This is a genomic window from Pseudoalteromonas sp. 120-MNA-CIBAN-0494, assembly GCF_040308885.1.
Classification (GTDB): domain Bacteria; phylum Pseudomonadota; class Gammaproteobacteria; order Enterobacterales; family Alteromonadaceae; genus Pseudoalteromonas; species Pseudoalteromonas nigrifaciens.
Genome location: NZ_JBEOOE010000004.1, coordinates 1 through 115,343 on the forward strand (window position 1 = coordinate 1; position 115,343 = coordinate 115,343).

Here is a 115,343-nt window from a genome sequence, read left to right on the forward strand (position 1 = left end):
CATGTTCATCGCCTAATCCTTAAACTCTTTTTAGAGTAAATAATGATAGGCAGTTACACAAAATTAGTTACATCCTCCTCGCGCGCTAACTTTTGTGCGGAGATGGTACTGTACTGCAGCTCATCTGCTGCAGAGTTATCTGCAATCCATAACAATACATTACCTATTTCATCCGGTTCGGCTACAGCCTGCTGCAAGCCTTTAATACCCTGATCGCCAATAGTCGCTCTTAGCGTTTCAGTGTTAACAACTCCCGGGTTTACTGTAAAAGCGCGAATACCTTGATGACCATGTTCACGGCAAATAATACCCGACAGTCGCGACACTGCAGCCTTACCTGCACCGTATGCATAACCCCAGCCCCCTTTAGATGCAGGAATAGGCGGATCTTTTTCACCCGCTCCCGAGGTTATATTTATTATACAACCGCTTTGTTGCGCTAACATACTTGGTAAAACAGCTTGTGCTATTTGCACTGGCGCGCCTATGTAACCTCTAGCAACTTTTTCAAGCGTTTGCTGCGTTATATCTAGTAAAGAAGCATTAAGGCCAGCCCCCTGATAAATAGCATTATTGACAACCACGTCAATTTTACCAAAGTGTTCAAACACCTGCTTTAGAGCATTAGCAACGGAGTTAAAATCAAGTAAATCCATTTTTAGCGCAATGACCTCACAACCTAATTGCTCCATCATTTGGGCTGTTTGTTTTAAACTCCCTTGCGTACTTTGCTGTGCTACCTCGCTATCTAATTCACGAGCTGTTATTGCTACTCGATAGCCTGCTTTTGCAAATGCGATGGCTGTTGCACGACCAATACCTCGACTTGCACCTGAAATAAACGCTACTTTTGACACAAATTATCTCCTATTTTTTATTTAACTTAGCATCAATTTAGCATTGCGGCATAGTTTAAATGGACCAAGGATTTTATTGTTATATGAAAATGCTACATAACTGATTACACAAGTAATAATGTGTGTTCTAAAAGCATCTGTTGTTAGATTAAATAAGTGATTTTGTGAGGAGATTTTGTGGTAATAAAGGTTAACGTTAGCTAAAAGCAAAAAACCCAGCAACGTTAGTTACTGGGTTTTAAATTTGGTGCGGATGGGGGGACTTGAACCCCCATGCCCTAAAGCACCACCCCCTCAAGGTGGCGTGTCTACCAATTCCACCACATCCGCATTTTTTAAGCTTGCGCTTAGGTGTTAAACTTTATGATTTATTTGAGGAGTATAAATCGTTTAACGTTTTAGCTTTTACGCTAAATTAATTTGGTACGTCAGAGCGTTGCTCTTTCGAAGATGTAACTGGCACATCTTCTTCAACAGGAATAACTGTTTCTAAAGCTGGTGCTGCTTCAAGGTTTTCCCATTCATCAGTCTTTTTAATATGACTTGCAGTAAGGTTGCCCAGTACTATGCTTAATATAAAAAACACAGAAGCTAAAACTGTCGTTGTTTTAGTCATAAAGTTACCTGCACCTGATGATCCGAAAACAGTTGACGAAGCACCCGCGCCAAATGAAGAACCCATATCGGCACCTTTACCTTGCTGGATTAAAACCATTCCAACAAGCGCTAAAGCTACAACTAAATAAACTACTAGTAAAATTTCGTACATTTATACGGTCCCTTTTGCACTGTTGCAGATAGCAGTAAATGAATCTGCTTTTAAACTTGCGCCACCGATTAGGCCGCCGTCTATATCTGTTTGTGCAAATAATAATTCGCTATTTTTTTCGTTAACGCTACCACCATATAAGATGGTTAGCCCTTGTGCTAAATCGCTGCTTAATGAAGCGATTTTGTCACGGATAAATTTATGAACGCTTTGTGCCTGTTCTGGCGATGCAGTCTTACCTGTGCCTATGGCCCAAACGGGTTCATATGCTATCACAGAATCTTTGAGTGCTGCTACACCTAATTTTTCAATTACTGCATCAATTTGTGCAGCAACTATTTGTTCTGTTTTACCGTTTTCTTGCTCACTTTCGCTCTCTCCAACACATAAAATTGGCGTTAAACCAACTTGTTGTGCGCGAGCAAATTTTGCAGCTACGACATCATTGCTTTCTTTGTATATATTACGACGCTCTGAGTGACCTACTAATACATATTGGGCGCCCAACTCTTTAATAAGTTGTGCATCAACTTCACCGGTAAATGCACCGGGGGTATTTTCTGACACAGTTTGAGTTCCCGTTGAAACACCGCTGGCTATCATTGCTGACACTAACGGAAACGGAGGAAATAAAACAATGTCTATCTCGTTTGATTTAACATTGTTAATAGCATCAGACATTTGTTTAACCAGCTCTAAAGAGCCATTCATTTTCCAATTGCCTGCGACCATCGCCTTGCGTGCTGCCATTTTTCCACTCCACATGAGAAAGCGGTCGAGATATTAACTCGACTCGCCCAAAGTTACAAGAGGTTATTGTTATCAATCAGTTTGTTTGCTCATAGATTCAACAACCGCGGCTATTTTTTCTGCGCTGTCGATTACTAACTTCTCTTGTTCGGCCTCAACCATAACACGTACAACAGGTTCAGTGCCTGATTTACGTAGTAACACACGCCCCTTTTCACCTAAAGTTTGCTCAACCTCTGCTACTGCAGCTAATACTGCAGGCGCTTTTGTCGGATCTGTACCTGGGGTGTAACGTACGTTAATCATTTTCATTGGGTACTTAGTAAAACCAGTACCTAAGTCTTGTAATGTTTTATTTTGCGCAACCATAGCAGCTAGTACTTGCAAGCTTGAAATAATGCCATCGCCGGTGCTAATTAAATCAAGGTTTAATACATGGCCCGAACTTTCGCCGCCAATAGTCCAGCCTTTTTGTTGTAGCAATTCCATTACATAACGGTCGCCTACTTTACTGCGTGCAAATTCAATACCTTTGGCTTTCAATGCATTCTCAAGGCCCATGTTTGACATAACAGTGCCAACAACACCACCACCTAAATTATCATCTTGCGCTGCTTGGCAGGCAATAATATACACTAAGTCATCACCATCAAACACACGACCATTATGATCAACCATCATTACACGGTCGCCATCGCCATCATAGGCAATGCCCACGTCTGCATTATGTTCAAGCACTTTACGTTTTAGGGTATCTACGTGAGTAGCGCCGCATTCATGGTTAATATTTACACCATTAGGCTCACACGCATGCGTGATTATATTTGCACCTAGTTCGCGCATTACTGATGGGGCAATATGGTAAGTTGCGCCATTGGCACAATCGAGTACAATTTTTAATCCTTCAAGCGACAAGCTTTGTGGAAATTGGCTTTTACAAAATTCGATATAACGACCATCAGCGCTAGTTAAGCGACTCGCTTTACCTAGTTTATCTGACTCAACACAAGTCATTGGTTCATCAAGCATGGCTTCAATTTCAAGCTCTACTTTGTCATCAAGCTTTAAACCGCGACAGTTAAAAAACTTTATGCCGTTATCGTAATACGGGTTGTGCGATGCACTAATTACTATGCCGGCTTCGGCTCTAAATGTTTGTGCTAAATAAGCAATCGCAGGGGTTGGCATAGGGCCCAGTAATACAACATCGATTCCTGCTGCAATTAACCCTGCTTGTAATGCGGTTTCTAACATATAGCCTGAAATGCGGGTATCTTTACCTATCATCACTTTTTTAGTGCCGTTTTCTGATAGGACACGGCCCGCAGCCCAACCTAGTTTCATTGCAAACTCAGGATTTATAGGATGCTCACCCACGAGCCCGCGTACACCATCGGTGCCAAAATATTTTCTTTCTTTCATTTAAAGTACTCCTTGTTTGCAGGCTTGTAGTACGTTAAGTACATCTGCGGTTTCTTTTACGTCGTGTACACGAATAATATGCGCACCATTTTGTGCTGCGATTAATGCGCCCGCTAAACTGCCGGCCAATCGCTCATTTGTATTTCTATTTAATAAGTTGCCAATCATCGACTTACGCGATAATCCCGCTAATAACGGTAAACCAAACTGATTAAAGTCATTAAACTGCGCCAGTAGTTGGTAATTGTGGTTGAGTGTTTTACCAAAACCAAAGCCAGGATCAAGAATAAGTTGTGTTTGCTTAATCCCCGCTGTTTTACACGCAGCAATACGCTGACTAAAAAACTGTTTTATATCTGTAAATAAATCATCATAGTGCGGCGCTGCCTGCATGCTGCGAGGTTGGCCTTGCATATGCATTAAACACACCGCAACATCAGGAAACTGCGCCGCTACGTTCAGTGCGTCGCTTTCTTGTAATGCACGTACGTCATTAACAATATCGGCCCCAGCTAAAATAGCTTGGTGCATTACTTGTGCTTTACTGGTATCAATAGATATAACGCAATCACTGTTTTCACGAATTGCTTTAATCGCTGGTATTACACGTGCTAATTCATCCTCAAGGCTCACATCAGGAGCACCTGGGCGAGTCGACTCTCCGCCAATATCTATAATTTGCGCGCCGTCGTCTAACAATTGCAGCGCACGCTGCAGCGCAATATCAGGGTCTATAAACTTCCCGCCATCTGAAAAAGAATCGGGAGTAACATTAAGTATTCCCATAATTACTGGATTTGCCAAACTTAGTGTACGTTTGCGAGGTAAGTTTAGTAAATTATTCATGATGACCTTTTTTGTTTGAATTAGCTGAAGTTTATTTTATACGTTTGATACAAAAAAGCCCCGAGGTTCGGGGCTTTTAGTTTAGCTATTTTAACGATTATTCAGCTTTGTCATCAAGGTTTGTTTCATCTTTTTTAGCTTCATCAGTTGGTTTTTGATCTTCATCAACTAATTTTTCTGCTGAAACATCTTCTTTAACTGGCTTTTTTTCATGGCGGTCATGGGCATCGCGTGGTTCGCGAACTTCTTGGCGCGCCATTAAATCATCAATTTGCTTAGCATCAATCGTTTCGTACTTCATCAGCGCATCTTTCATTGCGTGTAGAATATCGATATTTTCTTTTAATATCGCTTCTGCTCGTTGATAGTTACGATCTGATAATAAACGTACTTCGCTATCGATAATTTTAGCTGTTTCGTCCGATATACTCATAGAGCGGCCACCGCCCATGTACATATCGTTTTGATCTTCTGCGTAAAGTAGTGGTCCAAGTTTTTCACTTAAACCCCAGTGCGTTACCATTTTACGGGCAATATCACTCGCACGTTCAATATCGTTACTAGCACCTGTGGTTACTTTATCTGCACCATAAATAAGTGCTTCTGCGATACGTCCGCCATACAGGCTTGAGATCATCGACTCTAGCAATTCTTTAGAATGGCTTACACGGTCTTGTTCAGGCAAGTACATAGTTACACCTAGCGCACGGCCACGTGGAATTATAGATACTTTATAAACAGGATCATGCTCTGGCACCATACGACCAACAATAGCATGGCCAGCTTCGTGGTACGCTGTCATGGCTTTTTCTTGCTCGCTCATCACCATGGTTTTGCGCTCAGCGCCCATCATGATTTTATCTTTAGCAGCGTCAAACTCAGCCATACTTACAACACGTTTATTACCGCGTGCAGCATACAGTGCAGCTTCGTTTACTAGGTTTGCTAAATCAGCACCTGAAAAACCCGGTGTACCACGTGCAATTACAGCCGCTTCAACGTTGTCGCCTAATGGCACTTTACGCATGTGTACTTTAAGAATTTGTTCACGGCCACGAATATCAGGTAATCCAACTTCAACTTGACGGTCAAAACGACCAGGACGAAGTAAGGCTGGATCTAATACGTCTGGGCGGTTAGTCGCAGCAATAACGATAATACCTTCGTTACCACCAAAACCATCCATTTCTACTAGCATTTGGTTTAGCGTTTGCTCACGTTCGTCGTTACCGCCGCCCATACCAGCGCCACGTTTACGACCTACAGCATCTATTTCATCAATAAAGATAATACAGGGTGATGCTTTTTTAGCTTGCTCGAACATATCTCGTACGCGAGATGCGCCCACACCAACAAACATTTCAACAAAGTCCGAACCAGAAATAGTAAAGAACGGCACTTTTGCTTCACCAGCAACGGCTTTAGCAAGTAACGTTTTACCTGTACCAGGAGGACCAACCATCAACACGCCTTTAGGAATGCTGCCACCTAATTTTTGAAATTTTGATGGGTCGCGTAAAAAATCTACCAATTCTGATACATCTTCTTTAGCTTCATCACAACCAGCAACATCGGCAAAAGTGGTTTTTATTTGATCTTCGCTCATTAAGCGCGCTTTACTCTTACCAAACGACATTGCCCCTTTACCGCCACCGCCTTGCATTTGACGCATGAAAAATATCCACACACCAATAAGCAGTATCATTGGGAACCAAGAAATAAATATACTTGCTAAAAATGACTGCTCTTCAGGTTTAACCCCTTTCACATTGACGTTACTTTTTAACAAATCATTTAAAATGTCTTTGTCGTAAATAGGCATAATCGTTTGAAAACGTTCGCCACTGGTTTTAGTACCTGTAATTGTGCCACTGGTACTTTCAATTGCCACTTCTTGTATAGAGCCACTGCGGGCATCTTTAACAAATTGACTATAACTTGTTTGACGATCTACTTGATCGCCGCCATTAAAGCTCTGAAATACTGACATCAGCACAACTGCAATAACCAGCCAGAGTATTAGATTTTTTGCCATATCGCTCAAGGGGTTAACCTCTTGTATCCAATTAATTTAAATTCAACTAAACGCCCAACAACTGTACTACAGTTTATATCCAGTCGCTACTATATATACTTCCCGTGAACGGGCGCGCGAGGCATCTGGTTTACGTATCTTCACTGTTTTAAAACTATTACGTACATCTTGCAAGAACTGATCAAAGCCTTCACCTTGGAATACTTTAACAATAAATGCACCATTTTTCTTTAATACTTGATTACACATATCCAGTGCAAGCTCGACCAAATACATGCTACCAGCTTGATCAACTGAATTGTTACCACTCATATTTGGTGCCATGTCAGAGAGTACCACATCAACATTTTTGCCATCAATACGTTTTAACAATGCACTTAACACTGCTTCTTCACGAAAGTCGCCTTGTAAAAAGTCAACACCCGCTAATGAATCCATAGGAAGGATATCGCACGCTATAACTTGTCCTTTATCTCCTACTTTTTCTGCCAAGTATTGTGACCAACTACCCGGTGCAGCCCCCAAATCAACAACAGTCATTGCTGGGCGGAGTAACTTGTCTCTACTTTGGACCTCATCTAATTTAAAAACAGCTCGAGAACGCCAACCTTTTTTTTGCGCCTCTTGAACATATTTATCATCAAAATGTTCTTTCAGCCATCGCTGTGAACTGGCTGACTGTTTTTTATTTGTCATAAATTAACACGCAACTAATTAGTAATATTCTTTAGATGGCGGTAGAATACCCTTAATTCAAGCCATATTCAGCAAAATTTGTATAAACATGACATTATCAAACAAACAAAAGCAGTTTTTAAAAGGTCAGGCACATAGCCTTAAGCCTGTAGTTTTACTAGGTTCTAACGGTTTAACCGAAGGCGTAGTAGTAGAAATTCAAAGCGCATTAGAAATTCACGAATTAATTAAAGTGAAGGTTCCAACTGATGATCGCGAAACTAAAGCGCTCATTTTTGAAGCAATTGTGCGTGAAACTGGTGCAACTAAATTACAATCAATTGGTCACACTATTGTGCTTTACCGCCAAAGTGAAGAGAAAAAAATTAAATTACCGCGTGGCTAAACACTACTTGTAGGATTTACCCGGTAATATAAAAAAACCAGCATATGCTGGTTTTTTATTATCTGTCACTTTTAAATTAATTATTAAAATCCATAGTGAGTTCACTGACCCTATATTGTGGTGCATCTTTTGGGGTTTTATCGCGTATTTTGTCTAGTATGTAATAGCGCGAAAACTCATCTTCAGACATAGCATTAATCCCACCATTTGAAAGCAATGCCGTAAGCTCAGGTGTGGTATTACTGTGCCCTACAACAATTACAACACCCTGTAATTTTAGTAAGTTACTTTTAAATGAAGCTAAATCACCTGCATCATACATTTTTACTGCAGTGTTAAAGTAAGTAGCCATTGGCGCTGCTGTTTGTAATGTACGCTTATAATTGCTGCTAAATAGCTGCACGTTTTTATGTTGTTTTATTAACTGTACCAAATACTGTGCACGTTGTGCGCCAAGCACTGTAAGCGACGGGTTTTTACCGGCTTGTTTTTCACTGTGGCGAAATAAATAAATCTTATCTGGGGCGGCAAATACAAATTGGCTATTAAACACCATAACCAGTAGCGCCAAGATTAAAAGCCTTTTATCTTTAATCATGATTTTTAGCCTCGCTTATATTTAAGCACTCTATTTATAAACTCTGTTGTAAGTTCATTTATCACCCCAGTTTCGGCATTTATTATTAAGCTAAAACCCACATTTAAATGAGGAAAAACCACTAAATCGGTGCGATAGCCTTGCACCCAACCACTATGGTAATAAAGGGTTTCATCATCGTAGTTATATACTCGCCAACCTAGCCCATAAAAAGCCTCACTAAGATGACCTTTCCATACTCGTCGGTATTGCTCTTTTTTGGTATGCGTATAGGGACGTGTTTGTACCGCTAATGCATCGAGCGATAATACATTTGGGTACTGACCTAATTGCGCCTTTAACCATATTGCCATATCGGCGGCACTGGCATTTATGCCTGCAGCGGGGGCTACTTTATAATAATTTTTTTTCAGCTTAGCGCTATACCAACGTTTTTTCCCTCTTACATGTGGAAATGCGTAGTTTTTATCTTGCACCATAGCGTCGTAGCCTAAACTAGTGTCATGCATTTTTAAGGGCGTAAAAATAGCGTCATTTAGCCACTGAGAGTAACTTTTATGAGTACTCCTTAAAATTACATCGTCAATTAAACTAAACATCACATTTTGATAGCCATAACACTGCCCAGGATCGCATATGGGCGCTACCGTAAGTAGCTTTTCAATAATATCTGGATAACTCATTCGTGATTCAATTAGGTTATCGTAGGCGTTGGGAACTAGGCCACTAGAGTGACTTAAAATATGATAAACCTTTAAATTATCTTTGTAGTCGGTGTTAGCAAATTCAGGAATATAGTCGCTAATAGGCTGGTATAAATCTATTTCCCCTTCACTTGCAAGCTTAGCAGCTAACGATCCTGCAAAGGTTTTAGACACCGATGCTAATCTAAAACGTGTATGTTGATTAACCCTTTGAGAGCTACCCACTTTGGTAAAGCCCATGGTATGGATATAATCACTCGACTGCATATTAACAATCGATAAAGCCGCGCCAGGTATACCTTTTCGTTTAAGCTTTTTTTGTGCGTAACGCCCATATTTTTTTACAAATGCAGGCCAATCTGGATCTACATTTGCAGCAACCTCTGAGTGGGTTATTAAAATACAAAAGGCGAGCAGGTAATAAATCGAGTAATTAAGGTACTTCATCGGTGGCTGTTTTTTCTTTTTTTAATTGCTTCTATGCATATAATATCATGAACTTTTGTCAAGACTAACGTACAATATGTTGATTATTGGCCTTTTACTGAGTGTGAAGTATTTATGCGTTTTTTAGTTGTACCACTTTTTATATTATTTTCATCGGGTTGCGCTATAACCACAACAACAAATCAGCCTGCTGAGCCATTGGCAATGCCCTTAAAGCCAATGTTAAAAAGTCAGACATACCAACTGGAGTATGAGGCACAACACACCTCGCCTAAAGTAAAGTCAGTGCAATTACCAGCTCATAAAGTAATGAAAAACCAAACGGTTAAAATTGTTACCGACAGAGTAAGTGTAACCGACACTTTACTGGCGCAAATAAGCCAAGCGCTCAATGACAAACAACTAAAAGTAACTACTAAAAACGATAGTGATTACACACTTGCTATTCATCAAGTTGATCTGTCGTTTACCGATGATAGTAAATACACGTTAAATCAGCCCAAACAACCTTATGCTCTATACTCTAAAGTTGCACAGCAATTTCCAACCCAGCAGTGTGCAACTATTTTAGCGCAAGTTAGCATGCGCTTAACGCATAAAGCCTCTGGTGATGTTGTTTGGTTTGCAAAATCATCTTTAGATAGCACTAGCTTTCATCGTGAATCACTGATCTATAGCTTTACCGAAGAGCAAAAAATCACTAATGAACTTGAAGTAGTCGCCTTTGTCCACCAGCAAAATACCGAACAAGCACGTTTAGCACGCGCCGAAGCAAATACAAAGGTAACTATTCCTAAATATAATACAATGAGCAAGCTTAGCACACTGACTAAAGTGCAAGGCCCGTGTACTCGCACAGAAATAAGTGCTTTAGCACCAATGATGCAGTTTTATTTAAGCAGTATATTAATCGACAAAATTAAAGTGATATAAGCGTAAGTTAAACACTACATTTTTTACAGGTTTAAAGGAACGTTTAACAATATACTACGCTTTATAACCATTACTTATTTAGGTTCCAAGGATGAAGCACTCAATACTTAGCTATTTTTTATGTTACACCTGCTTATTATTTGCCTGTGTATTTAGTGCCCATAGTACTGCCAGTAACCGCTATTATGCTGATAACACCTTAGAGCCTATTCAAGGCTTTGCATGGGACTGGAGCGCCGGTACTGGTTATTATATTGAAGACTCTTACCTTATCGGCATGGACTCTTATGACGATGGTATTGAATTAGATCTCAGCCTTGCGGTTTCTTTTGATAACTTTTATCTCGATTATGACCATAACCAACTCAGCGGCGGCCTTGTTATAGGCTACAGTCTAATTAACAAATATAATTGGGAGCTCGATATAATCGGTGCTAACGCCCAAGCTGGGTTTGGTCAAAAAGGCTTGGGGTTTTATAACAATGGTGTGGTTGAGGAATTACGCGGCATTAAAAAGCGTAAGTATGACTTTAATACAGGCCTTAGATTTACCCACAGATTTGATGGCTCACAGGTTTCTATTGAATTTTTGCATGACATTTCTAACGCCCACAATGGCTGGGTATTTAATTCTTTTTTTAGCAAAATACAACCTTGGCGTAACTGGGAGTTTCGCTCAGGCATAGGCTTTAGTGCCTACTCTGCTGACTTTACTAACTATTATTTTGGTATTGAGCAAAGTGAAGTTACCTTGCTGCGTCCTGCCTATAAAACCAATGCCAGCAGCAGCATTATGCTTGAGTTTCATGCTGAGTACCCGCTTAACCAAGACTGGGTGTTTTTAGCCGGCTGGTTAACGACTTTATTTTCTAAAGAAATTGACGACAGCCCTATTATTTCTCAAGGGTACCAACACAAAGCCAAGCTAGGCGTGCGTTATGTATTTTAGACGCTGGTGTTATTTACTATTAGCTTACCCTGGCAGTTTACTCGCCGAGGTGCCCCAAGAGGTAACCGCACTTAGTGCAATACCTAATACCTGCGTGGCACTACGTGAAGGCCGCCACTGTTATACTGAAGTGGTTTTATCATGGCAGCAGCCCACAATAGGTAACTACTGCTTACGAGACGCTACCTCAAAATATATTATGCAATGTTGGCTTAAGCAGCAACACGGCGTTTTTAATTATGCATTTGACTCTGAGCAGAGCTTATCATTTGAATTATTTGATAGTAATACTGCAAAAGTCATAGCCACCACTGAAGTAAAGTTACAGTGGGTTTATCAAAACAGGCAGAAAAAACGCCGTTGGCGATTGTTTTAATAAGGAAGTCTTATGGATAATTACGGTACTATTTTACTCGTTGAAGATGATATTTCTTTGGCACAATGGGTGGCTGAATATTTAACAGAACAAGGCTATTGTGTACATGTTTGTCATCGCGGTGATGAAGTTGTTGGCCAAGTTAAAACCTTGAAACCGCAGTTAATACTACTTGATATTATGCTTCCTGGGTTAGACGGCATAAGCGTTTGTCGCGAGCTACGTAGCTTTTATCAAGCTCCTATTATTATGCTAACAGCTCGTGATGACGAAATGGATGAAGTGATTGGCTTAGAGGTAGGTGCCAGTGACTACATAATGAAACCGGTACGCCCTCGTGCATTACTAGCAAGAATAAAGTCAGCCCTTAGGCTCACCACCCAAAGCAGCCAATCTCATAAACAGCATAGTATTATTAATGTAGGGGCTTTGAGCATTAATAGTGAGTCGCGAAGCGTTAAGCTTAACGATATCGATATAAATATATCTAGCGCTGAGTATTTATTGCTGCATTACTTAGCCAGTAACGCAGGGCAAGTTGTATCACGCGATGCGGTGTTTAAAGCAACCAAAGGACGCGAGTACGACGGCCTTGATAGAAGTGTTGATGTGCTAATTTCTGCGCTACGTAAAAAGTTTAATGACGATCCGCAAAACCCTGAAAAAATTAAAACAATTTGGGGACGAGGTTATTTACTCGTTGCCACTGCTTGGTAGCTACAAATGAAAAAGTTTTATATTGCACTGCTTAGCAGCGCACTGCTTTCGATTATTGTTTTAGGCTGGCTTATTGACGCTTTTAGTCAAAATACACACGCCCCTTTAGACGAATTTAGCATGCAAAGTAAAATGATTGCAGGGTTTAGCAAACAGCTTGCTACTCTCCCCCCTGCACAGCGCAGTAATTATGTTACAAAGTTAGCCAACGACTTTAGCCTGCCGCTTACCTATAAGCTAAACGACACTTTAGCGCTTAGCCCTGCCTTACTTATGCAAATGCAAACCCATGGTGGGTTAATTTTAGAGGGCGAACAGGGTTTTCATATGCTTTATAGCAACCAAGCATTAAGCCCTTATCATTTATCTATGCGCCTCGATAACTCATTTGAAGCAGAGCAACGCGACGATATTATTCTAACCTTATTATTTTACGCTGGGCTGTGTGTATTTATGGGTTTTATTATTTATCCCTTAGCCAAACGCTTGAGCGTGTTAAATGAAGCAGCTAAAAAATTTGCATCGGGTGATGTTAAAGCTCGTATCAAAGTCTCTCATTTCACGTATATAAAAGATGTAGAGCTCACCTTTAACCGTATGGCGAGTCAAATAGAAAAGCTGGTTGCTGAAAATAAGCTAATGGCTTCGAGTTTATCCCATGACATTCGCACCCCCATAGCTTGCCTGCGATTTGGTTTAGATGCTGCAATAGATAGCAATGACATGCCAAAAGTGAAGCAATATTTAACCCGCATGGAAAATGACTTAGACCATATGGAGTCTATGCTAAAAAGCTACCTAGCCTTTGCCACGCTAGAACAAAATGCCAACCGCTTAACCTACTCTGCAACCCATATGCGCAGCTACTTTGAAGATATTTTAGCGCAGCTATCGCCTAAATTAGACTCCCACAAACTCAGTGTGCAACTTAATAGTAGTAACGATGTTATTTATGCCGACTTACATTGGCTTGCCAGAGCCGTTACTAATTTAATTAATAATGCCTGCGACTTTGCCCTGCAACATATTTATGTAAGTGCTACTGTCAATGAGCAACATATTATTATTACCGTAGAGGACGATGGCCCAGGCATAGCAGCTGAAAACTTTAGCAAAGTATTTAGCCCTTTTTTTCGCGAAAACAATCACCGCAATCGAGCTGATAAAAGTTATGGCCTCGGATTAGCAATTGTTGAAAAAGTAGCTGACTGGCATCACGGCCGTGTTTATGCAGGCAAAAGTAAGCAGTTAGGTGGAGCTTGTTTTACCCTGAAAATAGCTCAACAACACCCTAGTGTAAAGTAAAGGCTACACACTGTAAATTAACAATTATTAAACAATATCAAGCTGTTAATTTTTAGTTTTAAGTTACTTTATTAAAATCTATGTTCATAACACAGAGTTTAATAAAGTAATTGTGCTAGATCAGCAAATTAGCACTTTTTATTTTTTTACATTTCCAGTAGATTGTCTGCGCCGTCACAAAATAGAGAAGTACAATAATATGAGTGCAGTAAGAGGCGAGTTTAGCTCTCGCTTTGGTTTTATAATGGCCGCCGCAGGATCTGCTGTAGGTTTAGGTAACATTTGGGGTTTCCCTACACAAACCGCAAGTAATGGTGGTGCCGCATTTTTAATTGCGTATTTAGTACTGGCATTCTTTTTGGCTTATCCTGCTTTAATGGCGGAGCTAATGATTGGTCGTCATGGCCAAGCAAATGCGGTTTCTTCACTTAGAAAAATATCTAATAAACCTTGGCAAAAACATTTTTCTTTTGCGGTTGGTTTTGGCGGTATTTTATGTGCTGGCTTTATTTTAAGCTTTTATGCCATTGTTGCTGGTTGGATGCTAAGTGCAACAGTAGAACCTATTACAACGTTAGTGGGCGCAAACTCTGCATCTGCTTGGCTAGGTGAACAGTCACTTAGCAGAAACATCATTTTCACTATGATCTTTATTGTACTAACCGTTGCTATTATTAGTCGTGGCGTTGAAAACGGAATCGAAAAATGGTCAAAACGTTTAATGCCTGCTTTGCTCAGCATTTTATTTGCGTTAATTATTTATGTAATGACCCAAGATGGCGCTATTGAAGGCTTAAAGGCGTATTTAGTACCTGATTTTTCATCTATTTTTGATGCTAACTTGTTAGTTAGTGCACTAGGGCAAGCATTCTTTTCATTATCACTAGGTACCAGTGTGATGATTATTTATGGCTCGTACATTAGTAAAAAAGAGAACTTAGTTTCGTTAGGTGCTTATGTCACGCTTATTGATGTATTTATTGCTTTTGTCGCAGGGTTATTAATCATTCCTGCTATGTATGTAGCACAAGCACAAGGGATTGAGATTTTCTCACCGACTACCGGAAAGCTCCTCTCTGAAGACACATTAGTATTTCAAGTATTACCTGCACTTTTTGATGGTATGGGTGGTATGGGGTTATTTGTTGGCTTTGCGTTTTTTGCGCTAATGAGCATTGCAGCACTCACCTCCTCTATTTCAATGCTCGAAGCGCCGGTATCTTATACGGTAGAACGCTTTGCAATGTCTCGCTTACAGGCCACTTGGGTAATTGGTGCATTAATCACTCTAGTGAGCATCACGATAGTGTGTAACTTAGAGTTACTGTTTGGCTTAGTGATCACCTTAACCACTAAAGTGGCACAGCCATTATTAGGTCTTATGTGTTGTATATACGTAGGCTGGATTTGGTCAAGAGGCTCATTACTAAAGGCCATTCAAGAAGGTAACCCTGAAGTACACAATACCTTATTTTGGAAAGTATGGCCTTGGTACACTAAGTTTGTATGCCCACTGGCGATAGGCCTGGTATTTTTACATTCATTATTAAGCTAAAGTTAGTTTCTGCTCTTAACAACAAAAAAGCCCACATTGTGGGCTTTTTTAATCAAGGTACTAGTTGTAAAACCATATCTTGATGAGCAATGCCATCTTCTAAATATTCAGCATTAATACTTTCAAATCCGAATGAGCGATAAAACTCCAGTAAGTACGTTTGTGCACCAATATAAATATCACGTTCTGGCCATTGGCTTTTACAGCAATTAATGGCCTCTGTAACCAATTGCTGAGCCAATCCTCTGCCTCGCTCCTCTTTAGTGACTAACACGCGACCGATCGCACTGTATTTTGCGTTTTTTTCGTAGCATCGAGCATAAGCTTGTAGCGTATTATTTTTCACAGTGTAAATATGCAAGGTACTTGGTGCTATATCATTATCGTCAAGCTCTGGATAAGGGCACATTTGCTCAACTACAAATACCTCTACGCGCCCACGCATTATGGAGAATAAGGTTTGCGTATTGAGCGCAGTAAAAGTTTCACATTTAAACGCCATTGTAACTCCTGTCGTTGGCTCTAATAGACATAAAAGCCTATACGTTATTAGGGCTAGGCATAATAGCAGTAATGCAGCTAGGGGCTTAATTAACCGCTATGCTATATAATAAAATGGCTTAAAACAAAAACCCAGCATAAGCTGGGTTTGTTTTAAGTAATTATCTACCTTAGGTAAATAGTCGCTCTAACTGATCGCATAATTGCGAGAGATTTACATGGTCGTGCTCTATGGTTAAATCTACATAACCATCGCCTTTAAATGCTCTATCTAACTCAATTAACACATGGGTTTTATGTGCTTCTGGAATGAATGATAATTCAATTTCTTTCACTCCAAATAAACTGCGGCTGTTAGGCTTGTATTCTAGCTCTTGATAACAACCAGACACTGATTGAAACGTTGATGCGCGCAAATGGCCTTTTTCAACATCAGCTTTAGTTAGGCTAAAACCTAGCTTTTCCATGGCCTGCATACACGTTTTAACAGCTTCATTGGGGTACACATGTAAATGGTCTTTATCACTTGGATCAAGCGCTAAATCAATGTCCAGCCCAGTTTCAAGCCAAACATAAGATTGGTTATACCCTGCATTAATTTCAGTAATAGGTGTTTCTGAATGCAACCGTGCTTGAAAAGGAATCGTTTTAACTTCCCCTGGCTCTACCGTGCCTATATCTGTAATGCGCCACTGCTCTATAACGTGGTTGGTAAAATAGTCACCATCTTCATTTGATGCTTTAACTCGCGTCATTAATAGTAAATCTAACCCTGCAATTTCTTGGCTTACATCACCAGCTGTAATAACGATTTGCGCATTAAATAATTGCCCAGGCTGAAGGTGCTCTGTTTCTAAAATAGTGTCTACTTTGGCGGCACCAATACCAACCGATGCTAAAATCTTTTTAAACATATTTTTCTCCTTAAGCTGAGCGGCTCTATAATGTGCTCTAACTTAAACTTCGTCGTTAGCGCATCTTAACCACATTTAAATGCTCTTGTCAGTGAAAAACTACTATTTACATGCTGTTTACGATTAAATAAGTGTTAAATGTCCATTTTTCATACGCAACAGAGCAAGTATTTGATTAAACGGCGCTTAAGCCTAATCTTTTATGAAGGACTTATTGTATGAATAAAATGGTGAGTATTTGTATATTTATTTTCAATGGTATTGATTTTTCGTTACACTAAACCTCCCAATGAAGTGATATTTATAATTATGGAACTAATTTACTTTGCCGCCGCGTTTGTGTTTGGCTTTGCTGTTTATCAGCTAAAGCTCCCTCCTCTTATCGGTTTTTTACTTGCGGGATTCGCGCTTAATTTAGCGGGCTATAAAAGCACCGAATTACTCAACACCATTGCTACCTTAGGCGTTACGCTTTTATTATTTAGTATTGGTTTAAAGCTAAAAGTAAATAGCTTAATGAAACCACAAGTGTGGGCTTCTGCTACTTTACATATTATTTTGAGTAGTGCGTTATTTAGTGGCTTTATGCTATTACTTAGCCTATTTGCACTGCCATTATTTGTTGATTTGAGCTGGCAAAGCGCTTTATTAGTTGGCTTTGCATTGAGTTTTTCTAGTACCGTTTTTGCTGTTAAAGTGTTAGAAGAACGCGGTGAAATGGGCAGCTTACACGGAAAAGTAGCCATTGGTATTTTAGTTATGCAAGATATTTTTGCCGTGGTATTTTTAGCTATTAGCACAGGTAAAATCCCTAATATTTGGGCTTTGGTACTTATTATTTCACTGCCGCTAGTACGCCCAGTTATGGGGTGGATACTAAACCGCTCTAAACACGGCGAACTCCTGCCATTATTTGGGTTTTTCTTTGCACTTGTGGCTGGTTATCATGCATTTGAGCTAGTTGGTTTAAAAGGTGATTTAGGGGCATTAATAATAGGTATGATGATTGCGCCTCATAAAAAGGCCAGTGAACTTTCTAAGTCATTACTTAATTTAAAAGATATTTTATTGGTTGGCTTTTTCTTAACAATAGGTTTAAACGCAGAGCTTACCACCAGCTCATTACTTGCCGCATTATTATTGGTGTTAGTATTACCAATCAAAACGTTTTTATATTATGTGCTAACAAACATGTTTAACTTACGTGCTCGCACCTCATTGCTAACCACTTTTAGTTTAGCTAATTATAGCGAGTTTGGTTTAATAGTTTGCGCTGTAGCCGCCTCTACAGGCATGATCACCTCTGAGTGGTTAGCCGTTATTGCAATTGCCGTATCAATTACCTTTATTATTGCATCCCCTTTAAATAAGCGCTCTAACGAAATTTACGCAAAAATAGAGCCTTGGCTACTAAAGTTTGAAAGTAAAACTCGTTTATCCGAAGAACTGCCTGTTAACCTTAACGACACTAAAATTGTTATATTTGGCATGGGCAGAATTGGCACAGGTGCTTATGAAACAATAAATGCTACGCACCCACAGCTAGTTGCAGGTATAGACATAAAGCCTGAAGTAGTTGATAAGCACATAAAACGCGGAAGAAATGTATTAATAGCAGATGCGACCGACCCTGACTTTTGGCAGCGCGTAAATCACTCTCGTGTTGAAATGGTCATGCTAACAATGCCACAGCATATGCAAAATATTTTTGCGTTAGAGCAATTAAAAGCATCGGGTTATAAAGGGCAAGTTACCGCTATTGCTAACTACCCTGATCAGCAAAAAGAGTTAGAAGAAATGGGTGTAAATTCTACCTATAACTTTTACTTAGAAGCCGGTAGTGGTTTTGCTGAGCACGTTAAACAAAAATTATTTTCGTAAAGCAGCACTAATTTGAATTTACATTCTTTTACAAGCTAATTCTCTAACATAGAAAAAAGCAGGTAAACTAAAGACTATTGGTAAATATTAGCGCAAGCACCTGCCCCTAGTTAGACTCCAGCTAACGAAGGGCTTACTAATAAAATATATTAATCCAGAGGGCCTGCTCCCTCGTTAAATAGGCTGTTACTTGCCCGTCACAGCCTATTTTATCTCTTTAATATACCTTACACTTAGCTATGTTTTATAAAACCTTTAAAGCCAATGGATCCTACACAGCTAAAAATTGCCGTTAATACTATTATGCCCTTTGGAAAGTACGCAGGCCGCCCTTTACTGCTTTTACCCGAGCCCTATTTAGTATGGTTTAAACAACAAGGGTTTCCCGACTCAAAGCTAGGCAGCCAACTAGCCATGATGTATGAGGTAAAGCTCAATGGGCTAGAGCAAATGTTAATGCCATTACTAGAAAAGAAAAATAATTAAATTAAGAACTTTTTTATAAAGGGGCTGTCTATTACTTTGCTACTTGTTGATTTTGATTAAAACCCAAAAAAGCGCCCTTGTTAACAAGGGCGCTTTTTTATTGAGTGTTTTTTATCTGTGTACTTTTTATTTATGTACTTTTTATTTATGTATTAAAAGCTGCTATTTATTAATCGGTAAGCTGACAATAAATTTAGCTCCGCCTAAGCTTGAATCTTCAATTGTACACTGACCTTGATGCCAAGAAATAATTTTACTGACAATAGCCAACCCTAAGCCAAACCCACCGGTTTTTTTATCTCTACTTTTATCCAATCGAGTAAATGGCTTAAATACGTTTTCACGCTCAACTTCAGCAATACCATTGCCATCATCTTCAACAATAAAAACTATATTATTAGCTTGCGCTAATAAGGTTATTTGCACACTATTATTGGCATGCTTTAAAGCATTACCTACCAAGTTTTGCATTATTCTCGCCATAAAGTGACTGTCGCAGCGGTAAATCAGTTCACTGGGTAATGTAGTGCTTAACTTTATTCGCGTATCAAAACTGAGTTTTTCAACCACCGTTTTAACCACTGCCACTAAATTACAATTGATCAGCTGTAAACTCGGTTGCTGTGAATCTAAACGTGCATACTCAAGCATTTCAGAAACCAGTGCCTCAAGTTCATTTATATCGACTTGCATATTAGCTAAGTATTTTTCGGCTTTATCATCGAGCATTCGGTCTTGAAGCATTGCAATGGCAAATTTTAACCGCGCCAGTGGCGTTCTAAATTCATGCGATACCGATGAGGTAAGCTCTTGCTGCGCGGTTAATAAAAACTCAATTCGCTGCTGCATCACTTGCAAGGTGCCCGTTATAGGTAAAAAAAATGATTTAGAGCTATCTGTTAATTGAAAGTCCTGTGAGCCACCTACGGCCTCGCATGCATTACGCAGCTTAGCAAAGTCTCGCCACAGTAAAAAACTCCACAAACCAACAGGAATGCCTACAATTAATAACAGCAATAAGTAGGGTAAAACAGAGGCAACGGGCTTGGCTGCCCCCCCTATAGGGCCAACCTGTAATAGTTGTGTGGCGTTAAGTTGAACATACCAAACTATGCGCTGTTGTTTATCATATAAATAAAGGTAGTGATTTTTTAATAGCTGAGCTTGTTGCTCGGCGGGTAATATTAAATCGCGCTGAGCAATTACTTGACTAGAAAAATGGTTTTTTAGCTTTGTAAGCCCATTAGGGGTTTGTGATAATAGCCACAAAGACTGGCCAAACTCATCGTCGAGTAGCACCTGCTGCTGCGATTCTTCATATGGCCAAAGCTGTTCAATTACCCCGCTGACAATAAATAACGAGACAATAATATACACATACAGGCTTATAAACAGCTTGCCCATTAACGCAGCTTAACACTAAGCATTAATTACATATCCCACGCGTCAGAAACAAATAAATAGCCTTGCCCCCAAACAGTTTTAATCCGATAAGGTTTGTCGCTGTTATCGCCCAGTTTTTTGCGAATTCTTGAAACGCGTACATCTACGGTGCGATCTAGGCCATCGTATTGTCGCCCTATCATATGTTGGTGCACATGTTCGCGGCTCAATACTTCTCCGGCATTTGATGCTAGTAGCCAAAGTAATTCAAATTCATGTGAGGTTAGGACTATTTCTGCACCCGATAACTTAACAATACGGCTGGTTTTATCAATAAATAAGTCGCCAAACTGCAGCTCTTCGGTGGCTTTTAAGTTAGGTTGCCCACGGCGTAATAATGCGCTAATTCTTGCTAATAATACACGTGGCTCAGCCGGTTTAATAACATAGTCATCAGCGCCAAGCTCTAGCCCTATTACCTGATCAAAGTCTTCACCTTTGGCCGTTAACATTAAAATAGGAGTGGTGTATTTATCACGTACTTGTCTGCAAACACTAAAGCCATCTTTACCTGGCAGCATTACATCTAAAATAATCAGGTCGACGGGATTACTTTCAAGGTAAGTAAACACTTCATCACCACGATCTAGTACGTCGACTTCTAAGCCATTATGTTCGAGGTAATCTTTGGTTAATTGCTGTAAACCAAGATCATCTTCAACAAGTAATATTTTTGGCATTTACTACTCCTAAATTAAAAAAAGCTCCACGGTGAACGCAGCCGATACTGTTTTTTAGTATGGGCACTTTGTACTTCAACGAGTACGCTCGCAAGTGAGTCACCGGTGTGAGGATTGATCAGGGAGTATATGGTCTCCACCTGAACACGCGCTTTATAGCTAAACTGACCAGAACCTTGCTGTTGCCAGCATCGTATTTGCGTATTTTGTTGATACAAACACACATCTTTAACCGCTAACTGCTGCCATTTAAACTGCAAATTGAGATCGCAAAAATCATGCTGTTCAGAGACAACACAAACTTTGGGAGATACATCAAGAATTGTTTGCGCCACGCTAACGCCACTAAGTAGTGAAGAAATAAACACAAAAAAGATTAAATACTTCATATTAAAAAGTATGTTCAAATCCTATAAAGGCAGTCGTTGAATAATGACGTTCAAACAGCGGGCTACTATCCATAGCCGAATAGTCATAATATGCTAAATGAAAACGAAGAGCGTTGGCCTTGCTAAGGGGCCAGCGGGCATCGATTTTAGCATAAGGTTGCCAACTACTACCAACTACTATTTTACCTAACAGTGTTTCATCACTGTTTAAACCGTAATAATAGTCGTTTAATTGCGCAGACTTATAATTAACTCCCACAGTGGGCTTTAATTGCAAATTACCTACTTGCCCATGATACTGCCATTGTATTGCAGCTCGCCAACCATTATAAGCTGAGTTTACATCGTGCAATGCTTGCACGGATAACATCTGCTGTTCAGCTACAAAGGAGTAACTAATACCTGCATCTAAAACGAGCTTGCGCTTACTAATATTATTAATATTTATTTGTTGAGGCGAGGTATCTGTTTCTAACTGGGTAAATTGATTATTTGAACTAGCACTTTTTAGCGCAAATATATTTTGCGGGTGCCAATCAATAAAAAAACGCGACTCAGGGTTTAATTCTGTTACTAGGCTTAAGTTATGCTGTTGCGTTTGTTTAATCGAGTAGCCAACTCGGCCATTATCAAAAAACCACTGTTGCCCATAAAAGGCTATTTGAGGAATGATCACCAACGGAATATTATCTGCACCATATAATGGATTAGTTATTACTCCCGCCCCTATACTCATACTTAAATGCAGTTGCTCTGTAGATATATGTGCATCTACAGGCTCGTCACTTTGCGCTAATACCTGAGCATTAAACGAAAGAGAGATTAATAATATTATTATAAAATAAAACCGCATTGTGTTCATCGTACATATATAAAAAGGCCATTTATCCATAGTAGCAAGGTCATTGAGAACAAGCTCTAGGCAGTTACAATCATTAACAACTTTTATACAATTATGATTACTTTGCGGCTTATATGCTTAGCCTAACAGCTCTATTGATAGGCAATAGAGGAGCGGTAGATTAAAGGCTTACGCTATCTGGGCTTTTATACTAAGAGCAACCTTAGTAAGTGTATTGCATTAAATTATTTTTTCACCCATATTTTGCGCTATATTCCACAAGGCACTTATAGCCGGGTCGTTTAATTCCTTATGTAATACTGCCAAGCCAATATCAATACCTTTAGGTGCATGTGTATTTGTTTGTAAAACGTGTACTTTGTCTTGTAGTGGACTGTTATCTAAAACTATTTTAGGGATCATTGCTATACCAAAGCCAAGGCTCACCATAGATACCATCGCTTCGTGCCCTGCTACTTGTGCATAAATTTTTCCCTGAATATTATTTTTTCGCCACCACTGCTCCAAGCGTTGCCTAGCAAACCCTTGCTCTGGCACAATAAACTCAAGCTCTGACCAATCTATACTAGGTGTATTACTAGCAAGCTTTTGCGTAATTGAGCACGCAATTTTAGGCGCAATAAATACCAGCGGTGAATAGCCAATATCAACAAAGGCAATTTGTGCAGGTAACTTATTTGGCTTAGCAGCAATAGCCATAGATTCGTGGCCATCTAAAACACGGTTTATTGCCAGCGCAGGATCGCCGGTATTTAGGGTGATTTCTATATGCTGATGTTGAGCGCGTAACTGCTCTAAAATATGATGTAAAAAACTGTACGACGCGGTTACTGAACAATAAATACTCACGTTGCCATAAATATACTGCTGTGGCTCTTTTAGGTTCGCTTTAAAGCGCTGCCAATTAGCCAATGTGGATGTGGCGTAGTCAATAAATGCCAGCCCTTCGCGGGTTAATTTTACACTGCGGTTATCACGTAAAAATAGCATTACCCCCACTTCGCTTTCAAGCTGCTTAATATTACGGCTCAATGTCGGCGCACTTATATGACAAAGTTCACTGGCACGCGAAAAGTGCAATGTTTTTGCCAACGCTAAAAAGTAATTTAAATGCTTGTGATCCATAACCAACTCAGTATTTCATATTATGAAACACTCTAATGCAAATATATCAGTTTACGCAAGAAAAGATTTTTCATATGGTTGAGTTAAGCAAAGCAACAGCAATGCATCTAACAAACTGAATCAATAGGACACTAACATGGCGAATTATTTTAATACCTTACCCTTACGCGAACAATTGGCGCAATTAGCCCAATGTGAATTTATGAACGCAGACGAGTTTACTGACGGCGTTGATGCTCTTAAAGGTAAAAAACTGGTTATTGTAGGCTGTGGCGCACAAGGCTTAAACCAAGGCTTAAACTTACGTGATTCTGGTTTAGATGTGTCGTATACGCTGCGTGACTCGGCCATTAGTGAACGTCGTCAATCATTTTTAAACGCGTCTGAAAATGGCTTTACTGTAGGCACTTACCAAGAACTAATTCCAACTGCCGACGTAGTATTAAATTTAACGCCTGATAAACAACATACTTCAGTGGTAAACGCAATTATGCCACTAATGAAACAAGGCTCAACCCTTGCCTACTCTCATGGCTTTAATATTGTTGAAGAAGGTATGCAAGTACGCGACGACATTACCGTTATTATGGTAGCACCTAAATGCCCAGGCTCTGAAGTGCGTGAAGAATACAAGCGTGGTTTTGGCGTACCAACTCTAATTGCTGTACACCCAGAAAACGACCCACAAGGCCATGGTTTAGCTCAAGCTAAAGCCTATGCTGCAGGTACTGGCGGCCACAGAGCCGGCGTACTTAAGTCGTCATTTATTGCTGAAGTAAAATCAGATTTAATGGGCGAGCAAACCATTTTATGTGGCATGTTACAAACCGGTTCTATTTTATGTTTTGATAAAATGATTGAAAAAGGCATTGATGCAGGTTACGCCTCAAAACTAATTCAATACGGCTGGGAAGTAATTACTGAAGCCCTTAAATACGGTGGCGTAACCAATATGCTTGACCGTCTTTCAAACCCAGCTAAAGTAAAAGCGTTTGAATTAAGCGAAGAACTAAAACAAATTATGCGCCCACTATATAACAAACATCAAGATGACATCATCGATGGTACTTTTTCACGTACCATGATGGAAGACTGGAATAATGATGATGCAAACTTACTTAAATGGCGCGCAGAAACAGCCGAAACTCACTTTGAAAAAACCCCAGCGGGCAATGTTGAAATTGCTGAGCAAGAATTTTTTGATAACGGTATTTTAATGGTCGCTATGGTTAAAGCAGGCGTAGAGCTTGCATTTGAAACCATGACTGCCGCAGGCATTATTGCAGAGTCGGCTTATTATGAGTCATTACATGAAACGCCACTGATTGCTAATACCATTGCGCGTAAAAAGTTATTTGAAATGAACCGTACAATTTCGGACACGGCTGAATATGGTTGTTATTTATATAACCACGCATGTTTACCTTTACTACAAGACTTTATGCAAAAAATTGACACCGACGTAATTGGTAAAGGCTTAGGTGAGCATAGTAATCAAGTAGACAACCAAACGCTAATTCAAATTAATACAGCATTACGTGAACACCCTGTTGAAAAAGTAGGCGCTACATTACGCGGTTACATGTCAGCAATGAAAAAAATAGTTTAATCCCAAGTTAATCTAAGTTTCACTTGTTAGAAACCAAGCCCACCTGCTTTTGCGGTGGGCTTTTTCGTACCTGTATGGCGCGCTATTCATCACTCGCTCAAAATATATAATGTGTTAAAATAATCACCTACTTGGTTCAGTTGTAAACAAAATTACCCTTATGATGATACAAAACCTTTCTATTACTCAAAAAATCACCGCTTTAGGCAGTGTTATAGCAATCTGTGTTGCCGCGCTCATAGGCTTAACATCGTTACATAACGCAGAGGATATCATCGAAAAGCGCATGATAGAGTCTGAACTTCCAAGCAAGTTACAAACTATTAGTAACCATATTGGTGGCGAAATAAACGAGCTTTTAGGCGCCGCAGAACAACTTTCTTCAAATGTATTTCTGATTGATTGGGCAAATTCAGCCACCGAGGACGACTCTCAAATTCTTAATGAGTTAAATAGATTAGTACAGCAGTACGATCTTGCTACTGCATCATGGGCAAATAGAGACACCGCACAATACTGGAACCAAAATGGCTTTTTACGCGTATTAAAAAACGATGCCGCAGATGGCTGGTTTTTCGCATTTAAACAGTCAAAGCGCCCTTATGACATCAGTATTTATCAAGAATCTGCTAACGATGTAAAAATGTTTATTAACCATCAGCAACCCAATGGTTTAGGTTTGGCAGGGCTTGCTAAAAGCATTACCGATATGCAAAAGCTACTGCAGCAATTTAAGATTGAGCAATCTGGATTTGTTTTTCTTGCCAATAAAAATGGCTTGATCCAGTTACACAAAGACGCCAATAAAGTGGCTAAAGTAAATATAGATGCCCTGTACGGCGAAAATATACATAATAAATTATTAAATAGTAATGGCTTTTCATTGGCAGAAATTAACTTAGCCGGTGAAGACACCCTGGTTGCTGCAACACCAATAAAAAATACTGACCTTTTTGTTGTAGCCCAAGTACCTAAAAGCGAAGTGTTTTCGAGTGTGAGTAAATTAGAATGGCAAATTTTAACCTTCACTATAATTATCGCCCTTATAGCGAGCTGTATCAGTTATTTGCTTGCTCGCTCATTGTCGTCGCCACTGTCGAAAATAGCCGAGCTATTCTCTCGTTTAGGCACAGGCGATGCTAATTTAGCATATAGACTGCCTTACTCTGCGCAACCTGAGCTAAATAATTTAACCGATGGTTTTAATCAATTCATCGAAAAAATAGACACAGCAATTAAACAAGTTGCCCATGAAAGCCATGGGATCCGCCAAAGCTCTGACCACGTGTTTGCGCAAGCAAAACATAACTCACAAGCAATTGATCAGCAAAAAGAGCAAACAATATCGGTTGCTGCCGCCATTAACGAAATGGGCGCAACAGTACAAGAAATAGCACAAAGTGCCGCCAACACGGCGAAGTTAACCAATAGTAGCCGTGAAAACACCAGTAAAAGCCATCAACAGGTACTGCAAAGCCAAACGACTATTGCAGCTCTTGCTAGCGACATAGATGGCATTACAGAGCAAGTAACCTTACTTTCTAAAAAAACGCTTGATATTGCTAGTATTGTTGACTCAATTAGAGGTATTTCTGAGCAAACAAACTTACTTGCGCTTAATGCTGCTATTGAATCTGCGCGTGCGGGTGAGCACGGTCGCGGTTTTGCTGTTGTTGCCGATGAAGTGCGAGCGCTGGCTAATCGTACCTCACAATCAACCACTGAAATTCAGTCGATGATTGAAGAATTAACCCAAATATCGAATGATGTTGTTACCGATATTAGTCAGTCCAAAAGTAAAGCTCAGCAAAGTGTAGGGGCAATGCAAAACTCAGTTGAGCTGCTTGATACAATTACTGAAACAGCAAATCAAATTAATGATATGGCAACCTTAATCGCAACAGCAACAGAGCAGCAAAGTAATGTAGTAGCCGATGTAGGACGTAATATTGAGCAAATTAGTGAAATTAGCGACAAGTCGATGAATGAGCAATTAAATACTGAGCAGGCTATTCGCGATTTAGCAAATAGCGCACAAACGCTTGCGTCACTTGTTGCCACTTTTGAGGCAAATCGCTAACTCATTTTTTGTAACATTTAAATTATACCTCTGAGTAAAATTACAACTACACTTAACTGGTAAGTAGTTTTGCTTAGAGGTGTTATATGAAAGCCACTCAACTTAAATATTATTTATCATTTAGCTTTATACTTTTTTTGTGTGCGTGTAGCTCACCGCCAAAGTTAGCGCTGCCGCAACTCATTGAGCCAGCAAACTTTAAGCTACAACAGATCGAAACTCCAGCAGAAATATTTAAATTAGATACCAGCTTAACGCGGCAATTAGATTCTCATTTAAACAGTCAAAATTCAGCCCAACATATTGCACAAGGCATATTTAGCTTTTTATTAAAAAATGGTGATGACTCACTTGCCTATCGCTCATCTGCCACTTTAACCGCTGCACAAAGCTATCAAAATCTAAACGCTAACTGTTTGTCATTATCTATATTAGCGTATAGCTTAGCGGAGCACTTAGGCTTAAAAGCGCAATTTCAAAAAGTACATATCCCTGAATATTGGGCACTTGATCAAGGCGTTAATTTATTAACCGGACACATAAATTTAAGCCTTAATAGCCAACCTCTAATAAAAGATGCTGGCACTTTATTTTACCAACGAGATCAGCGCTTAATTATCGACTTTGACTCTAACAGCCGACAAGCACGCTTTAAAACAACACGATTATCAAAAAATACTGTTACCGCTATGTTTTATAATAATAAAGGTGCTACTGCGCTAATAAATAAACAATATGAATTAGCCTATAGCTACTTTAATGCAGCAACCAAGGTAGCACCTAATTTTAGCGTTGCATGGGGGAACTTAGGTGTTTTATTTAGGCAATTTAACTATTTAAATGAAGCCGAGCAAGCTTATAATTATGCCCTTCATCTTGATAAAAACAACAACACAGCACAAGGTAATCTTGCTATGTTGTACTTACTTACAGAGCGAGAGATGCAAGGAACTCAAATACTTAATCAGCTTGATAAACAGCGCCAAAGTAATCCTTATTACCATATATCACTTGGTAATACCGAGTACGTACATAAATATTACGCTAAAGCACTCAAACACTTTAAAAAGGCCTATACATTATCCCCCACACTTCACGAAAGTCATTTTGGCTTGGCGCGAGTTTACTTTCAGTGGGGCGATACAAAGCAAGCAAAGTACCATTTGCGTAAAGCCGGAAAAAATGCTGATTTTTTACATGACAAAAAACGTTATGGCGCAAAGTTAAAAGCGCTGCAATCATTAACCGCAAAGGTAGGTGCCCATTAAACAATTAACTGTCGTTATTATTTTTCTGCTTTTAAGCCCTTTTGTTAATAGTAAAACGGCGCAGCAGCTACTTATTGATGATTTATATTACTTAGCAGACCAGCAACTTGCAGGTAGAAAAACAGGTTCTCAAAGCGCAGAGCTTACAAGAAGCTATATAAAACACAGATTAAGCCAAGTTAATAATAACGTGGTCGAGCAGCCATTTTGCTATAAATCGGGCCTATTTAGCCAAGCGTGTGGTATTAATATTATTAGTTCCAACATAGGGGCTCTAGAGGCAGTAACAAAGGCAAGCGACCCATTACAAAAAGCCACTCGTATTATTATTACCGCACACTATGACCATTTAGGTAAACGTGGCGGAAAACTGCATCCTGGAGCAAATGATAATGCCACCGGTATTGCTGCTTTAATTTATTTAGCAAGCGTATTTAATGATAAGCCACTGCCTTTTTCTCTTACCTTTGTAGCCACAGATGCAGAGGAAAACGGCTTACATGGCAGTAAATATTTTGCCAAAACACTGCTACCAAATAGCGTTATTATGAACATAAATTTAGACATGCTAGGGGTTAAAAAACGTCGTAGCAACTTATATGTATTAACCTCTAGATCGTTAAAAAACACCTTAAATAGTGTGTTTTTAGCCGTTAAAAATAATAATGTAAATTTAAAACCGGTTTACTCCGCAGCGCAAATGAGCAGATATATAAAATCTAAAAATATAAACTGGCATAAAGCGAGCGATCACTATTCGTTTGCAAGACAAAAAATCCCTTATGTTTACTTTGGCATGGGCTACGACAGTGCCCATCATACAAGTAATGACACCGCTGAGAATATTAACAGCAAACTTTTTACTGATGCAGTGCTATTAATAGAAGCCTTTATTAACCAGCTTGCTAAAACACCACTCCCACTTAGCCCGTCTTAAATGATGCTACATAGGCTTCTTTTTTAGCCCTAGATAATTTTTTCACTTGGTATTCTAATTTACTTGCTGCACTTTTATTGCCAACACTGTGCTGATGAATAAGTAAAAGTGGGCCTTTACCTTTAAGGTTTTTTGCACCATTACCCGCTTGGTGCGTAGCAAGACGTTGCTCAACATTGGTCGTTATACCCGTATACCAATGGCCGTAGCGGGTTTGTACTATATACAAATACCAGATAGATGGCTTTTTTAAGCAGCTCTGATCACTGCATTTTAAACTTTTTTGATTATCAGTGGTCAAATCGCTACCTTAACTTAATGCCCTTAACAAAAAACAATTGCTTAAAAGGGTTTTACCTTCAGTGACTAATCGGTATCATGCAGATTATAAAAAATAAGGATCACAACTAACAATGCAGTCGTTAAAAACTTTTTCTCTTTGGCTTATCGTTGCTTTAACGCTTAGTTCAGCAGCTGGGTGTTCTAGCTGGGTATACAGAATCAACATCCCTCAAGGTAACTTTTTAGAACAATCTGATGTTGATAAACTGCGTGTAAACATGACTCGTGAGCAAGTTGTTTATGTATTAGGCAAGCCTATCGCCGAAAATGCATTTGATAATAACACTTGGCGTTATGTATATAGCTTTAATAAAGGCCGTAGTAACGAGCAGTACAAATCACTGGTTATTAACTTTGAAAATGAAAAGCTTGCTTCTATTTCAGGTGATTACGAACAGCCAGAAAACTTTACTACTCCACTCGAACAATAAGCACCCTCGCTTATAAAATTATAAAGGTGAGTTAAGCTCACCTTTATAATAGCTAAAACCTTATGCTATCGCTCTATAGGACGGCCACCGGTTACTTTATTTGCTCGCCCTTCTTCTTTCGCTTTTTCAGCTCGTTTTCTACGCACATCTTTAGGATCGGCAATTAAAGGACGATAAATTTCAACTCTATCCCCCTCTTTTAGCTCTTGATTAGGCTTTACAGTTCTATTCCAAACACCGAGTGTTAGTGCTGTAGCATCTATTTCTGGGTGTTTTTCGATAATTCCTGATTGAATAACAGCTTGTTCTACCGTTGTTCCCTTAACAACTTCTATTGTTAAGCTTGTTGCTGTTTCGGGTAGTGCAAATACAACTTCAACATCAATCATACTCTCGCTCCATAAACCTGTTTCGCGCGCTGAGTAAACGCACTCACCATATTTTTTGCAACATCATTAAATATTTTACCAAACGCTAACTCAATCAACTTACTCGAAAACTCAAAGTCTAATTGTAACTCTACTTTGCAAGCATTTGCGTCAAGTTGTTGAAAGTGCCAACGCCCCTGCAACATTTTAAACGGACCATCTACAAGATTTAATACCACGGTTTGCTCATCAACAAAGGTATTTTCTGTGGTAAACCACTTTTTTATACCTGCTTTTGATATTTCTAAACTCGCGGTCATGCTATTATTGTGTTGCTTAATAATTTTTGAGTCTGAGCAATTAGGTAAAAACTGAGGATAGGCTTCTACATCATTAATAAGGTCAAACATCTCTTTAGTGCTGTACATAACCAGCGCACTTTTTTTTATTTGTGGCATACTCACTCCCAACTGTGTGGTGGAATTTTAGCAAGCTTTACGCGTTTCCCCAAACTTTCACGCTGCTTAAATTAATTACTAAGCTTTTAAATGCATTATTAAAAAATCGATGTAAAACATCTCGTATTACGTATAATATAGGGCACTATGGCTAAGAATAAATCATCAAAATCGACAAGCAATACCATCGCGCTTAACAAAAAAGCGCGACATGAGTATTTTTTACACGATAAGTTTGAAGCGGGTGTAGAGCTCCAAGGCTGGGAAGTAAAAAGCATCCGAGCTGGCAAAGTTAACATCACTGAAACTTATATCCATCTTAAAAACGGTGAAGCATTTTTATTAGGCGCCCAAATCCAGCCTCTTAACAGTGCATCTACCCATGTAATTTGTGATCCTTTACGTTATCGTAAGTTACTATTAAGCAGACGCGAGCTAGATCGCTTAGTAGGCGCAACTGAACGCGATGGCTATTCATTAATTGCTACTGCTATGTATTGGAAGAATTGCTGGGTGAAACTTGAGTTTCATTTAGCAAAAGGTAAAAAATTACACGACAAACGCGAAGACGGTAAAGATAAAGACTGGTCGCGTGAAAAAGAACGCTTAATGAAGCATAAAGCATAAATAAAAACGCCTAATTTATTAGGCGTTTTTTTATTTATTTTAAAATAATTTAACGCACAATTTTAAACCAAACTGCATAAATATACTGCAACTTAGTGGCTGTTAATAAAAGAATAAATTATTACAAAATAAGTGCTCACTAAACTATTTAATTCTTACCACTAATTGCAACGCAAGATTTATATTAAAACCCCGCTTTACGTCGAACTTCTATCTCCAAGTAAATAAAACACACTGACTATTTTACCAGCAACACCCAGACTAAAGTCACACCACACCGCAATTGCTAACACCTTTGTTACATGGTATTAATATGGAGGCTTTTTTAGCTACCAAATTCAACAAAACTAACAAGGACTTAAGGATGAAGCAATTTGCATTTACCCCTAGCTTAATTGCAGGGGCTACTTTGGCATTAACAGCTGGCTTTACAACAACAACATACGCCGCTGATGAAGTGAAAAAAGTAGAACGCATTGAAGTAACGGGCTCTCGTATTAAACGTTCTGATATGGAAGGCCCTTCTCCGGTTCAATCTATCAGTAGAGCCGATATTGATAACATGGGTTATGACAACCTACAGCAGTTGCTTGAAAGAATGCCTGTTGCAGGTAGCGGTACTTTCTCTACCCGTGGTAATAACCAAGACTCTACTGCAAATGGTTCTGCAGCGGTAAGTTTACGTGGCCTAGGTGCTGACGCAACTTTAGTACTTATTAATGGCCGCCGTGTTGCTATTAGTGCATTCGCTGAAGGTATTACTAACTCATTTGTTGATATTAACAGTATTCCTGTTTCAGCGATTGAACGTATCGACATTTTAAAAGATGGTGCATCGGCTATTTATGGCTCTGATGCTGTTGCGGGTGTAGTTAACGTTATCTTGAAAAAAGATATTGATGGTATTGAAGTAAACTTAGGCTACGGTGGCACTGACGGTCCTAATTACGAAGAAACATCAGCCAGCATCGTTTGGGGTACAAGTAACGAAAAAAGCAGTGCTTCCGTTATTATTGACTACTTTAAAAACACCTCTTTATCGTCAAGTGAAATGGGCAGTTTAGGCACTGCAGATCAAAGAGCTTTAGGTGGTGAGGACTTTCGTTCATCACGTGGCTTCCCTGGTTACTTTTACGTTGATGGTGTAAAAACCATTGACCCTGCTTGTCCAGCCGATAGCGCAACTGCCAGTGGCAGCTGTTTGTTCGATTACGGCCCATACGGCTATATTGCACCAGCATCTGAACGTATTGGGGCTATTTCGCAGTTTGAATATAATTTTGATAATGGTATTACCGCATTTTTAGAAATGGCAGTACAACACAATAGCTCTGTGGCTATGGGTGCGCCAACCCCGCTAGATGAAGATGCAGGGCTTACTGTGCCAGCAAATCATCCTAATAACCCATTTGGTAAAGATATAGATATTGGCCGTTACAGAACGGTTGATGCCGGTGCTCGCCAATGGGATATTGAATCAGATACGATGCGTTTTGTAGCGGGTTTACGGGGCGAGTTTAACGACTGGAGCTGGGAGACAGCGGTACAAAAAGGTCGTAGTAAATCAATGCAAACTGGCGATCGCTCACAAGGCTGGGTGCGTACCGACTTTTTACAACAAGAAATAGATGCCGGTAATTACAACCCATTTGGCGGCACTTATAACGATCCTGCAGTAATCGACAGAATCACTACTAGCTTAGTACGTCAAGGTGAGTCACATATGACCTCATTTGACGCAAACATTAGCGGTGAAGCATTTAGCTTTGGCGACGATGTGGTGATGATGGCAGCCGGTATTGAGTACCGCGAAGAAGACGTTACAGATATCCCTGATGATCAGTTCCGTCGCGGTTTAATTTTTGGTACTGAAGCTGTATCAGCCGCAGCATCGCGCGATCAATATGCTGCTTATGTTGAATTTTCAATTCCACTAGCTGATACATTAGAATTGCAACTTGCTGGACGTCACGATGACTATAGCGATTTTGGCACAACTACCAATCCAAAAGTTGCACTTCGCTGGGCACCTAGTGATGAAATCACGGTTCGTGGCTCATGGGCACAAGGCTTTAGAGCCCCCTCTTTAGCACAAGTTGGCCTAGGTCCATCAGAAAAAAGTCAGTTCTTTATTGATACTCAACGCTGTCAACAAACGGGCTTAGACTGTCAGGCACTTGATTACAACATTCAATTCTCTGGTAATGCAGACTTACAACCTGAAGAGTCTGAATCTTGGAACGTCGGCTTCATTTGGGCCCCTAGCGCAGAGTTTGGTTTAAGTGTTGATGTGTGGAGCATCACCCAAGACAATAAAATTGACCAAGAAGAGTTTGGTCCAATTTATGCTGCCGAGTGTGGTAACCAAAACAGTACTGTATGTGTTCGCTTACCGCCTACTAATGGTGAAAGCTTAGGTTCAATTCAAAAAATCTATAGCACATTTGAAAACGTCTCTTCACAAGAAGTATCTGGCATCGACTTTTCAGCAAATTACAATCATTCATTGGATGATTTAGGTTTATTGAAATTCAATTTAGAGTGGGCTTACCAAAACAAATTTGAAAAAGATGGCCGTGATTACTCTGGTGAGTATGGTTACCCTGAGCATCGTTGGATTTTCTCAACTAACTGGGAAGTGGGCGACTTTAATACTAATGTTAACTTAAGTTATGTTGGTGAGTTTGAAGACACACCTGATATCGACTTTGACGGTAACTTAGATTTTGATAGCAATACATCACGTATGATTGATTCACAAGTGTTGGTTGACTTACAAACGTCGTACCGTATCACTGAGTCAGCTAAATTATCACTAGGTATTAATAACTTGTTTGACGAAGAGCCTCCTTTTGCAATTGGTGATGGCGATTCTGACCTTTACGGTTATGCGTCTGGGGTTCATAACCCACGCGGTCGTTATATTTATACTAAAGTAAGCTTCTCGTTCTAAATTAGAAGCAACAAAAAAACCGCCAATTGGCGGTTTTTTTATTTAAAACGAGAGCTAAATTATAGATCGCCTTCGTTTTCAGATAGGAACTTAGCAACGCCTTCAGGGCTTGCATCCATACCTTTTTTACCTTCAGTCCAACCAGCAGGACATACTTCACCGTGCTCAGTGTGGAACGCTAGCGCGTCAACCATACGTAGCATTTCATCAATGTTACGACCTAGTGGTAAGTCGTTCACTACTTGGTGACGTACATTGCCTTCTTCATCAATTAGGAAAGAACCACGAAACGCAACACCCGCTTCAGGATGCTCAACGTCGTATGCTTTACAAATTTCATGTTTAATATCTGCAACTAGTGCATATTTAACTTTACCGATACCGCCATCTGCAACAGCAGTGTTACGCCATGCGTTGTGTGAGAATTGTGAATCGATAGAAACACCAATTACTTCAACGCCACGTTTTTGGAATTCTTCATAACGCTTATCAAATGCAATAAGTTCAGAAGGACATACAAACGTGAAATCTAGTGGGTAAAAGAAAATAACTGCTTTTTTACCTTTAATTTTTTCATGAAGGTTATAGCTATCTACAATTTCACCGTTACCAAGAACTGCTGCAGCGGTAAAGTCTGGTGCCTGGCGGCCTACTAATACACCCATTTTATTCTCCAAATATTTTGAGTTTGTTGTCAATTGCTTATGCAATGCTGATAGTTATATGGGCTCTAAAACTTAAAAACCAATAGCGCACATATAATTATTATTATTCTAGAGAGAACTGGTGCGAAATGACAATCGTATTTAACGATTCCTCCCATCGATAATACTGAACACTAAAAAGTGGTGGGGTTTATTTTATTAGCTCAGTTTCTTGGTTATAAAGTATTAATAAAATGAAGACACAAAAAAACCTGCAAATGCAGGCTTTTAAAATAGGTTTAATCCATTATGTCGCTGGGCATATCGCCACGAATTTGTTGCCAAATTTCACCGGTTTGATGACCATATTTACGCATCATCATGATCGCACCGTCGTGTTCTCTGTTTTCAGCCAATTTAGTTAAGTCTTTATAAAACTGGCGAGCCAACTCACGCGTCCCCGGATCTGAAAAATAATGACAACCTATTTTTGAATAAAATCCTTTAAAGCCATTGAGTATAAGCACGTAAATACGATTATTACCTGCAACAGCTAACTCGTGATGCACTTTATAATCGTAATCAGCAAATGCTTGCGCACTGTCTTCTAACTCATCGCTTTGTGAGAGAATTTCAATCACACGTTCTGGATTTAACTTTATAGCTGCACGCGTATAAATTGCGCTTATATTAGTGCGTGCAGAGAGTAACTGGTCGGTTAACTCTGGCATTTTATCTTCATCAAGACGTGCTAACGTTTCAAGAATATTTAGTCCTGACGTTTCCCAAAAGTTATTCACTTTTGTTGGCTTACCATGTTTAATAGTTAACCAGCCATCTCGAGCCAATCGCTGTAATACTTCACGTAACGTCGTTCGGGTAACACCTATTAACTCTGAGAGTTCACGCTCAGCAGGTAGAATAGATCCAGGAGGAAAATCGCCATTCCAGATAGACTCTACTATGTATTCTTCAGCAAATCCTGCTGGGCTTTTCGCTTTAAAAATTCTCATCCAATTCCCACTCGAATTAATTCACACTACTACATACGATTAACCGACTGATTGTACCAGACGACGCTCAAGTAACAAGTAAAGTACGCCATATTACTGCCAGTATGCGATTAAAATATTTGTGTCTATAAAATGCTTTATATTTTTTACTAACACTTGTCGCAAGCACTTATATATTCACCCTAGATACATTTTAAGTAGTTATTTACTTTAAGTTCGCGCCTTGCCTTATTAACTTATTACGTAAAGTCACCTCACACACATACTTTACTCGTTTAAAGGGCTACCTCTTTATTCACATTATTGGATTTTTATTGGCTTTTAGAATTATAACCTTAACTTTAATCATCATAAATGCATGTGGGTAGGCTTTAAGTCGTTTTGCTTGCCCCTAACTTTATCCTACGTCATAATCTAGCGTCTTATTTAAATACGGATTTATTATGAACTGGCTTGCACAATTACCCACCCAACGTACTCCTTGGCTTTTGTTTAGTGGTATTGTTTTTCTGCTTGAAATAACGGCACTGTTTTTTCAATATAAAATGGGATTGGCGCCATGTATCATGTGCATATATCAGCGTACTGCGGTATTAGGTTTACTTATTGCAGGTATCATTGGTACAAGTAATCCAGAGCATAGAGGGGTTCGCTTGCTCGCCTATAGTGTATGGGCTGTTTCTAGTGTTTGGGGATTTATAATTGCCCGCGAGCATATCGAAATGCAAACAACCACTGATCCTTTTGCATTTAGCTGTGAGTTTGAACCTAACTTTCCTGCCTTTATGCCATTACATGAGTGGATCCCAAGCTTTTTTGCAGCCACTGGTGATTGCGGAAACATTGACTGGCAATTTGCGGGGCTAAGTATGCCGGCATGGATGGAAGTAATATTTGCGCTGTTTGCAGCCACTTTATTTTTACTGGTAACGAGTCGCTTAATGACTAAAAGGTCGCTGTAATGCTTGTGTTTTTTTCAAGCCAAATTAATGCTCTAAAACATTTAAAAATACGTGACAGACAAGCTGTTATAGCGATTTCTTTAAGTATGCTTTCACCTGTTAATAAAGTACTACTTCGTATTATAAAATTATTATTACTCAGTCCGCTGTTTTTAATATTTGCCGTATTTGAAGGCTGGTTACTCATCCCTTTTTTACTACTCGGTGGGTTGTGTTACCCACTACTAACGACTCCAATTGAGATTAACTTTGCTAAAAAGCATTTATGTGAAGCATTAACCCAATATACTAAGGGCGCTTAACGCGCCCTTTTTAACTTAAAACGAAATCTTACCTTCAAGCTTTGCAGCTAATTTTTTACCTATACCTTTTACCATTTTCAAATCCTCTAACGATGTAAAGTTACCCTTTGCTTCGCGATAATCTATAATAGCTTGTGCTTTTTTCTTACCAATACCAGGGAGCTTAGATAGCTGGCTAACATCAGCAGTATTAATATTTAAAGCCGCCTGTTTTACTTGCTGAGTTATTGCTGAGGTATCAACATTTGCGTAGGTAAGAGTTACTGGCAACATACAAAAAGCTGCAGCTAAAATACTATATTTTAGTTTTTTCATCTTTCTTCCTTTTTTGTTCATACATGAACATTTACTTTGTTGTTTATATGTTTAAGTCATAACGCAAAAGGCTTTTTACACCTGCACTTTATTAAATACTTAAACCTAACATTCACTCCCTGTGAGATCCTTAACTGCAACGGTACACAAAAGTGATTAAGTTAAATAAAGTAAAGTTAATCTTTGTTGTCAACTATTATCACTTAATATTAATTAGGGGACTTGCAAATTTAGGCACAAACTTGTACTGTACATAAAAACAGTAATCTAATGGTTTATATACTATATGCCACGCAAGTAAGCAGGAGAAATCATGGCTGTTGTTGTTAAATATGTTGTAGAACGAAACGGAGTCGAGCGCATGACGTTTACTACCAAAAAAGAAGCTGATGCCTATGATAAAATGCTCGATATTGCAGAGTCGCTTGAAATTTTGCTAGAAAAAGTTGATGTACCATTAAGTGAGCAACAAGTAGAGTCACTCGCTTTAGAAATGGCAAAAAGTAAAGATGACTTCATGACAATATTAAAAGGTGGTAAAGAGCCTATAGCCCCTAAAGCTGCTGTAAAAGGCAAAAAAGCAGATAATGTTGCACCCATAGAAGAAAGTAGCGACAAAAAAGCGAGTTAATAAATTTTGCATAAAAAAAGGGAGTAACCTAAGTTACTCCCTTTTTTTGTTTATAACTTTTTATAGTTCTTGTTCTACTTCATCAAATAAGGTTGTAATTTCTTTAGCTGGCTCATTGGTCATTAAGCTAACTAATACAATCGCAATACTTGATAAAATAAAGCCTGGGACTATTTCATAAATAACGCTACTTAAACTCGCACCATTAATGGTAATTGGTGCGTATATCCATATAAGTACTGTTGAAGCCCCCACTAACATGCCTGCTAAGGCGCCAGCAAAGTTCATTCTTCTCCAGTAAAGGCTAAACAATACGAGTGGTCCAAATGCAGCGCCAAAGCCTGCCCACGCATTACTCACTAAGTCTAAAATAGAACTATCTCTATCGTAAGCTAAGTAAATAGCAAACATAGCAACTAATGCCACACTAATACGCCCAACAAAAACCAGCTCTTTTTGAGAGGCTTCGCGATGCAGGTATATTTTATAAAAGTCTTCAGTTAACGAGCTTGAACACACTAGCAATTGTGAAGAGATAGTACTCATTACAGCCGCTAAAATAGCTGCTAATAAAAAGCCAGCAATCAATGGATGAAAAACCAATTCAGATAGCACTAAAAATATTGTTTCTTTATCATTTATCGGCATTTCATTTTCTAGTATGAAGGCTGCCCCAAATAAACCAGTTAGTACTGCGCCTATTGCAGATAATGTCATCCAAGACATACCAATGCGTCGCATTGCTGGAATATCTTTAACTGAACGTACCGACATAAAGCGTACTATAATATGAGGCTGACCAAAGTAACCAAAGCCCCAAGCTAACGCAGAAATAATTGCGATGGTAGAGCCACCAGCAAACCAATCTAGCATATTTAGAGAGTGAACTTCACTGGCCTTTGGCGAGATAAGTAACAGGTCATAGCTTGCATTAGCGAGCGTTTCCATTACTGGGTGATCAAGCATAGTAAACGTTACTATTGGTACTACTAATAGCGCAATAAGCATAATGCAACCTTGTACAAAGTCGGTCAAACTTACCGCTAAAAAACCACCAAAAAGCGTATAAAGTACTACAACGCCAGTAGTAACATAAAGGCCAACTTCATAGCTCATTCCAAATGAATTTTCAAATAACTTACCACCAGCAACCACGCCAGATGAGGTATAAAGTGTGAAGAAAACAATAATAACAATAATAACAATAGCTGAAATAACACGTAATATATTCTTATTGTCCGCAAAGCGATTTGCAAAATAATCCGGGATCGTAATTGAATCATTCGCTTTTTCAGTGTAAACACGAAGCCTAGGTGCAACTAAGAAGTAATTTGCCCAAGCACCAAGTACTAAACCAATCGCAATCCAAACCTTACTCAAACCAAAAAGATACATAGCGCCGGGAAGGCCCATAAGTAACCAACCGCTCATATCAGATGCACCTGCAGATAGCGCAGCAACACTTGGTGATAAATTACGGCCCCCTAACATGTAACCTGAAACATCGCTGGTTGATTGCTTAAATGCATACAATCCTATACCTAGCATTACAACAAAGTATAATGCTAGTGAAATAATCATTCCTGTTTCCAAACTCGCCTCCACTAATAAATTGCAACAGGCTTTTGATCCAAATAATGACTCTTAAAATATTATAGTTAAGACAGTATTGGGATAAAAACCATTCTCTGTCACTATAGCATGGGTAATAGTTAAAATTCCAACATGTCAACTTTAGTGAATTAAAAACAAACAAAGCGTATATATTTAAATCAAAACCTCTGTAACTTATTAAAAGTATGTTATTAATCTAAGATAAGCTTATTTACATCATGCTATTTTTAATGTTTTGCCATATATTGTTACAATCAATAGTTATTTTTTATCTATACGGAATTTTTTATGTACTTTTACGCTGCACGCCAACCGATCTTAGATCGCGATAAAAAGCTTATTGGCTATGAATTACTATTTCGTGATGGTGTAAATAACGTGTTTCCCGATATAGATGGAGATGAGGCAACAACACGCCTAATAGAAGGCAGCCAGTTTAATTTTGGCCTTGAGGATTTAACTGACAATAAACCAGCATATATCAATTTTACTCTAGAAACTTTACTAAAAGGCTACCCTACTTTACTGAGTAAAGACGCTGTGGTGGTAGAGATACTCGAAACGGTGCAACCTGGTAAGCGTTTACTTGCTATTGTTAAAGACTTAAAAGAAAAAGGTTATACATTAGCCTTAGACGACTACATTCATCAACCTGTGTGGCGCCACTTTTATCCATTTATTGATATTATAAAAATTGACTTTTTAACCTGTAATATAGAAACAATTAAAACAATTATTGATGATTTAAAACCTTATCCACATCTAAAATTACTTGCTGAAAAAGTTGAAACCCATGAGGTGTATAACCAAGCATTGGAACTTGGCTTTGATTATTTTCAAGGGTTTTTCTTTTCAAAACCAGAGATGATCCAAAGTAAAGCGCTTCCCCCCTCTGGTATGACATTAGCCGAACTACTTTATGAGACCTCAACGCTTGATATGGATCTAAAAAAGATCACCGATATATTTGAGCGAGATGTAAATCTATCTTATAAGTTACTGCGTTATTCAAACTCTGCAGCATTTGCTAGACGTGCAAAAATAAGCACAATAAAACAAGCGCTTATCACCCTTGGTGCCAATGAAATTAAAAAGCTTTTATCTTTATTATTTGCAGCGCAAGTTTCAACAGATAAGCCTATGGAGCTAATTAGGTTATCGCTCACTCGGGCGCGTTTTAGTGAGTTACTGGCTATTTCGCATGGTAAGTTTAAAGACACAGGAATGGTTTTTTTAACCGGCATGATGTCGCTTATGGATGCTATTTTAGATGAAAGCATGCAAAGTGTGATGCAAAAGCTGCCATTATCTAATGAGATTAAAGCCGCTTTACTTAATGATGAGGGCTTGCTTGCAAGCTACTTAAACTTGGTTAAGTTTTATGAGCAAGGCAACTGGCTGGCAGCTAATCAGATCAGCCAACAACTTGGTTTAAATGATAAAGTACCCGATGCTTACCACGAAGCAATTAGCTGGGTGAACGAGCAAATGCAGTTAATGAGCAATGTTTAATAACAACTTTCTAATCACTAATGAGAAAATAAAACGCCAGCATTGCTGGCGTTTTTAATAGGTTTACAAACTTTCTAAAAAATCTTCATCAAAGTCATCAGGCTCTTCTTTGATTGGCGGGTTACCGTCGTAAAGTTCGTATAATTGGCGTTGAAAATAAATATCTTTAATAAATAAGTAAGGGTCTAGTGAATCGTTCAATAAACCTTCTTGCGCAATTAGTGATGCACGGGCCTCAACAGCTTTTAACGCAAACACTAAAATTGTTTGTGGTGTAGTTAACGCTATTTTAGGTAAAACAAAGTTATCAACTACATCGCCGGTTAAGTTACGCGCTGTAGAAGGCCCCATAGCAGGTAGCATCAAGTAAGCACCATCACCTGCACCCCATACACCTAATGTTTGCCCAAAATCCTCATCTACATGTTCTAGACCTAATGAGCTGGCCACATCAAATAAACCAAAAACACCTACGGTCGAGTTAACTAAAAAACGTGCTAAGCTAACACTGGCATTACCTGGTTTACCCTGTAAACCGGCGTTGATCATATCTACCGGCGCACTAATATTATTGGTAAAATGCACTAAGCTTTGACGCACTGGTACAGGGGTCACCGTGATATACCCTACGGCGGCCGGTCTTAGTATGTATGTGTCTAAAACATCCATATTAAAGTCGTATATTGGGCGGTTAATATTTTGTAGTGGATCGCGCTCGTCCTTTTGGCTATCAGGTACTTGTGCACACCCGGCCAGCACTAACAAAACTATATAAATTAAACCATGTTTTAACATCGCGTATCCTTAAGGTATTAATGTGTCTATTTGCAGTTGCAACTGACGGGTACTTTCACGTTTTAATGCTGCTGAATGCCCTTCTAACTCACCGCTACTTGGCATTACTGAGTCATCATTAGAGATACGTGCAGTAATAACTATATCTTCTGCGCTTGACAAGTTTAATCCTGCAACCATAGAGTTTGCATCACTTAGTTCAACTGTAATAGGAAATTGATACTCGTTAAGCTTAACAACCGCTAGTGGCATTGGAGAGCCATTTAACGCTTTTGCAAAAACAAATAAAATTCCGTTTTCAGGTTGTTTATTTTTAAGCTCTGTACTTACATTTACTGTCACTTTAATTGCTGCACTCTTTGTAACATCAACATTTTGTGCTTGTTGTTGTTCAATCTCACTAATACGCTGCGCAATCATATTATAGCGGGTATCTGCTTTATCCATACTGGCAAGTAATACTTCAAACGCTGCTTTTGCTTGTACCCAATCTTTACGTTCGTAAGCAATGAGTGCTAATAAAGAAATAGCATCTAAATTTTGCGGCTCTTCTTGCAGTACTTTTGAAAGCATACCTGCAGCACGTGTCATGCTTGCCTCACTGCCCTCAAGTAACAGCACTTGGCTGTAACTAATAAGCACCTGCATATTAGCAGGATTCATTTGCAACGCTTTATCAAACGACTGCTGCGCCATATCAAATTCGTTCAATGACATAGCCACACGGCCCAGTAACATCCAGGCAATTTCGTCATCCCCCGTTTGGTTAAGCTTAGTTCGCAGTGCCAATGCAAATGCTTGCAGCTCGTTTTCACTCAGCGGCTCGCCTTTTTGCATAACAGCTCGCTCACCGTACTCTGCCAAGTTATCCATAGCATCGTGCCAAGCCGATATTTGCTGCTGATTACCGGTCATAGAGTAAAAAATACCGGTTAGGGCAATCACAAACGCACCGCCTGTTAAGGCAAAAATACGATTATTACCACGGCTATTAAGTGACTTTTCTGGAGAGAGCTCATTGAGTAAGCGACGTTTGAGCTCGATCACTGACTCACTGTGATTTTGTGCATCAATTCGCTGGTTTTCTAAGTCGTTTTGTAGCTCAACTAAACGCTGTTCATAAATACTAATAAGTTCTGCGTTCGCATTGTGCGTAATGGTTTTAACACGCTCTTTTTTTAAAAAAGGCAACATCACAAACAACAGTGCAATAAGTGTGAGTAAAGCAAAAGACGCCCACATTAAAATCATTTAACTTTGCTCCTGACGTTTATTTTTAGCAATTAATTTAACTAACATTGCTTCGTCGTTGTTGCTCCAGCTTTGTTTTACCGATGCTTTGCGTTGGCGAATAACAATAAAACCAAAACCAAAAATTACAATCAATACCGGTAAAACCCACAGCACTAAAGTTGCAGGGGTTACTGGTGGATCGTAATGTACAAAGTAGCCATAACGATCGATCATATAATCTATTACTTCGTCTTTCGTTTTACCATCTTTTACTAAAGCTAATACTCGCTCGCGTAAATCTTTTGCTACTACCGCATCAGAGTCGGCAATATTTTGATTTTGACACTTAGGGCAACGTAGCTCTTTGGTTAGCTCTTCAAAGCGAACCGCTTGCTCGTTACTGTCAAATTGGTAGCGGTCTTGCTGAGCAAGCGCCCCCATACTGACAAAAAGGCTAAGGGTTAATAACAACCACTTCATTATTTGAGCTCCTGCATAATTGGTGCAAACTTAGCACGCCACACTCGCGGATTTATATCACCGGTATGGTGCAACAAAATGGTGCCGCTTTTATCAACTAAAAAAGTTTCTGGCGCACCCGACACACCTAAATCTAACGACAGTGTGCGATGTAAATCTAAAATATTAAACTGATATGGGTCGCCAGCACGCGTTAGCATATTGGTTACGTCACTACGCAGTGCTTGCATATCAAATGGCCCGTCAAAATCGGCATCGTAACCTTGCACATAGTACAAGCCTATAATTTTAACGCCTTGCTCGCGCAATTTAGTTAAGTAGCCTAGCTCTGCTAAACATGTAGGGCACCAGGTACCCCATACATTTAATAAATAAACCTCACCTTTTAACTGCTCATTGCTCCATTGCTTATTATCTTGCATTAGATCTGGCAGGCTAAATTCTGGCATAGATTGCCCTAATCGCCCTGTTTGTATTTCCCTTGGGTTAGCAAATAACCCTTGGAATAAAAACACACAAATAAAAGCAAAAACCAGTAACGGTGCTATAGCTAAAAGCTTACGATTCATGCTTCGCTCTCCGCTGTTTCTTTTGTTGATTGAGGCGATGAGGTGCGATAGCGTTTATCAAATAAAATTACAAACCCTGCTAACGAAATTAATATACCGCCAATCCACATCCAACGCACAAATGGCTTATGATAAATTCGTAATGACCACGCGCCTTCGCTTAATTGCTCACCTAACGCTAGGTATAAATCGCGTGTGAAGCCTGCATCAATTGCTGCTTCTGTCATAAACTGCATGCCAATATCGTAACGGCGTTTTTCGGCATGTAACTGAGTAACTAGCTTGTCATTTTTTAATACCGATACAACACCCGCATGGCCACTGTAATTAGCTCCGCGAACATTTTTCACTCCTTCAAAGCGGTATTGATACTGATTAAGCTGCACTGTATCACCTGGTTTCATTGATACGTCGCGCTCAACCGAGTATGCCGAAGTAAGGGTTACGCCAGCAATTACAAAGGCAATACCTATATGGCCAAGTACCATAGCCCAATAACCTAAACCTAAGCGCTTAAAGCCTTCTTTAAAGGTGCTATGTACGGTAACTTTACTATACAAATCAATACCTGTTGTAATTACAATCCATACAGCTAACGTGGTTGCTAATAAGGTAAGCGGTGCAATCACATCATAGCTAGAAAATAACCAAGCAAAGGTAATAATAATGCTGACTAATACACCCATTAGTATTTTGTTTTGTAAAAACGCCCATTTATTTTGCTTCCAGCGTAAAAACGGCCCAATACCCATTAAAATAGCAAATGGCACTAACAGTATTGCAAACATTTTATTAAAAAATGGTTCGCCAATTGAAATGCTACCTAAGCCCATTTCTTTGTGTACCATAGGCAATAAAGTACCTAGTAATACAATTAAAGTAGCAACCACTAAGAATATATTATTTAGCCACAGTGCTACTTCGCGCGATACTAACTTGTAACGCCCTTCGCTTCGCACTTGCGATACGCGCATGCCATAAAGTGCTAATGCACCGCCAACAACAATAGCTAAAAAGGCCAGTATAAATAAGCCTCTATCAGGGTCTGTTGCAAAAGCATGCACAGATACAATAATACCTGAGCGCACAATAAAGGTGCCCAGTAAGCTAAGTGAAAATGCTGCAATTGCTAACAGTACTGTCCATGATTTAAATACACCACGTTTTTCTGTCACACTCAATGAATGTAAAAGTGCTGTTGCTACTAACCAAGGCATTAAAGATGCATTTTCTACTGGATCCCAAAACCACCAGCCGCCCCAGCCAAGTTCTGAATACGCCCACCAACTTCCTATGGTAATACCTAAAGTTAAAAAGCCCCACGCGGTCATAGTCCAAGGACGAGACCATTTGGCCCAAGTATTATCTAGCTTGCCAGTTAAAAGTGCCGCAATTGCAAAAGCAAACGCTACAGATAGTCCTACATAACCCATATAAAGTAACGGCGGGTGTATGATCATACCCGGATCTTGTAGCAGCGGATTTAAGTCGCGCCCCTCTACCGGAAAATAAGGTAATAAACGCTCAAATGGGCTTGAAAGCAATAAGGTGTACATCATAAAGCCAACACCTAAAAAGCCAAGCACACCAAGTACACGAGCACGCAATACCCAAGGTAGTGCTTTAGAGCGCAGTGCAACAACAGCTGTCCAACCAGCTTGCATCAATAACCACAATAAAATAGCGCCTTCATGCCCACCCCAGGTCGAGGTTATTTGATAATACCAAGGCAAAGAGCTACTTGAGTTATACGCCACATACGCAACTGTAAAGTCATTTGTAAGGCTGGCATAAATAAGGGCGGCAAACGAAATAAATACAAATACAAATTGCCCTACCGCTAACGAAGGAGCAGCACGCATTAAACGTAAATTACCGGTATGTGCCCCCCACAGCGGAAAAACACATAACAAAACGCTTAGCACCATGGCAAGCGTTAAAGAAAAATAACCAAGTTCTGGGATCATTATTAATTACCACTATCTAGGTTGTATTTAGGTTTCTCGTGTTTAATTCCTTTTAACGCTTCTGCTACTTCAGCAGGCATGTATTCTTCATCATGCTTAGCAAGTACTTCAAATGCTTCTATTACATTGGGCTCTACAAGTACACCTTGTGCAACTATGCCTTGGCCTTCGCGAAATAGGTCAGGCAAAATCCCCTGATAACGCACTACCACGGTTGGGCCTGTATCAACTAAAGTAAAGCTTACTTTTAAACTTTGCTCATTGCGCTCTACCGAACCTGGTACAACCATGCCACCAATGCGTAGCTTTTGGCCTATTTGTGGTTTTTCTTTATTGGCGCCTTTACCGTCAACAAGCTCACTTGGGGTATAAAATAAATTAATGTTTTCTTGTAATGCATACAGTACCAAGCCTATTGAGGCACCAATGCCAAACAGCACTGCAACAATAACTAAAAGGCGTTTTTTACGTCTTGGGTTCATTATATTTGCTCCTGCTTAGCATTTTTAATACGAACTTCTCGCGCTATTTGTTGCTCTATCGATGCCATAATATGTTTAGTCTCTCTGAGTGAACTAAATAAAATACCTAATAAAATAAGTGCGCATGTACCAAAAGAAAGCCACACATAAAATCCATAGCCTCCCATTGCAATAAAATCAGAAAATGAGTCAAACTGCATAACTACCTCTTAGTTAACAACTGGCGCACCCATGGGCGATGCTTTTCACGTTGTAATATTTCATTTTTAAGACGAATTAAAGTAACAGTGCCAACAAAAGCCGCAAACGCCAAAATGTTTACCATTAATGGCCAAAACATACTGGGATCAATTGCTTTGGTATCTAGCTTAGTTATTGACGCTCCTTGGTGTAGGGTGTTCCACCACTCAACAGAGTAATGAATAATAGGTAAATTAATAACCCCTACGATAGCCAAAATAGAAGCGGCACGACCCGCTGCCTTTTTATCTTCAAAGGCATGGTACAAAGACAACACACCCAAATATAAAAATAATAAAATTAGCTCTGAGGTTAAGCGCGCATCCCACACCCACCAAGCGCCCCACATAGGTTTGCCCCATGCTGCACCGGTTATAAGTGCAATCGCAGTAATGCATGCCCCTACAGGCGCAATTGCAATAACTGCAAGTTCAGCGTTTCGTAACTGCCAAACCAGCGCAATAATGGCAGCAATTGCCATTGATGAATAAGCACCCATAGATAAAATAGCCGAAGGCACATGAATAAAAATGATACGGTAGCTGTCTTTTTGTTGGTAATCGGCAGGTGCAAAACCAAGCCCCCATACCCAACCAACTAACATACTAATAACCGTAACTACGGTAAAATAAGGCAATAACGTATTGCATAATTTATATGCACGCTCTGCTTTAGCATAGGGATGTAACCACTTCCACATATTAACTTACACTCACTTTTAATGCTGACGATATGGCGATTGGCGCACTAATAATAGCAATAACTAACATAGCGCCAAGAATGGCAAGCTGCCCACTATAATCCAGCGACATAGTACTGGTATCGATAGCTGACGTTGCAAAAATTAAAACCGGAATATACAAAGGCAACACCAATAAACTCATTAAAATACCGCCTTTTTGTAATCCTACAGTAAGCCCAGCCCCAATTGCGCCAATAAAGCTCAACAAAGGCGTACCTAATAATAGCGTTAGTAACGTAGCCATTAATGCTGTGTTATCTAAATTCAATAGTAGTGCAAACAGTGGGGTCATTAATACTAAAGGAAGCCCAGTGATCACCCAATGCGCGGCTACTTTAGCCAACACAGTTAACGATAACGGATACGACGATGCAATAAGTTGTTCAAGTGAGCCATCGTTATAATCATCTCTAAACAGCTTGTCTAAGCCCAACATAGTAGAGAGTAAAGCAGCCACCCAAATTATACCCGGCGCCATTCTTGCCAGTAGACCGGGCTCTGGCCCAATAGCTAACGGAAATAATGAAATAACAATTAAAAAAAACAAAATAGGATTGATAATTTCAGCGCGCTGACGAAAAGCAAGTTTAACATCTTTACTAAACACGGCTTTAAAAAGTAACCAATAGGAGTGTTGTCGGGTCATTAGTGACGATACTCCAAAGTGAGTGTTTGTAGGTTGCTAAAATGAGCCGTTAAATCTTGATGTGTGGTTAGCAATATAGCTCCGCCATTTTTTAAATGCTCAACAAAACGTTGCTGTAAAAAGGCAACACCACTTTTATCAAGTGCTGTAAATGGCTCATCTAAAATCCATAGCTTAGCTTCACTTAACCATAATCGAGCTAACGCAACACGGCGTTGCTGCCCAGCAGAGAGCGTTCTAACCGGTACATCTTCAAGGCCTACTAAGCCAAGCTTACTTAATAAAGGGTATAAATCACCTTCATTAGTGTAGCCATTAATTGCCAACCAATGTTTAACGTTTTCAAGCGCACTGAGCTGCACATTAACCCCGGTTTTATGGCCTATAAATAATAGATCTCTGGCGTACTCTTCATAGTACTTTTTAATCGACTGATTAAGGTACAAAATATCGCCTTCATCAGGCATAGAAAAGCCCGCTATAATACGTAATAAAGACGTTTTACCAGCACCATTAGCACCTGCTAATTGCATGATTTGGCCGCTATTAAGGCTAAAATTAAGATCCGCAAACAAACAACGTTCTTGCTTGATGCAGGTGACGGACTTAATGTGTAACAAGATGACGATTCTCTCTGCCAAAAATTAGGCGTTAGTCTATCATAATGATAGGGTAATACGAATATTGCTTTAAAATCGATTCACTAAAAATAAAGAAAACTTGATTTAAAATAATGAATACACCTACGCAAATTACATTATCTAATTCATTGGTTAATAACCTAACCTCTAATGCGCCTAAGCATAACTTAACCTCGCTTCCTGGCGAGATGCTTGCGGCAAAAAACATTCAGTTTTCTAAAGAATCGATTACCCTAGATGTATTAATAAATAAGCACTGGCAAACTCTCAGGCTTGGTATTACAACTGCGCCAAAAAACTTAGACAAAATAGCCAGTGCGAGCATACAGCTCAGTAACGAGGGCAAGTCACTTGCAATTACCCCCAACAATACAAGGCTTACACTTAATCAACCGGTGCAATTACAGCAATTTTTAAATTATATAAATACCGGAAGCGAGTTACAAAATAATCCTATGCCGGCGCAGGTCGTATTAACGCCTACACCCAAGCTGGTAATTGAAAAGCTTAATGCCAGCATTGCAATTAATAAAGAGGTAGCGCAACTACTGGCCGCCGAGCAACCATTAAAAATAATAATTAGCACTAATAATAAAGGCGCGCAGCTAGACGTTATCAATCGCTTTGCTGAATCCGTGCATACACACCCCATAACTCAAGCAAAACTAGCAAGTTTACTTGCGCAAAATTTGCCAAATGCACAGCTACAAGCAACCCCTAAATTTGCAACTTTAACGCATGCACAACAAGCAGGTTCATTTAAGCTTAATATAAACAATAATCAACTTAACCAACTTTCGCATACCGTAACAAACGTAAACTTGAGCAGCCAAGCCAACAAACTGTTAATTCAAACTAATATAAACAGTACCACTGTCATACTTAAAAACTCGTTCACAAAACCGTTTAATCAACTAATTTCGGCGCAGCAAAGCAGCGTATCAACAAGCAATTTAAATAACCCTACTAGTCCATTAATAGCGGCTAATAACAGCCCTATTGATTCTTGGTTAAAAAGTGGTTTTGGTGAACTAAAAACGCGTATAAGTGATGCAGTAAAATACTTCGAAAACAAACCTTTTGCCGCTATAAATCAAACGACAACAGGTATTAATAAACTAAATGTCACCGAGCAGTTAAACCAGCAACCTAGCCAGTTGCCACCTTTAGTGCAGTTAACCCAATTAATTAAATCAAGTGTTAGCCTATGGCAGTTGCCAACAAGCATGCTCTTTGCAACAACGAGCAATGGCAAACTAAGTTCGCAAAATCAATTACACCCTTTAGAAGCTAAATTACTCGCTCCACTGCTAAACCAACTCAGTGCAGCTAGCGCAATAAACACACCCAATAACACGCCGCTTTTAAGCAGCAAAATAGCAGATATTGCACAGCAGTTATCGCAGCAACCAGCCGACTTAACGCGCCTCGTAAATCAGGCATTTAATCGGATGGTTTCTAGTAATAATTTACACCCAACAGCTATACAGCGCGAAATTCTTGCCACATTACAACCAACGCAACTGACAAACGACACGTTGCAAAGCAGTTTTAGTAAGGGATTAGAGCAACTTGCAGTAAGCATTTTAGCCGCGCCTATTATTAGCCAAACAACTACACCTATTAGCATTAATAATCAAACCGGCTTAGATGCACTACTGCAGGTGTTATTACCCACATTTAAAACCGGCAACTCTGGTGCTAAATTACTTGAGCAACTGCAACAAAGCCAAGTGCAAGCACTTGCGGGGGAGTTAACACAAGTTAAAAATACCCTTGGCCAAGTAAATGTTACCCCTGCTAATCAGCTAGCCGACTCAAACCCCTTGGTAAACTTTTTATTACCAATGAAATTACCGCCAGAAGCGGCGCAAACAGAAATAACATTAGGCCAATATAAAAAGCCCAGTGGCGATAAGCTAGCAGAAAAAAATGTCTGGTTTGTTAGGTTAAACTTTGATTATGCACAGCTTGGTCAGTTACAAATTACTGCCGAATTAATGGATAAAGCACTTGATTGCCAGTTATTTGCATCAAGCCAAGAAGTGACCGCTATGGCTCATCCGCATCTTGATAATTTAAGATCAAAATTAGCCAAGCATGGTTTGCAAGTAGGTGATCTTACTTTAAAGCAAGGCGATGCAAGCCATCAAGCTTTTTATAAATCGCATGCCATTATTAATATTAAGGTATAAAAATGAGTGACTCAGCCAACAACAAATCTGCGATTGGGCTTTTATATGCAGCCGGAAACTCGCCTATGGTAAGTACCAAGGGCTTTGGCAAATTAGCTGATGAAATAATAGCAGCGGCTGAAAAAAAAGGCATTATGATCCATCAAGATGAAGCATTAGCCAAAACGTTATCACACTTAGAGCTTGGGGAAGAAATACCTAAAGAGTTGTATTATGTAATTGCTGAGCTAATTGCATTTTCGTATGTATTAAGAGGGCAATTTCCGCCAGGCTGGCAAGACTTTCAAGGTAAGTTAAATATTAAGGCGTAGCTTTAACAGCATTAAAAAGCAAAAAAGACGCTAAGCGCCTTTTTGTTTATGCAATGAAAACAGCAGTTCTGCTTCTGCTCTAGGTAATTCGCATTCACGAATTACTTCTTCTAAATCAGCTCCAAGTTCAACCATTTTTACAGCACGAGAATAAATTTTTGCATCTGGATCGTCATACTTTTGCGCTGCTTGTTGTTGAGTTAGCTCTTCATTTTGCTGTTCAACTTCAAGTACTCGCTTACCAATACTTAATAACCCAGTGCGCAACTCTTGTACCTCACTGCGTAAAATATTAATTTGCTCAGCCGAGTCTTTAAATTGCTGCAGCTGAGAGGTAAGCTCACTTGCATAGCTGCTTTTAAATAGAATGATCATCGCCAATGCTATAAGGGCAACAGCTAACGCTATAATTGCTAAACTGAGTAATAACATAATTTTTAGTAGTAAAGCTTATAAATCGCTCAACTCATCCCATTCGTCGTCACTAAGTAGCTTATTTAAATCAACTAAAATAAGTAACTCGTTTTCGCGATTACACACACCCTGAATAAACTTAGCGCTTTCTTCTGTGCCTACATTCGGCGCACTGTCTATTTCTGAGCTTCGCAAATAAACCACTTCAGATACGCTGTCGGCTAAAATACCAATAACTTGCTCTTCAGCTTCAATAATTAAAATTCGCGAATTATCTGTTGCATCCGTACCGGCTAAACCAAAACGGGCACGAGTATCAATAACCGTAACCACATTGCCACGTAAGTTAATAATACCAATCACGTACGAAGGTGCACCAGGTACAGGGGCTATTTCAGTGTAGCGTAATATTTCTTGCACTTGCATTACGTTAACACCGTAAGTTTCGTCTTCTAACTTAAACGTTACCCACTGTAGTATTTCATCATTATTATCTGCATTTTTATTTGCTGACAGTAACTTATCTTGGTTCATGCTGTTTCCCCGTAATGGTCATTACTACTGACGGCTGTCTAGGCCTTTCTCTAATAATGCATTTAAATTATTTACATCTATTAAAGCGCACATTTTTTCTTTAATAACACCGGCAAGCCATGGGCGCTTACTTTGGTTTGTACGCCATTTTACATCTTCTTTACTCAATGTAATGTTATTTATTAGCTTTTCTGCCAATAATCCCCACTGACTGTCGCCTAGTGTAATTAAATACTTATAGTTAAGTGACGCCTCTAACTTTTCGTCATACTTCTCTGGCATAACCCAACGTGCGGTATCAACCACATTAAGTTTTTCATCTCTATTGAGCATAACGCCTTTAAACCACTTTGGTTTACCAAATAAATGATTTACTTCACTTAATTCATGTATACCGCCTAACGCTTTAAGCGGCACAGCTAGCGTTAATCCTGCCACTTCAAAAAATAAGGCTTGAAACTGCCCGTCAAAATAATCAGCTTGGCTTTGTTCGGCTAATATTTGCTCGGCCGACAGTGTTTGCTCAGCAGAGGTAACTAGGGCTTTGACTTCTTGCGCTATCGGCTTTTTAATAATTTCTGGCACAACTTGCTCAAATACTGGCGTACTTTGTGTGCTCTGCGCTTCTAAATCTGGGTGTTCAGTTTTTTTATCCGTTACTTGCTCAAGTAATTTTGCAACGGGTTCAAGATTATCTACAGGCTCGTCTTCGCACAATAACGCGCCTAGATATTGAGTCATTACTTTTTCATTAGCAAATAATTGCTTACTCATTGATTAACCTTGTTCTATTAAATAATCGAGCAATGCCTTGTAGGCATATACCCCGCGAGACCGTGGACAAAATTCACTTGGAACTTGTTGCGCTAAACTGGCGTCTCTAAATTTGGTATCTACCGGAACAACGCCCGGCCACACTTTATCAGTATAAGTATTTTGCAGTGTTTTATATGCCTCTAACGAGGCTTTCGTGCGCTTATCGTACATGGTGGCAATTATAGTATATTCATAGCTTTTAGCTTGAGATGTTTGCATTAACTGCATAGTACGCATCATTCTGTCGAGCCCCTTTAGCGCTAAAAACTCGGTTTGTACCGGCACTAAAATGCGTTCACTCGCAGCTAGCGCATTAACCATTAATACGCCAAGTACTGGGGGGCAATCGAGGATTGCATAGTCGTAATATTCGCTTATTTTTGCAAGCGCTTTTTTTAATATTAATCCCATGCCGGTTTTATTGCCCATACTTCTATCTAGGGTAGCAATAGCCATAGTGGCGGGTAATATATCTAAGTTTTCAATACTAGATGGACATAATGCTTGGAGTATTTCTTCGCTTTGCATGCTAGTTCCGCGTACAAAAATATCGTATACGCTAACCTCTAAATCCTCAGAATCAATGCCAAAGTAATAGGTTAATGAGGCATGAGGATCGGTATCAATCAATAATACGCGCTTACCTTGAGATGCTAAAATACCTGCAAGGCTAACCGCGGTTGTGGTTTTCCCTACTCCACCTTTTTGATTTGCTACAGTCCAAATCTTCACATTGCATCCTAATTACAGTTCATTTCGAGTCGATATACGAATACCGCCATGGGGTAAACGAATTATTTTTATTGTATTATCGTCAGAGGGTAATTCTGCTTCAGGCTCAGGTTTAACGACTACTTGTTGCGGCTCAACGCTTACTACTTCTGCTGTTGGTGGCAACCCATATTTAGATAGGGCAATAACTACTTTGCGATTTTCAGCACGCCCTTGCTTAGTATCGTTAGTGGCAAAAGGAGAATATTGACCATATCCCTCAATCGCCATTCGCGCTGAATTTATACCTAGCCTTTCAAGCTCAACTAAAACGGCTGTTGCACGCGCCACCGACAACTCCCAATTCGAGCGGTACATTTCATTACCTATGGTTTGGTTGTCAGTATAGCCGCGTACTCTAATATAGTTATCTACCGGAGCAATTATATCTTTAATTATTTTAACAACTTGCTTAGCTCGAACTTGCGCTACACTACTGCCACTTGAAAATAGCATGCCAGAACTAAGCTCAATGATCAGCCAATCTTGGCTGAGTTCTAAACTTGCTTCACCATCGCGTATTTCATCTATTAATGACGATTGCAGCTTAGCCAACAAACTATCGAGTGGTTTGCCAAGGTGTTTTTGCTCAATATTACTGGTATCGCTTTGTCCGTCCAGCAGCTTTGGCCCGTGTTCTTCTTTTAAAATACTTTCGCCGTAGAGCACTTCTTGCTCTGGGGTTACTCTGTCTGTCAATATTGCGTCGCCATTTACCCCAGTTCCTTGCTGCGAATGTTGACGGGCTGACTTATCAAATACATAACCAATCGAATCGGACAGCACTTGAAATTTCTCTTCTTTGTTAATTGCTATTGCGTACAAAACCACAAAAAAGGCAAACATAATCGTCATATAATCAGCATAAGACACCAGCCAACGTTCTGTGTGTTGACTTTTAGTAGTGGTGTTGCGCAAGCGACGACGTAACATAATAGCTGCTACTCAACCACGACATTTGGGCGGTCAACCCGATAGGCTTCAAGCTTTAATTCAATGCTTACTGGGCTTTCGCCTTGGCTTATTGCAATTACGCCCTCGGCAAGCATTTCGTGATAAAGCATTTTTTGCTCAACCCGTTGCTTTAACTTATTAGCCATAGGTAAAAATAATAAATTAGCTAAACCCACGCCATAAATAGTTGCTATAAAGGCAGTGGCAACACCGGCTCCAAGCTTTTGCGGATCTGTAATAAACGACATTGCCTGAATAAGACCAAGCACGGCCCCTAAAATACCTATGGTCGGACTATAACCGCCCATAGCTTCATAAACACGACTTGCCTCTAGCAGACGTTCGCGCTCTAACAGTAAATCTATTTCTAACGTATCGCGCAGTTTTTGATCTGAGCAACCATCAACTAATAATCCAAGCCCTTTTGCAGCATAGGCATCTGGGTGGGTAAGCGCTTCGTTTTCAAGGGCTAAATAACCTTCTTGACGTGCTTTATGTGACCATCCTTTTACTTGCTCTATGGCATCTTCAATATTGTATTTAGGCGATACAAAAACCCAGTGCGTAATTTCTAGCATCTTTTTAAAAGTACTGGCTGATGTTTGTAACATTACAGCACCCAATGTGCCGCCCAGTACAATGATCAACGCAGGTCCGTTAAATAATGCCGATACCACACCGCCCTCTAACGAGTAACCTATTGCAATGGCGCCTAAGCCAATAAGTAAACCTAGTACGGAAAGCTTATCCACAGCCCACCTCTGTCTTTAAACGTATTGCTACTTCATCTAATGGCAAACTTTCGCTCGCTAAACCAGCATTAGCAATTGCTTGTGGCATACCATAAACAACACAACTTTTTTCATCTTGTGCCCAAATGGTTGCCCCTGATTGTTTAAGCATACGAGCGCCTTCACGCCCATCTGCGCCCATACCAGTTAATACTATAGCTAATACATCACCTTGATACGCTTTAGCGGCACTGGCGAAGGTTACATCAACGCTTGGTTTGTAACTAATGCGCTCGCTGTTATCTTCAAAAACTCGTAGTGTTCTACTTGCCCCACGACCATCAATCATCATTTGCTGGCCACCCGGTGCTAAGTAAGCCACACCTGCTTGCAGTCGATCTCCTTGCTGCGCTTCTTTTACCTGAATTTTACACAAACTATTTAAGCGTGCCGCAAAAGCCGGAGTAAACGCAGCAGGCATATGCTGAATTAACAATATAGGATGCGGAAAGTTAGCAGGAAGCTGAGTTAATATAGTTTGCAACGCAACAGGTCCACCGGTTGATGTGCCAATTGCAACTAGTTGATAGTGCTTGCCACTCGCGCGCTTTGTTACTATTGCACTGCGACTAGTTACTGGCGAATTATTAAAGCTTCGCTCTGGTTGTGCTACTGTTGTTGCTGTTTTATTTGTTTGTGCAAACCTTGCTGCTAATGCACTTGGCGCTGAAGTAGGTGTAAATAAAGGTTTGTTTATACTAGAGGGTCTAGGGCTAGCAACACGTCTAATACGTTGGCGGCCAATTTCTTTTACTTTGCTTTGCAGCAGCTTAATGGCATCTTCATTATTGCGAGCAATGTCTTCAAATTTTTTCGGTAAAAAATCCATAGCACCAGCATCAAGTGCATCTAAAGTTGCAGTTGCACCGGAGCGAGTTAACGAAGAAAACATTAAAATTGGCGTCGGGTTACTGGCCATAATTTCTTTTACAGCACTTATACCATCTAACACCGGCATTTCTACATCCATAGTGATCATATCAGGACGTAAACTAGCTGCTTTCTCTACAGCATCTCGGCCATTTACGGCAAAGCCAATTACTTCAATCTCGCTATCTAATTCAAGAATCTCACTCACTCGACGGCGAAAAAAGCTCGAATCATCAACAACTAAAACTTTAACGGCCATTTTGCTCTCTTATTTTTATTGTGTAGACGTATAAAGTATACGTCTACTTTATTATTTACCTGCGTAGTGTTTTAACATACTCGGTACATCTAATATAAGTGCAATACCACCATCCGAAGTAATAGTGGCACCTGCCATTCCAGGCGTACCTTGTAATAAAGCGTCTAACGGCTTAATAACCACTTCTTCTTGACCAATTAACGAATCAACCACAAAGCCAACTTGTTGTGTACCTATTTGCACAATAACCACATGCCCTTGCGCTTTACGGCTTGTACGATCGGCACCTTTCACTAGCCAATGCTCTAAATAAAATAAAGGCACTGCTTTTTTACGAACAATAATAGTTAACTGACCATCAACCACATTCGTTTTAGTAAGGTCCAAGTTAAATATTTCACTTACCCCTGCTAATGGTAGTGCAAATGTTTGCTCACTCACTACCACCATTAAGGTAGGTAAAATAGCCAAAGTTAACGGTACTTTAATTTCAAGTATAGTGCCCACACCTAGTTCTGACTCTATGCTAACCGAGCCATTTAACTGGGTGATTTTAGTTTTAACCACATCCATGCCAACACCACGACCAGAAATATCAGATATTGCTTCTTTGGTAGAAAACCCTGGCGCAAATATCAGGTTGTAAGCTTCGGTGTTAGACAAACGGCTTGCTTGCTCTTGATCAAGCACACCTTTTTTAATTGCTATTTGTTTTAGTTTTTCAGCATCCATACCTGCGCCATCATCTTTAATGGTAAGCAAAATATGATCCCCCTGCTGCGAAGCAGAAAGCGTAACGGTACCTGTTCTCGGTTTACCCGCAGCTTCACGATCATCTGGCATTTCTATACCATGATCAACCGAGTTACGTACTAAATGCACTAATGGATCGGCCAGTGCCTCAACTAGGTTTTTATCTAAATCGGTTTCTTCGCCAACCAGCAATAAATTAATATCTTTATTTAAGGTACGTGCTAAGTCGCGAACAACACGCGGAAAACGGCCAAATACTTTTTTGATTGGCTGCATTCGCGTTTTCATTACCGCGCCTTGCAAATCAGCTGTAACAACATCTAAGTTAGATATTGCTTTACTCATAGATTCACTTTCTGAACTGGTGGCTAAACTCACTAAACGATTACGTACTAATACAAGCTCGCCCACCATATTCATAATTTGATCAAGGCGTTTAGTATCAACCCTTACTGTTGTTTCAGCTTGTGCAGGCGGCGCTTTTTTAGCAACTGGCGCAGCGGTATTGGTATTAGCACTTGCTGCTACAACAGCCGCTTGTGGCTGCTTAACTTTATCAACTGCTACTGGTGAGACTTTAACTACAGCTGCTTTAGGAGCCGTAACTTTATTTACAGGTGCAGGTGTTGACGCGCTTTCTTTAGATTTTGGCGCCGCTCCCTTGCCATGCAGCTCATCTAGTAAAGCTTCAAACTCATCGTCACTTATTTCATCATCGTTAGTGCTAGCAGCCGGACTTTGAGCTGCTTGAGGTTTTGGAGTTTTATTTACCGCACCAAAACTTCCTACTCCATGAAGCTCATCTAATAAGCTATCAAATTCATCGTCGGTAATATCGCCACTTAAGTCGCTGCTATTACTTAATGACTCTTTTATTGCAGGGCCTTTACCTTTGCCATGAAGTGCATCAAGTAAGTTTTCGAATTCATCTTCGCTAATTTCATCAATATGCGCATCGTTTGCTGTAGCGTTTGTTGCTGCACTGGGTGCATCAAACAACTCATCAAATGCAAAAGGGTCATCATCTAAATTAGCATCTTGCGTTATTACTGGCGCAATAGTGTCACCACCAAGCTCTTCTTCTGTGGGCGGTAAACCTAATTTATGTAATATTTCGAGTAACTGAGGATCGGCAGGCTCTGGTTGCTCACGATTTTTAATCGTAGCAAACATTTCATTAATAGTATCAAGTGCTTGAAGTATAACATCCATTAGCTCAGAGTTAACCGTTCGCACTTTTTGGCGCAGTAAGTCAAACACGTTTTCTGCGCCATGGCAGGCATCTACCAGCTCTGACATCGCTAAAAAGCCCGCGCCACCTTTAACAGTGTGAAAGCCTCTAAAAATAGCGTTCAATAATTCAGTATCTTCTGGGTTATTTTCCAGTTCAACTAATTGTTCAGATAAAAGCTCAAGGATTTCTCCAGCTTCAACTAAAAAATCTTGTAATATATCTTCATCGACTTCAAAGCTCATGCAGTTACTCTCCTATTAGAAGCCCAAACTTGATAAAAGATCATCAACTTCGTCTTGATCAGATACAACATCATCACGCGATTCTTTATCAATAATAGGGCCTTCTGGGCCTGCTAATGCTTGTGCGGCAATCGAGTTTTCTGTTTTTTGTTGCTCTTGGTTATCGTTTTCATCTTGTGCTGCAAACGCAGTTAACAGATGAATTAAACTTTCTTCAACTTCGCGTACCAGCTCAATAACACGGCGAATTACTTGCCCGGTTAAATCCTGATAATCTTGAGCCATTAACACATTAGTCATTAATACTTGCAACTCATCGGTTTTAAGATGCGAGCTGTTCATAAATTTATCAATGCTATGACACAATGTTTTAAATTCACCAAGTTCAAGATCGCGGCTCATTAACCGATCCCAGGTTGGCTTGATATGCGAAATATCATCAGCTAATTGCTGGGCTAAAGGCAGGCTCGCTTCAACCGCATCCATGGTTTTGTTGGCGGCATTTTCTGTCATTTCTATGACATAGTTAAGTCGCTTTTTAGCATCCGGAATTGCATCAGTGGTTAAATCTGTTATGCGGGTGTCAAGCTCAAAACCCTTTAAAGACTCGTGCAACTGGCGCGTTAATTTACCTACTTCTGCAAACAAATATGATTGTTCTTGAGAAGCAGTTTCTAAAATTAACTGATCAGCTTTATGTTGCTCACCGTTTTCTAAAAAAGTGACCAGCTGACGTGCTTGCTCTAAAGTAATCTGAGGCGCAGCAGGTGCTGACATAAGCCTCTCCCCTTATTAACCTAAGCGTTCGAACACTTTTTCTAATTTAGTTTTTAATGTACCCGCAGTAAATGGCTTAACAATATAACCATTAACACCTGCTTGGGCTGCTGCAATAATTTGCTCTTTTTTAGCTTCTGCAGTAACCATTAAAACCGGAAGATGCTTTAATTTGTCATCTGCGCGTATTGCTCTTAACAAGTCAATACCTTGCATGCCCGGCATATTCCAATCTGTTACTACAAAGTCAAATGATTGATTTTGCAACATAGGTAAAGCAGTTGAGCCATCATCTGCTTCTAAAACATTGGTAAACCCTAAATCACGCAATAGGTTTTTAATAATACGTCTCATCGTTGAAAAGTCATCAACAACAAGAATTTTTATGTTTTTATCCAAAACATCCTCCAGTGAGGCCTAAACCTGTATTTACTTACTTCTAATTTATCCAGTCATTGATTTTTGCTTTTAGCTTAATCATCGCCTGACCATGTATCTGACTTACACGCGACTCACTTACATCGAGTATCTGTCCAATTTCTTTTAAATTCATTTCATCGTTATAGTACAACGAAAGCACCATTGCATCTCGCTCTGGTAGGGATTTAATTGCACTTAATAAAGATTCATTAAACCTTTCATTTTTAACATTATTAAAGGGTTTGTCTAGTGCTAAATCGTGCCCAACAGGTGTTATAACATCCTCATCAATACCTAAATCTTCTATTCCCAAGATTTTACTGGAATTAACATCGGTTAAAATATGATGATATTGCTCTAGTGTAATTTCAAGCTTTTGGGCAACTTCACTGTCTGTAGGTTCACGATTCAGGCTGCTTTCTAATGCTGAAATAGCTTCTATAACCTGGCGGCTTTTACGATGTACTGAGCGAGGAGCCCAGTCTCCACGGCGCATTTCATCAAGCATAGCGCCCCGAATACGAATACCCGCAAAGGTTTCAAAACTAGCGCCTTTAGTGGCATCAAAGTTTTTTGACGCCTCTATTAATCCTATCATTCCTGATTGAATTAAATCATCGAGTTGTACACTAGGGGGTAAACGAGCAATTAAATGACATGCTACTTTTTTTACTAATGAAGCATGCTTTTCAACAATCATATTTAAATTTTGTGTTGATTCATATCCCATAGCTCTATTCACCAATGTAGTCATAGTTAGCCGTTAACGAGTTTCTCAATGAAAAATTCTAAATGACCCGAAGGCTGGTTCGGTATTGGCCACTTTGTTATTCTTGTTGCTAATGTTTTAAAGGCAAGTGCAGCTGGAGAACTAGGAAACAGTTCAACAATTACTTTTTGACGACGTGTTGCTTTGCGCATATTTTCATCATAAGGAACGGTTGCAACCAGCTCCATTGATATATCTAAAAATCGGTCTGTAACCTTTGATAGCTTTGCAAATAACTCTTGCCCTTCGCGTAATGAACGCACCATGTTGGCAACAATTTTAAATTTATACACGCCATGTTCGCGGCTTAATACTTTGATCAGTGCATAGGCATCGGTTATTGAAGTTGGCTCGTCACATACCACAACCAAAACATCTTGTGCAGCGCGAGAAAAACTCAGCACCATATCCGATATACCGGCAGCGGTATCAACAACTAATATATCAAAATCAGTATTGAGTTCGCTAAAAGCACGAATAAGCCCAGCATGTTCTGCAGGCGACAACTCAACCATACTTTGTGAACCCGACGTCGCTGGTACTATTTTGATCCCAGCGGGGCCTTCTACTAGTATTTCATCAAGCTCACATTCGCCAGATAACACATGCGATAAATTACGCTCAACACGTAGTCCAAGCATTACATCACAATTGGCTAAACCCAAATCGGCATCAAGCACTAACACTCTATTGCCTTGCTGGCCTAAAGCGATCGCAGTATTTAACGATACATTTGTTTTTCCAACGCCACCTTTACCGCCAGTGACGGCGATAACCTTAACGCCGTTATTATTATTTTTGCTCATTTTACGCAGGCCGCTTGCTTGATCTAATACTGTGTTAATCATACATCTCTACTGTGCTCGACGCCACTGATTGGTGTCGTGAATGTTGTACTTTTGTTCTCTTTAAATATAATTGCTCAGCTTTTTTCACTAGTTTTTCTGCATTTGCAACTCGAATATCTTCAGGTACTCGTTGACCATTAGTAAGATACCCTATTGGCAGGCGATTTTGAATCGCAATACTAATTATCTCGCCTAAACTTAATGATTCGTCGAGTTTAGTGAAAATACAACCGCTTAACTGTACTTTTTTAAAGTGTCTTACGGTTTCTTGTAACACATTTATTTGCGCAGTGGCACTTAATACTAAGTAATTACGAATATCCACACGCTGATTACGCATTAAGGTATTTAGCTGCTCAGTTAAACGTAAATCACGTTGGCTCATACCTGCGGTATCTATAAGTACTAAGCGCTTGTTACGTAAATGATATAACACTTCAGCCAGTTCGTTCGCATCTTTAACTTGTTTAACCCCACAGCCTATAATACGGCCATATGTTGCAAGCTGCTCGTAAGCACCAATTCTGTAAGTATCGGTAGTAATTAGCGCTACTTTATCAGCACCATATTTTTGTGCACCTAATGCTGCGAGCTTAGCCACTGTAGTGGTTTTACCCACACCGGTTGGGCCAACTAATGCGTAAACACCACCTTGGCGCAAAATTTCGTTATTCGTGGTTTGCATCTGATCTTCAACCATAGTTAACAGCGCTTTCCAGCCCTGCTGACGCGGAACATCTTCAGGTACAAAACAAGCCATTTGCTCAGCAACTTCTTTATCGATTCCCATGCCTACTAAGCGGTCAATCATGCATGCGCGCGTTGGGTCACGGCGCGCCATATCTTGCTGCATTAAACCCGACACTTGGTGCTCTAATAACTGGCGAATTGCGTTCATTTCTTCACGCATTGTGCTCATTGCTTCACTTTCGGTATTTTTAGTCGTGTGTGTCTGCGCAACTGGCGTGTCTAATTCATCAAAATCACGGTCTAGGTCATCAAAACCTAAGCTGTCAGCTTGCGTTTGTGGGCGTGCTTGCGCGGCTTCTTCACGCGCAAACATATTTGTAGGGCGTTGTTTAGCGACCGGCTCTTGATAATGCTCTGAGGTATCTATACCTGATTGCGAAAACATTGAAGCCAATTCTGCTGAACGTGGACGCGGCGACTGGCGCTCTAATAATGCTTGTAAGCTGTCGGCTACTTTTGCTTGTGGCTCAGGTCTAGCACGCTGTGGCTCTGGTTTTACAAAGTTATGCATGCTTTGCGAGTGGGCAGAATGTGCCGTACGCTGCTGCAGCGGCACACTTTGTTGTGGCGCGGCGGCTTTAGGGGCTGCTTTGTCATAATCAACCGCTGCGACAATTTCTACGCCGTTTGCGAGTTTTTTATTAGACATAATAACCGCATCAACACCTAGCTCATCTTTAACTTCTTTAAGTGCTGTGCGCATATCTTTAGCAAAAAAACGTTTAATCTTCATGGTTCAACCCCTTTAAAATCTTATTGTTGGCCTACTGAGCTAACAATCTTGATCTGCCTTTCGTCTGGTATCTCTTGATAAGACATCACTCGCAATCCTGGAATGGTGTACTTAACAAAACGAGATAACACAGTGCGTAACATTCCTGACGTTAACAGTATTGAAGGTTCACCGGCCATTTCTTGATTTTGATGCGCTTCGTTTAATGACACTTGAAGTCGCTCTGCAAGTCCTGGCTCTATTCCGGCACCTTCGTCGCCTGCATTTTGTAATGACTGATGCAACATCTGTTCCAACTCAGGCGCCAAGGTTATGACAGGGATTTCTGAAGACATGCCCACTGCATCTTGAACTATTAATCGACGCAGTGAAATACGTACCGCAGCGGTTAAAACATCTGGATCTTGGCTACGCGGGCCATACTCTACAAGGGTTTGTACTATTGAGCGCATATCGCGAATAGCTACACCTTCGTTTAATAAATTTTGTAAAACTTTAACTATGGTAGTTAATGGCAATACATCAGGCACCAAGCCTTCTACTAACCTTGGGTGACTTTTTGCTAGCATATCTAATAGATTTTGTACTTCTTCGTGGCCTAATAATAACGCCGCATTATTGGTGAGTAATTGGCTAATATGAGTGGCAACCACAGTCGCCGAATCAACCACGGTATAACCAAGCGATTGCGCTTCATCTTTTTGATCTGGCTTGATCCACACCGCATCTAAACCAAAAGCCGGATCTTTAGTTTCAATCCCTTTTATAGGACCAAATACTTGCCCCGGATTAATTGCCAATTCGTCGCCGTGTTTTAGTTCGCCTTCGCCACTTGATACGCCCATTAAGGTAATTCGGTATGCATTTGGGTCTAGTTCTAAGTTATCGCGTATATGTACCGGCGGCACTAAAAAGCCTAATTCTTGAGAGAGCTTTTTACGCACGCCTTTAATGCGGTTTAGCAATTCACCACCTTGGGATTGATCAACCAATGGAATAAGTCGGTAACCTACCTCTAAACCAATTACATCAACTTGCTGCACATCGTCCCAGCCTAACTCTTTTTGCTCTTGCTTATTGGCAATGCCTGTACCTACTGTGCTGCCATTAGCGGTTTCCTCTGCAAGTACTGCTGCCGCTTTTAATTTATTTTGTTGAGTGTAGTAAGCTAAATAACCTAATAGTGCGCCCAAGCTTAAAAACGCTACGTGTGGCATACCAGGTACTAAGCCCATAATGATTAAAATGCCTGAAGCAATAAATAACGACTTTTCGTTACCGAGTTGTTTCTTAAATTGATCGCCCATGTTGTGCGACTCATTTTGACGCGTTACAACAATAGCAGTACCAATAGAGAGTAATAATGAAGGGAGTTGCGCAACTAAGCCATCACCTATGGTAAGCAAGGTATAAATTTCCATGGCATTGCCAAAGCTTAAATCGTGTTGGATCATGCCAACAAATAAGCCACCAACAATATTAATAATTAATATAACAATACCGGCAATAGCATCGCCTTTTACAAATTTACTGGCACCATCCATAGAACCATAAAAGTCGGCTTCGCGGGTTACTTCTTCGCGGCGCTCTCGGGCTTGCTCGGCGCTAATAAAGCCCGCATTCATGTCGGCATCAATTGCCATTTGTTTACCCGGCATAGCGTCTAGGGTAAAACGCGCCGACACTTCAGAAATACGCCCAGCACCTTTAGTAATTACCACAAAGTTTATGATGATCAAGATTAAAAACACCACTAAACCTACTGCATAGTTACCACCAATAACCACAGAGCCAAAGGCTTCAATTACTTTACCGGCAGCATCACCACCATTGTGGCCCTCAAGTAATACTACTCGGGTGCTGGCAACGTTAAGTGCCAAACGCATAATAGTGGCGATTAGTAACACAGCCGGAAACATACCAAACTCAAGTGGTTTCATGGTGTATACAGTTACCAGTAACACCACCAAAGCAAGGGCAATATTAAAAGAAAATAATATATCAAGCAGGAACGGAGGAAGAGGTAAAATGACCATACCCAGCGCAGCAAGTACCATTAATGGTGTACCTACGCCTTTGGCATACTCTTTTTTATCTTTGTTAAATTGTTGTAATACCGCTTTAAATCCCATAACCCTACAATTTCAAAAAATTGACACTACTTTGAAATTGCAATAACTATTCCAAGTTATAGGTTATTTAAATTAATACTGATAATCGTCAGGAATAGGCAGTTTTTTATTAAGTTTGGTGGGGCGTTTTCCGCGCCCTTTATTAAAGCGCTTAAGCTGAAACACATAAGCTAATACTTGCGCAACTGCGGTAAATAACTGATCCGGAATTTGCTCCCCCACTTCTGCAGTATGATAAAGCGCTCGAGTAAGCGATGGCGATTCTAAAATAGGCACTTCATTACCAATCGCTATTTTACGAATTTGCATTGCCATTTCATCAATTCCTTTGGCAACTACTATAGGTGCTCCGGCACGTTCGGTGTCGTACTTTAAAGCCACAGAGTAATGGGTAGGGTTAGTTACAATAACATCGGCATCGGGCACATCTTGCATCATACGTTTTTGCGACATTTGCCGCTGGGTTTGCCTTATTCGCGCTTTTATTTGTGGGTCACCCTCTGAGTTTTTATACTCGTCTTTTACTTCTTGAAGGGTCATTTTAAGTTGTTTATTGTGATTATAACTTTGAAATGGCGCATCAATCGCAGCAATAATAATTAAGGTACAAGACAAGCCTAAAAACATCCAAGCCAATATTTCTAAGGCATGAATAATATTACCTGGGGCGCTTTCTACACTTAAGTGCAGTATTTCATCAAAAAAGGTATTAATTAAAAACACTGCAAAACTGGCAACTAAACCAAATTTTAACAGCGACTTTAACAGCTCCACCCCAGCTTGGGGGCCAAACATACGTTTAAAGCCTTTAGCGGGCGACATTTTACTAGCTTTAGGCGCAGCAGCTTGCCAACTAAAATTAAAGCCACCTAACATGGTGTTACCAATAAAAGCAGCTAATACAATAATAAATACAAACATTGCCATAGGGAACATCAGCGCATCGGCCACTTCGCCCCATACGGCAAACATTTTGGTGGTGTCGTAGGTTTCGTTACGGTTAAGGCTAAGCATTCTACCCATTACGTTATACAAACCTTTACCAATTTCGGGGCCGTACATGAGCAACGAAATAGCCGAAAAGATAAGCACAAACATAGTGCCCAACTCTTTGGATCGCGCTATTTGGCCTTTCTTTTTGGCATCCTCTACTTTTTTGGATGTGGGTTCTTCGGTTTTTTCTTGTCCAGAATCTTCAGACACAATAACCTCCTAAGGCGAGCAGCCCACTAATGAGCACATTAACTCGACCATTTTTAGCCACTGAAACTCAAACTGCGATACAAAGTTACCTAAGGTCGCCCAAATAATGATAAGCCCTGCAACTAAAGTAAACGGAAAACCAATAGAGAAAATATTAAGCTGCGGCGCGGCGCGGGTCATAATGCCAAACGACATATTAATTACCAGCATAGCGGTAAGCGGTGCAAGTGAGAGCACAAGCGCCGTGGTAAACATCCAGCCACCCCAGGTTACTATGTCCCAGTAATGATCCACCGACCACCAATTACCATCAATTGGCAGCACTTCAAAGCTATGTATCACCATTTGAATCATCATTAGGTGACCATTAAATACAAAAAATAATAAGGTCGCTAAAATAAGATAAAACTGCCCTACTGCAGGCACACTTAAACCATTAGAGGGGTCAACCACAGAGGCAAAACCAAGACCCGTTTGCATAGCCAATATTTGCCCAGCTAACACAAAGGTATTTAACAATAAGGTAGATGCAAAGCCAATCGCAATGCCTATTAGCATTTGCTGAATAACCACTAAAATCATTTCAAACGAAAACAAATTAGTAAAAGTAGCAGGCGGCAGCATAGGCACAGCAACAAAGGTAACAACAATTGCTAAGCCCATTTTTATACGAGTAGGTACGTTTTTAGCGCCAAGGCCAGCCATTACCATAATCATTGAGCTAATGCGCACTAACGGCAGTAAAAAGTCACTCAACCATTGAATAACGACAGCAAACGGTAATTCCATACCTAGCCTGCAATTTCAGGAATAAGTAATACTAGGCGGGTAAAAAAGTCCATTAACTCTTGGGTAAACCAGTGGCCGCCAACAATAAGCGCACTTATAGTAATAAGTAAGCGTGGTAAAAAACTCAACGTTTGCTCGTTAATTGAAGTTGCAGCCTGAAACACGGCAACCACTAAGCCCACAATTAAGCCCGGCACTACAATAGCAGAAACCAATTTAATTACTAAAAACAGCGCGCTACTTAAAATATCAACAAATACTTCTGGTTCCACGGCGTACTCCTAGTGCGTAATTCGCTTAGTGTTAAGTAAGGTCATGTGCCTAAACCAAAGCTTTTTGCCAAGGTTCCCATCACTAAGCTCCAGCCATCAACCAACACAAACAGCATTATTTTAAACGGCAAAGACACTATCATTGGCGATAACATCATCATACCCATGGCCATTAATACCGACGCCACCACTAAATCCACGATTAAAAAAGGAATAAAAAACATAAAACCAATAATAAAGGCCGTTTGCAGCTCACTGGTTACAAACGCCGGAATAAGTACAATTAACGGCGTGGCCTCTGGCGAGTCTAACTGATCGTATCCTGCTATTTTGGCAAAGGTTTCTAAATCTTTAATACGCACCTGCGACAGCATAAAGGCTTTCATTGGCTCTTTTGCTAGCTCCAATGCTTCCATTGAAGTGACTTGCTCGCTTAGGTAGGGCTCTATAGCGCGCTCGTTCACTTGCTGATAAATAGGCGCCATAATAAAAATACTTAAAAATAAAGACATGCCTAGCAATACTTGATTTGAAGGGGTTTGTTGTAAACCTATGGCTTGGCGTAAAATAGCCAGCACTACAATAATACGGGTAAACGAGGTCATCATGATTATAGCCGCCGGAATAAAGCTCAGCGCGGTCATAATAGCCAATACTTGCAGCGTTACCGAGTAATCTTGGGTGCCATCTGCATTTGTGGTAATGGTTAGTGCGTCTATTCCTTCTGCACTTACATTTGGTACAAACAGCATGACAAAAATAAGAAGCAGGCATTTAGTCATAATTTTAATTCTTTTTATTTTGATTTGCTTGTGGATTTAAAAGCTTACTAAAGCGTTTTGCTAATTCTGGTAGCTCTTTTTCACTCAAAGGTGTATCTAATTTATGTAAATAGTTAATGCTGTGCGGGGTAACCCCTAACAAATGTTGTGTGTTGTCTATTTCTACCACCATTAAACGCTCACGCGAGCCCAGCGGTAAACTACGCACTACTTTAAATTCATCACTATTTGCTAAATTTGGATTAAACTTTTTCACAAAAAATGCCAGTACTATAATTAGCACCAGCACCATAACAAGCGATAACACCATAGAGAGAATATCGCCTGTGGGTGTTACCTGCTCTGCTTTTGTAAATACCGAGCTGGTTAAAGCAACAACCATACTCATCGTAATTTTTTGATCCGTTCTACTTGGCTAATTACGTCGGTTAAACGAATACCAAACTTATCGTTTACTACCACCACTTCGCCATGGGCAATTAAAGTACCATTAACCAGTACATCTAACGGCTCACCTGCAACACGGTCAAGCTCTACCACCGAGCCTTGGTTTAATTGTAATAAGTTACGAATATTAATTTTAGAGCGCCCTACTTCCATAGAAATAGTCACAGGTATATCTAAAATTGTATCGAGCTTGCGTTTTTCATCGCCACTGATCTCGTGTTTTGCATCACTTAATTCATCGAGTTCAGTTACTTTTGCTTGGCCACTGTCATCAGTACCCTCAGCTTCGGCTAAAGCTGCTGCCCATTCATCCATAGTGTCTTGATCATCGCTCATACGTTTAACCTTTTAATCAATTACCAGTCTAAGTCTACACCGTCAGAGAGGTGTAAATCATCTTCTAGTTCTGCTAATTCTGCATCTGAATCAATTTTCTTGCCGCCTTTGGTAAATACATGCAGCTCAGATTTAACTGAATCAGGTCGTTTAATTTTTTCACTAATTTGCAGCGCAACACTATCGCGTGAGCGGCCCATTTTAGCTCTAAATGTCGGTAACTCTTCAACAAATACAGTTATATGCTCAGGCATTTCTACCGGAATAATATCACCCGCTTTAAGTTCCATTATTTGTTTTAGCGTTAAATCCACTTCCAATAACTGAGTAGATAACTCAACCTCTACGTCCATTATTTCATCGCGTAGTGCCTTACTCCAACGTAAATCGGTGTCTTCGGTATCCGATTGCACACCCGCGTCAAGCAGCTCTCTAATTGGCTCCAGCATAGAATAAGGTAGAGCAATATGAAAGTCCCCTCCGCCGCCATCCAATTCAATATGAAAAGAGCTAATAACCACCACTTCGGTTGGGCTTACAATGTTAGCCATAGCAGGGTTTACTTCAGAATCTAAGTATTCAAACGATACATCCATTACCGGTGCCCATGCTTCTTTATAATCTTCAAAGATTATTTTTAGTAACATTTGCACAATGCGTCGCTCTGTAGGGGTAAATTCACGCCCTTCAATTTTTGCATGGTAGCGGCCATCACCACCAAAAAAGTTATCAACCAAAATAAACACTAAACGTGCTTCCATGGTTATAAGGCCGGTGCCTTTTAAAGGTCTAAAACGCACCATATTTAAACTAGTTGGCACAAACAAAGTATGCACATACTCGCCAAACTTAATCATTTGCACGCCATTTATAGACACCTCAGCGGTGCGGCGCATCATGTTAAATAGGCTAATTCGCATATGACGAGCAAAGCGTTCGTTAACAATTTCCAGTGTCGGCATTCGTCCACGTACGATCCGATCTTGCGAAGAAAAGTCATACTGAAGCGTATTGCCTTCACCGTCTTCACCTTCGGGTATATCTTCCTCGTCAACGTCATCAACACCATGCAATAACGCATCAATTTCGTCTTGGGATAATAAATCGCTCACGCTAGCCCCTTATTGCATCACAAAGCCGGTAAATAATACCCGCTCAATTACTTTACTGCCTTCAACGTCCATTAAGCTAGCTTGTACTTTTTCTAGTGCTGCAAAGCGTAAGTTTTCTTTACCTACACTGGTGCTTAGTTCGTCAGCCGTGGACATAGAAAATATACTTAATAATGTACTTTCTATTAGTGGAATATGCTTTTTAGCGGTTTCTTCGTTTGCTTCGCCGCGCACTAATAATTCCACTTTAATTTGCACAATTCTATCGCGACTAGAGCCCGGTATGTTAAATACAAAAGGTCTTGGCATTGCAACATAAAGTGCGCTGCCTATTTTGGCCGATGAGCCTGTAGAAGAGCTTGTTTGCTGTGCTGTAGCGGCTTCATCATTTAACGTTTCCGCTGGCGTGTCTGAGCCCGAAAGCAAAAAATAACCAACAACAGCTGCAACAATAACAAGCAATACAGCTGCAATAATTACTATGATTTTCTTTTTGCTGTTACCTGTTTCTTCTATTTCTAAATTAGTCTCTTCAGCCATGATATTTCCTTTATTAGCAAAGGTACTTGCTTGTTTTAGCTATTATAATAGCAGTACTTAGGCATAGTAATCTATTGATGATGACGTTTGTTGTCGAGAACTTGGCATTTGTGTATTAATTTGCTCATCGTTTTCATCAGTAGTCAATTCATTATCAGCTAAACGACGACTATCGTTGTCATCATTTTGCTCTGCTCCTTGCCCTCCAGGCTCACCATAAGAAATAGTACTTTCGCCTAAATCTATGCCTTGTTGGGCAAGCATTTCGCGTAAGCGCGGAAGCGATTGTTCAAGCGCTTCTTTAGCTTGCTGGTTTTGTACTACAAAGTTTATTTGTGCTTGCTCTGCATCGCTTCTGATGCGAATTTGCATACTGCCCATTTCTGGTGGGTCGAGACGAATTTCTGCTACTTTATTATTTATGCTAAGCATAGAGCTCACTCGCTCTTGCAACATTTTTGCCGCGTCACTTTTTATAATATTAAGCGCTTGCATAACGCCTGGGTCCAAGCTTGCTTGTTTAACTTGCGCTGTGCTTTGTAATTGCCCAGCCTGCAACGCTTGCATATCAATTATAGTTTGCTCATACCCTACACCATCGTATAGGCCTAAACCATTTACCGTACTGGTAATTTGCGTCAATAATTGTGCTGCTCGGGGTGATAACTGTTCAGTGTTATTTTTTTGCAATGACTCTAACGATTTAGTGAGTTCTTTATCGCTAAGTGCGTTTAATGCTGTTTTATCATCTGCAGTTATTAATGCTTTTTTATCAATCGATGCGCTTAAATCTGCAATTGTTTGCTTAATACTTGCTAGTTGCTCACCTTGGGGCTGCTCATTTTTAATATAGCTATTTAACTGGCTCAGTAGCGCTTGTTTTTCTGGTGTGGTCAAAGCATTTATTTGAGAATTTAAGGCCTGTTTAGCCGTGTCTGCCGCGCTTGCTTTATCACTTTCAACAACATATTGAGTAAGCATTTGCTTTAACGTTGCTAGGTTGTCGTTGCCATTGGGTTTGCTACTTGCCTGCAGCTGCGTAGTTAATTGCTCATGCTGCTCGGGTGTTAGTTTAGCAAGTAACGGATCTGCTTTAATTGCCTCGCTATCTTTGCTTAGCAAGTTCATTACTGCGGCATCTACAGATTGTTTTTGCGCTGTTGCATCGCCTTTATTATTTGCAGTGGCCATACTTTGAGATAAGGGCATTAGCTTTTCGTTTGCCGCCTCAGCGCTTGCTGCAACATCGCTAAGCACACCTTTTTGCGGTGCAATTACAATAGGGGCAAGCTGATCATCAGGCTTCCCTTTTAATTGCTTAGCGTCTTCATCTAAAGCCTCGGCTTTAGCATCAGCGTTCTTTTTAACTGTGGTGTCTATAGTGTGCGCAGCATTTATTTGCGCCAACATACTATCGCCCGAAACAGCATCGTCTTGTGTTTCAGGCTGCTCAGCCTTAGCATTGCTAGCGCCTGCTTTAGCTTTGCTGTTATTATTGTAAGCCGCTTTATTGGCATCTTCTAACTGATTAAAAAAACCAGTATCAGAGTCATCATTACGTCTTGAGTTACTCGTTTGTTTATTAGAGTAAGCGTCTTGCTCAGATACCGCTAACATTGAAATATCATTAATCGTCATAAATCACCTAATATAAAGCGGCAACAAACCACCCAATAATGCCTAAAATTATAGTTCATTTAACAACAAAGCAATTAACGTGCCTTTGTTTATAAGGTACAAGCTTTTGTTAAAGCGGTTAAAGTACTCGCTACTTACTAAAGTCGATTGTTGTGTCGTTGAAAAAATTGATTAGCCGAAAATTCATCCAACATTTTTTGCTCATTTTTAGCCACTAGCACATCGGCCTTTAACTGTTGTTTTTCTATGAGTTTAGCGACTGCTTTAGCCTTAATTTGCTGCTTTAACCACAGGGTTTTACGCTGGCTAACCACTTGTTTTGCAGTGTTAACTGTATTGGCTTGTTGGCGAATTGCTTCTTCTATTTTAGCAATAAATGCATGAAACTGACTAAACCCAGCACTTGATAAGCCCGACTGCCCTTTAATGTGTAATTGCTGGGTGTATTCCAATCTAAAGTTATTTAAACCTTGGAGTTTTTGCTGGTTTGCCTGCAAATTTTGATTCGCCTGCAAATAGCTCATCCGCAGCGTTTCTTCTTTATCGTTTTCAATCTTTAGTAATAAATGCAGTTTGTTTTTAGCCATTATGCTTGCCCTAATAACTGCGCTAGCCCTTGCAGGCCGTCGTCGTAACTAATTACATCACGCATGCCTTGCTGTAAGAAGGCATTTACTCTTGGCATCATATTTATGGCTTGATCAAGCATTTGATCTGTCCCTTTTTGATACGCACCTAAGGTGATCATGTCTTTATTTTGCTGGTACATAGAATATACCTGCTTAAGCACTCGCGCTTGTTGCATATGCGTCTCAGATACCACTTGTGGCATCACTCGCGAAATGGATTTTTCTATATCAATTGCCGGGTAATGACCGCTGTCGGCCAGTTCCCGCGAAAGTACAATATGGCCGTCGAGTATAGCGCGCGCCGCATCGGCAATGGGGTCTTGCATATCATCGCCTTCACTTAGTACGGTAAAAAAGGCAGTAATAGAGCCTTGCCCTTCTCCGCCGTTACCGGCACGTTCCACCAGCGCTGGCAGTTTTGCAAACACCGAAGGCGGGTAGCCTTTAGTCGCCGGTGGCTCGCCTACTGCAAGTGCTATTTCACGCTGCGCCATGGCATAGCGCGTTACCGAATCGAGCAATAACAAAACGTTTAATCCCTGATCGCGAAAGTACTCTGCAATTGTTACCGCACTTTCGCAGCCTTTTAAACGCATTAATGGTGAAGAATCTGCCGGTGCTGCTACAACCACCGAGCGTTTACGCCCCTCAACACCAAGTATTTCTTCAATAAATTCTTTTACTTCGCGGCCACGCTCACCCACCAGTCCCACCACAATAACATCGGCTTCACTACCACGAGTCATCATACCAAGCAGTACCGACTTACCTACACCCGAGCCTGCAAACAAGCCCATTCGCTGGCCTTGTCCTACTGTTATTACTGAATTTATAGCACGCACGCCTACATCCATAGGCTGGCTTATAGGTCGTCTTGAAAGAGGGTTTATCGGTTTTTGGGCAAACTTAAGATAGTGCTCGGCATTAATTTTACCTAAACCATCAAGAGGACGACCTAAGCCATCAACTACGCGGCCCAGCAAACTCATGCCTACAGGTAAACCTGTGTCGTTAAGTTGGGGGATCACCCGAGCACCAGGGAGCACCCCCGATATATGATCGTTTGGCATTAAATATAAGGTTTGGTCGTTAAAACCAACTATTTCGGCATCAACAAAGCCGTTCATAGTTTCTATTTTACATTGGCTACCTACAGGCGCACGTAAGCCTTTAGCCTCAAGGGTAAGGCCAACTACTCGCGTTAAAATACCCGCTACAGCAAGTGTTGGCGGTTTAATATGCTGTTTGTATTGAGATAAGCGTTCGCTTAATGAAACATCTAAAGCAGACATAACAGACCAATAAAATAGTTAGATACTACTGCTATGCAAAAAACTATCCAATGTTTCTTTGACACGCGTTTTAAGTGTCATATCAAGCGATGATTGCGCCGTTTTAACTTCGCAGCCGCCTCGCTCTAACGTTGGCTCTGCAATCAACTGCCAGTTATTATCTGTCACTGTTTGCTCGCCATAACTTTGCTTTATTAGCTCTAAATCTTCGGGGTGTAAATGAATACGTACTTTTTCTTGCTCGGTATTAAGCGCATCAATACTGTGTTTAAGGGTGTGTAAAATAACATCAGGAGAGGTTTTTACTTCTTGATAAATAATAGCTTCTGCAAGCATAACGGCTAATTGCACTAATTGCTTTTCAACTTGCTCATCTACTTTACTTAGCGGCGCGGTTAACCCCTCTAAAATACTACGTAGGCCAGTTAACTGCTCCTCTATTAGTGGTTTTACATCTTCTTGGCCTTGGGTTTTTCCCAGCTCTAGGCCCTCTTTGTAGCCAGCTTCTTTACCTTCGGTAACACCTTTATCAAAACCATCTATGTAACCTTGCTCGTGCCCTTGTTTTACACCTTCTTCAAACGCATCTTGTCTAATGCGCTCAAGTTCGGCCATAGTAAGCGCAGGTAACTCAGGTTCTTGCGGCTCTTCAATTAGCGACTCTTCAGCCATTTCTTTTCGATACAACTCAGCAAGCGGTGTACCAAAGGCAGTAGAGCGATTACCAAAGCTTTTTTCATCGGGTGCTACATCAGGAACATCCCAGTGCTTTAATAGTTCATCGGCTTCATCTGCGTGCAGTGGACGCCCTTTGTGCATTGACGATTTAGTCATGGTTTATAAAAACTCCTCGCCGCCGCCGCTGCCAAGCTGTATTTCGCCCGAGTCAGACAATCGACGCGCCGTAGAGAGTATTTCTTTTTGCGCTGCTTCTACTTCACTAATACGCACTGGTGCCATTGCCTCTAAGTCATCGGCAAGCATTTCGGCAGCACGTTTAGACATATTACCGAGTATTTTTTCTTTAAGCGCATCGTCTGTACCTTTAATAGCTTTCATTAGTACGTCTTGTTGTACTTCGCGTAAAATTGCTTGAATACCACGGTCGTCTACGTCCATTAAGTTTTCAAACACAAACATAAGATCTTGAATTTGTTGCGACATTTCTTCGTCATGCTCACGAATAGAGTCCATTAACTGCCCTTCTACGTTGGTATCTAGGTAGTTCATAATATCGGCAGCCGCTTTTAAGCCGCCCATTTTCGCAGCTTGCGCACCCGCTTGGCCTGCAAACTGTTTTTCCATAATTTCGTTAAGCTCTTGCAAGGCAGCTGGCTGCACTTCTTCAAGGTTAGCAATACGCATGGTTAAATCCAGGCGCACTTTATCAGGAAACTGCGCCAGTATTTCGGCAGATTGCTCAGGCTCTAAATAAGATAATACAATGGTTTGAATTTGCGGATGCTCATTACGAATAATGTTAGCTACTTGTTTCGAGTCCATCCACTTTAACGAATCAAGTCCTTTAGCGCCCGATCCCATTACTATTTGGTCAATTAAGCTAGCGGCTTTATCTTCACCTAATGCAGCAGTAAGCGCTTTTTTAATAAAGTCTTCTGATTGAAAACCAATTGTACTAAAGCTTTGAATTTGTTCTATAAATAAATTATGTACTGCACTTATTTTAGCTTGCGATAAATCCTGTAAACCGGCCATCGCCATACCCACTTTTTGCACCTGTTTGGGCTCTAAATGTTTGAGTATTTGCGCTGCATCCTCTTCAGATAAACTTAATAGCAATATGGCCGCTTTATCTACGCCATCTAGCTTATCAACATCGAAAGCTGCTGGGAGTTGTTTTTGGTTTTGATCAGTCATCTTCGGTTAACCACGCTTTCACTACTTGTGATGATAGTTCTGGTTCGTTAGCTACAAGGGCACGAACGGCTTTAAGTAAGTCTTCGTCACCATGTAAATCGGGTAGCTGCAGTGTACCATCGCTTGAGAAGCCAACTGAAGCAGAATCAAAGTCTTTATTTAGCATATCTAAGCTATTATCGCCAATATCAACCCCTGAGCTAAGTGCATCTTCATCGTACTCATCAAGCGTGCTGTCAGGGTAAATTAAGCGTTTTAGCATAGGTTTAACTACAGCCATAATCAACACAATAATAACCAATGCAGCCAGTACTAAGCGTACTATTTTCATAAACCAGTCTTGTTCCCATAAAGGTACTTCAAAACTCATATCTACGGCTTCTCGTACAAAGGGAACTGTTACTACTTCTAGGGCATCGCCGCGCTGTATATCAAAGCCAACACCACCTTGTAATAAACGTCGAATATTTGACAGTGCCTCAACCGAGCGCGGGGTCATGGTGGTTTCACCGTTTTCGCCCACTGTTGGCAAATAATCAACCGCTACCGATACACTAATTCTGCGAATCGTGCCGCTTTGTTGGCGCTTATGCGAAATAGTAGTATCGAGCTCATAGTTACGCGTGGCTTCTTTATGCGTACGACTCGGTGAAGTAGCACTTCCTGCGCCGCCTTGGCCTGCTACTTCTGGAATATCTGAATTTACCGGAGGCTGATTACTTAACGCGCCAGGAATACCCACAGCTAAGCCGCCTATGTTGTTTTCCTCAAACGTGGTTTCGCTTCTTACCGCTGGTAGGTCTGGGTTATAACGTTTTTGCGTTTCTTCTAATGAGCTAAAGTCCATGCTCAAATCAACTTGCGCAGTGTAATTACTCAAACCAACAATAGGGATTAAAATGCTATCAATTTTTTCTAGGTATTCTTGCTCGCGCTTACGCTCTAGGTCGTACTCTTTACGAGAACGCGCAGAAAGTGAGCTTTGTGAGCCCGAATTTAATAAACGGCCATTTTGATCGGTAACCGTTACACGTGCAGGCTCTAATCCTTGCACTGCTGAGGCTATAATATCCACAACAGAGTCTACTTCTTCGCTGTTAAGCGAGCGTCCGCGTTTAAGCGTAAGTACGACCGTTGCTGATGGTTTTTTCTCTCTGCGGGCAAATACGTTTTCTTTTGGAATAGCTAACAGCACCTTGGCGCGAGTGATGTTATTTAGCTCTTCTATAGTGCGGGCAAGTTGTTGCTCTCGGCCATGCTTTAGGCGCTCGCGCTCTAAGCGCTGGCTTACACCAAAGCCCATGTCTTGCATTATTATGTCTGAACCAGAAGTAGGACCTTGATCCAAGCCTTCGCGAGTCATTAATAATTTTATATTTTGGTATTCGCTTTCATCAACCGACACTACATTGCCATCTAGTTGATAATCTATTTTTTGCGCATCTAAAAAATCAAGCGTTTGAATTAGCTCTTCGGTGGGCATTTTACCTAATGGGCGCATATCTGGCTGACGTGCCCAAATAATCACAAAAATGGCAATTGCCAAACAAATCGCCAGTGCAATAATAAGGGTAACTTGACGCAATACATCAATACCGCTTAACGCACTTAAATAGCCCGACTTTTGTTCTTGTTGATCGTCACTATCGCTTTGCTCAATACCGCCACTAGCAAGTGCAAGATCTGTAGATTGATTAGATTGCGCCACAATTATTCTCCACTACCTGATTAAACAGGCATATTCATGATTTCTTTGTAAGCTTCAACAAGTTTATTACGCACTTGTACGGTCGCTTCAAATGCAACAGAAGACTTTTGCGAAGCAATCATTGCCTCAGCAAGTGATACGCTTCTGTCGCCCATTTCAACCGCTTTTACTTTTTGACCTGTGTCTTGCTGTAACTCATGCACAGTATTGAGCGCATTGCTAAGCATATCGCCAAATTGTGCTGATGACGTAGACTGAACTTGCGTAGGCAATTTATTAATTTGATTATTACGGCCCGCTTCTAAGGCCATTGATTGCATTTCTTGAAATACAGCGCTATTTTGAATTTTCATTATTTGTCTCTAACAATGCAGTTAACTCTTAAGGTTAATAAAGCACAAAACGTGCCACATAAATAAAGCTTTAAATACATGGTGTTACAGTTAGTTTTTACTTAGTCAGAGTTTTGACAGCCCTAAATTCAAGGTATTGAATTTAGGGCTTTTTTGAAGGTTATGCAGGAAGTGAAATACCTAAGTCGCGCATTTGCGCTAGTTTATAACGTAAAGTTCGCGGGCTAATACCCAAAGTTTCGGCTACGTCTTTACGCTTGCCTTGGCAACGCGCAAGTGTTTCTAAAATAATTCGATGCTCTTTATCTTTAAGCTCATCTTTATAACTGCCTGTATCTTGAGCGAGTAAATCTGATTTTTGCTCATTCGGTGTTTGATCATCAAGCTTTTCATCACCCGACTTTTCGTCATTAATAATGGCTGTTGTTTTACTATCGTAATAGGCGCTAGTTAACGCACTTTCACTAATTGCTGGCTCTACTACAAAGTTACTTGGGGCTAAGTTTTCAATAAAAATAGCTTGCTCACTTATGCTGTTGCCACTGCGCAGTATAAGCGCACGCTGAATTACGTTATCAAGCTCACGCACATTACCTGGCCATGTATGGCTAAGCAGCTTTTGCTCAGCTTGCTTATCTAAAATAGCCAGCGGCTGCTTAGCTTTAATTAAATGGCGTTCAATTAAGTGCTTTGCCAACACAATTATATCGCCAGGGCGCTCGCACAATGGCCGCCACATTAGCGGAAAAACGTTAAGGCGATAATATAAATCTTCCCTAAACTGATTATTCGCTACCGCTTGTTTTAAATCGCGGTTACTGGTTGCGAGTATGCGTACATCTAGCGCAATGGTTTTACGACTCCCTAAGCGCTCAACTTCGCGCTCTTGTAATACACGCAGTAGTTTAACTTGTAAGCCCAAATCCATTTCGGTAATTTCATCAAGTAAAATAGTACCGCCCTGTGCTTGCTCAAACTTACCTGGGCATGCCTGAATCGCGCCAGTAAAAGCGCCTTTTTCGTAGCCAAATAATGTTGCTTCTAGCATGTTTTCAGGAATCGCCGCACAGTTAATAGCCACAAAGGGCTTTGCAGCACGCGCTGATTTATCATGAATAAACCGCGCTAATACTTCTTTGCCCGAGCCACTTGGTCCCAGCACCATAACACTGGCGTCTGATTTAGCTACCCTGCTTGCAAGCTCCAGCAATTGAATACTCGTTGGGTCGGCAACAATAGGGCCGTCGGTTTCTTTAGGTTTTTCGGGCAAATAGCGGCTCACCATATTTAATAGCACCTCGGGTGCAAATGGTTTGGCCATATAATCAATCGCGCCTAAGCGCATTGCCTCTACCGCATCGTCAATAGTTGCATAGGCGGTCATCATTAATACCGGTAAATCGGGGTAATTTAATTTAATACTGCGCAGCAAATCTAGGCCGCTCATAGCGCCCATTTGCACATCGCTCACCACTAACGAAAAGGATTCTTTTTTTAGTAGTAACATCGCCTGCTCTGCACTATCGGCAGCAACGCATTCAATACCCGACATTTCTAGGGTATCTATTAATGCTTCGCGAAGCCCTGCGTCGTCCTCTACAACTAAAATAGTATTACTCATAACGATTCCTCTAATTTAGATGCTGCGCTAATTGGCAATAGCAAGTTAAAACAAGCGCCGCCATGTACATTATTAGTCACCTCAATACGCCCTTGGTGCGCATTAGCAACAGAGCTAACAACCGCCAACCCTAAGCCTGTGCCTTGGCTGCTAGTGGTAAAAAATGGTTCAAACAGTTTATCTACCTGCTGTAGGTCAACACCTGGGCCATTATCACTCACGCTAATGCGTACAAAATCTGGGGTTTGCAAATCGCGCATTGCCCTTACTTGCACTTGTGCCCCAGAGCCTATAATTTGAATACTGTTATGAATCAGGTTTTGAATCGCACTGGCAAGCGCGGTTTTATTCCCTAAAATCGCAATGTCGGGTTCAGGTAAGCTTACATCAAGCTCACTGTTATTAAGCGTTACCATGGCATCTGCACCGGTTTTTACTTCGCTTAATAATTGCTGCATAGACACCTGCTCAACCACATGCTGATCGCCACTTTTGGCAAATAGCAGCATGTCGTTTACTTGGTTTTCTAAATCTTTTAAGCGCGACATTAATTTAGTTTGAAAGTTATCGCGCGACGCTTCGGGTAAGCGTTTTGAACCTAAATTAGCAGCATAAAGCATAGCCGCCGACAGCGGCGTACGTACTTGGTGCGCCAAAGATGCCACCATTTTACCCAGCGCACTTAAGCGCTGCATATGCGCAACCCGTTTTTGTAAGCGGCGGGTTTCGCTCAAGTCTGTCATTAAAATAAGTTGCCCAGGCTCTGGGGCAAGTGCAGTAATATCAAGTTTTATTAAGCGCCCGTCTTTTAAAGACACTTCGTGGCCATCATCTTGCTGAGGCCGAAAAGAGCGCTGAATAACACTAAACCACTTTTCGCCTTCTAGCGGCTCGCCAAGCATATCAATCGCAATTTGATTCGCTTTCGCTATCATGCCTTTACCATCAAGCACTATTACTCCTGCGGGCATAGTATCTACTAAATGCGAAAGCCAACTAGCCTGTTTACGCAGATCACTTAACTCCCCTATATACTCCTCTTGAAGTAAACATGGGTTATACTGATTTGCAGAAATAAACTGTGGTTTTAACACACTAGCAAGTGCCATAATCAAATCTCTAATTGATGCAGATACAGGGTTAAATGCACAATTTATACCACCTTTTATTACCATGTATATCATTGAGTTACACAGTAAAAATACGCGACATTAAAATGACGCGCAAATAAAAGCACCGCAACTAAGGAACTATAATGACCAAGCAATCTCGCTGCTCATGGCTCGACACCAGCAAACCCGACTACGTTGCATACCACGATAACGAATGGGGAGTGCCTGTGTATGACGATAAAAAACTGTTTGAATTTTTAACGCTGGAGTCGGCGCAAGCAGGATTGAGTTGGTACACTATTTTAAAAAAGCGTAATGGTTATAAAAATGCTTTTGCCGACTTTGATGTACACAAAGTAGCAGCATTTACCGAGCAAGATATTGAGCGACTAATGCTTGATGCGGGTATTGTGCGTAATCGCTTAAAAATTGCCGCTACTGTAAATAACGCCAAATGCTTTATTAAAATTCAGCAAGAATTTGGTAGCTTTAGTAACTATCAATGGCAGTTTGTTGGCAATAAGCCGCAAGTAAATAATTTAAATTCTGCTGACAACACCCCAGCAATTACCCCTACCTCAAGCGCATTTGCTAAAGATTTAAAAAAGCGTGGTTTTAAGTTTTTAGGGCCAACAACCGTATACGCCCATATGCAAGCCTGCGGTATGGTTAACGATCACAGTAATAACTGTTTTAGAAAAGAAGAAGTTAAAAAGCTAGGGGCTAGGCAAACAGTCTGATTTCAGGCTTTTAATCAAGCCTCTGTAATTAGTGCGCGCGTCAGCAAGCTTAACGCCTACAGCAAAAGCTAAACGCTGTGCTTGGTTATTTTTTACCTAAAGCCTGAACCCTGACACCTAAAACCTGATAGCTGCCCTTAATTTTTAGTCTCTCGACAAGTTATATTTTTTCATTTTTTCGACCAAAGTAGTGCGGCGTACTCCGAGTATTTCGGCGGCGCGGGCAACTACATAATCAAAGCGCTCTAATGCTTGAGTAATTAAGTTAATTTCTAGCTCGGCTAAGTATTCTTTAAGCTCAATCCCTTCGCTGGGTAACAAGCCTGAATCTGCTGCTGTAGAGTGGTCGGTTTCATCGTCATAATCGCTAAAGTCGGTGCTAAATATGTCGTTAAAAGCATCGCGCTCCATTAACTCTTCTGGGTACTGCGGCTCATAGGCTTCAACTTCAATATAACGATACTTAGCCGGTAAATCAGGAACATCGACCACTTTTTCTGGGAACATTATCACCATTCGCTCAACTAAGTTTGCAAGCTCGCGAATATTACCCGGCCAACTATGCTCTTTTAAACTCTCGACCGCGCGCTCAGTAAACTTAGCGGTTGAGCCACTTTGCTCATTAACGCGGCGCATTAACTCTTTTAATAACAGCGGTATGTCATCAGCGCGCTGAGTAAGCGACGGGCTTTCAATAGGGAATACGTTTAATCGGTAGTATAAATCTTCACGAAACGTGCCTTGCTCTATCATGGTTTCGAGGTTGCGATGGGTTGCGGCAATAATACGTACATCAGCCTGAATCGCTTTAGTGCCGCCTACTCGCTCATAACTGCGCTCTTGCAATACGCGCAGCAACTTAACTTGCATTTGCAGCGGCATATCGCCTATTTCATCTAAAAATAGCGTACCGCCTTGCGCCAGTTCAAAACGCCCTTTACGAGCAGAAATTGCCCCTGTAAATGCGCCTTTTTCATGGCCAAACAATTCACTTTCGAGCAACTCCCCCGGAATAGCACCACAGTTAACTGGTACGAAAGGCCCTTTAAGGCGTTTAGACAATAAATGTACGTTACGCGCCACGACCTCTTTACCTGTGCCCGACTCACCTAAAATAAGTACATTAGCATCGGTTTTTGCTACTTGCTCAATTAAAAAGCGCAGGTCTTTAACCGCCGATGTTTCGCCCACTAGGCCATCAAAAGTATTGTGTGGTTTACTGTGTTTGTGCTCAATAGGCAACATGCGCTGATATTGTTGGCAGTCGTGTAATAGTTGCGTGGTTATTTCGTGGCTAAATGGCTCACAAATTAACCCCACTACATTAGCAATACTCAGTAAAGGCTTGAGTGTTTCGCCAATTAGTAAAAAAGGAAACGTAGGGTAGCGTTTAATTAAACTTTCGTGATCAAGCGCCTGCAATGCACCTAAAATTACAATACATTCTTTACTTTGATACTTACTACACGCTTGCTCAAAGTCGGCTTCCGTTTGTAATTGCACCGCTTCACCAATAAAAGTAAGTGAGGCATATAATCCTATCGAGCGATTGTTATTATTATCTAAAATTAAGATCATATTTAGCGGGCCATTCATTTCACTAATTTATTTTGTTAACCAAATTGTAAGCCAGTTGAAATTGTATGCAAGCACTAGTGGCGACTTTTTGACATTAACGCCAAAAAACAGACACTTTAATTAAAGCAACAATACTTAAGGATTAACCATTAAGTATTAAGGTTGTAAATACCCCTACATTCGCATAATAAGTTAATCGCAAAGCTTAATACTTAAATTAGAGATGTAAAGTCACTTTATAATAAAAATATTCACTAATATTTACTTAAGTTGCCGCTTTAAATGCCGATAAGTAAGTATATATAAAATGCTTGGCATTATAATTGCTGGTTATTGTATTAATATTTTTAGTTATCAAAATTTAGGATCTTCTCATGGCACATGCATCAATTAAAAAATACGGTCAAGTTCGTGCAAGCAGCATTAGCGAAATGACACCTTACGAACAAATAAACCTAATTTTTAGTAACATTATTGGGCGCTTAGCTGCAACCAAAGGTTTTATTGAACGCAAAGAAATTGAAAAAAAGGGCGAAAATATCTCAGCCTGCATTTTACTTTTTGGCGCATTGCAAGACACACTTAATTTTGACGTTGAGCAAGGCTCAGGAATTTCAAATAATTTAGCCGCGCTATACGACTATTGCCAACGTACACTAACTAAAGCTAACTTAAATAACGATACAGCAGCAATTATGGAAGTTTCTAGCATAGTGAAAGAAATAAAAGAAGGGTGGGATAATATTCCTGCTAGCGAACGCTCTCCTGCAGTTTAATTTATTATGCCTTTAATTACTGACCAACAGCCAGCAGAGCAAATTAAACAATTGCTCTGCGAGCTTGAAACACTGGTAAATAACAACGATGCTGACGCAGCAGCTTTACAGCTTGAAGCGTTAAATACGTGCTTAAAAAGCTGGTGCGAAAGCGCTGAGCAGCCAAGTAGTGACGAGCTTATAACAACACAAGCGCATATTAATGCTATTTTAACTCAAGCTAACATCCATAAAGACGACTCGTTTAAAGCCTTGTTAAAGCATAAAAAGTCAGACAAAGCGATCAGCGCTTACAAAAGCACTTAAAAAGACAGTTAGCATAATAAGAAGTAAATTAAACCATGGTTTTATACTTTTCTTCTCTAAAGCGCAGCGCCTCTTAATATCTTTTTGTGAATAAATTATTTAAAGATCATTTTGCACAAAGAGAAAACAATGAGAGTAAATGAGAAGTGAGTTAAACAAGTAATTTAGTGCCTTTTCTTCTCTAAAGCACAGCGCCTCTTAACCTCTTTGTGAGTAAATCACTTAAAGCCTTTTTGCACTGTTTTAATCTGTTTAACGCAAAAACTGCGGTATTATTGTTATTAAATAAAACCGCACTTATATAACTAACAACTGCCTTTTCGCAAGCTCAGTATTTGCCTTAGCCTAAAGCCCAGTATATTCCCTAAAACCTAACCCTTAACTACTTAGACTTTCTAACTACACCTGGCATGTTATCTAACTGAGATTGAAGATAACTACTGGTTGAGTTTAAACCTGCCACCAATAAATCCATGCTGTTGTACTGCGCATAAAGGCGCGACTCTAACGACTGCATTTTACGTGCAAACGATACCCGTTCGTCATCAATCCCACGAAGCTGACCTTCTTTACTCTCTATTCTGTTTTGAATTAAACCATCAGACTTATTATAAAAGTTCATTAACTCATCAAACGATTGGGCAAAACCGCCTTCGTCTTTATTTTCGCCAATAAAAAACTGTTGCACTAAATCAACATCATTTTTTACTTGCTCATCTAAGCGCTCGGTATCTAAGCTTAATTTACCATAGCGGTCGGCTTCTACACCTAACTGCGATAGCGATAAAGAGTTACCATCGCCTAAGTCAACACTGTTGGTAATTTCTTGCCTTAACTTTGACATAACACCGCGCAGCAGTGAATCACCCGCCATTACGCCAGCGCCATCTTCGCCAGATTTACCTAAGTTTTTACTTAGTTCTAGCAGCTCGTTATAACTTTCGATAAACCCATTTAAGCCAGCTTTTATATTATTGTTATTTTCTTTAACGGTTAGCTTACTTAGGTCATCGTCTACACCTTGTGCTTTTTTAGCGGTAATAGTCACGCCATCAATCACATTTTTAAATTCGTTAGTGCTACTAGTTACTGTTACTGTGCCGTCAATAGTTATTGACGCGTCAACAGCGGCAACTACTTCGCTCACATTTTTTATTCCTGCGGGTGCAGGGTCAAACGCTAAACGCGAAAGGCCTAAGGTATCGGTGTTATTAGCATCGTCATCGGCCACTGCTATTTTAATTTGGTTTTCTACACCACTAGTTTGAGCCGAAAATACTAAGCGCTGGCCAGTATCATCAGTAATTATGGTGGCGTTAATGCTTTTATTATCTTTACTGTTGTTTATTGCATCGCGCACTTCGCTTAGCGTTGCAGTGTCTGATACTGCAATATCAAAGCTATTATCGCCCGAGCTTAACGTCATAGTTCCAGCACCAACAGGGTTGGTGGCATCAAATGCACTCGACATTATTTTATGCTCAGTGGCTAAATTATTTACTTTTACCGAGTAACCACCTGGTTGGGCGTCTTTATCTGAGCTAAGCGATATAAAATCATCATTACCCGATGTCGTACGTTTTTGATAGTTATCAACGTCGCCTAATGCACTCATCGACTCTTGTACTTTTTCAAGCGCGGCTTTTAATGCACCTACAGCGGAAATATCGGTAGTTAAGTTAGCTTCTTTTCTATTTAAACGTGATTCAAAAGGCGCTTTTTCAGCATTTACTAATGCACCTACAATTTCAGATACTTGTAAGCCTGAACCTAAGCCAGTAAACGAAATAGCCATGTTTATACCCCTTTACACTATTAAATAAAAAACAAAAAACTTAAAAAACTTAAAAAACGCAGCTGCTATTTAGTTATATACCTATATAGCTATACCGTTTGGTCAATTAACAAACCCGCAGTTTCAGACAACTTAGACACTAAACTTAACACTTCTTCCGAAGGGTATTGTTTAATAACATCGCCAGTGCTTTTATCGAGCACTTTAATTACATCGCGACCTGAATCTTCATCAACTTTAAACTGCAAACTACGGTTCATTTCGCCCATAAAATCCTGCAATTGCTGCGCCACTTTTTCCAGCTGTTCACGCTCTAACGGTTGTTGCTGCTGCGTAGCAGTGTCAGCATTACTTTGATATTGCTGTGCTTGTGAAGCACTTTTTTTAACATCGTCAATGGCACTAGCCGTTAGTACCGTAGCTGTTTGCTCTACTTTACTTTCGCTAGTTTGCCCAGCATTACTTGCCGTTACTGAAACTTCTGCGCCTGAGGTAATTGTATTCATAACGCCTCCTAAATAGTTTTAAACATTGTACACTATTTATAAATTAGCTTAATTTAGTAAGTTAAACGACAAAAGGAGATGAACAAAGCCATCTCCTTTTTAAAATTACTAACACTGACTTTTGGTATTAGTTAGCTATTAATAAGCTAATGAACTACTAACCTAATTAACTATTAACCTAGTAAGCTAAGCGCTGCTTGTGGTAACTGGTTCGCTTGCGACAAAATTGACGTACCCGCTTGTTGCAATATTTGGTTTTTAGTCATTTGCGCTGTTTCTGTTGCAAAGTCAGTATCTTGAATACGGCTACGTGAAGCTGATACATTTTCTTGAATATTAGATAAGTTACTAATTGTATGATCAAAACGGTTTTGAACCGCACCTAAATCAGCTCGTTGAGAGTCAATCTCAGCAATCGCACTATCAATAATAGAAAGTGCACTTTGCGAACCTGCTTGCGAAGTAATGTCAATCGTACTTACCATTTTATCAGCAGCTGTTCCACTTACCCCCGCATTAGCAGCCGATTTTGTACCACCCTCAACAGTAAAGCTATTTTTTGAAGAGAATTCTAATGCCGAAGTGTAACCTAAATCTGTATCAGCTGTTGTTACAGCTGCATTTGTAGTAACACCCCTAGAGTTTAATTGAACACTGCCTGCAGAACCTATGGAAAAAGATACGCCATCAACTTCTGAAGCATTAAGCTCAAGAGTGGTGCCATTCATAGTCGCGTCATATCCCAAATCTTGTAACTGTGTCGCTAACGTAGTAGTAGTATCAGCATTAAGTGTTATTTCATTATCACCAATTGTCATGGTTCCTGTCGTAGCTGCGGCTAAAACAATATCAACTTTAGCTACTGCGGCAGCCAAAACATCGGAATCAGATGCATTTATCTTATTTGCCGCTTCAGTTGCTGTTGAATCTTCATCAAGAGTTACTTTAACAGCATTACCGCCAGCAGTTTTTAGTGTCAAAGTTTCTGATGTGGTTTTTTTATAACTACCATCAGTAGCGTCATAAGCGCCAAAGGAAGTACCAGCTCCTATAGCAGTAGCAAAAGTTCCACCAATCTTATCTGCTGATACATCTTGGAGTGAAATATTAATGGTTTCGTTAGCATTTGCACCAATCTGGAATGATTTAGTACCAAAACTACCATCTAGCAATTGTTGTCCACCAAAAGATGTGGTTTCTGCAATACGTGTTAACTCTGTTTGCAGTGCTGAAACTTCTTTTTGCAGTGAATCACGATCTTCTTTAGAGTTTGAACCATTCGCAGATTGAAGCGCAAGTTCACGCATACGTTGCAGTATATTAGTTGACTCACTCATTGCGCCTTCAGCAGTTTGTGCCATTGAAATACCGTCGTTAGCATTACGCTGTGCTACTGCTAATCCGTTTACTTGTGAAGTTAAACGGTTTGAAATTTGCATACCTGCTGCATCATCTTTTGCACTGTTAATGCGCATACCTGATGATAGACGTTCCATTGAAGTTGCTAAATTAGAACCTGATTGCGATAGGTTGCGCTGCGCGTTTAGTGAAGATACATTTGTATTTACTGAAATCATAATAAAACTCCTGATTACTTTCGTAATGTTGCTATTTTAATTTAACCAAGAGCTGTCACAAATGTATGCTCAGCTCCGTACTGATTAAGTTAACGGCAGGAGATAAATTATCTTTAGGAGTATTTTAAAAATAAATTAGCTTATTTGTTTAATGAAGTATAACTAGCTGTTTTTAATTTAAATTATTTAAATCTATTTTTTTGATAAAATAAAAAACGCACTTCAAATTGAAGTGCGTTTATATAAACGGTTATTGGTAAGTCAAATAATTAACCACCTAACAAGCTAATGGCAGCTTGTGGTATCTGGTTTGCTTGCGACAAGATTGACGTACCCGCTTGCTGTAAAATCTGGTTTTTAGTCATTTGTGCGGTTTCTGTTGCAAAGTCAGTATCTTGAATTCGACTGCGTGATGCAGATACATTTTCAGATATATTAGCAAGATTACTAATAGTATGACTAAAGCGATTTTGCACCGCACCCAAACCTGCACGCTGGCTATCAATATCTGAGATGGCTGAATCTATTAACGAAAGTGCACGCTGAGAGCCTGCTTGCGTAGAGATATCTATAGTGTCTACCGTTTGTTCTTCAGAAAGTTCACTTACCACACCCGTTATAGTTCCGCCAGAAGTGACATCAAAAGACCTTTCAGATGAAAACTCTATTGCTGAGGTCAGCGTAAAAGAGGAGTTGGGAGCACCTGATGCTGTATTAGTTGTATCACCTCTAGAGTTAACGAGTATAGTGTTAGTATTTGTTGCATTAGAGTCTCTTTGGATTGTTACACCATCGACGCCGCGAACATCTAGCTGTATTAATCCACCAACAATTTGAGCATCGTACCCTTGCTCTGTTAATTTAGCTGTTAATGTTTCATTAGTTTCACCAGTAAGGTCTATATCTTCATTGCCAATAGTCAGAAGCCCGCCAACACTCCCTGCTAAAGTAATATCCACTTTTGCCACAGCTTCAGCTTTAACTAGTGAGTCTACAGCATTAATCTGACTTGCCGTACTTGTAGCTGTAGATTCTGCATCTATAGAAACACTTGTAGATTCACCACCTGAATTTAAGGTAAAAGTTTGCGCCACTGTACCACTAGTGGCAAAAGCAGTGCTAGAAGCAGCTGCAAGCCCAAAAGCAGTTCCGTTTGTAGAACCTTGGGCAAAAGTCCCGCCTATATCGTCAGCTGCTACACTGCTTAGCGTTATATTAATTAGTTCATTTGCATTAGCACCGACTTGAAATGACTTAGTGCCGTAACTTCCATTTAATAACTTTTGCCCACCAAATGAAGTTGTATCAGCGATACGTGTTAATTCTGTTTGCAATGCACTTACTTCTTTTTGTAATGAATCTCTATCTTCTTTTGAGTTTGAACCATTCGCTGATTGAAGTGCTAGTTCGCGCATGCGCTGTAGAATGTTAGTTGATTCATTCATTGCACCTTCAGCTGTTTGCGCCATTGAAATACCATCATTAGCATTTCGTTGAGCAACGGCTAGGCCATTTATTTGCGATGTTAATCTGTTTGAAATTTGTAGACCTGCTGCATCATCTTTTGCGCTATTAATACGCATACCAGAAGACAGTCGCTCCATTGAAGTGGCTAAGCCCTGACCTGATTTAGATAAGTTACGTTGTGCGTTTAGTGACGACACATTAGTATTTACTGTTAATGCCATTTTACCATCTCCGAGTGTTAAACAGGATGTGGTTCAAAATGCTTTTGCAGGAACCACTATTAGATGTAGTTAATAAGGCAGGTTTTGTGCCAACTCACCCAACAAACTCAACGCATTGTTTTTAATGAAAAATATAAATATTAAACTGAGTTTTAGAGTGAAAGTGAGCTTTATAATGAAAGGTTAATAAATAGTGACAGTTTTTTGCCGCTTGGTTTAGTGGGGATATTCGGGGGGCGATTACCGAGGTATAACATGTTTTTACTTTAGTGTATTTGGCTCTCTAAAGCGTAGCGCCCTCATAACCTCTTTGTAAATAAAGCATTTAAATATTATTTTGCACAAAGAGAAAACAATGAGAGTAAATGAGGAGTAAATTGAAAAACTCGGAAACACATAATTGAGTGCTTTTTTCTTCACTAAAGCGTAGCGCCCTCATAACCTTTTTGTGAATAAATTTACTAAACCCATTTGCACAAAGAACAGTAAATTTCAGATAGTCGAAAACCAAAAAGCGCGGTATAAAACCGCGCCTCCATCAACAAAAACGCCTAGCTTGGCTAGTTTTTGCCTAAAACCTGATACCTAACACCTAACACCTAAAACCTGCTCTTTCACACCGTGCTTGGTTAATTTTTGCCTAAAACCTGATACCTGACACCTAAAACATGCTCTTTCACACCATGCTTGGTTAATTTTTGCCTAAAACCTGATACCTGGCACCTCAAACCTGCTCTTAACCTTTAAATATAATCAAATAACGAGAGTTTGGCCAAACGGCCAAATGTGGCCTGCGATGCTTGTAGTGCGGTTTCTTGCTGAGTGAGTTCGCTAATTGCAGCGGCCATATCTACTTCAAGCAGGCTTGAACGATTACTTTGGTTTTGAATGTCTAGCGCAGAGTTAGAGTCGGTTACTCTTTCTAGTACATTCATACGCCCGCCTAAACTGGCTTGGGTAAACACAACTTGCTCGCTAGCATTTTGTAACTGCGTTACGCCATCGTTAAGTACTTGCTGAAAATCATCCCCCGCAAGCGTGCCATTATTTAAACCTGTAATTAAACCCTGCAGTGTATTAAGTACGTTTTCTTTATGAGGTGGCTCGAGACTAAAGTCGAGCTGCCCAGGTGCAGCGCCGCTTAGCTGAATTTTCATGCCCGCAAATTCAATTGGCTCGCCTGCTTGTACCGCCCCGGTAACAGGCGGGTTTAATGGGTTACCTGCGCGCTGAATTTCATATTGCTGCGGATCGCCTGGGTTAGCACCAGCAGTAACCACTACATTAAAAGTATTTGCTGTGGCTGACACTAAAGGGTCTGGATCAGGGTTATATTGCTCTTTATGAAACTGATCGAAAACACCTTGTTTATCTACATAAACAGAACCCGTAAGCGTACTTGATGCATCGCCTGTGTTAGATGCTACATCGAGGCGTGCATTGGTTTTTTCAAAGGTGTCGTAGCCGTTGTCGCTAGATTTAATCGACACACCTTCGGCAATAGTAATTTTATGCTGGCCTTGATCGCCTTGGTAATTGTACTTGCCGCTAGCGGCATCAAACTGATACGGTTGCGTGCTGTCTTGGTAGCCCGAAAATATGTATTTACCGTCTTCTGAACGGGTGTTCATTAAATTAGCTAACGTTTTTTGTATTTCGGTTAGCTCCGACGCTAACGACTTTAAGTCGTCTTTACTGTATGCGCCATTACCTGCTTTTAAGGCAATATCTTTAGCTGCTTGAATACTTTCGTTAATACCTTGCAGTACGCTTTCTTCGGTTTTGAGTCGGCCATTGAGTTGGTTAATATTTTTTGTATATTGCTCATTACTTTGTATTTTATTGGTATACAGCATAGCTTGCGATATGTCGGCAGGCGCTTCTGAGGTAGATAAATACTTTTGCCTAGTATTTACTCGCTCTTGTGCGTTTGCTACGCCATTTTGATTTTGTAGTATTTTATTAATGCTGTTTTGATACATTAAGTTATTTGATAAACGCATAATTACCTCGTGGCACTAAGTAAAGTGTCAAAAATAGAACGTGCAGCAGAAAGCACCTGAGCTGAAGCCGCGTAAGATTGCTGAAAGCGCAGCAAATTAGCTGCTTCTTCGTCAAGGTTTACCCCAGATAACGACTCGTACCATGCCTCTGACTGCTGTGCGAGTGCGTCGAATGCTGCGCCGTTTGTTTTAGCTTGGCCTGTTACCACGCCAATGTCGGTTACTAATCCGGCATACGCTTGGTTAAACGTTTTATGGTTATCGGCATCTGAGCTTGAAACAACATTTTGGCGCACCAAGTCACCGTTTTGTAACTCGGCTAACTTTAAGCCATTGCGGTTATCGTCAAAGCCGCCTTTGTTAAACTCTAACGTAAAGCTATCGCCTGTGGCTGGCGAGCCTTCAATATCAAAGTCAAAACCATAACCGTCATAAGGAGCACCAAGGCCAGCTAAAACATTTTTGCCTGGTGGTGCAATAGTAATTGGCACATTAGCGCCGTTTCCATCGCTAATTAAGTAATCATTTGTACCCGCTGCTTTAACAATGGTTATATCTCCATTAGCGAGTGCAGGAGGAGTGGTAGTTGTAAAGCCACCAGCGGTAACACTACTCACACTGCCAGCAGAAATAGCGCCGCTACCGGTGTTATTTATGTCATCGGCGGTGCGTATTGGCGATGCTAACGCTAGGTCTTCACCGCGCCCAGTGGCGAGGGTAATATTTGCTGCGGCTTCTGAATTGAGCTTAATTTGAAATTTATCGCCTTCATTACCTGCACCAGCCATAGTTAACTGCAAACCAAATAAATCAACACCTGGGTTATTTGCCGAGTTAATTTCACCGCCAACAAATGTTGCTGTTGTAGCGGCGCCTAATGGCTCGCCTTTATTATCTACTGGCTGAATACTCACTTCGTTTGGGTTTGCGGTATAAGTCACAATAAAATCACTGGCTGGTAAATTACTGCCTTTACCGGGTTCTACTGTTGCACTAACACCCGCACCGCCGGTGTTAGCTTGATAGGCAAACCCTTTTGCCGTAGGTATATTGAATATATCGCCGCCCAATTTACCGTTAGCATCCATTCCCAAGTGATTTTGCTGATTAAATGCATCTGCTAACGCTAAGCCCATTTGGCCTATTTGATTTTGCGCAGGTACTAAAATATCGTCTCTGAAGGCAAGTAAACCACCTATTTTGCCTTTTAATTTACTAGCATCAACTTCAAGCGGCACAGCTTTGCCGCCATTTACATCTAAGCGCAGTTCTTTAAAATTTGGATCGGGGTCGCCGCGCATCGAAAATAAGTTAAACGAGCCATTTTGCATTACAACCGCTTCACCGCTGCCCATAAAAACAAGTTTTTCACCATTGGGGCCGTCAAGCGTTTCAATGTCGATTAACTCTGATAAATCGCGAATCGCTTTATCGCGCTCGTTATATGTGCCGCTTGCAGCAGATGCGTTGTTAGTACCATTAACACCTGCTATTTGTTGGTTTAACGATCCTATTTTTTGAATTAAGGTGTTGGCTTCATCGGAGAATATTTCGAGCTGCTCATTTACAACATTTTTTTGATCCAGCACTATTCCCGACAATCTATCCATTTGGCTTATTAAGCTGTCGGCGTTAGTCATTACTAACGAACGTGCAACCGTTGACGATGGCTGATTAAGCGCTTCTTGCACGTTATTAAATAGCGAATTAATACCGGTCGATAAGCTATTCGCTTTTTGCGAAAATAACGTATCGACCCGGTTTGCTTCACTTACAAACTGATCAAAAAACGTTTTATTTGAGGTGTCTCGGTTTAATTGTTTTTGTGCAAATTCATTAAGTAACCTGTAGGTATTACCTTTGCCAACTTGATTGTCGATCATGGTGCCATGCTCTGTACGCTCGCGCACATAGCCGTCGGTATTTACATTGTTAATATTTTTACTGGTTGTTTGCAACAGATCAGTGTTTGCTCTTATTCCTGAATTAGCAATGTTTAATAAATTAAACGACATGTTACTTTACTCCTTGGCGGATCACGTTTGTTGCAATATTTTTTAGCTCGCTACTGTTAAGTACGCGCTTTATTTTATCCGCATAATTTGGGTCTGTTGCATAACCGGCTTGTTGTAATGAGTCTAAAAACGCTGCCGGTTTGCCGGTATTTTGTAATGCTTGTTGATAGCGTGGGTTTTGAGTTAAAAAATCAACAAAGTCGTTTACGCTGTCTTTTATTGAGTCGTAAGCTCTAAAACTGGCTTGTTTTTTAACTGCAGCACCTTGTTCAAACTCTAAGGTTACTTTGTTGGCTTTTTCGCCCTGCCAGCTTTTATCTGACTTAATATTAAATAAGTTATTTGAGCTGTTACCGTCGCTTTTATTAATAATATGCTTACCCCAACCGGTTTCAAGTGCTGCTTGAGCCACCATAACGGCTGGGTTTAAACCAATTTTTTTAGCCGCTGTTTTAGCATGCTCCCATACCGAACTTACAAACTCTTCGGCCGTTTCAAAGTTTGGCTTAGCTACTTCTGGCTTTTCGGTATTCATAGTGCTTTTATCTACAGGCTCGGTTACGGCTTTTTTACGCTGTTGCTGTGGCAACTCTATGCCAGCACGCTGATCGCTTAAAAGATCGTTACTGGTTCTGAGTACTGAAGCTGGGGTGTAATTTTTTGCCGTAGGAGAGAGTTGCTGCACTATTAAGTCGGCAAGCCCTAATGAACCATTAGACGAGAGCTCTGATGAGAGTTGCTGATCGTGCATTTCTTCAAAAAACTTTACGCTACTTGAATTTAATGGGCTTTCTTTGTCTTCGAAGGCTTCGCTGGCTTTGCGCATACTTTTAAGCAACATTTGCGTAAATATGGCTTCAAATTGTGCCGCTGCTTTTTTGAGAGCTGCTTTTGAGGCATCACTAGACGCGTCGCCACTGTTTAGGGCGTCTTTACGCAAAGCGTTTAAGTTACCTAAATCAAAAAAGTTTTGCTTATCGAGGTGATTTGTTTCCATCAGCTTTTTGACACAATAATGAATAATGTATAAAGCAATGCAAAAATTGAGCCAGATGAAAGGGTGTTAAGCAAGATGCCATCGGTTACCAGCTTTTAAAACTGACCACCGATAGCATTACGTTGTTTTAAATTACAACTAGCTGGCCGTTTATTGCGCCAGCTTCTTTTAGGGCTTCTAGTATTGCCATTAAATCGCCAGGTGCGGCGCCTACTTCGTTTATAGCGCGTACTAGGTCATCTAGGCTCACTCCGGGGTTAAATACAAATGCCCGTGAGTCGTCTTGTTTTATATCTATAATACTTTGCTGGGTAACAACGGTATCGCCATCGCTAAAAGCATTAGGCTGCGACACGTTTAGCTGCTCTGCAATCGTTACTGTTAAGCCACCGTGAGTAATAGCCGCAGGTTGCAGCTTTACATTTTTACCAATAACAATAGTACCGGTACGCGAGTTAACAATAATTTTTGCCGCTGTATCTGCTGGGGTAAACTCTAGGTTTTCGAGCGTTGATAAATAAGACACGCGCTGCGAGGCGTCTCTTGGGGCAATCACTCTAATAGACGCTGCATCGAGTGCTTGGGCGCTATTTGGGCCTACTAAATCGTTTATGGTTTTTTCTAATCGCTTGGCGGTAGTAAAGTCTGGGCGATTTAAGTTAAAAGTAATATAGTCGTTTTGCATAAATGGGCTTTTAACTGCGCGTTCAACGGTTGCGCCATTTGGAATACGCCCCACTGTTGGCGTGTTTATAACGACTTTACTGCCATCAAGCCCTTCTGCGCCTAAACCACCTACAATTAAACTACCTTGACCAATAGCGTATACGTTGCCGTCGACCCCTTTTAAAAAGGTTTGTAGTAAAGTACCACCGCGTAAACTACCTGCACTACCAATAGATGATACGGTAATATCTATAGTTTGCCCGGGCTTTCTAAAAGGCGGTAGCTCTGCATGCACTGCAACCGCAGCCACGTTTTTAATTTTTGGTTTTAAGCTTGCCGGTAGCGTAATGCCAAAGCTGTTTAACATGCCTTTAAAGCTTTGCTCGGTAAATCGGCTTTGCTCGCCCGTACCAGGTAAGCCAACAACTAGGCCATAGCCTACTAATTGGTTTGAGCGTACGCCCTCAACCATAGACACATCTTTAATGCGCTCGGCCATGGCAGGAAGTTGCCAGCCAAGTAACACCATTAAACAAAAAACTTTAAATACATTCATAATGAATGTCCTCTAAAAAGGAAAAAGTGAGCTACTAAAAAAGCGTGTTAGCCAACCGGCACTTTGCGCTTCTTGAGTTTGCCCTTTGCCCGAATATTGAATTCGTGCATTAGCAATTCTATTTGACTGTACGGTATTGTCTGCAGTTACATCTTCTGGCCTTACTAATCCCTCTAAACGAATAAATTCTTCGCCCGAGTTTAACGTTAGCCATTTTTCGCCGCGAATAACTAAATTACCATTAGGTAAAACACGCATTACGTTTACCGATATATCACCGGCTAAACTATTTGACTGATTTGATTTTGAGTCGCCTTTAAATGACGCGTCGCTGCCAATACCAAATTGAATGCTGTCGCCGCCAATATTTACCGGTAATCCGCCTAAACCAATAACGGGGTCAAGTTTTGCGTCTGACTGTTTATCAGTTTCTGTTTTTGCCGCTTTAGAGGCTTGCGTAGATTCTTGCAATTTAACCGTAATTATATCGCCGGTACGCAGTGCTTTTTTATCGGCGTATAAGTCGTTCGATAAATACGTATTAAACAGTGAGCCATTAGCAACTGCCGGTTCAACATTGGGTTCTGGGTACATGGGTGCGTAGTAAGGGTCGTCTTGTACTACGTCACTATTTTGTGTAGACACACAGCCACTTAACAATAAAGTACCCGCTGCAAATAATATAATATTGCGCATAATAACCTCTAAAATATTATAATTGCTGATTGATGTAGCTCATCATTTCATCAACTGCCGAAATTACTTTTGAGTTCATTTCGTAAACACGCTGGGTTTCTATTAGGTTTACCAACTCTTCGGTTACGTTTACGTTTGACGTTTCTAGTGAGCCTTGAATAATAGTGCCTAGCCCATCAACCCCTGGGTTACCCTGCACCGGCGCACCACTTACTGCAGTTTCGGTGTAAAGGTTTTGCCCTATAGGCTCAAGGCCCGACGGATTAATAAAGTCACTAATGGTAATTTGTCCAATAACCACGTTGTCGGCCTGCCCTGCAACACGTACAGACACTTCACCGTCTTGCGATACAGTGATTGATTGCGCGTCGTCGGGTACGTTCATTTCAGGCTGAACTACATAACCGGCACCCGAGGTTACAACTCGCCCGTCGCCATCGGTGGTAAATTGTCCGTTGCGCGAATAAGCAATATTGCCATCTGGCTGCAGTACTTCAAAAAAGCCTGAACCAGAAATCATCCAATCCAGTGAATTTTCAGTGGTTAGCATATTACCTTGCGAAAAGTTTTTTTGGTTAGCTACCACTTTGGCACCAGCACCTAGCATTAAACCTGATGGCATTTCGGTATCTTGCGATGAGCGACCGCCTGGCTGATTAATGTTTTGGTATAGTAAATCTTCAAAAACGGCGCGGCTTTTTTTATAACCAACTGTACTGGCGTTGGCTAAGTTATTTGAAATAACCGAAATGTCGGTTTGTTGGGCGTCAAGCCCTGTTTTACTGATCCACAATGCTGGATTCATAATCGTGTCCTCATTTTAAAGTTAAACTATGCGCAACAGCTGATCTTGCGATTGATCTATTTCTTCTGCTGTTTTCATTAGCTTTACTTGTAATTCAAATTGGCGTTGATGGCTGATCATATCGACCATTTCGTGTACCGGATTAACGTTCGACATTTCTAATGCGCCGCTTATCACTTGTACGTTAGCTGAGGTTTCAACCGTTTGATTTGGTTTTGGTCTAAATAAACCATCGTTACCTTTTTCAAGTGTTGAGTTATTTGCCTCAACCACTTTTAAACGATCAACCTCTTCTAAAAAGTTAGCCGGCGCGCCTTGTGGGCGTACTTGTATGGCACCGTCTTTACTAAATTCTATTTTTTCAATCGGGACTGGCAAAATAATAGGGCCGCCTTCGCCAATTACTTGACGACCACCGCTGGTGACTAACATGCCTTCGGCGGTAATATTAAGCGTACCTACTTTTGTATAAGCTTCGTTGCCGGAGGCGTCTTGTACACTTAGCCAGGCATTATCGCTCATGGCAATGTCGAGCTCGCGACCGGTTTGCTGTATGCCACCCGATGTCATGTTTGAACCTGGGCGCTCTTCCATAGAAAACACCCGCGATGGCAAACCTTCACCAAACGCTTGCATAGATCGAGCTTGGGCAAAGTCGGCTTTAAAACCTGTGGTATTTGCGTTCGCCAAATTATTGGCTTTAAGGGCAAGCCCCATTAAGCTTTGCTTAGCGCCAGACGCGGCAATGTAGACCATTTTATCCATAACATCGACTCACTTAAAAATCTATGTAAGAACAAATGCAATATATGCGCCATTGTTAAATACAGCAGTAAAACTGCACCACCAAGCAATGTGCTATACCGCCGGTAGCTGCAGAAATTATAGGGATGAGGTTCTAGGGGCTAGGTTCTAGGTTGATACCTGACGCCTCAAATCTGCTCTTTAAATTTCTACCTAAAACCTGATACCTGATGCCTCAAACCTGCTCTTTAAATTTCTGCCTAAAACCTGATACCTGACGCCTCAAACCTGATCTTATAAACAAAAAAGGCTGCAATTAAGCAGCCTTGAATATTCAAATTAATAAATTGTGCTTTATCTAATTTGTAGAATACTTTGCTGAATCGTTGAGTTAACTTCCAGCGCTCGCGAGTTTGCTTGGAAATTACGCTGTGCGCTAATTAAATCAACTAGTTCGTTAGTTAAGTTTACGTTTGACTGCTCAAGCGCTGATGAGTTGATATTACCTAAGGTGCCAGAGCCTGGTTCACCGGCAATAGGCTCGCCTGACGCTATACTCGCTTTCCAACCTGTACTGCCCACTTGTTGTAAACCTTGTGAGTTTGAAAAACGCACCATAGCCACTTGGCCTAAAAATGTTGAGTCGCCATTACTGTACGAAGCTACAACTTTACCGTCGGCGCCAATATCAATACCCGCTAAGCGGCCAACCGTTGCACCGTCTTGCTCAAGTGCTTTTACTTCAAAGCGACTTGCGTATTGAGTAGGTATTTTATTAGCTGTACCGGTTTCATCACGCCAGTTAATTTCAACAGGCGCTGGGAAGGTAGCGCCATTGGTTAATAAATCAGAAAGCCCCGCATTACCACCGCCACCAGCTGCAATAGACAATGGATTAAAAGTATTACTTACGTTTGGTGTTTCTATACCATTAATAGTTGTACTTTGCGGTAAACCACTTGAGTCAAACTTAAAAGTAGTCATAGGAGTGTACGGAGCTACTGTTTGCTCAACCCCATTGGCACCAAAGGATTTACCATCAAGTGTTGAATGTACGCTCCATTGATTTTCATTACCGGGTACTGCAGGGTCGCTTTTTACAAAAAACAGCTGCAATACATGTGGCTCACCGAGTGAGTCATATACGGTTGTTGAGGTTGATGAATTATACGTCGCACTTTCTGAAGGGTTAAACGCAATTGTAGGTGCAATTGATCGTGAATCTAAATTAAACGAGCTATACACACTCGAAGTAGCACGCGGCGATCCTGACGAGTCAGGTATTTGTAAAGCCGATGAAGTACTTAAACTCACTGATGTAGTATCGCCTGTTGAAGGGTCAACCGGAAAGCCTTGTAAAAAGCTGCCATTTGCATCTACCACAAAGTTGTCTTTGTTTAACTTAAATGCGCCGGCACGTGTGTAAGTAAAATCTTGCGCGCCTAGGTCTTGGCTGGTTGCAAAGTAACCTTCACCGGTAATCGCTAAATCTAACGAGTTATTGGTAAACTGTAATGATCCTTGATGAAATTGTTGTGCAACCATAGTCGTTTGCACGCCGTCACCATTTTTTGTTTTACCCGAACTAAATACCGACGATGCATACACGTCAGCAAATTCTGCGCGCGACTCTTTAAAACCCGTAGTATTTACGTTGGCTATATTATTTGCCGTAACGTTTAAATCTTTTTGTGCGGCAGCAAGGCCGGATAATGCAATATTGAAGCTCATAATTGACCTCTAAACTATTTAATTTTTAGCCCGCTGGCTAATGAATCTTTTACGCGATTTCTGCAACATCAGTCAGCCTAACCGCACCTTCTTTAGTGTTAATAATGATGCCATTTGCACCATTAATATTCACACTCTCAATATTTTTAAAGGTAGCAATTGGCAGGCTCGAAAACTCACCATTAGTACTCCCCTCGGCTTTAATTTTATATTCACCAGGGGGTAGGCGCTCACCTGCTTCATTTTTACCATCCCATGCAAAACGCACTGCACCTGCTGGTTGCGAGCCTAAATCTATAGTTTTAACTAACTGCCCAGACTCGTCTTCAATTCTAAGCTTTAAGCTTTCAACTGGCTTTTCGGCAACAACTGAGCCTCGTGCATCACCTGCTTCATTTAAATCTAACGTGTCAGACTCTAAAAGCGCCTGCTTACCTACTAATGTAGATGCTTGCAGTGCTGAATTTGATGTCATTGATGCAGCTAAAGCTTCAAAGTTAGAGTTTAAATTTGAAATTCCCTCAGCCATAGTAAAGCTAGTCATTTGCGCAATCATCTGATCGTTATCAGCCGGTTTACTCGGATCTTGAAACGACAGTTGCTGCGTTAGTAATGAGAAAAAATCTTCTTGGGTTAACGCATCACTCTTGTCTTTACTGGCTGCTTGTTTTTCTTGCCACCGTAAAGAGTCTAAATAGGATGAAGATGTACTAATATCGTTACTCATAACCTACCCTCTGTTACCGCTGGCCTAGCAGCAGTGTTTTACTTAACATTTGCTTTGCTGCATCGGCAACTTGCACATTTGTTTGATACGAACGAGAGGCAGAAATCATGTTTGCCATCTCCTCAACAACATTAACGTTGGGTTTATAGATATAGCCATTTTCATCCGCACTTGGATGGTTTGGGTTATATTCAATTTGTAATGGTTTGTTGCTCTCAACAATACCTAATACTTTAACGCCAACAGCGGAGCCCTGTGGATTACTTGCTGATGCTGAAGCTTTAGTAAGCTCAGCAGCAAATACAGGTTGTCGCGCTCGGTAAGTTTTATCCTGAGAAGAACTAATAGTATTCGCATTAGAAATATTACTTGCGGTGGTGTTTAAACGCACATTTTGTGCGCTCATACCAGAACCAGCAATATCAAAAACATTATATAAACTCATAATTATTATCCTTGGCTACCGAGTGCTTTTTTCAGACCTTTAAATCTGCCGCTTAAAAATTGCAAGCTGGCCTGATACTCCATAGCATTCTGTGCATACAAGTTTCGTTCCACCTGTATATCAACTGAGTTGCCATCACCTGTATCTGGTTGATTTGCATTACGAAACATTTCTGAACCACCTACTTCTTTACTACCACCGGCAATGTGTTTACTGTTGGTTCTAACCATATTATTGCCGCCTTGTTGGTGTGACTTTGCCGTTTTTAGTGCAGAGGCAAAGTCTATATCTTTTGCTTTATAGCCCGGCGTATCAGCATTAGCGATATTGGTAGCGAGCATTTCGGCTCTTTGCGAACGGATCAACATAGCATGCGGGTGCACACCAAGCGCTTTATCAAAACTGATAGCCATAACCATCTCCAAAAAATTGACTTAACTTGAACAAAGCAAGAAATAAGCCATTTAACTAATTTTTGTTTAAAGTTATTTACTAAGCTGATTAAACATAGCTATTTAAAGTGCAGGTTTTAGGGAGATTTTAAGGCAATAAGTAAATTGATATGAGCCAATACAGTTATTATAAAAAATGCCAGCAGTTAAAAACTCTAAAGCACATTTGCACAATGGATGCGAATGGCAGTAAATGAGCAGTGATTTAAACAGATAATTTATCTATTTTTTCTTCTCTAAAGCGCAGCGCCCTCTTAGCCTCTTTGTGAATAAAGTATTTAAATATTATTTTGCACAAAGAGAAAACAATGAGGGTAAATGAGGAGTAACTTAAACATATAATCTAGTGGTTTTACCTCTCTAAAGTGCAGCATTTCATAGCCTCTTTGTGAATAAAGCATTTAAATATTATTTTGCACAAAGTGAAAACAATGAGGGAAATGAGGAGTAACTTAAACACATAATCTAGTGGTTTTACCTCTCTAAAGTGCAGCACTTTATAGCCTTTTTGTGGATATGTATGTTCGCTTAAACATATTGGCACAATGCGCTTTAAATAAGGGGAGGTGCGAAGCTATAACTTATACACAGTGCTTGGTAATACACAAAGCTTGGCTAATTACTTGCTTATCGCTAAAACGAAAAACGACGCTAAATGCGTCGTTTAAAATAATGCTTAAAATGTGCAAACTGCTCGCACTTCACCACACTTGCAGTTATTTCTTTTGATAAATAATACCAGGGTTACATCTAACCATATCAAAATCATTACTTAAACCGCTCATTGATTCCGACGCACCTAAAAGTAAATAACCTTTAGGGTTAAGTGCTTGAGAAAATTTAGCAATAATTTTTGCTTTTACTTCTGGTGCAAAATAAATCAACACATTGCGGCAAAATATAATATCAAACTTGCCTAAAAGCGCGTATGAGTCGAGTAAATTAAGGTGTCTAAAGTTAACCTGCTTTTTTATTGGGTCGATAACCTGAGCCATACCATTGCCGCTGTCTTTAAAAAACTTTTTGCGGCGTTCGGCCGAGAGCCCTCTTGCTAGTGCTAACGCGTCATACTCGGCGTGTTTACACATATCCAGCATAGTATTTGATATATCGGTAGCCACTATTTGCGCTCCCATGCGTAAAACCCCAGGAGAACTTGTCTGAAACTCAGCAACCGACATAGCAATTGAATATGGTTCTTGACCAGAAGAGCTTGCCGCAGACCATATTTTTAATGGTCTGTTAAGCCCTTTAAACTCTGGAAACAGTTTAGTTTTTAATAACTCAAACGGATATTGATCTCTAAACCATAGGGTTTCATTGGTGGTCATTGCATCAACCACTGCAGCGCGTAATTGGCGCTCATGCAATCCCAAGGTTTTATTTACTAGCTGTGATAAAGACTCAACATTAAATCGCTTCATTAACGGCGCTAAACGGCTTTTAACCAAGTATTGTTTGTTTTCGCCTAATACAATACCGCACTGTTGTTCTAAAAATAAGCGAAATTGATCGTATTCACTTTGCTGTAAATCTTTACTATTCAAATCAATAACACCTATATTTATTAATCACAATGAACCCATTTTCTTACTGCTGTTGCGAGTTCGTCGGGATTAAATTTTGCAATAAAGTCATCTGCACCTACTTTTTCAACCATGGCCTGATTAAACACGCCACTTAACGAGGTATGTAAAATAACATGTAATGGTGCCAATTTAGGATCGGCTTTTATTTCGGCGGTTAATGTATAGCCATCCATTTCAGGCATTTCTACATCCGAAATAAGTAACCCTACACGTTCTGTAATATCGTTTACGCAGTCATGTTCGGCTATTTCTTTTAATCGCTTAAGTGCTTCTTTACCATTTTTGGCAAGCTCAGTTTGAACGCCTAGTGGCTCTAATGCTCGCTTAACTTGGTTTCGTGCTACTGCTGAGTCATCGGCAATAAAAACAATTCGCTCGCCTAAATCTTTTTTAATGTCACCTTGTGTAGCCGCAACATCTGCACTTACTTCGGTATTAACTGGGCAAATTTCGTTTAATATTTTTTCTACATCTAAAATTTCAACTAATTCGTTTTCTATTTCAGTTACAGCAGTTAAGTAAGAATACCGGCCTGCACCTGGCGGTGGCGGCATTATTTTTTCCCAGTTCATATTTACAATACGCTCTACACCGCCAACTAAAAAGCCTTGAACGGTACGATTATATTCAGCAATAATTATAAAACTGTCTTTAATATTTTCAATTGGACGCCCACCCACAGCCATAGAAAGGTCGATAACCGAAATAGTTTGGCCGCGAATATGGGCAACACCACGAATGTAAGCATTTGATTTTGGCATATTGGTAAGAGGAGGACATTGCAGTACTTCTCTCACTTTAAACACATTAATCCCAAAACGCTGACGCCCTCTGAGTTTAAATAGTAGTAGCTCTAAGCGGTTTTGCCCCACCAACTGGGTTCGTTGGTTTACTGAGTCTAAAATACCTGCCATTCAAATCTCCTAAAAAACAAACTATACGGAACGATAATTGCTTTGAATCTATAAAGTCACATAATACAACGGGAGCGTCTACTTTTTGACGCTAAATATTTATACCCTGTTTTAACCTATAAGCATAGCCGAAACATTATGAGTTTGTTAAAAAAAATCAGAAGATACAGTGTTTTTTATGTTCTTACTAGCCTCTGTTTAACTTTGCCTTTAGAGGCAAAAGTATTTAGCAAAGACATATTACAACAAATGGCTATAACTCATGTTGCTGCGCAAATTAACAACCTTGATGAAAATAAAATACAGCTTAGTGCGTTACCGCTCGACCCCCGCACTCCCGATCGCAGTTGCGAATCAGAGCCTGAGTTATTACTCCCCAGCGATCCGCCTTTTAATCGCCAAGTAACATTACAAATAAAATGTAACGACACTAACAACTGGGCCCAGTATGTACACGTAAGAGTAACCGAAACGGCTCCTGTTGTAGTTGCTAATGTAAATTTAGCTCGCGGCGAAGTAATAACTGCGGCGCATTTAAGTATTGAAATGCGCTCAACTCACTTTATCAGAGTACAATATTTAGATAACCCAGCATTATTAATAGGCAGCCGAAGTAAACGAAATATACGCAGCGGAATGCCACTTTTATTGAGCCAAATATGCATGGTGTGCAAAGGCGATGCTGTAAATATTAATGCTAATATTAAGGGCTTAAAAGTTAAAACAACCGGTATTGCACTTGAAGATGGTAGCCTTGGCGAGCAAGTTAAAGTAAAAAACAAAAAAACCGGTAAAGTTTTAAATGCTCGCGTAGATGGTGTAGAGTCTGTACAAGTTAATATATAATTTAAATTTATACTAAAGTATCTTATGTATATGCCGATAACTTGGCATTAGTTGGGTAATATACAGGTTTATTATTATGGTCGGTCAAGTTAATAAAGGTAATCAACAAGCAAATGTGTTAACTAACACTAAGCAGCAAAAAGTTGATATACAAAGAGATAATGCAAATACGCAAGCTGCACAGTCTTCGGCGCCTAAAGCTGCCAGCGACTCTGTAAGCTTAACCCCGCAAGCTAAACAGCTAAAAACCCTGCAAGATAAAGCGCAGCAGTCTCCTGGTTTTGATACCGATAAAGTGGCAGAGCTTAAAAAAGCAATCACTGAGGGTAAATACCAAATAGACAGCGAAAAACTTGCAAAAAACCTAGCTGAATTTGAGTTTAACGTTTATGGCTGATCACAATAGTTTAATTACCATTAAACTAAATGAGCAACACAATTGCTTAGAATCACTTAATATTTTATTAAATGACGAGCTAACATCTATTGCCTCGCGCCGTGGTGAAGGTTTAAAAGAAATTGCCCAACAAAAAATGTCTTTTTTAACCACGCTAAGCAACCTCGATAAAGAGCTCAACAAGTTGATTGCCAATAACGATGAGCAAACAACCGAGATCACCGATTTAATTAAACTAATACGCAGCAAGCTTGAGCAATGCCAAAAGCAAAATGAAGTAAATGCCCACGCAGCGCATCAAGCACAATTAAGCGTTAAACAATTAAAAGATATTTTAATTGGTGCCCCCTCTTCTATGACCTACGACCAAGCCGGTAGTGTAATAAACACCGATAATAATTTGGTACGTAATTTAAAAGCTTAATTAAAAAACTTAATTAAAAATAACGTCCTACATAATAAAAAAAGCCTTAACTGTTGATCAGCTAAGGCTTTTTTTGTTTTTAGAGTTACTAACGTTTTTAGGGGGCTAGTAATAAGTTACTTTTTTAACTTCTCGGGGTTTAATTTCGCCTATGTACAGGTCGTGCACGCGCTTCATATTTAGTTCAAGCTCAGTTATATAGGTGTCGTCTACCGCGTAGGCTTTTATAACTTGTGCGCCTTTAATAATGCCCTGCACTTTGCTTTGTAGGTAATCGTCTTGTGCTATTGAACCTGCAACTGTAGTACCTGCGGTAATTTGTTGCCCATACACTTGCTCTGCAAGCTCTCGATACGCTTCTAGCTTAGAAGCTTTAATAGCCATTAACTGCTTTTGCGACTTATTAACACCCGACTGCAGGCTAATAGGTGCATAACCCACGGCTTTTAATACCGGATAATTGTTTGGCTCTACATATTTGTATTCAACGTGCTTATCAAACATATTGCTACAACCGCTTAAGGTTATGCATCCTAACGTGATAAGTAATGGCATTACTCGCATAGTACCTAGCCCTAAAAAACAAATTAAATAATTATACGATACTTATGCAGGTTTAATGCCATTGACACTTAAGTGGTGTTTACTCACAAATAATATTGGTACGCTCCTTGCTGTGTAACTTATGCTAATAGCTAAAATTTAACTGGAGTAAATGTATGAATTCGTTTTTATCATCGGTATTTGCAGGATTAAGCGCAACTGCTTTATTAACGTTTTCGCCTTTTACTGCAGCGCAGTGGTATGAATCGACCGGCCATGCACAAGTTAAAAGTAGCGATGTAGGCGCAGCTAAGTCTGCAGCAATTAAAGATGCCATTACACAAGCGTTAGTGTTCTCTGGTGCGCGGGTAAGCTCGGTACAAACCTTAGTAGACGGCGTGCTAATGCAAGATCAGCTTAAAATAAGCAGCCATGGCGAAATTCAAAAAATAGAACTTGTGAGCGAAGAACGTCATAATAATCAGCTAGCTATTACACTACGCTTAGATATTTTTGCGCAAACAGAGCAATGCCCACAAAGTAGTTTTAAAAAGTTTGTGGCCGTTACCCAAAGCCAGCTTAATCATCGTGAACAAGCCCGCATGGGTCAAATATTTGACATAGATAAAGCGGTTAGCAAAAATATTTATACCGCATTGCAAAAGTCAAAAATGAGCGCTGTACCTATTGCTTATTACAACAACGCAATAAAGGTCGATAAGTATTTTTCGCAGCAACACGACTACTCTAATGCGCAACTAGAAGATATTTCCTCGCGTAGTAACGCGCAGTACGTTTTATTAAGCCAAATAACCAACCTATCAACTAGCGATAAGCTCAATAGCGACTATGCCTTTTGGCAAGACGAAAGCTATCAACGTAGTTACCAAATAGAGTTTACCCTTTTTGATGGCACTACTTATGAACAGCTTTGGCAAAATAGCTATAAAAACCAAGCTATTTGGCCATTTGAAAAAACCGCTATTGTTGATGTTAACAGTAGTATGTTTTGGCAATCACCCTATGGGCAAAGCATAAACGATATAAACCAAACGCTAAGTTACGATTTACAATCAGCTATGGCCTGCTTGCCTACTCAAGGAAAAATTATGCACCTTGATCAGGGCAACATAGTGATTAACTTAGGTAAAGCACATGGTCTTAAAAAAGGTCAACTACTTAGCATAGCACACCACAATTACCTAACAGACGCTTTAGGCAATACTATGCCGCATAAAGTAATTACCCTTAATAGCATTCGTGTTGAGCAGTTATATCAACAAAGTGCCATTGCGGTAAGCATTAATAATGCACCACTTCCGGGCGTGCAAATTAACGATATAGTCGAAATAGTTAGCCAAAACCTTTAATTCAACGATTTAGTTAATTTAGCCTTTAAATTAGGGTGAGCCGATAACCATTCACCCAATTGCTCAACCCCCGATAAATGCGGGTAATGCTTTCTACATGCAAATACTATATTGCGCTGCTGATTAGGATAAATAGCTAAATAATTAACCCCTACGCGCTCAGTACAAGCCAATTTAGGCACAAATGTAACCCCGTCATCCATAGCCACCAGCGCCAGTAATGTTTCTAAACTATTACCCTGATACTGGCTCGACACATTAACTCCTGCCGAAAAACAAAACTGTTGGGCTTGATCTTTAAAGCAATGGCCATCACTTAACATTAATAGGCTGCATCCTTGTAATTCGCGCAGCGCTACTTTTTTTTGCTGAGCTAATGAATTATCGTGTGATACAGCCACTAAAAAATCTTCTTTGTATAAATTAACGCTATGGTACTTTTTGAGCTCGGGTACATCAGCCAAAATTGCAAAGTCGAGTTCACCGTTATCTAGCGCTTCTAAAATTGTAGCGGTTTGCATTTCAATAAACGAAAAGCGACTATTAATAAACGCCTCTTTCATTGAAGTGAGTAATACCGGCAGTAAATAAGGCGCAATGGTTGGAATAATACCAATAGTTAACTTACCCTGTAGCGGCTCGTTTGACGTAGCAGCAAGCTCTTTAAGTATTTGTGTTTGTTCTAAAATAACATTAATTTGTGTTAATAAACGCTCGCCTTTAGCGGTTAATGTTACCTGCTTAGTAGAGCGATCAAATAAAGTAACACCGAGCTCCTGTTCAAGTTTTTTTACTTGGCCACTTAAGGTAGGCTGGCTTACAAAGCACGCATCGGCCGCTTTACGAAAGTGCTTAAAGTGCGCTATGGCTTTTACATACTCTAAATCTTTTAAGTTCATATTCATTACCAGGCTGATAGCTTATACCTATCAGTTTAATACAAACAAACGATTGGAACTATATTTAAATCACCGCCATAATGGCTATCAACAAATCAAGAGGAACAAAAATTATGTTAAACAATATTGAAGGCAAAAAAATCCCAAGCGTTACATTTGCAACTCGTCAAAACGATGAATGGAAATCAGTAACAACAGACGACATTTTTAAAGGTAAAACGGTTGTTGTATTTTCACTACCGGGTGCATTTACACCAACGTGTTCGTCTACTCATTTACCACGTTACAACGAACTAGCTGGCGTACTTAAGCAAAACGGCGTTGACGAAATTGTATGTTTATCGGTAAACGACACCTTTGTAATGAACGCATGGGCTGAGCATCAAGAAGCGCAAAACATTACTTTACTACCAGACGGTAACGGCGAATTTACTGACGGCATGGGCATGTTAGTAGACAAAAACGACCTAGGTTTTGGTAAGCGCAGCTGGAGATACTCTATGCTTGTAAAAGATGGCGTGATCGACAAAATGTTCATCGAACCAGATTTACCAGGCGACCCGTTTGAAGTATCTGACGCAGATACAATGCTTGATTACATCAACCCTAAGCAAGCTAAACCAGAGCCAGTAACTGTATTTACTAAACCTGGTTGTCCGTTCTGTTCAAAAGCTAAAGCGCTTCTTACAGAAAAAGGCTTTGCATTTGAAGAAATTGTTATGGGCTCAGGCGCATCACTAACAAGCCTTAAAGCAGTATCTGGCCGTGAAACCGTTCCACAAGTATTTATTGGCGGTAAGCACATTGGTGGCTCAGACGATTTAGAAAAATACTTTGCTTAATTAATAATTTTGCTCAATTAGTAAATATAAATAGGGGCACTGGTTGCCCCTATTTTATAAGGAAAAAATAATGAAAGAATTGCAAACCGACGTTGTTGTTATTGGTGCGGGTACTGCGGGTTTAAGTGCTTATCGTAATGCTAAACAATTTACAAATAACGTACTTATGATCGAATCAGGCCCTTACGGCACTACCTGCGCACGAGTTGGTTGCATGCCGAGTAAATTATTAATTGCAGCTGCTGAAGCTGCGCACTCAATCACAATGGCACCTGCATTTGGTGTACACAGCTCTGCACCACGTATTAATGGTAAAAAAGTGATGGCACGCGTTAAAAGCGAACGCGACCGCTTTGCCGGATTTGTAGTAGAAGCTGTAGATGAGCTTCCAAGCGATGACAAAATTCGTGGCTATGCTAAATTTTTAGACGCAAACCGCATACAAATAGATGATCACACCATAATTACTGCTAAACGCTTTGTTATAGCAACCGGCTCACGCCCTTCATACCCTGGCGTATTTAATAATTTTGGCGACAAATTAATTATAAACGACGACGTATTTGACTGGGACGACCTTCCAGAATCGGTAGCCGTATTTGGCCCAGGTGTTATCGGCCTTGAAATTGGCCAAGCACTGCACCGTTTAGGCGTTACAGTAAAATTATTTGGTGTTGGTGGTGCAATTGGCCCCCTTACCGACCCAGTAGTAAAAGACTACGCAAACACCGTATTTGCCGAAGAATTTTTTGTTGATACCGACTCAAACGTATCCGACATGATGCAAGTAAACAACAAAGCGCAGCTTACTTACACCGACAAACAAGGTGCTAAACACACCGAGCAATTTGACTACGTACTTGCCGCAACGGGGCGCGTACCAAACACAGATAAACTCGGCTTAGAAAACACCGGTATTGAACTTGATGAGCGCGGCGTACCTGTTGCTAATGCTAAAACAATGCAATGTGGCGATTCAAATATATTTATCGCAGGCGACGCCAGTAATATGCTGCCACTATTACACGAAGCATCCGATCAAGGCCTAATAGCTGGCCAAAATGCTGGACGCTTCCCCGATGTACAACCAGGATTACGCAGAGCAAAAATTGCCGCCGTATTTAGCGACCCGCAAATAGCCATGGTTGGCGAAAGTTATAAAGAGATCACCACTCGCTTAGGCAGCTGCGACTGTTTTGAAATAGGCGAAGTAAGCTTTGAAAACCAAGGCCGCAGCCGCGTCATGCTTAAAAACAAAGGGCACATGCGTGTTTACGCAGAGCAAGGCACAGGGTTATTTTTAGGGGCAGAGTTTATCGGCCCACAAGCCGAGCATTTAGCTCACCTACTAGCATGGGCGGTACAAAACAAAATGACCGTACCACAAATGTTAGAAATGCCTTATTACCACCCAGTGATCGAAGAAGGGCTACGCACAGCGCTGCGCGACTTAAACGCCAAACTTAAATTTGGCCCAGACATTGTAAATTCATGTATGGAATGTGGCCCAGGGGCATAAGCTTAGGGCTTACAAGGCTAAATAAAAAAGCGAGTAAATTTATTTACTCGCTTTTTTATGCTCAACTTAAAGCGAGTGAGTAACAACCAATCGATAATGCAAAACTGCGATATTAATTGATAACATAATTTTTCGTTGGGTTTCGCTTTGCTCAAGCCAACCTACGTAAAAATTAACCACCCATGTTACGTTTAACACGACTCGCCAGCGCGACAAAACCTGAATAAAGTTTTTTATATCACGGCCTAGCTTTAACTTAGTGCTGTAATATTTATTCGACTGAAGTGATAAATTGAATTAGATGTTTAAAATACAGAAGTATTAATAATCTTTTTTTGAAAATGAATGCCTGAGTTAGCACAGCTACATATGTGCTAGATAAAGTTTGAACTTCAAAGTACCAACCCCGTAACTCATTGATTTTACTGGTAGCCCCTGCAAGAATCGAACTTGCAACTGCCCCTTAGGAGGGGGCCGTTATATCCATTTAACTAAGAGGCCTAAACTGAGGCTAAAATTATAACGGCATTGTCTTTTTTGGATCAAGTGCAAACTGTGTTTAATTACTTGATAAGTAGATATCTTCTTTGTTTAAAACGTATATTGGTATAAATTTTCGGCTACTAGCAACGACTTGTTTATTATTTACGTTTATAACTCGGGTATTCACTGTAACGCCATTGGCGCGGTATATTAACGTACCACCGAGTACATGGCTTGCCATATGCTTTTTGCTAAGGTTTTTTATGTCTCGTGAAAAAACAAAGTCGCCACGGCGATTTACGTTTACTGCATCACTCGTTTTAAAATCAACTACCCCATAACCAAACTTTTGCAGCTGATGAATGAGGGTTTCTGATATTTGGTTACCCAGCTGGTTGCTGTTATTTAAGGTGGCATCTAAATCGACTATGCTTGTTACCGCTATATTTATGCTCTCATCAAACTCACTGCTAGACTCTAGGGTGTCGACTAAATCAAGCGCCATTTGCTCTACATAATTAACCAAGGTTTTATGATGTTTTAACGGCGTAAATTGTCGCGACGCGTCGTATTCGCTCTGCGTTTTTAGCCCTTGTGCATGCTCATAACGAGCATTCACATCAAAATGAGTGTCTGCATTATTAGTTTTAACCTGCTTATTATTACCCGCAGTAGAGCACCCTGCCAATCCTAGCAGGATAAATAATGCGGTAACGCTATTTAATTTGTAACCCATTATTGCCTCGCTCATTTACTGGCTTGTTTAAGCATAATGCCATCGGTTCTGTAGCTACTATTAAGTGCATCAACCACTGACTGAGGAATAAAGCCTTGCGCTGTTCCTACTACGGCTTTACTAGCTAAGCCAATAATACGTGCATTTACAAGCACACCACCTTGATGGCTTACTAAAGTACCGGCTAAAACATAGTTAAAGTTTTGATCTTGGTTTAGCTCAAGGTAGTCGCGGCTAAATACAAAGTCGCCGCTTGGGGTTACGCGCATATAATCGGTAGTTTTAAAGTCGATAACAGGTATGCCAAAGCTGTGTAGTTCATGCATAAAACTTTCGGCAATTTGATTTCCTAACAAACTTGCGTCGTTGTAATCATCATCTAAAAACACAAAACTTGAAACGGCCAGTGGTGTTTTTTCGTTCACATATTGTAGGTTTTCTACCATGCTTTGCATTATGCCACGCACATAATGATTAATGTTTTTACGTGATGGCGTGCTCGATTTTGAATAATTAGTATGTTGCCCTAACCCCGACTGATATACCTGATTGTCGGTCATTGGGGCTGCCACTGCACGCTCGCCATTAGCCAATTGTACTGAGTTGTTTTGATTTTTTTGTGTGGTGTCTGAGTTCATGCCTGTTAGCATTTGTGAGCACCCAAAGCCCAATGGCAAACATAATGTAAGTAATAGCTTTTTCATTTTGTGCTCCTAATTAGTATTCGCTGCGATATAAGTTATTATCGCGTTGCTGAACTTTTTCACTGCCCCACATTACATTAATCGGGATTTCGGTACTGCCAGCTGATAAAACGTGTTTATTATTAATATTAACCAATCGGGCATTAACAATGTAAGCATGTTGCTGGCGCGTAACTGTGCCGGTAATAATTAAGTCAATATTCTGACGTTCGCGCAGTTTAGTTATATCTCTGCTAAGCGCGCTGTCGGCGTTAGATGCTAAATTTATATTATTACTTAAACGGTACTCAACGGTGTTATATCCCAATTGAGTGAATTGTGTTAGCAGGCTTTCTTGAATTTGCTGGCTTAAACCTTCAGCTTGGCCGCTGGGAAGCTTTGAATCTAGCGCGTTTGCGTAATAAAAGCTGCTTACCCCAATGCGAGAGTTACCGCTTAAAGGCCCTTTAAAGTGACTAAGCTGATAAGTTAAGTTATTTACGTAGTCGTTAACCGTATAAGGTGCCATGGTTGCTATACGCGCAGGCGTGCTCACACTTGGCTCAGGCTGTGGTGTTAAGCTACATGCTGCTAAGTTTACTAATAATAACGGTAATAAAAGGCGCATAGTTGCCATCCTCAAAAAACATGACAATAACAAAGCAATTACTATGCCTATTTATAATTTTAATGGTTGTTCTGTGTAATTACTAACAATACAACCCACTTGATGCTGCTTTAGTATATCGCAATCTGCCGTTGCATTTTTTTGAAGTTTATAAGCGCCAATTTTTAAGCGATAAAAAGTAACCCCTTTAACCTTTGCGGTTTCTACGTTGGCAATAAATGGGCTTGCTAATAGTTTTGTAGCCTTAGATTTCACTTCATTATAACTTTGGGTTAATCGTATCCAATCGGTAACCGATGCGACCTGCAGGGCAAACAATGGCTGTATTACTTTAGGTTGTACGGTTGCTTTGGCTTGCACATTAACAGCCTCTTCTGACGCTGTAGTGTCTTGATTTAGGTTGCTCCCCTCTTGCTTTAGATTACTTTGTGTTGTCGATTCTCGTTGCGCTACTTCATTTAATTGGCTAATAAGTAACTTTAAATCGTGTTCAATAACAAGCAAACGTCTAACGCCTGCTTTGGCTTGTTGCCATTGTTGAGATGATGCTCTTAATTGCGCTAATTCTTCTGCCGAAATAGTAACCTCATTACTAACCTTATTTGTGGTAGTAACATTGTGTTGAGCCTCTTTAACTTTACTACTGCATCCACAAAGTACAATTAGGCTAATACTTAACAATCTCATTAGCTGTTGTTTTATCATATTATTTGCCTTTTAAATTTTTACTTGGCTATTAAATTAGCATTGAACTTACAAACTGCATTGCTGGGTTTTAACTGCTGTATTAATTTTAGCTCGACTTATAGGTATGTGTTAGCACACAGGTAAATTGAGTTTCAACGTTATAACTAATCAGCTTTAAATACCTAAAACATACTTCGCTAAATTTTTTG

120 protein-coding genes and 2 tRNA genes (1 of these 122 running past the window's edge) are annotated in these 115,343 nt (G+C 40.3%); 31 read left to right on the plus strand and 91 right to left on the minus strand.

Going from position 1 to position 115,343, the window contains the following annotated elements; genetic code table 11:
• Positions 1-53: 53 nt before the first annotated feature.
• From AAEY55_RS04365 to rlmE, 8 genes are all read right to left on the minus strand, one after another.
• A complete protein-coding gene (locus AAEY55_RS04365) occupies positions 54-857 on the minus strand; it encodes an SDR family oxidoreductase (RefSeq protein ID WP_350550228.1) in 804 nt (267 codons plus the stop codon).
• Positions 858-1,102: 245 nt separating this feature from the next.
• Positions 1,103-1,187 (minus strand) — tRNA-Leu (locus AAEY55_RS04370).
• Positions 1,188-1,272: 85 nt separating this feature from the next.
• Complete coding sequence (gene secG / locus AAEY55_RS04375) at positions 1,273-1,626, minus strand: preprotein translocase subunit SecG (RefSeq protein ID WP_011327567.1); 354 nt, start codon at positions 1,624-1,626, stop codon at positions 1,273-1,275.
• Entirely contained in the window at positions 1,627-2,376 is a 750-nt protein-coding gene (gene tpiA, locus AAEY55_RS04380; RefSeq protein WP_350550231.1) for a triose-phosphate isomerase, read from the minus strand. It abuts the gene before it with no gap.
• 72 nt (positions 2,377-2,448) lie between these two features.
• Positions 2,449-3,798, minus strand: a complete 1,350-nt coding sequence (gene glmM / locus AAEY55_RS04385) for a phosphoglucosamine mutase (protein ID WP_011327565.1) — start codon at positions 3,796-3,798, stop codon at positions 2,449-2,451.
• On the minus strand, positions 3,799-4,644 hold the full coding sequence (gene folP / locus AAEY55_RS04390) for a dihydropteroate synthase (protein WP_350550234.1): 846 nt from the start codon (positions 4,642-4,644) through the stop codon (positions 3,799-3,801).
• A gap of 97 nt (positions 4,645-4,741) precedes the next feature.
• Positions 4,742-6,679, minus strand: a complete 1,938-nt coding sequence (ftsH, locus tag AAEY55_RS04395) for an ATP-dependent zinc metalloprotease FtsH (RefSeq protein ID WP_058374518.1) — start codon at positions 6,677-6,679, stop codon at positions 4,742-4,744.
• A 66-nt stretch (positions 6,680-6,745) separates the two neighbouring features.
• Entirely contained in the window at positions 6,746-7,375 is a 630-nt protein-coding gene (gene rlmE / locus AAEY55_RS04400) for a 23S rRNA (uridine(2552)-2'-O)-methyltransferase RlmE (protein WP_011327562.1), read from the minus strand.
• Positions 7,376-7,463: 88 nt separating this feature from the next.
• Here rlmE and yhbY point away from each other — a divergent pair, with 88 nt between their 5' ends.
• On the plus strand, positions 7,464-7,760 hold the full coding sequence (yhbY, locus tag AAEY55_RS04405; protein ID WP_011327561.1) for a ribosome assembly RNA-binding protein YhbY: 297 nt from the start codon (positions 7,464-7,466) through the stop codon (positions 7,758-7,760).
• A gap of 76 nt (positions 7,761-7,836) precedes the next feature.
• Here yhbY and AAEY55_RS04410 read toward each other — a convergent pair whose 3' ends face one another.
• On the minus strand, positions 7,837-8,358 hold the full coding sequence (locus AAEY55_RS04410) for a histidine phosphatase family protein (protein WP_350550238.1): 522 nt from the start codon (positions 8,356-8,358) through the stop codon (positions 7,837-7,839).
• 5 nt (positions 8,359-8,363) lie between these two features.
• A complete protein-coding gene (locus tag AAEY55_RS04415) occupies positions 8,364-9,509 on the minus strand; it encodes a serine hydrolase domain-containing protein (RefSeq protein ID WP_350550241.1) in 1,146 nt (381 codons plus the stop codon).
• 114 nt (positions 9,510-9,623) lie between these two features.
• Here AAEY55_RS04415 and AAEY55_RS04420 point away from each other — a divergent pair, with 114 nt between their 5' ends.
• The 6 genes from AAEY55_RS04420 (at position 9,624) to AAEY55_RS04445 (ending at position 15,344) form a co-directional block, all read left to right on the plus strand.
• A complete protein-coding gene (locus AAEY55_RS04420; RefSeq protein WP_011327557.1) occupies positions 9,624-10,442 on the plus strand; it encodes a hypothetical protein in 819 nt (272 codons plus the stop codon).
• 91 nt (positions 10,443-10,533) lie between these two features.
• Positions 10,534-11,391 (plus strand): MipA/OmpV family protein, encoded by an 858-nt coding sequence (locus tag AAEY55_RS04425; RefSeq protein WP_086993499.1) that lies wholly within the window; start codon positions 10,534-10,536, stop codon positions 11,389-11,391.
• Entirely contained in the window at positions 11,381-11,767 is a 387-nt protein-coding gene (locus tag AAEY55_RS04430; RefSeq protein WP_041454364.1) for a DUF3019 domain-containing protein, read from the plus strand. Before AAEY55_RS04425 ends, AAEY55_RS04430 begins: the two co-directional genes overlap by 11 nt.
• Before the next feature lie 12 nt (positions 11,768-11,779).
• Positions 11,780-12,484: a response regulator transcription factor gene (locus AAEY55_RS04435; protein WP_011327554.1), complete on the plus strand. Its 705-nt coding sequence runs from the start codon at positions 11,780-11,782 to the stop codon at positions 12,482-12,484.
• A 6-nt stretch (positions 12,485-12,490) separates the two neighbouring features.
• Positions 12,491-13,789, plus strand: coding sequence for an ATP-binding protein (locus tag AAEY55_RS04440; protein WP_350550245.1), 1,299 nt, complete (start codon positions 12,491-12,493; stop codon positions 13,787-13,789).
• A 199-nt stretch (positions 13,790-13,988) separates the two neighbouring features.
• Complete coding sequence (locus AAEY55_RS04445; protein WP_011327552.1) at positions 13,989-15,344, plus strand: sodium-dependent transporter; 1,356 nt, start codon at positions 13,989-13,991, stop codon at positions 15,342-15,344.
• A gap of 52 nt (positions 15,345-15,396) precedes the next feature.
• Here the strand turns inward: AAEY55_RS04445 and AAEY55_RS04450 are convergent, their stop codons facing one another.
• Positions 15,397-15,846 carry a GNAT family N-acetyltransferase gene (locus AAEY55_RS04450; protein ID WP_086993505.1) on the minus strand — a complete coding sequence of 150 codons (450 nt, stop codon included), beginning with the start codon at positions 15,844-15,846 and terminating at the stop codon, positions 15,397-15,399.
• A 169-nt stretch (positions 15,847-16,015) separates the two neighbouring features.
• Complete coding sequence (locus AAEY55_RS04455; protein ID WP_011327550.1) at positions 16,016-16,759, minus strand: sporulation protein; 744 nt, start codon at positions 16,757-16,759, stop codon at positions 16,016-16,018.
• Between the two features lie 309 nt (positions 16,760-17,068).
• On the opposite strand from AAEY55_RS04455, the gene AAEY55_RS04460 reads away from it, so the two are divergent.
• On the plus strand, positions 17,069-18,640 hold the full coding sequence (locus AAEY55_RS04460; protein ID WP_041454668.1) for a cation:proton antiporter family protein: 1,572 nt from the start codon (positions 17,069-17,071) through the stop codon (positions 18,638-18,640).
• 264 nt (positions 18,641-18,904) lie between these two features.
• Positions 18,905-19,126, plus strand: a complete 222-nt coding sequence (locus tag AAEY55_RS04465; protein WP_041454363.1) for a DUF3820 family protein — start codon at positions 18,905-18,907, stop codon at positions 19,124-19,126.
• A 162-nt stretch (positions 19,127-19,288) separates the two neighbouring features.
• Here the strand turns inward: AAEY55_RS04465 and AAEY55_RS04470 are convergent, their stop codons facing one another.
• The 5 genes from AAEY55_RS04470 to ilvY form a co-directional block, all read right to left on the minus strand.
• Entirely contained in the window at positions 19,289-20,530 is a 1,242-nt protein-coding gene (locus tag AAEY55_RS04470) for an ATP-binding protein (protein ID WP_089367896.1), read from the minus strand.
• A gap of 26 nt (positions 20,531-20,556) precedes the next feature.
• Positions 20,557-21,249, minus strand: a complete 693-nt coding sequence (locus tag AAEY55_RS04475) for a response regulator (RefSeq protein WP_011327546.1) — start codon at positions 21,247-21,249, stop codon at positions 20,557-20,559.
• A gap of 14 nt (positions 21,250-21,263) precedes the next feature.
• Entirely contained in the window at positions 21,264-21,638 is a 375-nt protein-coding gene (locus AAEY55_RS04480) for a DUF3019 domain-containing protein (protein WP_011327545.1), read from the minus strand.
• A gap of 1 nt (position 21,639) precedes the next feature.
• Entirely contained in the window at positions 21,640-22,491 is an 852-nt protein-coding gene (locus AAEY55_RS04485) for a MipA/OmpV family protein (RefSeq protein ID WP_089368939.1), read from the minus strand.
• Positions 22,492-22,719: 228 nt separating this feature from the next.
• Positions 22,720-23,625 (minus strand): HTH-type transcriptional activator IlvY, encoded by a 906-nt coding sequence (ilvY, locus tag AAEY55_RS04490; RefSeq protein WP_011327543.1) that lies wholly within the window; start codon positions 23,623-23,625, stop codon positions 22,720-22,722.
• 136 nt (positions 23,626-23,761) lie between these two features.
• Between ilvY and ilvC the strand changes: the two genes are divergently transcribed.
• From ilvC to AAEY55_RS04510, 4 genes are all read left to right on the plus strand, one after another.
• Positions 23,762-25,234 carry a ketol-acid reductoisomerase gene (ilvC, locus tag AAEY55_RS04495; protein WP_011327542.1) on the plus strand — a complete coding sequence of 491 codons (1,473 nt, stop codon included), beginning with the start codon at positions 23,762-23,764 and terminating at the stop codon, positions 25,232-25,234.
• Between the two features lie 160 nt (positions 25,235-25,394).
• Complete coding sequence (locus tag AAEY55_RS04500) at positions 25,395-27,314, plus strand: methyl-accepting chemotaxis protein (protein WP_089367895.1); 1,920 nt, start codon at positions 25,395-25,397, stop codon at positions 27,312-27,314.
• Between the two features lie 86 nt (positions 27,315-27,400).
• Positions 27,401-28,582: a tetratricopeptide repeat protein gene (locus AAEY55_RS04505; protein WP_089367894.1), complete on the plus strand. Its 1,182-nt coding sequence runs from the start codon at positions 27,401-27,403 to the stop codon at positions 28,580-28,582.
• On the plus strand, positions 28,572-29,519 hold the full coding sequence (locus AAEY55_RS04510) for a M28 family peptidase (RefSeq protein ID WP_089367893.1): 948 nt from the start codon (positions 28,572-28,574) through the stop codon (positions 29,517-29,519). The genes AAEY55_RS04505 and AAEY55_RS04510 overlap by 11 nt, the downstream gene beginning before the upstream one ends.
• On the opposite strand, the gene AAEY55_RS04515 is transcribed toward AAEY55_RS04510, so the two are convergent.
• On the minus strand, positions 29,506-29,820 hold the full coding sequence (locus AAEY55_RS04515; protein WP_089367892.1) for a GIY-YIG nuclease family protein: 315 nt from the start codon (positions 29,818-29,820) through the stop codon (positions 29,506-29,508). The genes AAEY55_RS04510 and AAEY55_RS04515 overlap by 14 nt on opposite strands.
• Positions 29,821-29,932: 112 nt before the next feature.
• Between AAEY55_RS04515 and AAEY55_RS04520 the strand changes: the two genes are divergently transcribed.
• The gene (locus AAEY55_RS04520) at positions 29,933-30,292 is read left to right on the plus strand and encodes an outer membrane protein assembly factor BamE (RefSeq protein WP_086993523.1); all 360 of its coding nucleotides are present in this window, start codon (positions 29,933-29,935) and stop codon (positions 30,290-30,292) included.
• 65 nt (positions 30,293-30,357) lie between these two features.
• Here the strand turns inward: AAEY55_RS04520 and AAEY55_RS04525 are convergent, their stop codons facing one another.
• Complete coding sequence (locus AAEY55_RS04525) at positions 30,358-30,681, minus strand: RnfH family protein (protein WP_350550252.1); 324 nt, start codon at positions 30,679-30,681, stop codon at positions 30,358-30,360.
• A complete protein-coding gene (locus AAEY55_RS04530; RefSeq protein WP_011327535.1) occupies positions 30,678-31,118 on the minus strand; it encodes a type II toxin-antitoxin system RatA family toxin in 441 nt (146 codons plus the stop codon). The genes AAEY55_RS04525 and AAEY55_RS04530 overlap by 4 nt, the downstream gene beginning before the upstream one ends.
• Positions 31,119-31,265: 147 nt before the next feature.
• Here AAEY55_RS04530 and smpB point away from each other — a divergent pair, with 147 nt between their 5' ends.
• Both smpB and AAEY55_RS04540 read left to right on the plus strand, forming a co-directional pair.
• Positions 31,266-31,745, plus strand: coding sequence for an SsrA-binding protein SmpB (gene smpB, locus AAEY55_RS04535; RefSeq protein ID WP_011327534.1), 480 nt, complete (start codon positions 31,266-31,268; stop codon positions 31,743-31,745).
• 364 nt (positions 31,746-32,109) lie between these two features.
• Positions 32,110-34,698, plus strand: a complete 2,589-nt coding sequence (locus tag AAEY55_RS04540; protein WP_011327533.1) for a TonB-dependent receptor — start codon at positions 32,110-32,112, stop codon at positions 34,696-34,698.
• A gap of 59 nt (positions 34,699-34,757) precedes the next feature.
• Here the strand turns inward: AAEY55_RS04540 and AAEY55_RS04545 are convergent, their stop codons facing one another.
• Both AAEY55_RS04545 and fadR read right to left on the minus strand, forming a co-directional pair.
• A complete protein-coding gene (locus tag AAEY55_RS04545; protein ID WP_011327532.1) occupies positions 34,758-35,363 on the minus strand; it encodes a peroxiredoxin in 606 nt (201 codons plus the stop codon).
• A gap of 278 nt (positions 35,364-35,641) precedes the next feature.
• Positions 35,642-36,355, minus strand: a complete 714-nt coding sequence (gene fadR / locus AAEY55_RS04550) for a fatty acid metabolism transcriptional regulator FadR (RefSeq protein ID WP_011327531.1) — start codon at positions 36,353-36,355, stop codon at positions 35,642-35,644.
• Between the two features lie 443 nt (positions 36,356-36,798).
• Here fadR and dsbB point away from each other — a divergent pair, with 443 nt between their 5' ends.
• Entirely contained in the window at positions 36,799-37,317 is a 519-nt protein-coding gene (dsbB, locus tag AAEY55_RS04555) for a disulfide bond formation protein DsbB (protein WP_011327530.1), read from the plus strand.
• Positions 37,317-37,619, plus strand: a complete 303-nt coding sequence (locus AAEY55_RS04560) for a DUF6170 family protein (protein WP_011327529.1) — start codon at positions 37,317-37,319, stop codon at positions 37,617-37,619. Before dsbB ends, AAEY55_RS04560 begins: the two co-directional genes overlap by 1 nt.
• 15 nt (positions 37,620-37,634) lie before the next feature.
• Here AAEY55_RS04560 and AAEY55_RS04565 read toward each other — a convergent pair whose 3' ends face one another.
• Entirely contained in the window at positions 37,635-37,934 is a 300-nt protein-coding gene (locus AAEY55_RS04565) for a ComEA family DNA-binding protein (RefSeq protein ID WP_089367889.1), read from the minus strand.
• Positions 37,935-38,247: 313 nt separating this feature from the next.
• On the opposite strand from AAEY55_RS04565, the gene AAEY55_RS04570 reads away from it, so the two are divergent.
• Entirely contained in the window at positions 38,248-38,565 is a 318-nt protein-coding gene (locus AAEY55_RS04570) for a YebG family protein (RefSeq protein ID WP_089367888.1), read from the plus strand.
• A gap of 60 nt (positions 38,566-38,625) precedes the next feature.
• Here the strand turns inward: AAEY55_RS04570 and putP are convergent, their stop codons facing one another.
• Positions 38,626-40,146, minus strand: coding sequence for a sodium/proline symporter PutP (putP, locus tag AAEY55_RS04575; protein WP_350550258.1), 1,521 nt, complete (start codon positions 40,144-40,146; stop codon positions 38,626-38,628).
• A 321-nt stretch (positions 40,147-40,467) separates the two neighbouring features.
• Between putP and AAEY55_RS04580 the strand changes: the two genes are divergently transcribed.
• Positions 40,468-41,691, plus strand: coding sequence for an HDOD domain-containing protein (locus tag AAEY55_RS04580; protein ID WP_350550261.1), 1,224 nt, complete (start codon positions 40,468-40,470; stop codon positions 41,689-41,691).
• 63 nt (positions 41,692-41,754) lie between these two features.
• Here the strand turns inward: AAEY55_RS04580 and AAEY55_RS04585 are convergent, their stop codons facing one another.
• The 10 genes from AAEY55_RS04585 to ccmA are packed head-to-tail and all read right to left on the minus strand — an operon-like array spanning position 41,755 to position 49,465.
• A complete protein-coding gene (locus tag AAEY55_RS04585; RefSeq protein ID WP_339684417.1) occupies positions 41,755-42,486 on the minus strand; it encodes a VacJ family lipoprotein in 732 nt (243 codons plus the stop codon).
• Between the two features lie 9 nt (positions 42,487-42,495).
• Positions 42,496-43,737 carry a c-type cytochrome biogenesis protein CcmI gene (gene ccmI / locus AAEY55_RS04590; protein WP_339684414.1) on the minus strand — a complete coding sequence of 414 codons (1,242 nt, stop codon included), beginning with the start codon at positions 43,735-43,737 and terminating at the stop codon, positions 42,496-42,498.
• Positions 43,738-44,199 (minus strand): cytochrome c-type biogenesis protein, encoded by a 462-nt coding sequence (locus AAEY55_RS04595; protein WP_011327522.1) that lies wholly within the window; start codon positions 44,197-44,199, stop codon positions 43,738-43,740. It abuts the gene before it with no gap.
• Positions 44,199-44,768 carry a redoxin family protein gene (locus AAEY55_RS04600; RefSeq protein WP_011327521.1) on the minus strand — a complete coding sequence of 190 codons (570 nt, stop codon included), beginning with the start codon at positions 44,766-44,768 and terminating at the stop codon, positions 44,199-44,201. The genes AAEY55_RS04595 and AAEY55_RS04600 overlap by 1 nt, the downstream gene beginning before the upstream one ends.
• Complete coding sequence (locus AAEY55_RS04605; RefSeq protein WP_339684410.1) at positions 44,765-46,735, minus strand: heme lyase CcmF/NrfE family subunit; 1,971 nt, start codon at positions 46,733-46,735, stop codon at positions 44,765-44,767. The genes AAEY55_RS04600 and AAEY55_RS04605 overlap by 4 nt, the downstream gene beginning before the upstream one ends.
• A gap of 2 nt (positions 46,736-46,737) precedes the next feature.
• Positions 46,738-47,217: a cytochrome c maturation protein CcmE gene (gene ccmE / locus AAEY55_RS04610; RefSeq protein WP_192531781.1), complete on the minus strand. Its 480-nt coding sequence runs from the start codon at positions 47,215-47,217 to the stop codon at positions 46,738-46,740.
• Positions 47,217-47,417, minus strand: coding sequence for a heme exporter protein CcmD (gene ccmD / locus AAEY55_RS04615; RefSeq protein WP_339684407.1), 201 nt, complete (start codon positions 47,415-47,417; stop codon positions 47,217-47,219). The genes ccmE and ccmD overlap by 1 nt, the downstream gene beginning before the upstream one ends.
• A gap of 2 nt (positions 47,418-47,419) precedes the next feature.
• Complete coding sequence (locus AAEY55_RS04620) at positions 47,420-48,157, minus strand: heme ABC transporter permease (protein WP_339684405.1); 738 nt, start codon at positions 48,155-48,157, stop codon at positions 47,420-47,422.
• Between the two features lies 1 nt (position 48,158).
• Positions 48,159-48,845, minus strand: a complete 687-nt coding sequence (ccmB, locus tag AAEY55_RS04625; protein ID WP_011327516.1) for a heme exporter protein CcmB — start codon at positions 48,843-48,845, stop codon at positions 48,159-48,161.
• Entirely contained in the window at positions 48,845-49,465 is a 621-nt protein-coding gene (ccmA, locus tag AAEY55_RS04630; RefSeq protein WP_086993541.1) for a cytochrome c biogenesis heme-transporting ATPase CcmA, read from the minus strand. Before ccmA ends, ccmB begins: the two co-directional genes overlap by 1 nt.
• A 113-nt stretch (positions 49,466-49,578) precedes the next feature.
• Between ccmA and AAEY55_RS04635 the strand changes: the two genes are divergently transcribed.
• Both AAEY55_RS04635 and AAEY55_RS04640 read left to right on the plus strand, forming a co-directional pair.
• Positions 49,579-51,681 carry a flagellar hook-length control protein FliK gene (locus AAEY55_RS04635; RefSeq protein WP_350550264.1) on the plus strand — a complete coding sequence of 701 codons (2,103 nt, stop codon included), beginning with the start codon at positions 49,579-49,581 and terminating at the stop codon, positions 51,679-51,681.
• A 2-nt stretch (positions 51,682-51,683) separates the two neighbouring features.
• Positions 51,684-51,992 carry an EscU/YscU/HrcU family type III secretion system export apparatus switch protein gene (locus AAEY55_RS04640; protein ID WP_011327513.1) on the plus strand — a complete coding sequence of 103 codons (309 nt, stop codon included), beginning with the start codon at positions 51,684-51,686 and terminating at the stop codon, positions 51,990-51,992.
• A gap of 30 nt (positions 51,993-52,022) precedes the next feature.
• Here AAEY55_RS04640 and AAEY55_RS04645 read toward each other — a convergent pair whose 3' ends face one another.
• From AAEY55_RS04645 to AAEY55_RS04795, 31 genes are all read right to left on the minus strand, one after another.
• Positions 52,023-52,424 carry a DUF2802 domain-containing protein gene (locus AAEY55_RS04645; RefSeq protein ID WP_011327512.1) on the minus strand — a complete coding sequence of 134 codons (402 nt, stop codon included), beginning with the start codon at positions 52,422-52,424 and terminating at the stop codon, positions 52,023-52,025.
• A gap of 18 nt (positions 52,425-52,442) precedes the next feature.
• Complete coding sequence (locus AAEY55_RS04650; protein WP_011327511.1) at positions 52,443-52,940, minus strand: chemotaxis protein CheW; 498 nt, start codon at positions 52,938-52,940, stop codon at positions 52,443-52,445.
• 24 nt (positions 52,941-52,964) lie between these two features.
• The gene (locus AAEY55_RS04655; protein WP_350550267.1) at positions 52,965-53,714 is read right to left on the minus strand and encodes a CheW domain-containing protein; all 750 of its coding nucleotides are present in this window, start codon (positions 53,712-53,714) and stop codon (positions 52,965-52,967) included.
• Positions 53,715-53,717: 3 nt separating this feature from the next.
• Positions 53,718-54,488 (minus strand): ParA family protein, encoded by a 771-nt coding sequence (locus tag AAEY55_RS04660; protein WP_011327509.1) that lies wholly within the window; start codon positions 54,486-54,488, stop codon positions 53,718-53,720.
• 12 nt (positions 54,489-54,500) lie between these two features.
• Positions 54,501-55,460 carry a flagellar motor protein MotB gene (locus AAEY55_RS04665; protein WP_350550270.1) on the minus strand — a complete coding sequence of 320 codons (960 nt, stop codon included), beginning with the start codon at positions 55,458-55,460 and terminating at the stop codon, positions 54,501-54,503.
• A gap of 8 nt (positions 55,461-55,468) precedes the next feature.
• Positions 55,469-56,233: a flagellar motor protein gene (locus AAEY55_RS04670; RefSeq protein ID WP_058372798.1), complete on the minus strand. Its 765-nt coding sequence runs from the start codon at positions 56,231-56,233 to the stop codon at positions 55,469-55,471.
• The gene (locus tag AAEY55_RS04675) at positions 56,226-57,401 is read right to left on the minus strand and encodes a chemotaxis response regulator protein-glutamate methylesterase (protein ID WP_350550273.1); all 1,176 of its coding nucleotides are present in this window, start codon (positions 57,399-57,401) and stop codon (positions 56,226-56,228) included. The genes AAEY55_RS04670 and AAEY55_RS04675 overlap by 8 nt, the downstream gene beginning before the upstream one ends.
• Before the next feature lie 51 nt (positions 57,402-57,452).
• Positions 57,453-59,630, minus strand: coding sequence for a chemotaxis protein CheA (locus AAEY55_RS04680; RefSeq protein WP_350550276.1), 2,178 nt, complete (start codon positions 59,628-59,630; stop codon positions 57,453-57,455).
• 15 nt (positions 59,631-59,645) lie between these two features.
• Positions 59,646-60,407, minus strand: coding sequence for a protein phosphatase CheZ (locus AAEY55_RS04685; RefSeq protein ID WP_011327504.1), 762 nt, complete (start codon positions 60,405-60,407; stop codon positions 59,646-59,648).
• 15 nt (positions 60,408-60,422) lie between these two features.
• Positions 60,423-60,806, minus strand: a complete 384-nt coding sequence (cheY, locus tag AAEY55_RS04690) for a chemotaxis response regulator CheY (RefSeq protein WP_011327503.1) — start codon at positions 60,804-60,806, stop codon at positions 60,423-60,425.
• 40 nt (positions 60,807-60,846) lie between these two features.
• Entirely contained in the window at positions 60,847-61,557 is a 711-nt protein-coding gene (locus AAEY55_RS04695) for an RNA polymerase sigma factor FliA (RefSeq protein WP_011327502.1), read from the minus strand.
• A gap of 26 nt (positions 61,558-61,583) precedes the next feature.
• Complete coding sequence (locus AAEY55_RS04700; RefSeq protein WP_011327501.1) at positions 61,584-62,444, minus strand: MinD/ParA family protein; 861 nt, start codon at positions 62,442-62,444, stop codon at positions 61,584-61,586.
• Positions 62,437-63,927, minus strand: coding sequence for a flagellar biosynthesis protein FlhF (gene flhF, locus AAEY55_RS04705; protein ID WP_350550279.1), 1,491 nt, complete (start codon positions 63,925-63,927; stop codon positions 62,437-62,439). Before flhF ends, AAEY55_RS04700 begins: the two co-directional genes overlap by 8 nt.
• 20 nt (positions 63,928-63,947) lie before the next feature.
• On the minus strand, positions 63,948-66,059 hold the full coding sequence (gene flhA / locus AAEY55_RS04710; protein WP_350550282.1) for a flagellar biosynthesis protein FlhA: 2,112 nt from the start codon (positions 66,057-66,059) through the stop codon (positions 63,948-63,950).
• 72 nt (positions 66,060-66,131) lie between these two features.
• Positions 66,132-67,262: a flagellar biosynthesis protein FlhB gene (flhB, locus tag AAEY55_RS04715; RefSeq protein ID WP_089367878.1), complete on the minus strand. Its 1,131-nt coding sequence runs from the start codon at positions 67,260-67,262 to the stop codon at positions 66,132-66,134.
• A 9-nt stretch (positions 67,263-67,271) separates the two neighbouring features.
• Positions 67,272-68,051, minus strand: coding sequence for a flagellar biosynthetic protein FliR (gene fliR, locus AAEY55_RS04720; protein WP_058372791.1), 780 nt, complete (start codon positions 68,049-68,051; stop codon positions 67,272-67,274).
• A 2-nt stretch (positions 68,052-68,053) separates the two neighbouring features.
• Positions 68,054-68,323 carry a flagellar biosynthesis protein FliQ gene (gene fliQ, locus AAEY55_RS04725; RefSeq protein WP_011327496.1) on the minus strand — a complete coding sequence of 90 codons (270 nt, stop codon included), beginning with the start codon at positions 68,321-68,323 and terminating at the stop codon, positions 68,054-68,056.
• A gap of 41 nt (positions 68,324-68,364) precedes the next feature.
• Positions 68,365-69,105 (minus strand): flagellar type III secretion system pore protein FliP, encoded by a 741-nt coding sequence (fliP, locus tag AAEY55_RS04730; protein WP_089367877.1) that lies wholly within the window; start codon positions 69,103-69,105, stop codon positions 68,365-68,367.
• A gap of 4 nt (positions 69,106-69,109) precedes the next feature.
• Positions 69,110-69,493, minus strand: a complete 384-nt coding sequence (gene fliO / locus AAEY55_RS04735; protein ID WP_197181918.1) for a flagellar biosynthetic protein FliO — start codon at positions 69,491-69,493, stop codon at positions 69,110-69,112.
• Positions 69,490-69,888: a flagellar motor switch protein FliN gene (fliN, locus tag AAEY55_RS04740; protein WP_011327493.1), complete on the minus strand. Its 399-nt coding sequence runs from the start codon at positions 69,886-69,888 to the stop codon at positions 69,490-69,492. The genes fliO and fliN overlap by 4 nt, the downstream gene beginning before the upstream one ends.
• A 20-nt stretch (positions 69,889-69,908) precedes the next feature.
• On the minus strand, positions 69,909-71,000 hold the full coding sequence (gene fliM / locus AAEY55_RS04745; RefSeq protein WP_011327492.1) for a flagellar motor switch protein FliM: 1,092 nt from the start codon (positions 70,998-71,000) through the stop codon (positions 69,909-69,911).
• A gap of 9 nt (positions 71,001-71,009) precedes the next feature.
• Complete coding sequence (gene fliL, locus AAEY55_RS04750; RefSeq protein ID WP_197181919.1) at positions 71,010-71,540, minus strand: flagellar basal body-associated protein FliL; 531 nt, start codon at positions 71,538-71,540, stop codon at positions 71,010-71,012.
• Positions 71,541-71,597: 57 nt separating this feature from the next.
• Complete coding sequence (locus tag AAEY55_RS04755; RefSeq protein WP_350550288.1) at positions 71,598-73,178, minus strand: flagellar hook-length control protein FliK; 1,581 nt, start codon at positions 73,176-73,178, stop codon at positions 71,598-71,600.
• Positions 73,179-73,315: 137 nt separating this feature from the next.
• Entirely contained in the window at positions 73,316-73,765 is a 450-nt protein-coding gene (gene fliJ, locus AAEY55_RS04760) for a flagellar export protein FliJ (RefSeq protein ID WP_041454359.1), read from the minus strand.
• Positions 73,765-75,099, minus strand: a complete 1,335-nt coding sequence (gene fliI / locus AAEY55_RS04765) for a flagellar protein export ATPase FliI (RefSeq protein WP_011327488.1) — start codon at positions 75,097-75,099, stop codon at positions 73,765-73,767. Before fliI ends, fliJ begins: the two co-directional genes overlap by 1 nt.
• Before the next feature lie 18 nt (positions 75,100-75,117).
• The gene (fliH, locus tag AAEY55_RS04770) at positions 75,118-75,933 is read right to left on the minus strand and encodes a flagellar assembly protein FliH (RefSeq protein WP_231617933.1); all 816 of its coding nucleotides are present in this window, start codon (positions 75,931-75,933) and stop codon (positions 75,118-75,120) included.
• A gap of 3 nt (positions 75,934-75,936) precedes the next feature.
• Complete coding sequence (gene fliG, locus AAEY55_RS04775; protein WP_193038476.1) at positions 75,937-76,977, minus strand: flagellar motor switch protein FliG; 1,041 nt, start codon at positions 76,975-76,977, stop codon at positions 75,937-75,939.
• Positions 76,970-78,685, minus strand: a complete 1,716-nt coding sequence (fliF, locus tag AAEY55_RS04780) for a flagellar basal-body MS-ring/collar protein FliF (RefSeq protein WP_350550292.1) — start codon at positions 78,683-78,685, stop codon at positions 76,970-76,972. The genes fliG and fliF overlap by 8 nt, the downstream gene beginning before the upstream one ends.
• A 20-nt stretch (positions 78,686-78,705) precedes the next feature.
• Complete coding sequence (gene fliE / locus AAEY55_RS04785; protein WP_041454357.1) at positions 78,706-79,038, minus strand: flagellar hook-basal body complex protein FliE; 333 nt, start codon at positions 79,036-79,038, stop codon at positions 78,706-78,708.
• 160 nt (positions 79,039-79,198) lie between these two features.
• A complete protein-coding gene (locus tag AAEY55_RS04790) occupies positions 79,199-80,659 on the minus strand; it encodes a sigma-54 dependent transcriptional regulator (RefSeq protein WP_182684003.1) in 1,461 nt (486 codons plus the stop codon).
• On the minus strand, positions 80,656-81,768 hold the full coding sequence (locus tag AAEY55_RS04795) for an ATP-binding protein (protein WP_350550295.1): 1,113 nt from the start codon (positions 81,766-81,768) through the stop codon (positions 80,656-80,658). The genes AAEY55_RS04790 and AAEY55_RS04795 overlap by 4 nt, the downstream gene beginning before the upstream one ends.
• A gap of 146 nt (positions 81,769-81,914) precedes the next feature.
• On the opposite strand from AAEY55_RS04795, the gene AAEY55_RS04800 reads away from it, so the two are divergent.
• The gene (locus AAEY55_RS04800) at positions 81,915-82,511 is read left to right on the plus strand and encodes a DNA-3-methyladenine glycosylase I (RefSeq protein ID WP_350550298.1); all 597 of its coding nucleotides are present in this window, start codon (positions 81,915-81,917) and stop codon (positions 82,509-82,511) included.
• A gap of 144 nt (positions 82,512-82,655) precedes the next feature.
• Here the strand turns inward: AAEY55_RS04800 and AAEY55_RS04805 are convergent, their stop codons facing one another.
• Positions 82,656-84,089 carry a sigma-54 dependent transcriptional regulator gene (locus tag AAEY55_RS04805; RefSeq protein ID WP_193038472.1) on the minus strand — a complete coding sequence of 478 codons (1,434 nt, stop codon included), beginning with the start codon at positions 84,087-84,089 and terminating at the stop codon, positions 82,656-82,658.
• 374 nt (positions 84,090-84,463) lie between these two features.
• On the opposite strand from AAEY55_RS04805, the gene fliS reads away from it, so the two are divergent.
• On the plus strand, positions 84,464-84,865 hold the full coding sequence (fliS, locus tag AAEY55_RS04810; RefSeq protein ID WP_089367871.1) for a flagellar export chaperone FliS: 402 nt from the start codon (positions 84,464-84,466) through the stop codon (positions 84,863-84,865).
• Between the two features lie 6 nt (positions 84,866-84,871).
• Entirely contained in the window at positions 84,872-85,171 is a 300-nt protein-coding gene (locus AAEY55_RS04815) for a hypothetical protein (protein WP_011327478.1), read from the plus strand.
• A gap of 382 nt (positions 85,172-85,553) precedes the next feature.
• On the opposite strand, the gene fliD is transcribed toward AAEY55_RS04815, so the two are convergent.
• The 17 genes from fliD to AAEY55_RS04900 all read right to left on the minus strand — a co-directional run bounded on the left by fliD (position 85,554) and on the right by AAEY55_RS04900 (position 105,077).
• Positions 85,554-86,966: a flagellar filament capping protein FliD gene (gene fliD / locus AAEY55_RS04820; RefSeq protein WP_193038471.1), complete on the minus strand. Its 1,413-nt coding sequence runs from the start codon at positions 86,964-86,966 to the stop codon at positions 85,554-85,556.
• An 89-nt stretch (positions 86,967-87,055) separates the two neighbouring features.
• Entirely contained in the window at positions 87,056-87,472 is a 417-nt protein-coding gene (locus AAEY55_RS04825) for a flagellar protein FlaG (RefSeq protein WP_193038470.1), read from the minus strand.
• 173 nt (positions 87,473-87,645) lie between these two features.
• Positions 87,646-89,052: a flagellin gene (locus AAEY55_RS04830; protein ID WP_193038489.1), complete on the minus strand. Its 1,407-nt coding sequence runs from the start codon at positions 89,050-89,052 to the stop codon at positions 87,646-87,648.
• 266 nt (positions 89,053-89,318) lie between these two features.
• On the minus strand, positions 89,319-90,737 hold the full coding sequence (locus AAEY55_RS04835; protein ID WP_350550303.1) for a flagellin: 1,419 nt from the start codon (positions 90,735-90,737) through the stop codon (positions 89,319-89,321).
• Between the two features lie 743 nt (positions 90,738-91,480).
• The gene (gene flgL, locus AAEY55_RS04840) at positions 91,481-92,740 is read right to left on the minus strand and encodes a flagellar hook-associated protein FlgL (RefSeq protein WP_350550306.1); all 1,260 of its coding nucleotides are present in this window, start codon (positions 92,738-92,740) and stop codon (positions 91,481-91,483) included.
• 2 nt (positions 92,741-92,742) lie between these two features.
• Positions 92,743-94,755: a FlgK family flagellar hook-associated protein gene (locus AAEY55_RS04845; protein ID WP_350550309.1), complete on the minus strand. Its 2,013-nt coding sequence runs from the start codon at positions 94,753-94,755 to the stop codon at positions 92,743-92,745.
• Between the two features lies 1 nt (position 94,756).
• On the minus strand, positions 94,757-95,752 hold the full coding sequence (gene flgJ, locus AAEY55_RS04850) for a flagellar assembly peptidoglycan hydrolase FlgJ (RefSeq protein ID WP_011327471.1): 996 nt from the start codon (positions 95,750-95,752) through the stop codon (positions 94,757-94,759).
• A 127-nt stretch (positions 95,753-95,879) separates the two neighbouring features.
• Positions 95,880-96,974 (minus strand): flagellar basal body P-ring protein FlgI, encoded by a 1,095-nt coding sequence (locus AAEY55_RS04855; protein ID WP_011327470.1) that lies wholly within the window; start codon positions 96,972-96,974, stop codon positions 95,880-95,882.
• A 12-nt stretch (positions 96,975-96,986) separates the two neighbouring features.
• Complete coding sequence (gene flgH, locus AAEY55_RS04860; protein WP_011327469.1) at positions 96,987-97,670, minus strand: flagellar basal body L-ring protein FlgH; 684 nt, start codon at positions 97,668-97,670, stop codon at positions 96,987-96,989.
• 16 nt (positions 97,671-97,686) lie between these two features.
• The gene (flgG, locus tag AAEY55_RS04865) at positions 97,687-98,475 is read right to left on the minus strand and encodes a flagellar basal-body rod protein FlgG (protein WP_011327468.1); all 789 of its coding nucleotides are present in this window, start codon (positions 98,473-98,475) and stop codon (positions 97,687-97,689) included.
• A gap of 21 nt (positions 98,476-98,496) precedes the next feature.
• On the minus strand, positions 98,497-99,240 hold the full coding sequence (locus AAEY55_RS04870) for a flagellar basal body rod protein FlgF (RefSeq protein ID WP_011327467.1): 744 nt from the start codon (positions 99,238-99,240) through the stop codon (positions 98,497-98,499).
• A 333-nt stretch (positions 99,241-99,573) separates the two neighbouring features.
• Positions 99,574-100,950 (minus strand): flagellar hook protein FlgE, encoded by a 1,377-nt coding sequence (gene flgE, locus AAEY55_RS04875; protein WP_350550313.1) that lies wholly within the window; start codon positions 100,948-100,950, stop codon positions 99,574-99,576.
• Positions 100,951-100,999: 49 nt separating this feature from the next.
• Positions 101,000-101,677, minus strand: a complete 678-nt coding sequence (locus AAEY55_RS04880) for a flagellar hook assembly protein FlgD (protein WP_350550316.1) — start codon at positions 101,675-101,677, stop codon at positions 101,000-101,002.
• A gap of 13 nt (positions 101,678-101,690) precedes the next feature.
• Positions 101,691-102,122: a flagellar basal body rod protein FlgC gene (flgC, locus tag AAEY55_RS04885; protein ID WP_011327464.1), complete on the minus strand. Its 432-nt coding sequence runs from the start codon at positions 102,120-102,122 to the stop codon at positions 101,691-101,693.
• A 5-nt stretch (positions 102,123-102,127) separates the two neighbouring features.
• Positions 102,128-102,535: a flagellar basal body rod protein FlgB gene (gene flgB / locus AAEY55_RS04890; RefSeq protein WP_350550319.1), complete on the minus strand. Its 408-nt coding sequence runs from the start codon at positions 102,533-102,535 to the stop codon at positions 102,128-102,130.
• A gap of 755 nt (positions 102,536-103,290) precedes the next feature.
• Positions 103,291-104,121, minus strand: a complete 831-nt coding sequence (locus AAEY55_RS04895) for a protein-glutamate O-methyltransferase CheR (RefSeq protein ID WP_011327461.1) — start codon at positions 104,119-104,121, stop codon at positions 103,291-103,293.
• A gap of 20 nt (positions 104,122-104,141) precedes the next feature.
• Complete coding sequence (locus AAEY55_RS04900; RefSeq protein WP_011327460.1) at positions 104,142-105,077, minus strand: chemotaxis protein CheV; 936 nt, start codon at positions 105,075-105,077, stop codon at positions 104,142-104,144.
• Positions 105,078-105,215: 138 nt separating this feature from the next.
• On the opposite strand from AAEY55_RS04900, the gene flgA reads away from it, so the two are divergent.
• From flgA to flgN, 3 genes are all read left to right on the plus strand, one after another.
• Positions 105,216-105,923: a flagellar basal body P-ring formation chaperone FlgA gene (flgA, locus tag AAEY55_RS04905; RefSeq protein WP_011327459.1), complete on the plus strand. Its 708-nt coding sequence runs from the start codon at positions 105,216-105,218 to the stop codon at positions 105,921-105,923.
• 76 nt (positions 105,924-105,999) lie between these two features.
• Positions 106,000-106,320 carry a flagellar biosynthesis anti-sigma factor FlgM gene (gene flgM / locus AAEY55_RS04910; protein ID WP_011327458.1) on the plus strand — a complete coding sequence of 107 codons (321 nt, stop codon included), beginning with the start codon at positions 106,000-106,002 and terminating at the stop codon, positions 106,318-106,320.
• Entirely contained in the window at positions 106,313-106,744 is a 432-nt protein-coding gene (gene flgN, locus AAEY55_RS04915) for a flagellar export chaperone FlgN (protein ID WP_011327457.1), read from the plus strand. Before flgM ends, flgN begins: the two co-directional genes overlap by 8 nt.
• 105 nt (positions 106,745-106,849) lie before the next feature.
• Here flgN and AAEY55_RS04920 read toward each other — a convergent pair whose 3' ends face one another.
• Positions 106,850-107,308, minus strand: a complete 459-nt coding sequence (locus tag AAEY55_RS04920; RefSeq protein WP_011327456.1) for an LPP20 family lipoprotein — start codon at positions 107,306-107,308, stop codon at positions 106,850-106,852.
• Between the two features lie 155 nt (positions 107,309-107,463).
• Between AAEY55_RS04920 and AAEY55_RS04925 the strand changes: the two genes are divergently transcribed.
• Positions 107,464-108,657: a flagellar assembly protein FlgT gene (locus tag AAEY55_RS04925; RefSeq protein WP_011327455.1), complete on the plus strand. Its 1,194-nt coding sequence runs from the start codon at positions 107,464-107,466 to the stop codon at positions 108,655-108,657.
• Here AAEY55_RS04925 and AAEY55_RS04930 read toward each other — a convergent pair.
• A complete protein-coding gene (locus tag AAEY55_RS04930) occupies positions 108,654-109,556 on the minus strand; it encodes a LysR substrate-binding domain-containing protein (protein ID WP_041454354.1) in 903 nt (300 codons plus the stop codon). The genes AAEY55_RS04925 and AAEY55_RS04930 overlap by 4 nt on opposite strands.
• A gap of 113 nt (positions 109,557-109,669) precedes the next feature.
• Here AAEY55_RS04930 and AAEY55_RS04935 point away from each other — a divergent pair, with 113 nt between their 5' ends.
• Together AAEY55_RS04935 and AAEY55_RS04940 are read left to right on the plus strand one after the other, a co-directional pair.
• The gene (locus tag AAEY55_RS04935; RefSeq protein WP_179807089.1) at positions 109,670-110,398 is read left to right on the plus strand and encodes a glutathione peroxidase; all 729 of its coding nucleotides are present in this window, start codon (positions 109,670-109,672) and stop codon (positions 110,396-110,398) included.
• 70 nt (positions 110,399-110,468) lie between these two features.
• Complete coding sequence (locus AAEY55_RS04940; RefSeq protein WP_350550325.1) at positions 110,469-111,917, plus strand: dihydrolipoyl dehydrogenase; 1,449 nt, start codon at positions 110,469-110,471, stop codon at positions 111,915-111,917.
• 426 nt (positions 111,918-112,343) lie between these two features.
• Here AAEY55_RS04940 and AAEY55_RS04945 read toward each other — a convergent pair.
• From AAEY55_RS04945 to AAEY55_RS04970, 6 genes are all read right to left on the minus strand, one after another.
• Positions 112,344-112,418, minus strand: a tRNA-Arg gene (locus tag AAEY55_RS04945).
• 58 nt (positions 112,419-112,476) lie between these two features.
• Positions 112,477-113,136, minus strand: a complete 660-nt coding sequence (locus AAEY55_RS04950) for a FlgO family outer membrane protein (RefSeq protein ID WP_350550328.1) — start codon at positions 113,134-113,136, stop codon at positions 112,477-112,479.
• Between the two features lie 11 nt (positions 113,137-113,147).
• Complete coding sequence (locus AAEY55_RS04955; protein WP_011327450.1) at positions 113,148-113,840, minus strand: FlgO family outer membrane protein; 693 nt, start codon at positions 113,838-113,840, stop codon at positions 113,148-113,150.
• A gap of 13 nt (positions 113,841-113,853) precedes the next feature.
• On the minus strand, positions 113,854-114,447 hold the full coding sequence (lptE, locus tag AAEY55_RS04960) for an LPS assembly lipoprotein LptE (protein WP_089367860.1): 594 nt from the start codon (positions 114,445-114,447) through the stop codon (positions 113,854-113,856).
• Positions 114,448-114,498: 51 nt separating this feature from the next.
• The gene (locus AAEY55_RS04965) at positions 114,499-115,152 is read right to left on the minus strand and encodes an SPOR domain-containing protein (RefSeq protein WP_182684476.1); all 654 of its coding nucleotides are present in this window, start codon (positions 115,150-115,152) and stop codon (positions 114,499-114,501) included.
• A gap of 179 nt (positions 115,153-115,331) precedes the next feature.
• Positions 115,332-115,343, minus strand: the final stretch of a protein-coding gene (locus AAEY55_RS04970; RefSeq protein ID WP_089367857.1) for an SPOR domain-containing protein. The gene runs 600 nt beyond the window's last position; the window shows 12 of its 612 coding nt (coding positions 601-612); the start codon falls outside the window, past its right edge; its stop codon occupies positions 115,332-115,334.

What these genes read in the sequence shown, in the direction of transcription:
- secG (WP_011327567.1), bottom strand. Translation starts at nt 1,626, where the DNA reads ATGTACGAAATTTTACTAGTAGTTTATTTAGTTGTAGCTTTAGCGCTT.
- tpiA (WP_350550231.1), bottom strand. Translation starts at nt 2,376, where the DNA reads ATGGCAGCACGCAAGGCGATGGTCGCAGGCAATTGGAAAATGAATGGC.
- glmM (WP_011327565.1), bottom strand. Translation starts at nt 3,798, where the DNA reads ATGAAAGAAAGAAAATATTTTGGCACCGATGGTGTACGCGGGCTCGTG.
- folP (WP_350550234.1), bottom strand. Translation starts at nt 4,644, where the DNA reads ATGAATAATTTACTAAACTTACCTCGCAAACGTACACTAAGTTTGGCA.
- ftsH (WP_058374518.1), bottom strand. Translation starts at nt 6,679, where the DNA reads ATGGCAAAAAATCTAATACTCTGGCTGGTTATTGCAGTTGTGCTGATG.
- rlmE (WP_011327562.1), bottom strand. Translation starts at nt 7,375, where the DNA reads ATGACAAATAAAAAACAGTCAGCCAGTTCACAGCGATGGCTGAAAGAA.
- yhbY (WP_011327561.1), top strand. Translation starts at nt 7,464, where the DNA reads ATGACATTATCAAACAAACAAAAGCAGTTTTTAAAAGGTCAGGCACAT.
- AAEY55_RS04410 (WP_350550238.1), bottom strand. Translation starts at nt 8,358, where the DNA reads ATGATTAAAGATAAAAGGCTTTTAATCTTGGCGCTACTGGTTATGGTG.
- AAEY55_RS04415 (WP_350550241.1), bottom strand. Translation starts at nt 9,509, where the DNA reads ATGAAGTACCTTAATTACTCGATTTATTACCTGCTCGCCTTTTGTATT.
- AAEY55_RS04420 (WP_011327557.1), top strand. Translation starts at nt 9,624, where the DNA reads ATGCGTTTTTTAGTTGTACCACTTTTTATATTATTTTCATCGGGTTGC.
- AAEY55_RS04425 (WP_086993499.1), top strand. Translation starts at nt 10,534, where the DNA reads ATGAAGCACTCAATACTTAGCTATTTTTTATGTTACACCTGCTTATTA.
- AAEY55_RS04430 (WP_041454364.1), top strand. Translation starts at nt 11,381, where the DNA reads ATGTATTTTAGACGCTGGTGTTATTTACTATTAGCTTACCCTGGCAGT.
- AAEY55_RS04435 (WP_011327554.1), top strand. Translation starts at nt 11,780, where the DNA reads ATGGATAATTACGGTACTATTTTACTCGTTGAAGATGATATTTCTTTG.
- AAEY55_RS04440 (WP_350550245.1), top strand. Translation starts at nt 12,491, where the DNA reads ATGAAAAAGTTTTATATTGCACTGCTTAGCAGCGCACTGCTTTCGATT.
- AAEY55_RS04445 (WP_011327552.1), top strand. Translation starts at nt 13,989, where the DNA reads ATGAGTGCAGTAAGAGGCGAGTTTAGCTCTCGCTTTGGTTTTATAATG.
- AAEY55_RS04450 (WP_086993505.1), bottom strand. Translation starts at nt 15,846, where the DNA reads ATGGCGTTTAAATGTGAAACTTTTACTGCGCTCAATACGCAAACCTTA.
- AAEY55_RS04455 (WP_011327550.1), bottom strand. Translation starts at nt 16,759, where the DNA reads ATGTTTAAAAAGATTTTAGCATCGGTTGGTATTGGTGCCGCCAAAGTA.
- AAEY55_RS04460 (WP_041454668.1), top strand. Translation starts at nt 17,069, where the DNA reads ATGGAACTAATTTACTTTGCCGCCGCGTTTGTGTTTGGCTTTGCTGTT.
- AAEY55_RS04465 (WP_041454363.1), top strand. Translation starts at nt 18,905, where the DNA reads ATGGATCCTACACAGCTAAAAATTGCCGTTAATACTATTATGCCCTTT.
- AAEY55_RS04470 (WP_089367896.1), bottom strand. Translation starts at nt 20,530, where the DNA reads ATGGGCAAGCTGTTTATAAGCCTGTATGTGTATATTATTGTCTCGTTA.
- AAEY55_RS04475 (WP_011327546.1), bottom strand. Translation starts at nt 21,249, where the DNA reads ATGCCAAAAATATTACTTGTTGAAGATGATCTTGGTTTACAGCAATTA.
- AAEY55_RS04480 (WP_011327545.1), bottom strand. Translation starts at nt 21,638, where the DNA reads ATGAAGTATTTAATCTTTTTTGTGTTTATTTCTTCACTACTTAGTGGC.
- AAEY55_RS04485 (WP_089368939.1), bottom strand. Translation starts at nt 22,491, where the DNA reads ATGCGGTTTTATTTTATAATAATATTATTAATCTCTCTTTCGTTTAAT.
- ilvY (WP_011327543.1), bottom strand. Translation starts at nt 23,625, where the DNA reads ATGGATCACAAGCATTTAAATTACTTTTTAGCGTTGGCAAAAACATTG.
- ilvC (WP_011327542.1), top strand. Translation starts at nt 23,762, where the DNA reads ATGGCGAATTATTTTAATACCTTACCCTTACGCGAACAATTGGCGCAA.
- AAEY55_RS04500 (WP_089367895.1), top strand. Translation starts at nt 25,395, where the DNA reads ATGATGATACAAAACCTTTCTATTACTCAAAAAATCACCGCTTTAGGC.
- AAEY55_RS04505 (WP_089367894.1), top strand. Translation starts at nt 27,401, where the DNA reads ATGAAAGCCACTCAACTTAAATATTATTTATCATTTAGCTTTATACTT.
- AAEY55_RS04520 (WP_086993523.1), top strand. Translation starts at nt 29,933, where the DNA reads ATGCAGTCGTTAAAAACTTTTTCTCTTTGGCTTATCGTTGCTTTAACG.
- AAEY55_RS04525 (WP_350550252.1), bottom strand. Translation starts at nt 30,681, where the DNA reads ATGATTGATGTTGAAGTTGTATTTGCACTACCCGAAACAGCAACAAGC.
- AAEY55_RS04530 (WP_011327535.1), bottom strand. Translation starts at nt 31,118, where the DNA reads ATGCCACAAATAAAAAAAAGTGCGCTGGTTATGTACAGCACTAAAGAG.
- smpB (WP_011327534.1), top strand. Translation starts at nt 31,266, where the DNA reads ATGGCTAAGAATAAATCATCAAAATCGACAAGCAATACCATCGCGCTT.
- AAEY55_RS04540 (WP_011327533.1), top strand. Translation starts at nt 32,110, where the DNA reads ATGAAGCAATTTGCATTTACCCCTAGCTTAATTGCAGGGGCTACTTTG.
- AAEY55_RS04545 (WP_011327532.1), bottom strand. Translation starts at nt 35,363, where the DNA reads ATGGGTGTATTAGTAGGCCGCCAGGCACCAGACTTTACCGCTGCAGCA.
- fadR (WP_011327531.1), bottom strand. Translation starts at nt 36,355, where the DNA reads ATGAGAATTTTTAAAGCGAAAAGCCCAGCAGGATTTGCTGAAGAATAC.
- dsbB (WP_011327530.1), top strand. Translation starts at nt 36,799, where the DNA reads ATGAACTGGCTTGCACAATTACCCACCCAACGTACTCCTTGGCTTTTG.
- AAEY55_RS04560 (WP_011327529.1), top strand. Translation starts at nt 37,317, where the DNA reads ATGCTTGTGTTTTTTTCAAGCCAAATTAATGCTCTAAAACATTTAAAA.
- AAEY55_RS04565 (WP_089367889.1), bottom strand. Translation starts at nt 37,934, where the DNA reads ATGAAAAAACTAAAATATAGTATTTTAGCTGCAGCTTTTTGTATGTTG.
- AAEY55_RS04570 (WP_089367888.1), top strand. Translation starts at nt 38,248, where the DNA reads ATGGCTGTTGTTGTTAAATATGTTGTAGAACGAAACGGAGTCGAGCGC.
- putP (WP_350550258.1), bottom strand. Translation starts at nt 40,146, where the DNA reads ATGATTATTTCACTAGCATTATACTTTGTTGTAATGCTAGGTATAGGA.
- AAEY55_RS04580 (WP_350550261.1), top strand. Translation starts at nt 40,468, where the DNA reads ATGTACTTTTACGCTGCACGCCAACCGATCTTAGATCGCGATAAAAAG.
- AAEY55_RS04585 (WP_339684417.1), bottom strand. Translation starts at nt 42,486, where the DNA reads ATGTTAAAACATGGTTTAATTTATATAGTTTTGTTAGTGCTGGCCGGG.
- ccmI (WP_339684414.1), bottom strand. Translation starts at nt 43,737, where the DNA reads ATGATTTTAATGTGGGCGTCTTTTGCTTTACTCACACTTATTGCACTG.
- AAEY55_RS04595 (WP_011327522.1), bottom strand. Translation starts at nt 44,199, where the DNA reads ATGAAGTGGTTGTTATTAACCCTTAGCCTTTTTGTCAGTATGGGGGCG.
- AAEY55_RS04600 (WP_011327521.1), bottom strand. Translation starts at nt 44,768, where the DNA reads ATGAATCGTAAGCTTTTAGCTATAGCACCGTTACTGGTTTTTGCTTTT.
- AAEY55_RS04605 (WP_339684410.1), bottom strand. Translation starts at nt 46,735, where the DNA reads ATGATCCCAGAACTTGGTTATTTTTCTTTAACGCTTGCCATGGTGCTA.
- ccmE (WP_192531781.1), bottom strand. Translation starts at nt 47,217, where the DNA reads ATGAACCCAAGACGTAAAAAACGCCTTTTAGTTATTGTTGCAGTGCTG.
- ccmD (WP_339684407.1), bottom strand. Translation starts at nt 47,417, where the DNA reads ATGCAGTTTGACTCATTTTCTGATTTTATTGCAATGGGAGGCTATGGA.
- AAEY55_RS04620 (WP_339684405.1), bottom strand. Translation starts at nt 48,157, where the DNA reads ATGTGGAAGTGGTTACATCCCTATGCTAAAGCAGAGCGTGCATATAAA.
- ccmB (WP_011327516.1), bottom strand. Translation starts at nt 48,845, where the DNA reads ATGACCCGACAACACTCCTATTGGTTACTTTTTAAAGCCGTGTTTAGT.
- AAEY55_RS04635 (WP_350550264.1), top strand. Translation starts at nt 49,579, where the DNA reads ATGAATACACCTACGCAAATTACATTATCTAATTCATTGGTTAATAAC.
- AAEY55_RS04640 (WP_011327513.1), top strand. Translation starts at nt 51,684, where the DNA reads ATGAGTGACTCAGCCAACAACAAATCTGCGATTGGGCTTTTATATGCA.
- AAEY55_RS04645 (WP_011327512.1), bottom strand. Translation starts at nt 52,424, where the DNA reads ATGTTATTACTCAGTTTAGCAATTATAGCGTTAGCTGTTGCCCTTATA.
- AAEY55_RS04650 (WP_011327511.1), bottom strand. Translation starts at nt 52,940, where the DNA reads ATGAACCAAGATAAGTTACTGTCAGCAAATAAAAATGCAGATAATAAT.
- AAEY55_RS04655 (WP_350550267.1), bottom strand. Translation starts at nt 53,714, where the DNA reads ATGAGTAAGCAATTATTTGCTAATGAAAAAGTAATGACTCAATATCTA.
- AAEY55_RS04665 (WP_350550270.1), bottom strand. Translation starts at nt 55,460, where the DNA reads ATGTTACGTCGTCGCTTGCGCAACACCACTACTAAAAGTCAACACACA.
- AAEY55_RS04675 (WP_350550273.1), bottom strand. Translation starts at nt 57,401, where the DNA reads ATGGCCGTTAAAGTTTTAGTTGTTGATGATTCGAGCTTTTTTCGCCGT.
- AAEY55_RS04680 (WP_350550276.1), bottom strand. Translation starts at nt 59,630, where the DNA reads ATGAGCTTTGAAGTCGATGAAGATATATTACAAGATTTTTTAGTTGAA.
- AAEY55_RS04685 (WP_011327504.1), bottom strand. Translation starts at nt 60,407, where the DNA reads ATGTCAGCACCTGCTGCGCCTCAGATTACTTTAGAGCAAGCACGTCAG.
- AAEY55_RS04695 (WP_011327502.1), bottom strand. Translation starts at nt 61,557, where the DNA reads ATGGGATATGAATCAACACAAAATTTAAATATGATTGTTGAAAAGCAT.
- AAEY55_RS04700 (WP_011327501.1), bottom strand. Translation starts at nt 62,444, where the DNA reads ATGATTAACACAGTATTAGATCAAGCAAGCGGCCTGCGTAAAATGAGC.
- flhF (WP_350550279.1), bottom strand. Translation starts at nt 63,927, where the DNA reads ATGAAGATTAAACGTTTTTTTGCTAAAGATATGCGCACAGCACTTAAA.
- flhA (WP_350550282.1), bottom strand. Translation starts at nt 66,059, where the DNA reads ATGGGATTTAAAGCGGTATTACAACAATTTAACAAAGATAAAAAAGAG.
- fliR (WP_058372791.1), bottom strand. Translation starts at nt 68,051, where the DNA reads ATGGAATTACCGTTTGCTGTCGTTATTCAATGGTTGAGTGACTTTTTA.
- fliP (WP_089367877.1), bottom strand. Translation starts at nt 69,105, where the DNA reads ATGACTAAATGCCTGCTTCTTATTTTTGTCATGCTGTTTGTACCAAAT.
- fliO (WP_197181918.1), bottom strand. Translation starts at nt 69,493, where the DNA reads ATGAGTATGGTTGTTGCTTTAACCAGCTCGGTATTTACAAAAGCAGAG.
- fliN (WP_011327493.1), bottom strand. Translation starts at nt 69,888, where the DNA reads ATGAGCGATGATCAAGACACTATGGATGAATGGGCAGCAGCTTTAGCC.
- fliL (WP_197181919.1), bottom strand. Translation starts at nt 71,540, where the DNA reads ATGGCTGAAGAGACTAATTTAGAAATAGAAGAAACAGGTAACAGCAAA.
- AAEY55_RS04755 (WP_350550288.1), bottom strand. Translation starts at nt 73,178, where the DNA reads ATGACGATTAATGATATTTCAATGTTAGCGGTATCTGAGCAAGACGCT.
- fliJ (WP_041454359.1), bottom strand. Translation starts at nt 73,765, where the DNA reads ATGGCTAAAAACAAACTGCATTTATTACTAAAGATTGAAAACGATAAA.
- fliI (WP_011327488.1), bottom strand. Translation starts at nt 75,099, where the DNA reads ATGTCTGCTTTAGATGTTTCATTAAGCGAACGCTTATCTCAATACAAA.
- fliH (WP_231617933.1), bottom strand. Translation starts at nt 75,933, where the DNA reads ATGACTAAATCGTCAATGCACAAAGGGCGTCCACTGCACGCAGATGAA.
- fliG (WP_193038476.1), bottom strand. Translation starts at nt 76,977, where the DNA reads ATGACTGATCAAAACCAAAAACAACTCCCAGCAGCTTTCGATGTTGAT.
- fliE (WP_041454357.1), bottom strand. Translation starts at nt 79,038, where the DNA reads ATGAAAATTCAAAATAGCGCTGTATTTCAAGAAATGCAATCAATGGCC.
- AAEY55_RS04790 (WP_182684003.1), bottom strand. Translation starts at nt 80,659, where the DNA reads ATGAGTAATACTATTTTAGTTGTAGAGGACGACGCAGGGCTTCGCGAA.
- AAEY55_RS04795 (WP_350550295.1), bottom strand. Translation starts at nt 81,768, where the DNA reads ATGGCACTTGCTAGTGTGTTAAAACCACAGTTTATTTCTGCAAATCAG.
- AAEY55_RS04800 (WP_350550298.1), top strand. Translation starts at nt 81,915, where the DNA reads ATGACCAAGCAATCTCGCTGCTCATGGCTCGACACCAGCAAACCCGAC.
- AAEY55_RS04805 (WP_193038472.1), bottom strand. Translation starts at nt 84,089, where the DNA reads ATGATCTTAATTTTAGATAATAATAACAATCGCTCGATAGGATTATAT.
- fliS (WP_089367871.1), top strand. Translation starts at nt 84,464, where the DNA reads ATGGCACATGCATCAATTAAAAAATACGGTCAAGTTCGTGCAAGCAGC.
- AAEY55_RS04815 (WP_011327478.1), top strand. Translation starts at nt 84,872, where the DNA reads ATGCCTTTAATTACTGACCAACAGCCAGCAGAGCAAATTAAACAATTG.
- fliD (WP_193038471.1), bottom strand. Translation starts at nt 86,966, where the DNA reads ATGGCTATTTCGTTTACTGGCTTAGGTTCAGGCTTACAAGTATCTGAA.
- AAEY55_RS04825 (WP_193038470.1), bottom strand. Translation starts at nt 87,472, where the DNA reads ATGAATACAATTACCTCAGGCGCAGAAGTTTCAGTAACGGCAAGTAAT.
- AAEY55_RS04835 (WP_350550303.1), bottom strand. Translation starts at nt 90,737, where the DNA reads ATGGCATTAACAGTAAATACTAATGTGTCGTCACTAAACGCACAACGT.
- flgL (WP_350550306.1), bottom strand. Translation starts at nt 92,740, where the DNA reads ATGCGTTTATCAAATAACTTAATGTATCAAAACAGCATTAATAAAATA.
- AAEY55_RS04845 (WP_350550309.1), bottom strand. Translation starts at nt 94,755, where the DNA reads ATGTCGTTTAATTTATTAAACATTGCTAATTCAGGAATAAGAGCAAAC.
- flgJ (WP_011327471.1), bottom strand. Translation starts at nt 95,752, where the DNA reads ATGGAAACAAATCACCTCGATAAGCAAAACTTTTTTGATTTAGGTAAC.
- AAEY55_RS04855 (WP_011327470.1), bottom strand. Translation starts at nt 96,974, where the DNA reads ATGAATGTATTTAAAGTTTTTTGTTTAATGGTGTTACTTGGCTGGCAA.
- flgH (WP_011327469.1), bottom strand. Translation starts at nt 97,670, where the DNA reads ATGCGCAATATTATATTATTTGCAGCGGGTACTTTATTGTTAAGTGGC.
- flgG (WP_011327468.1), bottom strand. Translation starts at nt 98,475, where the DNA reads ATGAATCCAGCATTGTGGATCAGTAAAACAGGGCTTGACGCCCAACAA.
- AAEY55_RS04870 (WP_011327467.1), bottom strand. Translation starts at nt 99,240, where the DNA reads ATGGATAAAATGGTCTACATTGCCGCGTCTGGCGCTAAGCAAAGCTTA.
- flgE (WP_350550313.1), bottom strand. Translation starts at nt 100,950, where the DNA reads ATGAGCTTCAATATTGCATTATCCGGCCTTGCTGCCGCACAAAAAGAT.
- AAEY55_RS04880 (WP_350550316.1), bottom strand. Translation starts at nt 101,677, where the DNA reads ATGAGTAACGATATTAGTACATCTTCATCCTATTTAGACTCTTTACGG.
- flgC (WP_011327464.1), bottom strand. Translation starts at nt 102,122, where the DNA reads ATGAGTTTATATAATGTTTTTGATATTGCTGGTTCTGGTATGAGCGCA.
- flgB (WP_350550319.1), bottom strand. Translation starts at nt 102,535, where the DNA reads ATGGCTATCAGTTTTGATAAAGCGCTTGGTGTGCACCCGCATGCTATG.
- AAEY55_RS04900 (WP_011327460.1), bottom strand. Translation starts at nt 105,077, where the DNA reads ATGGCAGGTATTTTAGACTCAGTAAACCAACGAACCCAGTTGGTGGGG.
- flgA (WP_011327459.1), top strand. Translation starts at nt 105,216, where the DNA reads ATGAGTTTGTTAAAAAAAATCAGAAGATACAGTGTTTTTTATGTTCTT.
- flgM (WP_011327458.1), top strand. Translation starts at nt 106,000, where the DNA reads ATGGTCGGTCAAGTTAATAAAGGTAATCAACAAGCAAATGTGTTAACT.
- flgN (WP_011327457.1), top strand. Translation starts at nt 106,313, where the DNA reads ATGGCTGATCACAATAGTTTAATTACCATTAAACTAAATGAGCAACAC.
- AAEY55_RS04920 (WP_011327456.1), bottom strand. Translation starts at nt 107,308, where the DNA reads ATGCGAGTAATGCCATTACTTATCACGTTAGGATGCATAACCTTAAGC.
- AAEY55_RS04925 (WP_011327455.1), top strand. Translation starts at nt 107,464, where the DNA reads ATGAATTCGTTTTTATCATCGGTATTTGCAGGATTAAGCGCAACTGCT.
- AAEY55_RS04930 (WP_041454354.1), bottom strand. Translation starts at nt 109,556, where the DNA reads ATGAACTTAAAAGATTTAGAGTATGTAAAAGCCATAGCGCACTTTAAG.
- AAEY55_RS04935 (WP_179807089.1), top strand. Translation starts at nt 109,670, where the DNA reads ATGTTAAACAATATTGAAGGCAAAAAAATCCCAAGCGTTACATTTGCA.
- AAEY55_RS04940 (WP_350550325.1), top strand. Translation starts at nt 110,469, where the DNA reads ATGAAAGAATTGCAAACCGACGTTGTTGTTATTGGTGCGGGTACTGCG.
- AAEY55_RS04950 (WP_350550328.1), bottom strand. Translation starts at nt 113,136, where the DNA reads ATGGGTTACAAATTAAATAGCGTTACCGCATTATTTATCCTGCTAGGA.
- AAEY55_RS04955 (WP_011327450.1), bottom strand. Translation starts at nt 113,840, where the DNA reads ATGAAAAAGCTATTACTTACATTATGTTTGCCATTGGGCTTTGGGTGC.
- lptE (WP_089367860.1), bottom strand. Translation starts at nt 114,447, where the DNA reads ATGCGCCTTTTATTACCGTTATTATTAGTAAACTTAGCAGCATGTAGC.
- AAEY55_RS04965 (WP_182684476.1), bottom strand. Translation starts at nt 115,152, where the DNA reads ATGATAAAACAACAGCTAATGAGATTGTTAAGTATTAGCCTAATTGTA.